This window comes from Streptomyces sp. ERV7 (genome assembly GCF_001653515.1).
Taxonomy (GTDB): domain Bacteria; phylum Actinomycetota; class Actinomycetes; order Streptomycetales; family Streptomycetaceae; genus Streptomyces.
The window spans coordinates 674,603-785,366 of sequence record NZ_LYOY01000051.1 but is presented as its reverse complement, the minus strand read 5'-3'; the positions used below and the strand labels follow the sequence as shown (position 1 = coordinate 785,366).

General features: G+C 71.9%; 116 protein-coding genes and 6 pseudogenes (2 of these 122 cut by a window edge). 70 read left to right on the top strand and 52 right to left on the bottom strand.

Annotation, left to right across the window (positions count from 1 at the left end):
• Positions 1–205: the end of a helix-turn-helix domain-containing protein gene (locus A8W25_RS26425; RefSeq protein ID WP_067165820.1), read on the top strand. 983 nt of this gene lie to the left of the window's left edge; 205 of the gene's 1,188 nt are visible here — the last part of the coding sequence; its start codon lies beyond the left edge, outside the window; the stop codon is at positions 203–205.
• 596 nt (positions 206–801) lie between these two features.
• Positions 802–1,281: a DUF2505 family protein gene (locus A8W25_RS26420; protein WP_067165818.1), complete on the top strand. Its 480-nt coding sequence runs from the start codon at positions 802–804 to the stop codon at positions 1,279–1,281.
• Positions 1,282–1,916: 635 nt separating this feature from the next.
• Here the strand turns inward: A8W25_RS26420 and A8W25_RS26415 are convergent.
• Positions 1,917–2,120 (bottom strand): cold-shock protein, encoded by a 204-nt coding sequence (locus tag A8W25_RS26415; RefSeq protein WP_067165817.1) that lies wholly within the window; start codon positions 2,118–2,120, stop codon positions 1,917–1,919.
• Between the two features lie 1,445 nt (positions 2,121–3,565).
• Between A8W25_RS26415 and A8W25_RS32965 the strand changes: the two genes are divergently transcribed.
• A complete protein-coding gene (locus A8W25_RS32965; RefSeq protein ID WP_079126400.1) occupies positions 3,566–4,054 on the top strand; it encodes an RICIN domain-containing protein in 489 nt (162 codons plus the stop codon).
• Positions 4,055–4,086: 32 nt separating this feature from the next.
• Here A8W25_RS32965 and A8W25_RS26410 read toward each other — a convergent pair whose 3' ends face one another.
• The 3 genes from A8W25_RS26410 to A8W25_RS26400 form a co-directional block, all read right to left on the bottom strand.
• On the bottom strand, positions 4,087–4,677 hold the full coding sequence (locus tag A8W25_RS26410; protein ID WP_234386587.1) for a transposase: 591 nt from the start codon (positions 4,675–4,677) through the stop codon (positions 4,087–4,089).
• Positions 4,678–4,929: 252 nt separating this feature from the next.
• Positions 4,930–5,406, bottom strand: coding sequence for a hypothetical protein (locus tag A8W25_RS26405; RefSeq protein ID WP_067165814.1), 477 nt, complete (start codon positions 5,404–5,406; stop codon positions 4,930–4,932).
• Between the two features lie 358 nt (positions 5,407–5,764).
• Complete coding sequence (locus A8W25_RS26400; RefSeq protein ID WP_067165811.1) at positions 5,765–6,565, bottom strand: maleylpyruvate isomerase family mycothiol-dependent enzyme; 801 nt, start codon at positions 6,563–6,565, stop codon at positions 5,765–5,767.
• Between the two features lie 59 nt (positions 6,566–6,624).
• On the opposite strand from A8W25_RS26400, the gene A8W25_RS34155 reads away from it, so the two are divergent.
• A complete protein-coding gene (locus tag A8W25_RS34155; protein ID WP_158942735.1) occupies positions 6,625–6,810 on the top strand; it encodes a hypothetical protein in 186 nt (61 codons plus the stop codon).
• A gap of 374 nt (positions 6,811–7,184) precedes the next feature.
• Here A8W25_RS34155 and A8W25_RS35635 read toward each other — a convergent pair whose 3' ends face one another.
• Both A8W25_RS35635 and A8W25_RS26390 read right to left on the bottom strand, forming a co-directional pair.
• Entirely contained in the window at positions 7,185–7,700 is a 516-nt protein-coding gene (locus tag A8W25_RS35635; RefSeq protein WP_067165809.1) for an SRPBCC family protein, read from the bottom strand.
• Positions 7,701–7,933: 233 nt separating this feature from the next.
• Positions 7,934–8,284 (bottom strand): hypothetical protein, encoded by a 351-nt coding sequence (locus tag A8W25_RS26390; protein WP_067165807.1) that lies wholly within the window; start codon positions 8,282–8,284, stop codon positions 7,934–7,936.
• A gap of 353 nt (positions 8,285–8,637) precedes the next feature.
• Here A8W25_RS26390 and A8W25_RS26385 point away from each other — a divergent pair, with 353 nt between their 5' ends.
• Complete coding sequence (locus A8W25_RS26385; protein WP_234386586.1) at positions 8,638–9,732, top strand: amidohydrolase family protein; 1,095 nt, start codon at positions 8,638–8,640, stop codon at positions 9,730–9,732.
• A 110-nt stretch (positions 9,733–9,842) separates the two neighbouring features.
• Here the strand turns inward: A8W25_RS26385 and arsM are convergent, their stop codons facing one another.
• A complete protein-coding gene (arsM, locus tag A8W25_RS26380) occupies positions 9,843–10,742 on the bottom strand; it encodes an arsenite methyltransferase (RefSeq protein ID WP_067165804.1) in 900 nt (299 codons plus the stop codon).
• 105 nt (positions 10,743–10,847) lie between these two features.
• Here arsM and A8W25_RS26375 point away from each other — a divergent pair, with 105 nt between their 5' ends.
• The 8 genes from A8W25_RS26375 (at position 10,848) to A8W25_RS26340 (ending at position 15,559) form a co-directional block, all read left to right on the top strand.
• A complete protein-coding gene (locus A8W25_RS26375) occupies positions 10,848–11,222 on the top strand; it encodes an ArsR/SmtB family transcription factor (RefSeq protein ID WP_079126399.1) in 375 nt (124 codons plus the stop codon).
• On the top strand, positions 11,219–11,953 hold the full coding sequence (locus tag A8W25_RS26370) for an MIP/aquaporin family protein (RefSeq protein WP_199831833.1): 735 nt from the start codon (positions 11,219–11,221) through the stop codon (positions 11,951–11,953). Before A8W25_RS26375 ends, A8W25_RS26370 begins: the two co-directional genes overlap by 4 nt.
• A 25-nt stretch (positions 11,954–11,978) precedes the next feature.
• Positions 11,979–12,392 carry an arsenate reductase ArsC gene (locus A8W25_RS26365; RefSeq protein WP_067165800.1) on the top strand — a complete coding sequence of 138 codons (414 nt, stop codon included), beginning with the start codon at positions 11,979–11,981 and terminating at the stop codon, positions 12,390–12,392.
• A 227-nt stretch (positions 12,393–12,619) separates the two neighbouring features.
• Complete coding sequence (locus A8W25_RS26360) at positions 12,620–13,012, top strand: hypothetical protein (protein WP_067165798.1); 393 nt, start codon at positions 12,620–12,622, stop codon at positions 13,010–13,012.
• Complete coding sequence (locus A8W25_RS26355) at positions 13,009–13,803, top strand: hypothetical protein (RefSeq protein WP_067165795.1); 795 nt, start codon at positions 13,009–13,011, stop codon at positions 13,801–13,803. The genes A8W25_RS26360 and A8W25_RS26355 overlap by 4 nt, the downstream gene beginning before the upstream one ends.
• A 38-nt stretch (positions 13,804–13,841) precedes the next feature.
• Entirely contained in the window at positions 13,842–14,231 is a 390-nt protein-coding gene (locus A8W25_RS26350) for a roadblock/LC7 domain-containing protein (RefSeq protein WP_067165792.1), read from the top strand.
• Between the two features lie 74 nt (positions 14,232–14,305).
• Complete coding sequence (locus A8W25_RS26345; RefSeq protein ID WP_067165790.1) at positions 14,306–14,680, top strand: hypothetical protein; 375 nt, start codon at positions 14,306–14,308, stop codon at positions 14,678–14,680.
• A 222-nt stretch (positions 14,681–14,902) separates the two neighbouring features.
• Positions 14,903–15,559, top strand: a complete 657-nt coding sequence (locus tag A8W25_RS26340) for a hemerythrin domain-containing protein (RefSeq protein ID WP_234386585.1) — start codon at positions 14,903–14,905, stop codon at positions 15,557–15,559.
• 64 nt (positions 15,560–15,623) lie between these two features.
• Here the strand turns inward: A8W25_RS26340 and A8W25_RS26335 are convergent, their stop codons facing one another.
• Positions 15,624–17,441: an ABC transporter ATP-binding protein gene (locus A8W25_RS26335; protein WP_079126397.1), complete on the bottom strand. Its 1,818-nt coding sequence runs from the start codon at positions 17,439–17,441 to the stop codon at positions 15,624–15,626.
• Positions 17,442–17,546: 105 nt separating this feature from the next.
• Positions 17,547–18,245, bottom strand: a complete 699-nt coding sequence (locus A8W25_RS26330; RefSeq protein WP_067165785.1) for an alpha/beta fold hydrolase — start codon at positions 18,243–18,245, stop codon at positions 17,547–17,549.
• A 136-nt stretch (positions 18,246–18,381) separates the two neighbouring features.
• On the opposite strand from A8W25_RS26330, the gene A8W25_RS26325 reads away from it, so the two are divergent.
• Positions 18,382–19,632, top strand: a complete 1,251-nt coding sequence (locus A8W25_RS26325) for an MFS transporter (RefSeq protein ID WP_067165783.1) — start codon at positions 18,382–18,384, stop codon at positions 19,630–19,632.
• A gap of 16 nt (positions 19,633–19,648) precedes the next feature.
• On the opposite strand, the gene A8W25_RS26320 is transcribed toward A8W25_RS26325, so the two are convergent.
• Positions 19,649–20,389: an SDR family oxidoreductase gene (locus tag A8W25_RS26320; RefSeq protein ID WP_067165780.1), complete on the bottom strand. Its 741-nt coding sequence runs from the start codon at positions 20,387–20,389 to the stop codon at positions 19,649–19,651.
• A gap of 129 nt (positions 20,390–20,518) precedes the next feature.
• Here A8W25_RS26320 and A8W25_RS26315 point away from each other — a divergent pair, with 129 nt between their 5' ends.
• Positions 20,519–21,010: an RrF2 family transcriptional regulator gene (locus tag A8W25_RS26315; RefSeq protein ID WP_067165777.1), complete on the top strand. Its 492-nt coding sequence runs from the start codon at positions 20,519–20,521 to the stop codon at positions 21,008–21,010.
• A 108-nt stretch (positions 21,011–21,118) separates the two neighbouring features.
• A complete protein-coding gene (locus A8W25_RS26310) occupies positions 21,119–21,706 on the top strand; it encodes a GNAT family N-acetyltransferase (RefSeq protein ID WP_067165774.1) in 588 nt (195 codons plus the stop codon).
• A 52-nt stretch (positions 21,707–21,758) separates the two neighbouring features.
• On the opposite strand, the gene A8W25_RS26305 is transcribed toward A8W25_RS26310, so the two are convergent.
• Together A8W25_RS26305 and A8W25_RS26300 are read right to left on the bottom strand one after the other, a co-directional pair.
• A complete protein-coding gene (locus A8W25_RS26305; protein WP_067165771.1) occupies positions 21,759–22,307 on the bottom strand; it encodes a DUF1062 domain-containing protein in 549 nt (182 codons plus the stop codon).
• 277 nt (positions 22,308–22,584) lie between these two features.
• Positions 22,585–22,818: a hypothetical protein gene (locus A8W25_RS26300; protein ID WP_067165767.1), complete on the bottom strand. Its 234-nt coding sequence runs from the start codon at positions 22,816–22,818 to the stop codon at positions 22,585–22,587.
• Positions 22,819–23,052: 234 nt separating this feature from the next.
• Between A8W25_RS26300 and A8W25_RS26295 the strand changes: the two genes are divergently transcribed.
• From A8W25_RS26295 to A8W25_RS26290, 3 genes and pseudogenes are all read left to right on the top strand, one after another.
• Positions 23,053–23,523, top strand: a complete 471-nt coding sequence (locus tag A8W25_RS26295) for a flavin reductase family protein (protein ID WP_067165764.1) — start codon at positions 23,053–23,055, stop codon at positions 23,521–23,523.
• Positions 23,524–23,944: 421 nt separating this feature from the next.
• Positions 23,945–24,166, top strand: a pseudogene (locus A8W25_RS35160) (discoidin domain-containing protein); the annotation flags it as partial.
• Between the two features lie 66 nt (positions 24,167–24,232).
• Positions 24,233–24,655 (top strand): RICIN domain-containing protein, encoded by a 423-nt coding sequence (locus tag A8W25_RS26290; protein ID WP_234386622.1) that lies wholly within the window; start codon positions 24,233–24,235, stop codon positions 24,653–24,655.
• Positions 24,656–24,685: 30 nt separating this feature from the next.
• Here the strand turns inward: A8W25_RS26290 and A8W25_RS26285 are convergent, their stop codons facing one another.
• On the bottom strand, positions 24,686–25,159 hold the full coding sequence (locus A8W25_RS26285) for an SLATT domain-containing protein (protein WP_234386584.1): 474 nt from the start codon (positions 25,157–25,159) through the stop codon (positions 24,686–24,688).
• A gap of 18 nt (positions 25,160–25,177) precedes the next feature.
• On the bottom strand, positions 25,178–26,116 hold the full coding sequence (locus A8W25_RS26280; protein WP_067167246.1) for an AraC family transcriptional regulator: 939 nt from the start codon (positions 26,114–26,116) through the stop codon (positions 25,178–25,180).
• A 101-nt stretch (positions 26,117–26,217) separates the two neighbouring features.
• Between A8W25_RS26280 and A8W25_RS26275 the strand changes: the two genes are divergently transcribed.
• The gene (locus A8W25_RS26275) at positions 26,218–27,138 is read left to right on the top strand and encodes an MBL fold metallo-hydrolase (protein ID WP_067165758.1); all 921 of its coding nucleotides are present in this window, start codon (positions 26,218–26,220) and stop codon (positions 27,136–27,138) included.
• Here the strand turns inward: A8W25_RS26275 and A8W25_RS26270 are convergent.
• A complete protein-coding gene (locus tag A8W25_RS26270) occupies positions 27,130–27,993 on the bottom strand; it encodes an LLM class flavin-dependent oxidoreductase (protein ID WP_067165755.1) in 864 nt (287 codons plus the stop codon). The two genes, A8W25_RS26275 and A8W25_RS26270, sit on opposite strands and share 9 nt — an antisense overlap.
• Before the next feature lie 169 nt (positions 27,994–28,162).
• Between A8W25_RS26270 and A8W25_RS26265 the strand changes: the two genes are divergently transcribed.
• From A8W25_RS26265 to A8W25_RS26180, 18 genes and pseudogenes are all read left to right on the top strand, one after another.
• Positions 28,163–28,825: a hypothetical protein gene (locus A8W25_RS26265; RefSeq protein ID WP_067165753.1), complete on the top strand. Its 663-nt coding sequence runs from the start codon at positions 28,163–28,165 to the stop codon at positions 28,823–28,825.
• Between the two features lie 99 nt (positions 28,826–28,924).
• Positions 28,925–29,698 (top strand): maleylpyruvate isomerase family mycothiol-dependent enzyme, encoded by a 774-nt coding sequence (locus A8W25_RS26260; RefSeq protein ID WP_067165750.1) that lies wholly within the window; start codon positions 28,925–28,927, stop codon positions 29,696–29,698.
• A 190-nt stretch (positions 29,699–29,888) separates the two neighbouring features.
• Positions 29,889–31,220 carry an NAD(P)/FAD-dependent oxidoreductase gene (locus A8W25_RS26255; RefSeq protein ID WP_067165747.1) on the top strand — a complete coding sequence of 444 codons (1,332 nt, stop codon included), beginning with the start codon at positions 29,889–29,891 and terminating at the stop codon, positions 31,218–31,220.
• 6 nt (positions 31,221–31,226) lie between these two features.
• Positions 31,227–33,089, top strand: a complete 1,863-nt coding sequence (locus A8W25_RS26250) for a transketolase (RefSeq protein ID WP_067165740.1) — start codon at positions 31,227–31,229, stop codon at positions 33,087–33,089.
• Positions 33,090–33,148: 59 nt separating this feature from the next.
• Positions 33,149–33,463, top strand: a complete 315-nt coding sequence (locus tag A8W25_RS26245) for a gas vesicle protein (protein ID WP_067165737.1) — start codon at positions 33,149–33,151, stop codon at positions 33,461–33,463.
• A 105-nt stretch (positions 33,464–33,568) separates the two neighbouring features.
• On the top strand, positions 33,569–33,994 hold the full coding sequence (locus tag A8W25_RS26240; protein WP_067165734.1) for a gas vesicle structural protein GvpA: 426 nt from the start codon (positions 33,569–33,571) through the stop codon (positions 33,992–33,994).
• On the top strand, positions 33,991–34,707 hold the full coding sequence (locus A8W25_RS26235) for a GvpL/GvpF family gas vesicle protein (RefSeq protein ID WP_067165732.1): 717 nt from the start codon (positions 33,991–33,993) through the stop codon (positions 34,705–34,707). The genes A8W25_RS26240 and A8W25_RS26235 overlap by 4 nt, the downstream gene beginning before the upstream one ends.
• 28 nt (positions 34,708–34,735) lie before the next feature.
• Positions 34,736–34,972 carry a gas vesicle protein GvpG gene (locus A8W25_RS26230; protein WP_067165729.1) on the top strand — a complete coding sequence of 79 codons (237 nt, stop codon included), beginning with the start codon at positions 34,736–34,738 and terminating at the stop codon, positions 34,970–34,972.
• On the top strand, positions 34,969–35,523 hold the full coding sequence (locus tag A8W25_RS26225; protein WP_067165727.1) for a hypothetical protein: 555 nt from the start codon (positions 34,969–34,971) through the stop codon (positions 35,521–35,523). Before A8W25_RS26230 ends, A8W25_RS26225 begins: the two co-directional genes overlap by 4 nt.
• Complete coding sequence (locus A8W25_RS26220) at positions 35,516–36,628, top strand: SRPBCC family protein (protein ID WP_420708519.1); 1,113 nt, start codon at positions 35,516–35,518, stop codon at positions 36,626–36,628. The genes A8W25_RS26225 and A8W25_RS26220 overlap by 8 nt, the downstream gene beginning before the upstream one ends.
• Entirely contained in the window at positions 36,628–36,999 is a 372-nt protein-coding gene (locus A8W25_RS26215) for a gas vesicle protein (protein ID WP_079126396.1), read from the top strand. Before A8W25_RS26220 ends, A8W25_RS26215 begins: the two co-directional genes overlap by 1 nt.
• A complete protein-coding gene (locus tag A8W25_RS26210; protein ID WP_067165722.1) occupies positions 36,992–37,792 on the top strand; it encodes a GvpL/GvpF family gas vesicle protein in 801 nt (266 codons plus the stop codon). Before A8W25_RS26215 ends, A8W25_RS26210 begins: the two co-directional genes overlap by 8 nt.
• Positions 37,770–38,066, top strand: coding sequence for a gas vesicle protein (locus tag A8W25_RS32960; RefSeq protein WP_079126395.1), 297 nt, complete (start codon positions 37,770–37,772; stop codon positions 38,064–38,066). Before A8W25_RS26210 ends, A8W25_RS32960 begins: the two co-directional genes overlap by 23 nt.
• The gene (locus tag A8W25_RS26200; protein WP_067165719.1) at positions 38,063–38,383 is read left to right on the top strand and encodes a gas vesicle protein K; all 321 of its coding nucleotides are present in this window, start codon (positions 38,063–38,065) and stop codon (positions 38,381–38,383) included. Before A8W25_RS32960 ends, A8W25_RS26200 begins: the two co-directional genes overlap by 4 nt.
• A pseudogene (locus A8W25_RS26195) lies at positions 38,380–39,359 on the top strand (cation diffusion facilitator family transporter). The gene A8W25_RS26200 and the pseudogene A8W25_RS26195 overlap by 4 nt, the downstream one beginning before the upstream one ends.
• Before the next feature lie 101 nt (positions 39,360–39,460).
• On the top strand, positions 39,461–39,631 hold the full coding sequence (locus A8W25_RS26190) for a hydrophobic protein (protein ID WP_067165717.1): 171 nt from the start codon (positions 39,461–39,463) through the stop codon (positions 39,629–39,631).
• 110 nt (positions 39,632–39,741) lie between these two features.
• On the top strand, positions 39,742–39,918 hold the full coding sequence (locus tag A8W25_RS26185) for a CsbD family protein (protein WP_067167243.1): 177 nt from the start codon (positions 39,742–39,744) through the stop codon (positions 39,916–39,918).
• 147 nt (positions 39,919–40,065) lie between these two features.
• Positions 40,066–40,314 carry a DUF5133 domain-containing protein gene (locus A8W25_RS26180; protein ID WP_324616320.1) on the top strand — a complete coding sequence of 83 codons (249 nt, stop codon included), beginning with the start codon at positions 40,066–40,068 and terminating at the stop codon, positions 40,312–40,314.
• Between the two features lie 14 nt (positions 40,315–40,328).
• Here A8W25_RS26180 and A8W25_RS26175 read toward each other — a convergent pair whose 3' ends face one another.
• On the bottom strand, positions 40,329–41,462 hold the full coding sequence (locus A8W25_RS26175) for an AI-2E family transporter (RefSeq protein WP_067165714.1): 1,134 nt from the start codon (positions 41,460–41,462) through the stop codon (positions 40,329–40,331).
• A 430-nt stretch (positions 41,463–41,892) separates the two neighbouring features.
• On the opposite strand from A8W25_RS26175, the gene A8W25_RS34520 reads away from it, so the two are divergent.
• The 6 genes from A8W25_RS34520 to A8W25_RS26150 are packed head-to-tail and all read left to right on the top strand — an operon-like array spanning position 41,893 to position 45,665.
• Positions 41,893–42,069: a hypothetical protein gene (locus A8W25_RS34520; protein WP_199831832.1), complete on the top strand. Its 177-nt coding sequence runs from the start codon at positions 41,893–41,895 to the stop codon at positions 42,067–42,069.
• The gene (locus A8W25_RS26170) at positions 42,066–42,524 is read left to right on the top strand and encodes an MrpF/PhaF family protein (protein WP_067165711.1); all 459 of its coding nucleotides are present in this window, start codon (positions 42,066–42,068) and stop codon (positions 42,522–42,524) included. The genes A8W25_RS34520 and A8W25_RS26170 overlap by 4 nt, the downstream gene beginning before the upstream one ends.
• On the top strand, positions 42,517–42,795 hold the full coding sequence (locus tag A8W25_RS26165) for a Na(+)/H(+) antiporter subunit B (RefSeq protein WP_067165708.1): 279 nt from the start codon (positions 42,517–42,519) through the stop codon (positions 42,793–42,795). The genes A8W25_RS26170 and A8W25_RS26165 overlap by 8 nt, the downstream gene beginning before the upstream one ends.
• Positions 42,792–43,550: an MnhB domain-containing protein gene (locus tag A8W25_RS26160; protein ID WP_067165705.1), complete on the top strand. Its 759-nt coding sequence runs from the start codon at positions 42,792–42,794 to the stop codon at positions 43,548–43,550. Before A8W25_RS26165 ends, A8W25_RS26160 begins: the two co-directional genes overlap by 4 nt.
• Positions 43,551–43,572: 22 nt before the next feature.
• A complete protein-coding gene (locus A8W25_RS26155) occupies positions 43,573–43,920 on the top strand; it encodes a sodium:proton antiporter (protein WP_067165702.1) in 348 nt (115 codons plus the stop codon).
• On the top strand, positions 43,917–45,665 hold the full coding sequence (locus A8W25_RS26150) for a complex I subunit 5 family protein (RefSeq protein ID WP_067165699.1): 1,749 nt from the start codon (positions 43,917–43,919) through the stop codon (positions 45,663–45,665). The genes A8W25_RS26155 and A8W25_RS26150 overlap by 4 nt, the downstream gene beginning before the upstream one ends.
• 29 nt (positions 45,666–45,694) lie before the next feature.
• Here A8W25_RS26150 and A8W25_RS26145 read toward each other — a convergent pair whose 3' ends face one another.
• Positions 45,695–46,660: an LLM class F420-dependent oxidoreductase gene (locus A8W25_RS26145; RefSeq protein WP_067165696.1), complete on the bottom strand. Its 966-nt coding sequence runs from the start codon at positions 46,658–46,660 to the stop codon at positions 45,695–45,697.
• A gap of 146 nt (positions 46,661–46,806) precedes the next feature.
• Here A8W25_RS26145 and A8W25_RS26140 point away from each other — a divergent pair, with 146 nt between their 5' ends.
• Positions 46,807–48,054 (top strand): MFS transporter, encoded by a 1,248-nt coding sequence (locus A8W25_RS26140; protein WP_067165693.1) that lies wholly within the window; start codon positions 46,807–46,809, stop codon positions 48,052–48,054.
• Here the strand turns inward: A8W25_RS26140 and A8W25_RS26135 are convergent.
• On the bottom strand, positions 48,042–48,638 hold the full coding sequence (locus tag A8W25_RS26135) for a TetR/AcrR family transcriptional regulator (protein WP_067165691.1): 597 nt from the start codon (positions 48,636–48,638) through the stop codon (positions 48,042–48,044). The genes A8W25_RS26140 and A8W25_RS26135 overlap by 13 nt on opposite strands.
• Positions 48,639–48,818: 180 nt before the next feature.
• Between A8W25_RS26135 and A8W25_RS34150 the strand changes: the two genes are divergently transcribed.
• On the top strand, positions 48,819–48,977 hold the full coding sequence (locus tag A8W25_RS34150; RefSeq protein WP_158942733.1) for a hypothetical protein: 159 nt from the start codon (positions 48,819–48,821) through the stop codon (positions 48,975–48,977).
• A 34-nt stretch (positions 48,978–49,011) separates the two neighbouring features.
• On the top strand, positions 49,012–49,770 hold the full coding sequence (locus tag A8W25_RS26130; RefSeq protein WP_067165689.1) for an alpha/beta fold hydrolase: 759 nt from the start codon (positions 49,012–49,014) through the stop codon (positions 49,768–49,770).
• 53 nt (positions 49,771–49,823) lie between these two features.
• Here the strand turns inward: A8W25_RS26130 and A8W25_RS26125 are convergent, their stop codons facing one another.
• From A8W25_RS26125 to A8W25_RS26115, 3 genes are all read right to left on the bottom strand, one after another.
• On the bottom strand, positions 49,824–50,369 hold the full coding sequence (locus tag A8W25_RS26125) for a GNAT family N-acetyltransferase (RefSeq protein ID WP_067165687.1): 546 nt from the start codon (positions 50,367–50,369) through the stop codon (positions 49,824–49,826).
• Positions 50,370–50,435: 66 nt separating this feature from the next.
• Complete coding sequence (locus tag A8W25_RS26120; protein ID WP_067165686.1) at positions 50,436–51,128, bottom strand: IclR family transcriptional regulator; 693 nt, start codon at positions 51,126–51,128, stop codon at positions 50,436–50,438.
• A 203-nt stretch (positions 51,129–51,331) separates the two neighbouring features.
• Positions 51,332–51,595, bottom strand: coding sequence for a UBP-type zinc finger domain-containing protein (locus tag A8W25_RS26115; protein WP_067165683.1), 264 nt, complete (start codon positions 51,593–51,595; stop codon positions 51,332–51,334).
• Positions 51,596–51,734: 139 nt separating this feature from the next.
• Between A8W25_RS26115 and A8W25_RS26110 the strand changes: the two genes are divergently transcribed.
• Together A8W25_RS26110 and A8W25_RS35155 are read left to right on the top strand one after the other, a co-directional pair.
• On the top strand, positions 51,735–52,007 hold the full coding sequence (locus A8W25_RS26110; RefSeq protein WP_067165681.1) for a DUF1876 domain-containing protein: 273 nt from the start codon (positions 51,735–51,737) through the stop codon (positions 52,005–52,007).
• A gap of 358 nt (positions 52,008–52,365) precedes the next feature.
• Positions 52,366–52,618: pseudogene (locus A8W25_RS35155) on the top strand (class I SAM-dependent methyltransferase); the annotation flags it as partial.
• An 80-nt stretch (positions 52,619–52,698) separates the two neighbouring features.
• On the opposite strand, the gene A8W25_RS26105 reads toward A8W25_RS35155, so the two are convergent.
• The gene (locus A8W25_RS26105) at positions 52,699–53,061 is read right to left on the bottom strand and encodes a cupin domain-containing protein (RefSeq protein ID WP_067165678.1); all 363 of its coding nucleotides are present in this window, start codon (positions 53,059–53,061) and stop codon (positions 52,699–52,701) included.
• 240 nt (positions 53,062–53,301) lie between these two features.
• On the opposite strand from A8W25_RS26105, the gene A8W25_RS26100 reads away from it, so the two are divergent.
• Positions 53,302–54,387 (top strand): trypsin-like serine peptidase, encoded by a 1,086-nt coding sequence (locus tag A8W25_RS26100; RefSeq protein ID WP_234386583.1) that lies wholly within the window; start codon positions 53,302–53,304, stop codon positions 54,385–54,387.
• A 145-nt stretch (positions 54,388–54,532) separates the two neighbouring features.
• Positions 54,533–55,840, top strand: coding sequence for a S1 family peptidase (locus tag A8W25_RS26095; protein ID WP_067165675.1), 1,308 nt, complete (start codon positions 54,533–54,535; stop codon positions 55,838–55,840).
• Between the two features lie 134 nt (positions 55,841–55,974).
• Here A8W25_RS26095 and A8W25_RS26090 read toward each other — a convergent pair whose 3' ends face one another.
• Together A8W25_RS26090 and A8W25_RS26085 are read right to left on the bottom strand one after the other, a co-directional pair.
• Complete coding sequence (locus A8W25_RS26090; protein WP_067165673.1) at positions 55,975–56,742, bottom strand: hypothetical protein; 768 nt, start codon at positions 56,740–56,742, stop codon at positions 55,975–55,977.
• A gap of 409 nt (positions 56,743–57,151) precedes the next feature.
• Entirely contained in the window at positions 57,152–57,391 is a 240-nt protein-coding gene (locus A8W25_RS26085) for a hypothetical protein (RefSeq protein ID WP_158942731.1), read from the bottom strand.
• A 37-nt stretch (positions 57,392–57,428) separates the two neighbouring features.
• On the opposite strand from A8W25_RS26085, the gene A8W25_RS26080 reads away from it, so the two are divergent.
• The 3 genes from A8W25_RS26080 to A8W25_RS26070 all read left to right on the top strand — a co-directional run bounded on the left by A8W25_RS26080 (position 57,429) and on the right by A8W25_RS26070 (position 61,306).
• Positions 57,429–59,582 carry an FGLLP motif-containing membrane protein gene (locus A8W25_RS26080; RefSeq protein ID WP_158942729.1) on the top strand — a complete coding sequence of 718 codons (2,154 nt, stop codon included), beginning with the start codon at positions 57,429–57,431 and terminating at the stop codon, positions 59,580–59,582.
• A gap of 127 nt (positions 59,583–59,709) precedes the next feature.
• Positions 59,710–60,522, top strand: a complete 813-nt coding sequence (locus A8W25_RS26075; RefSeq protein ID WP_079126392.1) for a class I SAM-dependent methyltransferase — start codon at positions 59,710–59,712, stop codon at positions 60,520–60,522.
• A 295-nt stretch (positions 60,523–60,817) separates the two neighbouring features.
• Entirely contained in the window at positions 60,818–61,306 is a 489-nt protein-coding gene (locus tag A8W25_RS26070) for a lamin tail domain-containing protein (protein WP_067165655.1), read from the top strand.
• Between the two features lie 177 nt (positions 61,307–61,483).
• Here the strand turns inward: A8W25_RS26070 and A8W25_RS34145 are convergent, their stop codons facing one another.
• The 3 genes from A8W25_RS34145 to A8W25_RS26055 form a co-directional block, all read right to left on the bottom strand.
• The gene (locus A8W25_RS34145; RefSeq protein ID WP_158942727.1) at positions 61,484–62,254 is read right to left on the bottom strand and encodes a hypothetical protein; all 771 of its coding nucleotides are present in this window, start codon (positions 62,252–62,254) and stop codon (positions 61,484–61,486) included.
• A gap of 154 nt (positions 62,255–62,408) precedes the next feature.
• Complete coding sequence (locus A8W25_RS26060) at positions 62,409–63,581, bottom strand: PP2C family protein-serine/threonine phosphatase (protein WP_079126391.1); 1,173 nt, start codon at positions 63,579–63,581, stop codon at positions 62,409–62,411.
• Entirely contained in the window at positions 63,563–64,351 is a 789-nt protein-coding gene (locus tag A8W25_RS26055; protein WP_158942725.1) for a hypothetical protein, read from the bottom strand. The genes A8W25_RS26060 and A8W25_RS26055 overlap by 19 nt, the downstream gene beginning before the upstream one ends.
• A gap of 175 nt (positions 64,352–64,526) precedes the next feature.
• On the opposite strand from A8W25_RS26055, the gene A8W25_RS26050 reads away from it, so the two are divergent.
• Positions 64,527–65,336 carry a pentapeptide repeat-containing protein gene (locus tag A8W25_RS26050; RefSeq protein WP_067165642.1) on the top strand — a complete coding sequence of 270 codons (810 nt, stop codon included), beginning with the start codon at positions 64,527–64,529 and terminating at the stop codon, positions 65,334–65,336.
• A gap of 118 nt (positions 65,337–65,454) precedes the next feature.
• Here the strand turns inward: A8W25_RS26050 and A8W25_RS26045 are convergent, their stop codons facing one another.
• The 5 genes from A8W25_RS26045 to A8W25_RS35150 all read right to left on the bottom strand — a co-directional run bounded on the left by A8W25_RS26045 (position 65,455) and on the right by A8W25_RS35150 (position 67,757).
• Positions 65,455–65,697: a hypothetical protein gene (locus A8W25_RS26045; RefSeq protein WP_067165639.1), complete on the bottom strand. Its 243-nt coding sequence runs from the start codon at positions 65,695–65,697 to the stop codon at positions 65,455–65,457.
• A gap of 10 nt (positions 65,698–65,707) precedes the next feature.
• Positions 65,708–65,866: a hypothetical protein gene (locus tag A8W25_RS34140; protein WP_158942723.1), complete on the bottom strand. Its 159-nt coding sequence runs from the start codon at positions 65,864–65,866 to the stop codon at positions 65,708–65,710.
• A 324-nt stretch (positions 65,867–66,190) separates the two neighbouring features.
• Positions 66,191–66,475, bottom strand: a complete 285-nt coding sequence (locus tag A8W25_RS34135; RefSeq protein WP_158942721.1) for a hypothetical protein — start codon at positions 66,473–66,475, stop codon at positions 66,191–66,193.
• Positions 66,472–67,065: a hypothetical protein gene (locus A8W25_RS26040; RefSeq protein ID WP_067165636.1), complete on the bottom strand. Its 594-nt coding sequence runs from the start codon at positions 67,063–67,065 to the stop codon at positions 66,472–66,474. Before A8W25_RS26040 ends, A8W25_RS34135 begins: the two co-directional genes overlap by 4 nt.
• A 62-nt stretch (positions 67,066–67,127) precedes the next feature.
• A complete protein-coding gene (locus tag A8W25_RS35150; protein WP_107470793.1) occupies positions 67,128–67,757 on the bottom strand; it encodes a hypothetical protein in 630 nt (209 codons plus the stop codon).
• A gap of 72 nt (positions 67,758–67,829) precedes the next feature.
• Between A8W25_RS35150 and A8W25_RS26030 the strand changes: the two genes are divergently transcribed.
• Complete coding sequence (locus A8W25_RS26030; protein ID WP_234386582.1) at positions 67,830–68,711, top strand: barstar family protein; 882 nt, start codon at positions 67,830–67,832, stop codon at positions 68,709–68,711.
• Between the two features lie 35 nt (positions 68,712–68,746).
• Here the strand turns inward: A8W25_RS26030 and A8W25_RS26025 are convergent, their stop codons facing one another.
• Positions 68,747–69,589, bottom strand: a complete 843-nt coding sequence (locus tag A8W25_RS26025; RefSeq protein WP_267890400.1) for a site-specific integrase — start codon at positions 69,587–69,589, stop codon at positions 68,747–68,749.
• Positions 69,590–69,663: 74 nt separating this feature from the next.
• Between A8W25_RS26025 and A8W25_RS26020 the strand changes: the two are divergent.
• A pseudogene (locus tag A8W25_RS26020) lies at positions 69,664–70,050 on the top strand (phosphotransferase); the annotation flags it as partial.
• Between the two features lie 54 nt (positions 70,051–70,104).
• Here A8W25_RS26020 and A8W25_RS26015 read toward each other — a convergent pair.
• Both A8W25_RS26015 and A8W25_RS26010 read right to left on the bottom strand, forming a co-directional pair.
• Complete coding sequence (locus tag A8W25_RS26015) at positions 70,105–70,827, bottom strand: 3'-5' exonuclease (protein WP_067165634.1); 723 nt, start codon at positions 70,825–70,827, stop codon at positions 70,105–70,107.
• 120 nt (positions 70,828–70,947) lie between these two features.
• Positions 70,948–72,183: an SAV2148 family HEPN domain-containing protein gene (locus A8W25_RS26010; RefSeq protein ID WP_067165632.1), complete on the bottom strand. Its 1,236-nt coding sequence runs from the start codon at positions 72,181–72,183 to the stop codon at positions 70,948–70,950.
• A 376-nt stretch (positions 72,184–72,559) separates the two neighbouring features.
• Between A8W25_RS26010 and glgX the strand changes: the two genes are divergently transcribed.
• Positions 72,560–74,680, top strand: a complete 2,121-nt coding sequence (glgX, locus tag A8W25_RS26005; protein WP_067165629.1) for a glycogen debranching protein GlgX — start codon at positions 72,560–72,562, stop codon at positions 74,678–74,680.
• Here glgX and A8W25_RS26000 read toward each other — a convergent pair.
• A complete protein-coding gene (locus A8W25_RS26000) occupies positions 74,634–75,896 on the bottom strand; it encodes an MFS transporter (protein WP_067165626.1) in 1,263 nt (420 codons plus the stop codon). The genes glgX and A8W25_RS26000 overlap by 47 nt on opposite strands.
• 81 nt (positions 75,897–75,977) lie before the next feature.
• Here A8W25_RS26000 and A8W25_RS25995 point away from each other — a divergent pair, with 81 nt between their 5' ends.
• On the top strand, positions 75,978–78,509 hold the full coding sequence (locus A8W25_RS25995; protein WP_067165625.1) for an alpha-amylase family glycosyl hydrolase: 2,532 nt from the start codon (positions 75,978–75,980) through the stop codon (positions 78,507–78,509).
• Here A8W25_RS25995 and A8W25_RS25990 read toward each other — a convergent pair.
• From A8W25_RS25990 to A8W25_RS25970, 5 genes are all read right to left on the bottom strand, one after another.
• Complete coding sequence (locus A8W25_RS25990; RefSeq protein WP_067165622.1) at positions 78,469–78,726, bottom strand: hypothetical protein; 258 nt, start codon at positions 78,724–78,726, stop codon at positions 78,469–78,471. The two genes, A8W25_RS25995 and A8W25_RS25990, sit on opposite strands and share 41 nt — an antisense overlap.
• A gap of 8 nt (positions 78,727–78,734) precedes the next feature.
• Positions 78,735–79,649, bottom strand: coding sequence for a LysR family transcriptional regulator (locus A8W25_RS25985; RefSeq protein WP_067165619.1), 915 nt, complete (start codon positions 79,647–79,649; stop codon positions 78,735–78,737).
• Positions 79,646–80,827: a glycine C-acetyltransferase gene (locus tag A8W25_RS25980; RefSeq protein WP_067165617.1), complete on the bottom strand. Its 1,182-nt coding sequence runs from the start codon at positions 80,825–80,827 to the stop codon at positions 79,646–79,648. The genes A8W25_RS25985 and A8W25_RS25980 overlap by 4 nt, the downstream gene beginning before the upstream one ends.
• A gap of 39 nt (positions 80,828–80,866) precedes the next feature.
• Positions 80,867–81,895, bottom strand: a complete 1,029-nt coding sequence (gene tdh, locus A8W25_RS25975; protein ID WP_067165614.1) for an L-threonine 3-dehydrogenase — start codon at positions 81,893–81,895, stop codon at positions 80,867–80,869.
• A 173-nt stretch (positions 81,896–82,068) separates the two neighbouring features.
• Entirely contained in the window at positions 82,069–84,222 is a 2,154-nt protein-coding gene (locus tag A8W25_RS25970) for an ATP-binding protein (protein WP_158942719.1), read from the bottom strand.
• Positions 84,223–84,279: 57 nt separating this feature from the next.
• On the opposite strand from A8W25_RS25970, the gene A8W25_RS25965 reads away from it, so the two are divergent.
• Positions 84,280–85,029 (top strand): TIGR04222 domain-containing membrane protein, encoded by a 750-nt coding sequence (locus tag A8W25_RS25965; RefSeq protein WP_067165610.1) that lies wholly within the window; start codon positions 84,280–84,282, stop codon positions 85,027–85,029.
• 132 nt (positions 85,030–85,161) lie between these two features.
• The gene (locus tag A8W25_RS25960) at positions 85,162–86,760 is read left to right on the top strand and encodes an alpha/beta hydrolase (protein WP_067165607.1); all 1,599 of its coding nucleotides are present in this window, start codon (positions 85,162–85,164) and stop codon (positions 86,758–86,760) included.
• Positions 86,761–86,834: 74 nt separating this feature from the next.
• Here A8W25_RS25960 and hemQ read toward each other — a convergent pair whose 3' ends face one another.
• Both hemQ and hemG read right to left on the bottom strand, forming a co-directional pair.
• On the bottom strand, positions 86,835–87,548 hold the full coding sequence (hemQ, locus tag A8W25_RS25955) for a hydrogen peroxide-dependent heme synthase (protein ID WP_067165605.1): 714 nt from the start codon (positions 87,546–87,548) through the stop codon (positions 86,835–86,837).
• 4 nt (positions 87,549–87,552) lie between these two features.
• Positions 87,553–88,992: a protoporphyrinogen oxidase gene (hemG, locus tag A8W25_RS25950; protein WP_067165602.1), complete on the bottom strand. Its 1,440-nt coding sequence runs from the start codon at positions 88,990–88,992 to the stop codon at positions 87,553–87,555.
• Positions 88,993–89,114: 122 nt separating this feature from the next.
• Between hemG and A8W25_RS25945 the strand changes: the two genes are divergently transcribed.
• On the top strand, positions 89,115–90,494 hold the full coding sequence (locus A8W25_RS25945) for an FAD-dependent oxidoreductase (RefSeq protein WP_067165600.1): 1,380 nt from the start codon (positions 89,115–89,117) through the stop codon (positions 90,492–90,494).
• Positions 90,495–90,496: 2 nt separating this feature from the next.
• Here A8W25_RS25945 and hemE read toward each other — a convergent pair whose 3' ends face one another.
• Positions 90,497–91,561 (bottom strand): uroporphyrinogen decarboxylase, encoded by a 1,065-nt coding sequence (hemE, locus tag A8W25_RS25940; RefSeq protein WP_067165597.1) that lies wholly within the window; start codon positions 91,559–91,561, stop codon positions 90,497–90,499.
• 91 nt (positions 91,562–91,652) lie between these two features.
• Between hemE and A8W25_RS25935 the strand changes: the two genes are divergently transcribed.
• From A8W25_RS25935 to A8W25_RS25915, 5 genes are all read left to right on the top strand, one after another.
• Entirely contained in the window at positions 91,653–92,303 is a 651-nt protein-coding gene (locus tag A8W25_RS25935; RefSeq protein WP_067165594.1) for a DUF3000 domain-containing protein, read from the top strand.
• Positions 92,304–92,701: 398 nt separating this feature from the next.
• Positions 92,702–93,364, top strand: coding sequence for a helix-turn-helix transcriptional regulator (locus A8W25_RS25930; protein ID WP_067165591.1), 663 nt, complete (start codon positions 92,702–92,704; stop codon positions 93,362–93,364).
• A gap of 113 nt (positions 93,365–93,477) precedes the next feature.
• Positions 93,478–94,761 carry an HRDC domain-containing protein gene (locus A8W25_RS25925; RefSeq protein WP_067165589.1) on the top strand — a complete coding sequence of 428 codons (1,284 nt, stop codon included), beginning with the start codon at positions 93,478–93,480 and terminating at the stop codon, positions 94,759–94,761.
• 208 nt (positions 94,762–94,969) lie between these two features.
• Positions 94,970–96,196 (top strand): thiolase family protein, encoded by a 1,227-nt coding sequence (locus A8W25_RS25920; RefSeq protein ID WP_067165587.1) that lies wholly within the window; start codon positions 94,970–94,972, stop codon positions 96,194–96,196.
• Positions 96,193–98,322, top strand: a complete 2,130-nt coding sequence (locus A8W25_RS25915) for a 3-hydroxyacyl-CoA dehydrogenase NAD-binding domain-containing protein (protein WP_067165584.1) — start codon at positions 96,193–96,195, stop codon at positions 98,320–98,322. The genes A8W25_RS25920 and A8W25_RS25915 overlap by 4 nt, the downstream gene beginning before the upstream one ends.
• 83 nt (positions 98,323–98,405) lie before the next feature.
• Here the strand turns inward: A8W25_RS25915 and A8W25_RS25910 are convergent, their stop codons facing one another.
• Complete coding sequence (locus A8W25_RS25910; protein WP_234386580.1) at positions 98,406–99,527, bottom strand: hypothetical protein; 1,122 nt, start codon at positions 99,525–99,527, stop codon at positions 98,406–98,408.
• A 159-nt stretch (positions 99,528–99,686) separates the two neighbouring features.
• Here A8W25_RS25910 and A8W25_RS25905 point away from each other — a divergent pair, with 159 nt between their 5' ends.
• Positions 99,687–100,094, top strand: coding sequence for an NTP pyrophosphohydrolase (locus tag A8W25_RS25905; RefSeq protein WP_067165583.1), 408 nt, complete (start codon positions 99,687–99,689; stop codon positions 100,092–100,094).
• On the opposite strand, the gene A8W25_RS25900 is transcribed toward A8W25_RS25905, so the two are convergent.
• From A8W25_RS25900 to A8W25_RS35140, 6 genes and pseudogenes are all read right to left on the bottom strand, one after another.
• On the bottom strand, positions 100,058–101,530 hold the full coding sequence (locus A8W25_RS25900; RefSeq protein ID WP_067167231.1) for an ArnT family glycosyltransferase: 1,473 nt from the start codon (positions 101,528–101,530) through the stop codon (positions 100,058–100,060). The two genes, A8W25_RS25905 and A8W25_RS25900, sit on opposite strands and share 37 nt — an antisense overlap.
• 140 nt (positions 101,531–101,670) lie before the next feature.
• Positions 101,671–103,146, bottom strand: a complete 1,476-nt coding sequence (locus tag A8W25_RS25895) for an amino acid permease (RefSeq protein ID WP_067167228.1) — start codon at positions 103,144–103,146, stop codon at positions 101,671–101,673.
• A gap of 209 nt (positions 103,147–103,355) precedes the next feature.
• Positions 103,356–105,269, bottom strand: coding sequence for a 1-deoxy-D-xylulose-5-phosphate synthase (dxs, locus tag A8W25_RS25890; RefSeq protein WP_067167226.1), 1,914 nt, complete (start codon positions 105,267–105,269; stop codon positions 103,356–103,358).
• A gap of 228 nt (positions 105,270–105,497) precedes the next feature.
• Entirely contained in the window at positions 105,498–106,838 is a 1,341-nt protein-coding gene (locus A8W25_RS25885) for an ABC transporter permease subunit (RefSeq protein ID WP_107470792.1), read from the bottom strand.
• A pseudogene (locus A8W25_RS35145) lies at positions 106,835–107,539 on the bottom strand (ATP-binding cassette domain-containing protein); the annotation flags it as partial. The pseudogene A8W25_RS35145 and the gene A8W25_RS25885, both read right to left, overlap by 4 nt.
• A gap of 189 nt (positions 107,540–107,728) precedes the next feature.
• Positions 107,729–109,048, bottom strand: a pseudogene (locus A8W25_RS35140) (lipase maturation factor family protein); the annotation flags it as partial.
• 137 nt (positions 109,049–109,185) lie between these two features.
• Between A8W25_RS35140 and A8W25_RS25875 the strand changes: the two are divergent.
• The gene (locus A8W25_RS25875; protein WP_067165580.1) at positions 109,186–110,049 is read left to right on the top strand and encodes a class I SAM-dependent methyltransferase; all 864 of its coding nucleotides are present in this window, start codon (positions 109,186–109,188) and stop codon (positions 110,047–110,049) included.
• Positions 110,050–110,202: 153 nt separating this feature from the next.
• Complete coding sequence (locus A8W25_RS25870; RefSeq protein ID WP_067165577.1) at positions 110,203–110,553, top strand: VOC family protein; 351 nt, start codon at positions 110,203–110,205, stop codon at positions 110,551–110,553.
• A gap of 85 nt (positions 110,554–110,638) precedes the next feature.
• Here A8W25_RS25870 and A8W25_RS25865 read toward each other — a convergent pair whose 3' ends face one another.
• Positions 110,639–110,764: the 3' portion of a hypothetical protein gene (locus tag A8W25_RS25865; protein WP_067165575.1), read on the bottom strand. The gene runs 60 nt beyond the window's last position; the window shows 126 of its 186 coding nt (coding positions 61–186); its start codon lies off the right edge, out of view — the gene reads right to left on this strand; it ends in the stop codon at positions 110,639–110,641.

Here is a 110,764-nt window from a genome sequence, read left to right as displayed (position 1 = left end):
CCACATCAACGCCGCCCGCGCCCACCTCGACCTCGGCAACCGCAACGACGCACTCACCCACCTGACCACCGCATGGACCGTCGCCCCCCAAATGGCACGCATCCACCCCATGAGCCGCGAACTCTTCCGCGTCCTCTCCTCCCTCAACCAACGCAGCAACGCACAGTTGCTGACTCTGTCCAAACTCTCCGGAATCCCCCTCTGATGAGGCGGCCGCCGCGTCGTCCACTCGTCCTCGACCAGCTCACCGTCGACCCCCGCGCCCCGTCCGGCTCGACCGAGCCCATCACGGGCGCCGAGCTGCGGCGCATCGGCACCGCCCCCACCCCTAACGCGGCGTTCCTCACGCACATCAGCCAGCTCGGAGTCCTTTCCTGCGGCGCCGAAACCGACCCTGATGAGCCTGGAAACCGACGCTGGGGCGGCACTCCTGCCCCAAGAACCAGCGCCCACCGCAAAGGCGGAAGCGTGTGCGTCAGTCCCGACCGCTCACAGCACTGCACGGGACGGCCGCTTCCAGCGAACGGGACGCCACCTTCCCCGACGCCATCGGTAAGCGTTCGTGGACCGCTCGGGGTCTCCTGTCAACGGTGGCATACGGGACAGATGAAGGCGGCGCCCGTGATCCTCGCCCGCTCTGCCAGCACTGACAGGGTGTAAGCCCACTCGCCGCACCCCCAAAGACCCAGGCGGGATTCACTCCTGAGGGGAAGAGATCCTTCACTCAGTACGACCCGGGACATGGCGGTTCGGCTGAATTCGCCGTTCCCGAAGGCAACTTGGCTCTCCTAGCCTGCCGATATGGGCAAATTCTCGTTGACCCACGACATTCAGGTCTCTGCGGCCGATGTGTGGGCACTGCTCCTCGACAGGTCGTTTGCCGAGCGCACGTTCGGCGAGATCTACAGGCAGTACACGGTCACCGAACAGTCCGACAGCGGGCAGACAGTCATCCGGAAGGCGATCCTGGAACCCGCCGCGGACTTCCCGGGCCCGCTCGCGAAGGTTCTCGGCTCCGGCTACAGGGAAGCGGAGGAAAGCAACTTCGATACGCCCCAGAGCCTCTGGAGCTGGAAGCGCGTGCCGTCGACGCTGTCGGACAAGGTGCGCATGGAGGGCGTCGTCCGCATTGAGGAGGCCGGGGGCGGGCACAGCCGCATGGTCACCGAGATTGACATCGAGGCCAGGATCTTCGGCATCGGAGGCCTTTTCGAGAGCACCTTCGAGAAGCGGTACAGGGAGGACTGGGACAAACTGGCCATCGCCCTCAACAAGGGCTAACCGGCCCGCCACCAACCAGTCTTCCCACAGGCCACCACCTCGCGGGGGACGAAGCGCGCAGCGGCCGGCCAGACAGCAGGCCGCCCTGGCCCCGGACGGCCTCAACCCGCAGGACGAGCAGCCTAGCCGCCGCCATCGCCACCACCATGGCGATGGCGATGGCGATGGCGATGGCGGCGGCGAACGCCAGGACGGCGGGGAGGATTCCACCCTCGGACGGCTGGCCCCTGAGGAGGGCCAGCTCCCCAAGGGAGCAGCCCCCCTGACCCGGGCCGTGCAGCAGGCGTTACGGCGTGGTGAACAAGCACCATGGGGAGGTGTCATTCTGCGAGCAGGAAGAACACCTGGCTTTGCTCACGAGTAGAGCAGCGTTCGTGCACCAGCTTGGGAGGCGCTGAAACCAGTTGCGGAATCGAACGCTGGCCTCACTGAGCGGCGTGCGGCGGAGGGCGCGGAGCGCCTGTTCTGGCAGCCCTGGAGGAGCGTGCGGCCTCACCGCTCGGCAGAACGGTGAGGCCGTGGAAACGCCTTGCGGCTACGGGCGCGCGGGTGGAGTCCAGGGTAGATCTTGGCCAGGTCTGTCAGCATGGACATACTGCCAGGATCGCAGCGCCGTGGTCCGGCCCCTGGACCGCCTAAAGCTTCGTGACGTTCTCCGCCTGGGGGCCCTTGGGCCCCTGGACCACGTCGTACTCGACCAGGTCTTCTTCGTACAGCTCCTTGAAGCCGGTGCCCTGAATCGCGGAGAAGTGGACGAACACGTCCGGACCGCCGTCATCCTGCGCGATGAAGCCGAAGCCCTTGTCCGCGTTGAACCACTTGACCTTGCCCGTCGCCATGCTGCTCTCCTTCAGAATTGGTCGGCGACAACGTACCGCCCCTGAGCTCCCCGTATGGTGAATGACGCAAGACCGCCCTCCCCGCGATCCCAAACCCAGAGCACTGCTGACGCCCCGTCACAGGTCCGCTGATCAAATTTCGGTGACACGAACCGACCGGTCGTTGGGCCAGAGTCCGAACAACGGCCTTAACCGGTCGGCAAACGACTGTCACTGACCGGCGTTGCGCAGTGCTACAGAGGTGGTCGTCCTGAAGGACTGTTAGCGCGAACACAGCCACACAGCGGGCTGCACCCGCCCGCTCTACGCCACCAGCGGGCGCAGCGCGGAGGCCCCGCCGACGCGCAACGCGAAGGCCGGCGCCCGATCCCCTCCAGCGCCGCTCGCCCCGCCTCCCCCATTCTCTCTTTTCTGGGGTGGGTGAGGGCTCTGGAGGGGATCGGGCGCCGGACCACCCACAACCCCGTGACGGCCTGCGGCGTGCGTAACGGCGCCGCTAGGTAAGGGCAGGAAACTGGGCGCGAAAACGTGCAGGAGATGGTGCAAGGGATGGCGCAGGAGATCCCGGCGGTGCTGATCGGTCTCAAGGTCACTGCGGTCACCTTGGCCCAGGGGCGCCGCCGGGACAGCTACCGGCAGCGACCGTACGCCGCCCCAGGCTCATCAGAGATCCAAGACCTCTCATTACTTCGGTGCACGCCGCCGTGGTGTTCCTGGCGGCCGTCATCATCGGCCTCGTCATGGGCGGCCCCATGTTCCTCCATGACAAGTCCGTGCCCGCAGCTGTCGCGTCGGGCCTGGTGGCCGCTGGAGGCAGCACCCCCGTGCTGCACAAGCTGATCGGCGGCGGGCGCCGGGTGCACATGCTGCGCCCGGCCCCACCGCCTGCGTCAGGCGGCGTCGAACTCGGGCGTGGCCGCCCCGCCACTCCACCCACCGCGGGTCGTCAAGGATGGCCTCGGGTTCGGCGACGCCGGCGCCCTCGAGGAACACGACCAGGCCGCGGTCGCTGTGAGCGGTGCCGAAGATCTCGCCGGAGGAACCCGCAACGGGAGGGGAATGTGATCATCCGTCATGCACACCCAGCGGCGGAGCTCGCTGTTACGAGCTCTATGGCGAAATGCCGCATGACGGGTCCTGGAGGGTCCGGGCTTCTGTTGGTTATTTCCGTATTCTAACGCCGTCATATTGGCCTAATTTCGGCTGATCCCGACGCCCGCTGGCGCATAGGCTCTTGTGCCTGTCGGCCAGTCAATCGGAACGTGGTGCGACGCAAGCGAATCATTCAGGCCATCCGTGTGCTTTCTGACCGACCTGCGGACCGGCTCTGGCATTCTGTGCGGCTCTAGGTCGAGTGCGACTCCTGCCGGGCCAGTATCTGGACCGGCGACCCGTTGGCACCCCGTAAGTTCTTACCTTCGCCCTGATTCGGAAGGACTGTGGAAATGCCGAGGCTCAAGGCAATATTCGCTGCGGCGAGTGCGGTCGTAGCACTCCCGCTCATCTCTGCGACGCCGGCTGCAGCAGTGGACTATCCCGCAACCTACGGCACCTATAACATTCAGAACTATCACAGCGAGAAGTGCTTGTTCGCGCCGAGTGCCGCCGCGGAGTCGCCTGTGGTTCAAGCCGACTGCGCTGGATACGCCGACCAGCGGTGGTACCTCTTTCCCGGCCCTGAACCGTCGCCGCTCAGCAGCGATCAGTGCCTGGGACAGCGCACCGGACAAGAAGCCCGACTGCTTCCCTGTAATTCTCACGCCGACACTCAATGGCGTTTCTATACAATCAACGAAGCGGACCCACAGTGGAAGTTGATTCAGAACCGGGCGACTGGTCACTGTCTTGTTCCGCAAAGCACCGCGCTCAACGCGCCGATCATGCAGGGAATCTGCGACTTCTCCGCCCACGACCAATGGTGGCGTTTCACCTAACTTGACTCTGTCGGTGATCTTGGTGGTTGAGGTCAGGTGCCGAGGGTTCGCCAGGACTTCGAGCGGGAGATCCCGTGCTGGTCGAGGTAGGTCTGGAAGGCGGTCGGCGGTCTCGGCGTAGGGGATTCCTCGGTTGCTGGTTGGCCACTGAGCCGTTCGATGTTCACGGCGATGGCCGTGAGTACGTGCTGCAGATGGGCTTTGGGCTGTCCTCGGTAGCGGCAGCGGCGCATTCCGTGTCCGTGGGCGAACTCGTTGACGGCGCCCTCCACTCCGGAGCGGAGCGCGTAGCGGGCCTTCCACTCGGGCGTCTGCTGCTCGGCACGGACGCGCAGTTGCAGGTCGCGGAGTTCTCGCGGAGGAAAGCCCACGTTCCTGGCCGGGGCGCTGGTGCACCGGGTCCGGTCCGGACACGGCTGGCACTGGCTCTTGGCGAACCGGGCCACGATCAGGGGTGCGCCGGCGGGCTCGGAGGTCGGGTAGGGGCCGTGCCAGCCGGCGCTGACCTGGCCGTTCGGGCAGGTGACCTGGCGGCGGTCGAAGTCGATGTGAAAGTCGTCCCGGCCGAAGCCCTCGCCCAGGCGGTGCTGGCGGGTGGGGTTGACCGTGTACAGGCGCCGCATGTGGGCCGCGGCTCTTGGGCGGGAGCCTTCGCCCGACTCTCCCGCTAGCGGGTCGTCCAGAAGTCGGCCCATGCCCGGGTCGCGGCCACCGCACGTTCCAGCCCGAGGCCGTTCCGTAGTCCTTCCAGTCCTGCCACGACCGCGCCTCGGCCTGCGCGAGGAGGCGTACGCCGTCGCGCGGTGCGCGGGTGAATGCGGGAACGCTGGCCACCCATGCGGCGGCCTGATCTGGGGTCTGCCGGCCGTCCAGGACTAGGCGGAACCCCCACAGGACCGTATCCACCCACGCGGGCCCCGGGCCGCCCACGCCCAGTCGACCAGCCACGCCCGCCCGCCCCCGATCACGAAGTTCGTCGCCGCGGGGTCGGCGTGCACGAGGTTGTCCCCTGCCAGGAGCGGTTCATCACCAGGGGTGCAGTAGGGGCCCCACCGGCCCCACACGGTCATCAGTCCGACTTCCGGACAGGGCCGGGTGCTCAGCTCCCGCATCACGGCCGCCACCGGTTCCAAGTGCTCGCTGCCGGCGGTGAAGTCGGCCCACGGGGTCCCGGTGAGCCCTTCGAAGCCGAGGAGGGTCCATCCGCCCGCCGACTCCCGCCAGATCAGCCTGGGGGCGAAGCCGGGCAGGAAGGGACTGACCTTCGCCTCGACCTCCAGCTCCCCGGCCCGCTCATGGTCGCAGGGCAGTCCCTTGACGAACGTTCCCGAACCTGTGAGCCAGACAGTCACACGCGAGAGTGGCTGAAGTGGACCCCACTCCCGCGTTGCCGTAGAAATGCGACAGGGCCTCCTGGACCGCACGTTGGATTCGACACCCTTCGAGCTACCAAGAGGCCCTGCTCTCATGCACGGCAGCCGCCGCAGTCACCCGATCGACTGACTTCTCGACGAAATCGGGCCGACGGCAGTCGCGTCGCTTCTCGTGATCGCTGGGACGGACGAATTCGCACTGCCGTCCAGGTAGACGGTCGGCCTGGTGGCGCCCCGAGGCCGCCTCGCGGGTTTGAGCCCGGTGCCGCGACTGACGAACCTGGCGAAGAGTCGTGTCCTATCGGCTCGAGGCGCGGCCAACCGCCCCCACTACGTCCTACTTCTCCTCCGGCTCCCAGGCGCGGAGCAGGTCGAGCAGCCCTGCGTCTCCGTCAACGTGCAAGGAGTCGGCCTGGATCCGGTCGTACAGGTAGAGGACCAGCTCACTGGCCGTGCCGTGGACGGAGGCGCCGGCTGCGTCCGCGTCTTCGCCGGTCGCGGCGGTGGGCGCGGGGATGCGGGTGATGCGTGCGCCGTCGCCGTCGACGGTGAGGCGCCAGGAGCGGCCCTCGGCGGCGTGGAAGTCGAAGGCCGTGGGCTTGTGCGGCCATGCACTCGGCGTGGCGCAGACGGTGAACAGGAACTCCTCCACACCGTCGAGTGCCAGCTCGACCGGCAGCGGCTGCGGGGAGCCTCCGGCGAGCTGGGCGTCGTAAGTGTGCACCGCGGTCTCCTGGACCCGGTGCCGGGCGGTACCGCCGGCGGTCTGCGGTGACTGCGACGCGGGCCACCACGTCCAGCAACCGCTCTCCGGTCCCGCCGCACGCAGGGCGCCCAGCAGTAGCTGCGTCGACGCGTCCAGCCAGGCCAGCAGGGCCTCACGCTCCTGCGGCACTTCCAGCGCGGCGCGCGCGGCGACGGCCTCCGCCGGGGGAGCGTCGGCAGACCCCGCGCCGACGATGGCGGCCCAGAAACGGTCTCCCCCACCCAGGTGCTTCACCAGATCGAACAGCGTCCATCCGGGGCAGGTGGGCACCTGCGCGTCGAGACCGGGCGCGGCGGCGACCACGGCGCGGAAGGCGCTCGACCGTTCATCGATCAGTCGCAACAGGTCAGGGAACTCAAGATTCTTTTCCACGCCGGATGTCTATCACCGTGCTCCGGTGATCGGACAGCGATTTTCACAGTCGCCGCCGGTTGGCCATTGCGGACGTCCTCGCCTACCACCTCTCGGGTGACAAGCTGCGCACTGCGGCGAGGACGCTGGCCGTGGCGGTACGCCAGGCGTCGTGCCTGTGGGTGCTCTGGCCTCGCCCTGCGGCCGGGCACCTCGACAACGTGACGTCCACCCGGTGCGCGCGGTCGTGCCGCCGCTCGATGTGATGGACGCGGAGGTCACGATGGCGGGGAGAGGAGGAGGGGGGAGGACCGGTCGGGTCTGGAGTTCAGGTGACTCCCGTTCGACCAGCACTCCTCAAGGTCGGAACAACAACAGCCACTTACTGTCGTCGTGTGCCGTGAGCTTCTCGGGTGATCTGACTGTGGCTATCACCCTTGCCTTCACCAGCTGGATCGATCCAGCCACGCTGCCGCCGTCGCCCCGCGCCCGCAAGCAGCCTCCCACCGCCCACGGTGCAGGATGATGCGGTGACCAACCACAGCCACCTCTTAGCGTCCGACCGACCCGACGGAATCAGCTCGATCGTCCTGCTCTTCATCCTCCTGGTCGGACTCATCATCGTGTTCAGCCTGACCGGCTACCTCATATCTTCCACAGTCGAGCGTGGAAGCCTCCCGAAAACCGCAAGCACATGGCTCCAGACCTCCGCCGTCCTGCTCGCCGGCGCGACCGTCGTGATGTAGGGTCTGCCGCACGATCGGGTGACATCTGAACTGGCTTGCACCGGGGTGGTCCACCGGAACGCCGATCGCTGCCGCAGGGGACCCGCGTCCAGGCGTTTCACACTGGTGACGGGCGGCTGCCACAGGGGCCAGCGCTCCACGTCGGTCTGCAGGTTCCAGATGGTGCGCAGCGGCGCGTGGACGACGGTGGCCGTCCGGTACCGGATCTTGGCAGCGGGATCGACGCCCTTGCCCTGGCAGGTGAGGGAAGCGAGCGGGGGGCTGGGCGCAGTTGCCCGGCCGGGAGCGGCGGCGCCGAGGACGCCGGCGACGGCCAGCGGAACCGTCAGCAGGGCGGCGCGCAGGCGGCGGGTGTTGCGTAAGGCGGCGGATCGGGGCCGCTGGTTCAGCGTGTCGGGCAGGGCGGTCATGGGGGATCTCCTTGTTCGGCGCCTGGGCTGTTTGTTCGGCGTCCGGAGTGGTGACCATGCCATGAGTGCGTGCCCGATGGGCGAGTTCGACGCAAAAGCGGAGGGTTCACGCCCTGGAAGAGCGGCGGCCGCGAGTTCCGCCCGGGTGCGGCTCAGGCCCAGGCGGCGCCGAACACTCGCTGAGTTCGCCCGCACCGGTCAGCGGCGTACAGCCGGGGACCGGGGGCTGATTTCTAAGACGTCCGGCTCAGTTGTGTGCAGTGGGTGCCGACGTAGGTGTTTCCCTCCGCCACCCTCAGCTGCTGGGCGAGGGTACTGGCGGGGCTGACGAAGAAGTAGACCGGGGGATCGTTCAGGCACCACCAGGTCTCGCGGCTGGAGCCGTCCTGAAAGGTGATCACGGTGGCCCTGTCAGAGGGAAGTTGCCGATTGCACTGAATGCCGACCGTGGTGAAGGATCCACCTTTTCCGATCAGGCACGTGGTGTGCGGTGTGGCGTTCGCGGGGGCCGCAGCAGTGAGCGTGAGACCGGTCACGGACAGGGTGGCAATGCCGATCGAAGCCAATAGGCGGGCTGCCTTCATGGCTTACCCTCCTCCTTCTCTCTCGATGACTTTCGGGGTGTCGCTCTGCCGCGCACTCTGTCAGGCCGTATACGGCAACCGCCAGTCCGATCAGCCCCTCGGGTGACATATCGGCCACTAGATCTTGGCGGAGAAGGGCACCGGCAAGGCCGATCAGGCCGCTCTTCTGAATTTCCGGCCGAAACACACTGGTGTCCGGGTGACATCTCGAACAACTTCGCCCCACCGCCCGGCACTTATGGCAAGGCTGCGATCGCTACTCCCTGGGCACATTCCGTAGGCACATGCGGCCGCCTGAATTGGCCGCCATGCTCCCAGGTCGCGACGTACGACCTTGTCAACCGGAGGTCATCATGGGCATGTTCCGTCTCAGCAGGCGCCTCGGTCTGGCCGGTGCGGCACTGACCGCGCTGGCCATCGCCGCCTCCCCGGCGGGCGCCGGGTCGGCGGTGGCCGGGATGGCGTGTTTCGACCGAGTAAAAGAGCCCTACACCTCGCAGGTCGACAGCCATCTGCACTTCCGCCCCTTCGGCGGGCCGTCCATCGGGTTCGAGGAACTCACCGGCTATCTGCACAAGAGCGGCGTACGGCACGCGAGCATGTACGGCATCGGGCAGATGCTGCCGGTGAACTCCCCCTGCACCTACTATCTGAACTGCCCCGGTACACCCGTGGTGCCGAGCATGAAGAACGACTTCGCCAACGCCGAGAACTACCTGGCGGCAAAGCCCAGGGATCCCGAACTCGCGGTCTCCATGACGTTTATGGACCTGAACCACCCGGAGACCATCCCGCCGGGCATCGCCCTCTACGACAGGGAGTTCCCGGGGGTGTTCCGGTGGGCGGGCGAGGTGAACCTCGTCAAGCAGGCCCTGTTCCCGAATCATCACACACCCGCGACAAGCGAGAACATCAAGAACTGGGCGCCGTTCATGAAGGTGCTGCGGGACCGCGGAATCCCCATCACCATCCACTCGGACCTCGGGAACAATGCCGATCAGATGAAGTATCTCCCTTTGATGGAACAGACCCTGAGCCAGTATCCGGGGAACAAAATCGTGTGGGCGCACATGGGTCTTTCCAAGGAACTCACCACCATGGATCCCGACCGGCACATCGCCCTCATGAAGAGGCTCCTCGACAGGCACCCCCGTCTCACACTGGACCTCAGCTGGCGGGTCCTGGAAGACAACTACTTCAGCAAGCCGGGAGTACGGCAGAAGTACGCCGCGTTCCTCGACCGGTATCCGACCCGGGCCATTCCCGGTACCGACTTCGTCGCCTCCCGCGACAAGGACTACGACGTCTACGCGCAGGAACTGGAGGTCACCAGCCGCATCAACAAGGCACTGGACGACCGGGCCTTCCGTGACATCGCCCTCGGGGAGAACTACTACCGGCTGCTCGGTCTCAAGGAGAGCGCGCCGCAGGTGTGCCGGGCACGGTGACATGGCGGGCCACGGACCGAGTTCGCCCGTGGCCACCATGCTGAGGCGCGCGCCGAAGGCCCTGCGCGAGGTCGGGGCGATACCTCGGGTTCTGCGGGGCCGGCCCCGTATCAGCCCTGGCAGGCACATCCGGCGGCACTCTTGGCCGAATCGGCGGTGACCGCCGGGTCGGTCGTCCGCTCGGCCGGGGTGCAGCAGGCCGTCACGCCGCAGCAGGAGTCCTCCACCGCGGGCATCTCCACCGCGGGCATCTCCACGGCGGTGGCGGGCTTGGCGGCGCGGATGACGGCGGAATGCATGCCGTCGGCGACCGCGTGGGTCGGTGTGATCTCGATGGCCGTGAAGCCCGCGGCCTCCAGACCCGCGCGGTACTCGGCGAAGGACAGCGCTCCCGCGATGCAGCCGACGTAGTCACCGCGCTCGGCCCGCTGTTCGACGGTGAGGGTGTCATCGGCGACGACATCGAAGACGCCGACACGGCCGCCGGGCTTGAGGACGCGGAAGGTCTCGGCGAAGACGGCGGGCTTGTCGACGGACAGGTTGATCACGCAATTCGAGATCACGACGTCGATGGTGGCGGCGGGGAGCGGGATCGCCTCGATGGCGCCCTTGAGGAACTCGACGTTCCGCGCGCCCGCCTTCGTCGCGTTGGCGAGGGCCAGAGCGAGCATCTCGTCGGTCATGTCCAGGCCGTACGCCTTGCCCGTCGGGCCGACGCGGCGGGCGGACAGCAGCACGTCGATCCCTCCGCCGGAGCCGAGGTCGAGCACCCGCTCGCCCTCACGCAGCCCGGCGACGGCCGTGGGGTTGCCGCAGCCGAGGGAGGCGGCGACGGCCTGCGCGGGCAGCACGTCCCGCTCGTCGGCCGCGTACAGCGTCGAGCCGAAGTTCTCGTCGACCTCGACCGGCTGCGGCCCGCAACAGGCGGTGCCGCCTTGGGTTACCTGCGTGGCCGCCGCCGCGTACCGCTGACGGACGGTTTCCCGCAGGTCGATGGACGGATCGCTCATGACTCACTCCCAGGTGAGGGGCCTAATAGCGGCCCGGGACCAGCCTGTATTGATGTTCGTTGATGCAAGCTTGCGCCTTGAATCGAAAAACGTCAACATAGAGGCATGTCGAAACAAGAGCTTGCGGTGATCGGCCAGGACGCCGCCTGCTGCCCCGGGCTGTCCGCCGCGCCGCTGGACGAGGACCAGGCGGCGGAGCTGGCGAAGGTGTTCAAGGCGCTGGGCGACCCGGTCCGGCTGCGCCTGATGTCGATGATCGCCTCACGCGGGGACGGCGGCGAGGTCTGCGTGTGCGAGCTGACCCCGGCCTTCGACCTGTCCCAGCCCACGATCTCCCACCACCTCAAGCTGCTGCGCCAGGCCGGACTCATCGACTGCGAGCGCCGCGGGACCTGGGTCTACTACTGGGTGCTGCCCGGCGTCCTGGACAGGCTCGCCGCGTTCCTGAACGCCTCGCAGCCCGCCGGGGCCGGCGCGTGAGCGCGCCGCTCGGCCGCCGCGCCGCGGCCGAGGCGATCGGGACCGGGCTGCTGGTCGCGGTGGTGGTCGGTTCCGGCATCCAGGCCACCGAGCTGTCGCACGACATCGGCGTACAACTGCTCGCCAACTCCCTCGCCACCGTCTTCGGCCTGGGCGTGCTGATCGCCCTGTTCGGGCCGGTCTCCGGCGCACACTTCAACCCCGCCGTGACGCTGGCCGCCTGGTTCACCGGCCGCCGCTCCCCGGACGGCCCGACCCTGCGGGACGTCGCCGCGTACATCCCCGCCCAGATCGCCGGGGCCATCGGCGGCGCCGTGCTGGCGGATGCGATGTTCGCCCAACCGCTGGTGAAGTTCTCCACCCACGACCGGTCGGCCGGCCATCTGTGGCTCGGGGAGATCGTGGCGACCGCCGGTCTCGTCGCCCTGGTCTTCGGCCTGGAGCGCATCCGGCGGGCGGCCCTGGCTCCGGTCGCGGTGGCCTGCTACATCGGTGCCGCCTACTGGTTCACCTCCTCCACGTCGTTCGCGAACCCCGCGGTGACTGTCGGCCGAACCTTCACCGACACCTTCGCCGGGATCGCGCCGGCCTCCGTCACCCCGTTCATCGCCGCCCAGTTGCTGGGCGCCGTGCTCGGCCTCGGCGTCGTGGCAGCGGTGTACGGCCCGGATTCCGCCCGGGCCCGCCGCGAACCCCTCACGCACGGCGAACCCGAACTCGCCTCCTCCTGAACCACCTTCGAGAAGGACCCCCGCCATGAGCACATCCGCCGCGCGCCCATCGGTGCTGTTCGTCTGCGTCCACAACGCCGGCCGTTCCCAGATGGCCGCCGCCTTCCTCACCCACCTCGCGGGCGACCGCATCGAGGTCCGCTCCGCCGGCTCCGCCCCCGCCGACACCGTCAACCCGGCCGTGGTCGAGGCGATGAGCGAGCGGGGCATCGACCTCTCCGCCCAGACCCCCAAGGTGCTGACGACCGAGGCCGTCCAGGCGTCCGATGTCGTGATCACCATGGGGTGCGGCGACGTGTGTCCCGTCTTTCCCGGCAAGCGGTACCTCGACTGGCAGCTCGACGATCCGGCCGGCCAGGGCGTCGCGGCGGTACGCCCCATCCGCGACGCGATCGAGACCCGCGTCCGGGCACTGATCTCGGAGGTGGCGCCCGACTGAAGGTCGGGCCGCAGGGACCGGCTTCGGGGCCACCGCGCTCCCGGCGTCAGGGCATCCCCGGTTTCCCGGGCGGCGGGCACCCTAGCCAACCCCGTGCATGTTCCGCTGGAAAATGCCATAACTTCCCCTGGTGGGCGACACGCTGCGTAACCTCTCGTCACCTCAAGCCGCGCCGGGCACCACGCGCGGCGCCCGTCCACGGCGACGCCAGGGGAGGAAGTCGGGGCGTGCTTGGCATCGACGAGTGTCTGCTGGAAACCATGGGGTTACCCGGTGTGCGCGGCGCCGCCGTGGTCGACTGGACCAGCGGGCTGGCCCTGGGGACCATCGGCGACTCACCCTGCGGCGACCACGAGACGACGGCCGCGGAGGCCGCCGAATTCGCCCGGACGGCGGCCGAACACCCCGCCTTCGTCGCGGACGAGGTGGACCCCGACGGGCCCCTGCCGGTCGAGGACGTGCTCGTCACCGCCCGCACCGGCTACCACCTCCTGCGGTTCGTCGAGACGACCTTCGACAGCAGCCTCTTCCTCTACCTGTGGCTCGACCGCGAGCAGGGCAACCTCGCCATGGCCCGGCTGCGCCTGCGCGACCTGGCACAACGGCTGGTCCTCGGATGACCCTCACCGATGACACCTGCGAGCCCGTACTCGGCTCGCCCATGCTGGTACGGCTGGTGGCCGAGCGGGCCACCGGCGCCCTGCTGCGCGACACGGGAACGCTGTACCTCGTCGACGGGCAGGTGGTGCACGCCGAGAGCCCCGCCGCACCCGGCCTGGACGTCCTGCTCACCGCGGGTGGCCGAATGCGCCCCGAGGCCTGGCGGCGGGCCGTGGACCAGGCCGGAGCGCGCGGCGCCGTCGGACGCTTCCTCGTCGACAGCGGCCAAGTCACCGGCGGTGAGCTGGAGTTGTGCCATCTCGGCGCGCTCCACGACGCCGCGTTCTTCGCGCTCGCCCCCGGCAAGGGCCCCACCCGGTTCCGGTACGGGGCCGTGCACTGGATCGGTCCGGTACGGCCCGTCGCCGCCCACGCACTGGCCCGGGAGGCCACGCGCCGCAGGGAGTTGCTCGACCGGATCTGGCCCCACCCCGAGGTCGACGCCGCGCCCGTCGTCCCCGTAGCGGACCGCCCGGGTCTGCCCGTCACCGTCCGCCAACGCGCCCTGCTCGCGGCCGCGGACGGGGTGCGGACCCCGGGTGCCATCGCCCGCCGGCTGGGCCGACCCGCCTTCCACACCATGGTCGACGTACGCAGACTCGCGGCCCTCGGCGCGGTCGAGACACCCCTCGCGCCCGCCCCTGCGGAGACCGTGCCCGACTGGATCGCGCGCGTGTCGGCGCAGGCGGCCCAGCCCTCGGACGAAGCCCTGCTCCGCAGAGTGCGGGACGCCCTGGAGGCCATGCGGTGATCCGCGCCCTGCGCCAGCGCGCCGAAAGGAGACAGCTGATGACGGCCGAGGCGGAGATCCTCGCCGAACTGCGCCGACTGCGCACGCGTCTGCCCCAGATCACCGGCGCCCTGACCGCCAGCGTCGACGGCCTCGTCCTCGCCCAGGACGCCGTCGACGACGCCGAGTCCGTCGCCGCGCTGACCGCCGCCGCCCTCGGCGTCGCCCAGCGGCTCACCCACACCACGGGCCGCGGCGCCTTCCGCGAGCTCCTCCTCCAGGGCGAGAACGGCTACGCCGCCACCTACGCGGCGGGCTCCGCCGCGGTACTCACCCTGCTCGCGCCGCCCCGTACCAACGTCGGCCGTCTGCACCTGGAAGCCCGCCGGGCCGGAGCCCGGATCGGCGAACTGGTCGACGGCGCACTCGAACGGCTGGAGACCTCATGACCAGCACCGGATCCCGGGCCGCACGGCCCCGGAACACGACACCCAGCACCCACCGGAAAGGAAGTGCGAACCCCATGGGCAACACCGAAACCGCGCTCAAGGAAGCCATGACGTCCATCGAGGGCACGATCGGCGTGGCACTCGTCGACTACAGCAGCGGTATGGCCCTCGGCACGCTGGGCGGCGGCAAGGACCTGGACCTGTCGGTGGCCGCCGCCGGAAACACCGACGTGGTCCGCGCGAAGGTGCGGACCATGGAACTGCTCGGTCTCAAGGACGAGATCGAGGACATCCTCATCACCCTCGGCAGCCAGTACCACCTGATCCGTCTGCTCAAGAGCCGCGGCCACACCGGACTGTTCCTCTACCTGGCCCTCGACAAGAGCCGGGCCAACCTGGCGATGGCCCGCCACCAACTGCGCCGGGTGGAGGACACGCTGGAAGTGTGAGGCCCCTCCCGTACGGGCAGGGCGTGCCGGGTCCAGGGGGCTGGACCCGGCACGCCCACGTGTCCTGATAACCACAGGGTTATCAATCACCGCGCCAAGTGTGCGTTGATCCCGACGCGGCACCGCTGGAAGGTAGAGACGCCCGGGAAACACCCCCGCGAGAGGGATCCCGCGGCCGTCCTCCCACCTCAGCCGTCTTGCCGTGCCAGGAGACACACCCACGTGAACGACAGACTCGACATGACCCTCATGTACGCGATGCACAACGCCCTGCGTCGCGAGCTGCGGCACATCGCCCGGATCACCGCCCGCTGCGACCCGGACCCCGGGCACACCTTGCGGACCGCCCCCGGCTGGGAGATGTTCGGGAGCGCCCTGCACGCCCACCACGGGGCCGAGGACGACGCTCTGTGGCCCGCACTGCGCCAGGCCCTCGAAGGCCGGCCCTACGATCTGACGCGGCTGGAGGCGATAGAGGCCGAGCACGCGGTGATCGCCCGCCTCGCCACCACCGTCGACGACGCCCTGGACGACCCCGGCGCCGGCCCGGACCTCATCGGTGAGCTCCTCAACTCCCTGGTCACCGGCCTCGCCGGGCATCTCGCCCACGAGGAGGAAGCGGTGTTCCCGCTGGTCCAGGACGTCGTGACCGAGCGGCAGTGGGAGCACTTCGGCCGGGCCCACGCCCAGCGGGTCGCTCCCCACGCGGCAGTGCTCCTTCCGTGGCTCCTGACCGGCGCCGACGAGCACACGACCACCCTCGTACTGGCCCAGCTGCCCAAGGCCGCCCGCCGTGCGTACACCTACCAATGGCAACCCACGTACGCCGTGCTCGACCGCTGGAGCACCCGGGCCGTCATGACGGCCCCGGGACCGTGACCCACACGATCGCCGAGCCCGGGGCACCGGCCGAGGCACGTCCGCCACGGCCGCCGGCGCGTCCTCAGTGCCGGTCCGCCGCCGCGGGGCTGTCGTCGAGGAAGCCGCCCGACTGGTGCTGCCACAGCTTCGCGTAGGCTCCGCCCGCGGCGAGCAGTTTGTGGTGGGTGCCCTGTTCGACGATCCGTCCGCGGTCGAGGACGACCAGCCGGTCCATGGTGGCGACCGTGCTGAGCCGGTGCGCCACCACGAGCGCCGTACGCCCGTCCATCAGCCGCCACAGCGCGTCCTGGACGAGGATCTCGCTCTCGGAGTCCAGTGCGCTGGTCGCCTCGTCGAGCAGCAGGATCGGCGCGTCGCGCAGGATGGCCCTGGCCAGGGCGACCCGCTGGCGCTGGCCGCCGGAGAGTTTCACCCCACGCTCGCCCACCATGGTGTCGAAGCCGTCGGGAAGCGCGTCGGCGAACTCCGTGACGTGGGCCGCCTCGGCCGCGCGCCGGATCTCCTCGTCGGTGGCGGCCGGCCGGGCGAAGGCGATGTTGTCCCGCAGCGTCCGGTGGAACATCGCCGGGTCCTGCGGCACATAGGCCATCAGGCTGCGCAGTTCACCCTGGCGCAGTCTGCTGATGTCCCGCCCGCCGATGAGGATCCGCCCGCCGTCGATGTCCGTCATCCGCAGCAGAAGACGGGTCAGGGTGGTCTTGCCGCCCCCGGACCGGCCGACGAGACCGATCTTCGTGCCGTGGGGGATGGCCAGGTCGAGATCCTCGAAGAGCGGCCGCGCGCCCGCGTGGGCGAAGGTCACCCCTTCGAAGCGCACCTCGCCCGCCCGGGTGGGCAGCGGTTCCGGCGCCGCCGGGTCGAGTACGGTCGGCGGCTCCAGGAGCAGTTCGGTGAACTGCGCGGCCTCCGTCATCGAGCTTTCCAGGCGGCGGTAGATCTGGTTGAACTCGAACATGATCCGCGTCGCGTTGGCGTAGTACGTGAAGGCGACGATGACCGCTTCGACGCCGTGCTCTCCCCCGCCGAGACCGACGGCCAGCAACAGGCCCAGCACATTGGTCAGTACGGACATGGGGGCGACCAGCGTGTCGATGCGCAGATTGCCGTAGTCCCACGAGCGCAGGGTGAGCCGCCGCGACTCCGCGACGCGGGAGCGGTGTTCGGCCGCCTCGCGTTCCTCGGCGGCGAACGACCTGACCGTGTCCATGTTCATCAGGCTGTCGGCGACATGGCCCGACACCCGGGCGATCGCCTGCTCCCGCTGGGCGACCAGTGCCTGACGGCGCCGGATCAGGGGCGTCACGCACAGCCCCGTGAGCACGATCAGCACCAGGAGCCCGACCACGAGCAGCGGGTCGTACTGCCACAGCACCACCGACGCGAACACCAGCGGCACGAAGCTGCCGACGACGTGGAACGTCACTGTGTCGACGCAGTCCTCGAAACGGGTGGCGAAGCTCAGGACCCGCTTGGTCAGCGAGCCGGCGAAGTTGTCGTGGAAGAACGCGGCGTCCTTGGCGAACAGCTCGTCCATGCCGAGCACATACAGGTGCTCGACACCCCGGGCGTCGAGGCGGTTCAGACAGTGCAGTCCGATGCGCCACAGCCCCTCCGAGAGCAGCAGGACCCCGGCGAAGCCGAGGACGTACGGCAGCGTCGGGCCGATACGGACGGTGTCGCCCTCCCCGGCGATGCGGGCGACGAGCTTGGCGACGACCAGCGGCGCGATGTACTGGATCCCGATGTTGCCGAGCGCCGGCAGCAGCATGGCCGGCGCGGTCAGCCGCCGGAGCCGGGCCAGTTCGCGCCCGTAACAGCGAAGCGCGAGGAGCACGGAGCCCCTGCCCGGTAAGCCCTCTTGCGATGCGGTCGATCCCATCCCACCCCTGTGTTCTCGTGCCTGCAGGTGAACACATGAGTGTCCCGCGCCGGGGCGGGCGCGGTCCACGCGTTTTCCCCCGCCGACGGGCGGGTTGGCTCACTCTCACGCGCTCGCGCGGACGTACGCCTCCAACAGATCGGCGAGTTCCCCCGGGTGGCTCAACGCCGCCAGGTGCCCGCCCGGTACCTCGTCGGGTGTGATGCCGAGGCGGTCCTGTGCCACCTGGCGCTGGAAGGCGGCGGGGAACAGACGGTCGTCACGGGCGGCCACCACCCGGGTCGGCACCTGTGGCCACGCTTCGAGGGCGAACGGGGTCGCGAGGACCGCGTCGGACTCCTCCTCGGCGTGCTCCGCCGAGGCGTCGATCTCCGCCTGGTCCAGGTCGTGCAGGAAGTACGTCGTCAGGTCGAAGGGCGCGTCCGGGTCACGCCCCTCGCGCACGTCGTTCGCACGGCGTGCGGCCTCCTGTCCGGTATGGGCCCACCACTCCCCCGGCGTCTCGCCGGGGCGCGGGATCATCCCGTTGACCAGCACGAGGAGTGACACGGGCAGGCGTGTGCACACCAGAGGCGCGGTGAACGCGCCGAGGGACTGTCCGACCACCACCAGTTCCCCCAGTTCCCCGCGTTCACCGACCGCGTCGACGACCGTGTCCACGTACTCCGGCAGTCCCGCCGCGGCATCGGCTCCCGGCAGGTCGACGGCCACCACGTCCCGCCCGCGGCGGACCAGTTCCTCCGCGACGCCGTGCCAGTACCAGGAGGAGCCGCCGGCTCCGGGAATCAACACGTACGTGGTCATGGGGGCACCCTTCGCGCCGGGACGTCCTCTGCTGCCTTTCTGACTGCCGGTCCCCGTGGAACTCATCGGACGCGGAGAGGACCGCGTCGTCATGCGGTCTGTCTGCGGGTGATCGTCCGCTGGTACCGTCCGGACCATGCCGCGCCTGGTAGACGTCCATGGATACATACGATTCTGGACCGCCTCGGCCATATCGGCCTTCGGTTCACAGGTGACCGGGCTCGCCCTGCAGATCCTCACCGCGGTGACGTTGAGCGCGTCAGCCACAGAGGTCGGCCTCGTCAACGCGGCCCGCTGGGTTCCGTATCTGCTCTTCGGGCTGGTGGCCGGAGTGCTGGTGGACCGCTGCCGGCGCAAGCCGATCCTGGTCGCCACCGATGTCGGACGGGCGGTCCTGCTCGGTGCGATCCCGCTGCTCTACGCGCTGGACCGGCTGACCATCCCGACCCTGTGCCTGTTCGTCTTCGCCTTCGGTGTGCTGTGTCTGCTCTTCGACGCGGCCAACCAGTCGTACGTGCCACGGCTCGTCCCACAGGAACAACTCGCCGCGGGATACGCCCGGGTCGAGCAGGCCAACGCGGTGGCCGGCTCCACCGGCCCGCTGATCGCCGGGGTACTCATCAAATTCGTGGGCGCACCGCTCGCCGTACTGGTGGACACCGTCAGCTATCTGGCGTCCGGCGTGCTGATCGCCTCGGTCAAGGCGCACGACCCCGTACCCGATCGGGGCACCCGGCGCAGCCTCGGCAGTGAGGTGCGCGAGGGGGTCGCCTGGGTCTACCGGCATCGCACGCTGGCGCCCATGGCGCTGACCTCGCACGCGACGCTGCTGTTCAACACCATGGTCAGCACCGTCTTCGTGGTCTTCGCGCTGCACGAGCTGAAGATCGGGGACTTCGGGCTCGGGGCCACCTACGCGTGCGGGGGCGTGGGTGCCGTACTGGGCGGTGCGCTCTCGGGTCCGGTGACTCGCAGGCTGGACGTCGGCGCCACCCTCGTCGCCTTCCGGCTGCTGGCGGCGATCGGCTGGCTGCCGCTGGTCCCCGCTCAGCGTGGGCCCTGGGCGCTCGTCTGCGCCGCCCTGGCCTTCTTCATCGTGTCCCTGGCCATCGGCATCGGGAGCCCCGTCGAGATGGGCTATCGCCAAGCGGTGACGCCCGACCGGCTGCGGGGGCGGATGAACGCGACGATCCGCTCGTTCAACTGGGGGATGGCGGCGGTGGGCGCGCCCCTGGGCGGCGTGCTCGCCGATCAGGTCAGCTTCCGCTTCGCGCTGTGGATCGGGCTGTCCGGAGCGGTCGTCCAGGCACTCGTCCTCGCCTTCTCCGGCACCCGGGAGGCGCGCACCGCCGATCACCTCGCCCCCGAGCCGTCCACGGCGGCCTGAGCGGGACCTTCGCCGGTCAGCGCGGGGCGCTGAGCCAGTCCTCGTAGCGGGTGGGGGCGATCCGCGCGTCCGGGCCGGCGACGAGCACGTCGCCGTCGACGGCGGCGAACATGCCCGCCTCCTCGTCGGTGACGACGGAGCGGCCGTCGTCACGGGCCGACAGCGTGAGGCGGCCGAGCGCGTCGAGGGCGAGGACATCCGGACCGGCGACGTCGAGCGTGCCGCCCCGCGGGGGCGCGGTGGCGACGTCGGCGAGGGCGGCGACGACATCGGCTGCCGCGATGGGCTGGACCGGGGTGGAGGGCAGCCGCACGGTGTGGTCGTCGGCGGCCCACGAGATGACCGCGTCCATGAACTCGAAGAACTGGGTGGCGCGCACGATCGAGTACGCGGTGGGCCCCTGCCGCAGCAGCTCCTCCTGGAGCGTCTTCGCGCGGTAGTAGTCCAGCTGCGGCACCTGGTCGACTCCGACGATGGAGAGGATCACCTGATGCCGTACGCCCGCGCGTTCCCCGGCGGCCAGCAGGTGGCCCATGGTGGTGCGGAAGAAGTCCGGGGAGGCCTCGTCGAACGTCGGGGAGTTCGTCACGTTGACGACCGTGTCCGCGCCCTTGAGCGCCTGGTCGAGCCCGGCGCCGGTGAGCAGGTCGACTCCGGTCGACAGGGACGAGGCGACGACCTCGTGCCCGGCCCCGCGCAGTCGGGAGACGAGCTGGGAACCGATCAGGCCGGTGCCCCCGATGACCGTGATCTTCATGACCGTGTCCTTCCGTTTCCGTCCGTGTCCGTCCATGAACCGAGTGCGGCCGAACCGACCGCAAACTCGGATATCTCATGTCCGAGATAATACTCGGATACTCTGTGTCCGAGTCAAATGGGAGGTGGCATGAAACTGTCCGGTGGCGTGGAGTGGGCGCTGCACTGCTGTGTGGTCCTGACGGCGGCGACCGAGCCGGTCCCGGCCGCCCGTCTGGCGCAGCTGCACGACGTCTCCCCCAGCTACCTGGCCAAGCAGATGCAGGCCCTCTCCCGGGCCGGCCTGGTGAAGTCCGTACAGGGCAAGACCGGCGGATACGTACTGACCAGGGCCGCCGCCGACATCACGGTCCTCGACGTGGTGCAGGCGGTCGACGGGGCCGACCCGGCGTTCGTGTGCACCGAGATCCGCCGGCGCGGCCCGCTGGGGACGCCGCCCGAGGAGTGCACCAGGCCCTGCCCCATCGCGCGCGCGATGAGCGCCGCCGACGCCGCCTGGCGGGCCTCGCTGCGGGGCGTCTCCATCGCGGACCTCGTGGGCACGGTGGAGCGGGAGAACGGGCCCGAGGCCCTGCCGGGCATCGGCGCGTGGCTCAACTCGGCGAAGGCCTCCGACGGCTGAGGCCCGCTACGAGCGCGGCCCTCGCGCGCGGACGCGCCACCACCAGTCGTCCCGCGCCCCCGTCTCCTGGCAGGCTCAAGGCACTTGAGCCTGCCCTATGATCGGCCGATGAACGTCTCCGTCATCCTCACGGCCGCCGCGACACCGACGGCGCCCCCTCTCACCCTTCGCCCCTGGCGCCCGGACGACATTCCCGCGCTGATCGAGGCGTACCAGGATCCCGCTCTGCGCCGTGGGGCAGCCGCCCCGTTGGAGAGCGAGGGCGATGTGCGGGAGTGGATGCGGATGCAGGAGGAGGGCTGGGCGACGGGCGACCGGTTCGGCTTCGCCGTCCTCGAAACGTCCCAGGGCGCGGAGCGGTTGGTGGGCAATGTGGTGCTCAAGGGCGTCGCGGCCGAGAGCCCCGGCGCCGAGGTCGGGTACTGGACGGCAGCGGTGGCGCGTGGGCACGGTGTGGCTCCGCGAGCCCTGGAGACCCTCACGACCTGGGCGTTCGATACCTTCCGCGCCGATGGCCTGGAGCGCCTCGAACTCCTTCATCAGGTGGACAACGCGGCTTCGTGCCGCGTCGCGGAGAAGACCGGATACGCCTTCGACCGGATCCTGGCGGCATGGCCGCCCACCTATCCGCTCGACGGCCACCTGCACGTCAGGACTGCGGCGGGGAAAGGGATTTCAGGTGATGCGCGGGCCTAGTAGGGCCTGCCCGGCGGGTGTTGCCGGACAGGCCCCCGGTTTCGTGGAGGGCTCAGCGCTTGAGCGTGAAGGTGAAGGCGCCGGAGAGCTTCCCGCCCAGCCGGACAGCCGAAACCAGCTTCCCCTCCGCTATCAGCCGCTCGACCTCGGCCCGTGAAAGACCGCACCCCTCAGCGATGAGTCGTACCGGCCGGACAGGTATCCGCGCCGCGAAGCGGACCGAGACGTCGATCACCTCGCGGTCCAGGTGGTCCGATCCGCCGGTGTCCAGGCGCCAGGCGTCGTCCCAGTCGAGGGCTATGCGATTGCGGCGCCGCACGACCGGATCCTGGAGCAGCTCGGCCGCCAGGCCGGGGTCGTTCCGGTGCAGACGGTCCAGCAGCGCGGGCCGTACGGAGCGCACGTTCATCCGCTCCAGGACCGTGAGCTTCGCGGTGTCCCCGCAAGCGGTGCAGAGCACGAGGAGCCAGGCGTCCATGAGCTTGTGGTTGGCGTTGACGCGGAATTTGCCGTTCGCCCGAAAGCTCTCGGACGCGCACGTGTGACAACGGCGGAGGACGAGCGGAAGGCAGGTGGGTATGACAACCCAGGTATTGAGCACAGAAGTACACCGGTTCAGTGAGAAGTCCGCAGCAGGAAGCAGCACGGCGCACAGGTGCGACGCGCGACAAATCAGCACTCGGGGGGTCTCACAGGGTGTACAACGGGACGTCCTTGCCCAGACGATGTGGTCCGGCAGCACGGTAATGGCGCACGGCGGCGCTGTTCCACTGGTTTTTGAGCGCCCGTCGCGCTCCCCGCGCGGACGGGAGCGGTCGGTACCCCTGACCACGGCCGGGGTACCGACCCATCGCCGGCATCGTTGACGGGCGGCTCCGTTATGCGCGCAGGAACCCGTCCCCGTGCGCGGCGATGTGCGCCTCCAGGGCGCTCAGTACCTGCTGCGTCGCATCGGGGGTGCCCGAACCGCGCCGCTCCGCGTAGTAGGCCGCCCCGAGCTGCTTCAGCAGGTCGTTTCCGGCTCGTTGGGCTTGGACTTCGTCCACCTTCTGCTTTCCCTGGTTGAGTGCGGACTGGGCCTGCTCCTTGGCCCGGTCGAGGAATCCCGGCATGACAACCTCCGCGTTTGGTGTGCGGCCATTCTGCTTGCTCGGGCAGCCTGCCCGGGCCAGGGCGCGCCGCAACACATATCGGGCGACGGCCTGAGGCGCGCTCACGGGCCCCCAACGCAACAGCGCCGCCCGGTCCCGCCACCGCGAGGGGACGCCCCCGCGCCCGTATCCTCGTCCGACAACATCCGACGACGTCCGACAACGCGCTCAAGGCCGGAACCGAGGAGGCTCCAGGTGAGTTTCGACGACTTCACGGCGCTGGTCGACTCTCCCGTCTACGTGGTGACCGCGTCGGCGGACGGGCAGCGGGCGGGGTGCCTGGTGGGGTTCGCCGGGCAGTGCTCCCTGCAACCCGAACGCTTCGTCGTGTGGCTCTCCACGGCCAACCACACCTACCTGGTGGCCCGGCAGGCAACGGTCCTGGCGGTGCATCTGCTCCCGCAGGACCACAGCCTGGCCGAACGGTTCGGTGCCCGGTGCGGGGCCGACGCCGACAAGTTCGACGGCCTCGACTGGACCGAAGGCCCCGAGGGGACACCCCTGTTGACCGATGCCGTGGCCCGGTTCACCGGGCAGATCCTGGACCGGTTCGACGGAGGCGACCACATCGGGTTCCTCCTGGCCCCTCTCACCGTCGACGCGAACGGCGGCACACCGCTGTCCCTGCACCAGACACTCGACATCACGGCCGGGCATCCCGCCTGACGTCCGCACGCTCGGCAGATCCTCTCCGATCCGGCACACCATGTCCCCGCCGCCCGGGGGTTAGCCCTACCCGCAGCTGTGCGGGTAGCGGGATCGCCCCAGGTCGCCGTATCCGGAGAAGCTGGGGCCGGCACATACCGCCGCTTCCCAACCATCCCCGTGGAGTTGACTCGTGCGTGAGCAGGCATGGCAGAGGTTCCGTTCCTCCGAGCGGCCGGGCGGCCGGCGCCGAGGCGTACCGGCCGCGGTCGCGGTCGCCCTGGGTGTCATAGCGGCGGGGGCTCTCGCGCCGCTATGACACGGCCACAACCCCGCCTGGCCGGGCCTCGCCCAGCCCGGCAACCTCGCCCGCAACCGCCCCACCACCGCCTCCAGCACCGAGACGCCGAACTTCCCGCCCGCCTCGGCCACCGACGGCGACCCGGCCACCCGCTGGTCCAGCGCGTACAGCGACCCGCAGTGGCTCCAGGTCGACCTCGGCTCCACCCAGAGCGTCAACCGCGTGGTGCTGCGCTGGGAGGCGGCGTACGGCAAGGCCTTCCAGATCCAGATCTCCGACGACGCCGCGACCTGGCGCACGCTCCACTCCACCACCGGCGGCAGCGGCGGGGTGCAGGATCTCACCGGGCTGTCCGGCTCCGGACGGTACATCCGCCTCTACGCCACCCAGCGGGGCACCTCGTACGGGTACTCGCTGTACGAGTTCGAGGTGTACGGCGGCCAGTTGAGCGGCACCCGGACCCTCACCGCGAGCGGCAAGGCGCTCGACGACCCGGCGAGTTCCGGCACCTCCGGCACCCAGCTGATCACCTGGACCCCGCACGGCGGCCCCAACCAGCAGTGGCAGCTGACCCTCAACGGCGACGGCGGCTACACGATGGTGAACGGCGCCTCCAAGCTCTGCGCGGACGTGGCCGGGGGCGCCACCACCGCGGGCGCCGCCGTCGTCCAGGCCACCTGCACCGGCCGCGACAGCCAGCGCTGGCAGCTCACCGCACTCGGCGCGGGCCGCTACTCGGTGGCCAACAAGAACAGCGCGCTCCTGCTGACCACCGCGTCCGCCGCCGACGGCGCGCAGGTCACCCAGCAGACGGCCGACGGCTCGGCGTATCAGCAGTGGCAGGTCGTCTGACGAGCCCGTCCGCAAGCGGGTCCGGCGGTCTCACTGCGGCAGCCCGCCACCGGGCATCGGCCCCGGCCGCAGTCCACGGCGGCCCGCCGCCCAGTCCCGCAGCTCGGTGGTCGCCACGTCGTCCATCTCCTCCTGGAGGCGGCGACGGGGCTCCTCGTCCCGCTCTCCCTCCGGGATCAGCCGATAGCGCCGGATCGCCAGCCGCAGCCTCGACCAGGCCTCCGCGGCGAGCACATGGCGCTCGGCGTGGTTGAACACCTGCCGGAACCCGCCGATGAAGACGGTGAGTCCGGCCAGGGTGGCCGTGGTGGCGGCGGGTGCCTGGATACCCGCCGCCACGACCGTGGCGGCGCCGGTGAACAGGGCGCCGAGTTCGGTGACCCAGTGCCACCGCCGGGCCCGGTCGCGCGCCCGCGCGTACCAGTCGAGGTCGGCGAGGGCCTGCTCCAGGAGGGGGTCCTCGACCGGGGCGGGCTGCGGCGGTGTTCGTCTGCGTATCGGCACGCCCCCATGCTCTCCCGGCTACGCCGTTCCGTGGGCGCGATCTCCTTGACGGCTTTCCCGGTAGCGGCCGGGCGTGGTACCGAACTCCCTGCTGAAGGCATGGGAGAAGGCGTACGGGGTCCCGTAGCCGACCTTGGCGGCGACGGCTGCCAGCGGGTCCGTCGTGTCGCGGAGCAGGGTCGCCGCGCGGGTCAGCCGCCACCAGGTGAGGTACGCCATCGGCGGGCGGCCCACCAGTGCCGTGAACCGGCGGGCCAGGGTGGGGCGGGAGACCCCGGCCTCGGAGGCCAGCCGGTCGTTGCTCCACGGGGCGGCCGGGTCCGTGTGCAGCGCGCGCAGGGCGGCCGCCACCACCGGGTCGCCCAGGACGGCCGGCCACGCACCGGCCGTGCTCTCGCTCATCCAGGCCCGGATCATATAGACGAGCAGGAGGTCGAGCAGGCTGGACACCGCGACGCACGCGCCGGGGAGCCGGTCGTCGAGTTCGCCCGCCAGCAGGTCGATGGCGGCGCGGAGTTCGGGGTGCCGGCCCACACGGTGCGGCAGATGGACGACCTGCGGCAGCTCCGCCATGAGCGGGTGGACGCGGCTGTGGTCGAGCCGGTACTTGCCGCAGAGCACATGGAGCGGGGCCCGCGCGTCGGCGGGCGCGGTGGAGGGGTGGCCCTCGCCCGGCCAGTCCTCGAACGGCACCGCCCGCGCCACGGCCTCCGCGTCGACGGCGGAGTCCGCGAGCACATGCCCCGCCCCGTGCGGCAGCAGCACCGCGTCGCCGACCCCCAGTGCGACGGGAGCACCGCCGTCGGGCAGCAGCCAGCAGGAGCCCTCAAGGACGATGTGGAAGCCGGCTCCGTCGTACGGGGCGAGGCGCGTGCACCAACTGCCGCTTGCCCGCACCCTGTTGGAGGAAGGCCGCCCGATCCGCACGGCCGAGATCGCATCACTCACCACGTCCACCCCCACAGCGTATCTCTCGGGCCGACGATGAGACGTACGCGTATCCAGATGAGTAGAACGGACATTGAGAAGCTCAACTTCCCCGCCGTAGTGTCGAGGACATGGACATCGAGAGCGCGCAGAGCATCACCCTGGGGGATGTCGAGGTCACCCGGGTCGTCGAGTGGCAGGGGCCGTTCGTGCCTGCCCGGGGGCTCGTCCCGGAGGCCGGGGCCGAGCTGTGGAAGGACAACGAGGACTGGCTGGCGCCCGACCACTGGGAGCCGGAGAGCGACTCGGCGGTGCTCGCCCTGCAGACGTGGGTGCTGCGCAGCGGCGGGCGGACGATTCTGGTGGACACCGGGGTGGGCAACGGGCGAGAGCGGCCCGACTCACCGCGCTTCCACCACTGGCAGGGCGACTTCCTCGGCGCTCTGGCGCGGGCCGGGGTGCGCCCCGAGGACGTCGACGTCGTCGTCAACACGCACCTCCACAGCGACCACGTCGGCTGGAACACCAGGGACGCCGACGGGGAGTGGGTGCCCACGTTCCCCCACGCCCGCTATCTCGTCCCGGCCGCCGACGACTTCCACTACGGACCGGCCAACGCGTACGCGAACGGCGTCCGCCAGGACGACCGGCTGCTCTACGAGGACAGTGTGGCGCCGATCCACCGGGCCGGGCAGTCCGTGCTGTGGGACGGCTCGTACCGCATCGACGAACACCTCACCCTGGAGTCCGCCCCCGGCCACACCCCGGGCTCGTCCGTTCTGCGGCTCGCGTCCGGGACCGACCGGGCGGTGTTCGTGGGGGACCTGCTGCACAGCCCGGTGCAGATCCTCGACCCGTCCTGCAACAGCGGCTTCTGCCTCGACGCGGAGCAGGCGGCCGCCAGCCGCCTCCGCATTCTCGAACGGGCCGCCACCGAGCGCGAGTTGGTCGTCCCGGCGCACTTCGGCGGGTCCGGTGTCGTCGAGGTCCGGCGTGAGGGCGCCGGGTTCACCCTCGCGCGGTCGACCGTCGGGCAGGGCCGGTCAGATTAGCGGGCGGACCTCCTCGGCGGTGAACCGGACGAACGCCTCCGCGTCCGGCTCGTCGGCGGTGGGCTCCAGGATCACCCGGTCCGCCCCCGCCCCGGCGAGCCCGCGCACCGCCTCCGCGACGGCGGCGGCGTCCCCGGCGACACCGAATCCGTCCCCGCTCTTCTTCGCCGCGAGCTCCGCGCCGACCCGTGCGGCGGCGTCCGGTCCGGTGGCGGCGAGCAGATAGACGACCAGGGGGTGGTGGTCGGTGCGGGCGGCCGCGGCGCGGCCCTCGTCGACGAGCGTACGGGCCCTGCGCACCCCGTCGGGGCCGGTGCCCGCCACCAGGACGCTGCCGTCGGACGCCTCGCCGGACAGACGCAGGGTGCGCGGTCCGGTCGCACCGGAGAGCACCGGGGCGGGCCCGTGCGGCGGATAGTCCAGCGCGACCCCGTCGAGCCGCACATAGCGGCCCTCGACCGTGACGTTCTCCCCGCCCAACAGGCCGCGCAGCGCGACGAGGTGCTCCCGCAGCAGCGTCAGCGGCGACCCGGGCCGCGCGCCGACCTGTTCCATCCAGTCCTGCACCCCGTGCCCGACGGCCAGGGTGACGCGGCCGGGGAAGAGGCGATGCAGGGTCGCGCTCTCCATCGCGGTCAGCGCCACATTGCGCAGCGGCACCGGCAGCAGCCCCACGCCCACATGCAGCCGCTCGGTCCACGCCAGCGCCGCGGCCGCACTGGCGATACCGCTCTCCAGGAAGCAGTCCTCCCAGAGCCAGAGCTCTTCGAGACCGGCGGATTCGGCGGCCAGGGCGACGGAACGCAGACGTTCGGGGGCGTTCTGCGGGCGGAAGACAGCGCCAAGTGTGGTCATGGCGGGGTTACTTCCCCTGGTCGCGGCGGGCCGAAACCGGGCGGCTCGAACGGGCGTGCCCGGGGACCTGAGTACGGGTGAGCACCCGTGAGTACCCGTGAGTATCTGAGTACGGAACTGAGTACGACCGCTCAGGTCCGCGCCCCACCGGGAAACGGAGGCTGGGGCCATGACCACACCGTCCTCCGTCAGCCCCCCGCCCCTTCCGCCGACGCCCCCGCTCCAGCCCGGGCGGCCGGGCACCCGGCGCGCCTGGATCGCCGGCGCCGTCGGTGCGCTCGTCCTGGTGCTCGTCGCCGGGGCGGTGTGGTGGCTGAGCCGGGACGAGGACACCTCCCCGCTGGCCGGGCGGCCGCGCGTGACGGACTCCGTGGCCGGGCTCTCGTACGCCGTGCCCGAGGACTGGAAGCGCAACGACGGCAAGGACCTGATCCAGGCCTTCACCTCCTCGATCACCACGAAGGGGTCCGACGGCCGGGGCGGAGCCGTAGTGCTCGCCGGGCGGGGCAGGCCCGTCGAGGAGTCCGCCCTGAAGCAGCGGACCGAGACGGCGGCCCGGTCCAACGCGGAGTTCTTCTACCCGGACGGCAAGTCGACGGTCGAGGAGTCCCGGGCCACGACGGTGAGCGGCCGTGCCGCGTACACGGTGGTGCTGAACGCGCACGACGACAGCGGGAGGGCGGGCCGGATGCGGCTGACCATCGTCGCGGAGAGCGGCGACCAGTCGGGCTTCCTCCTCGGCGTCACCGAGGCCCCCGAGTCGTCCGATCCGTCCACGGCGATCGACGGCCGCGAGGTCGACGCGGTACTGGCCGACGCCGCGGTGGAGTAGCGGCCGAGGGCGCCGCCCGGTGCCCGCCTGCCCGGTGCCCGGGGCGGCTGTGACACGCTGCCGCTGAGGATGCACCGGTATGCCAGGAGGCACGACACCATGAACACTGCCGAACCGCTCGACCACCGGGCGGCCGTCGCCGCCGAGAGCGCCCGGTTCGCGAGCCTGGTCAAGGACGCCGACCTGACGGTCAGTGTGCCCAGCTGCCCGGGCTGGACCCTCGTCGACCTGGTCAGGCACACCGGCGGCGCGCAGCGCATGTTCACGGCGCTGCTGCGCGGGCGCGTCCAGGAGCGGCCGACGAGCCGCGACGTGGACCTGCGGCTGCCGGAGCGGGAGGACGGCTACGCCGACTGGCTGGCGGCGGGCGCGGCCGAGGCGGCGGAGGCGTTCGCGAGCACCGACCTCGACGCGCCGATGTGGGTCTGGGGCGCGGACGGCCATGCCCGCTTCTGGGTGCGCCGGATGCTTTTCGAGACCCTGGTGCACCGCGTCGACGCGGAGCGGGCGCTGGGGCTGCGCTCCGAGATCGACCGCGCGCTCGCCCGGGACGGCGTCGACGAGTTCCTGGTCAACCTCCCCTACGCCGCGTTCTTCGCGCCCAAGGTCGCCGAGCTGCGCGGCGCGGGCTCCGTCCAGCACATCCGGTTCACGTGCGCGGACACGGACGGCGACTGGCTCGTACAGCTGCGCCCCGACGGCTTCGGCCTCGTCGCGGACCAGGACGGCACGGCCGCCGACGCCACCGTCCGGGCGGCCGCCGCCGACCTCCTGCTGCTCGTCTACGGCCGCCTCGACCGCTCCTCCGAGTCGGTGCGGACCAGCGGGGACGCGGAGCTGCTCCAGCGGTGGTTCGTCAACTCCGCGTTCTGACGGGGGATCCGGGACGGAGGTTCTCCGCCGGCCGCTCCTCGGCCGGAACGGGAGTCCGGCCGCCGCACCGCGTGGACGTGTGCGGCGGCCGACCGGCGCCCCGGACGCGGGCAGCGCCCGGTGTTTGGCCCCGCCTCGCGAGGGCACGCGGGAACCCTGTCCGCCTGCCCCCAGCCCACGGGAGCCGAACGTGACCACCCATACTCCGGACCGTCCCCGCATCGTCGTCGTGGGGGCCGGGTTCGCCGGGTACCAGGCCGCTCGCACCCTCTCCCGCCGTATGCGCGGCCGTGCCCGGATCACCCTGCTCAACCCCACGGACTACTTCCTCTATCTCCCGCTGCTCCCCCAGGTCTCCGCCGGGATCCTGGAGCCGCGCCGGGTCACCGTCTCGCTCACCGGGACGCTGCCCGGGGTGCGGCTCGTCCTGGGGAAGGCCGGGCGGGTCGATCTGGACACCTCGACGGTGCACTGCACGGGGCCGGAGGGAGTGCCGGGCGTGCTGGAGTACGACCGGCTGGTGCTCGCCGTCGGCAGCGTCAACAAACTGCTGCCGGTGCCCGGGGTCACCGAGCACGCGCACGGGTTCCGCGGGATACCCGAGGCGCTGTATCTGCGCGACCACGTCACCCGGCAGATGGAGCTGGCCGCGCAGGGCACCGACACCTCGCGGGAGCGGGCCGCGCGGCGCACCTTCGTGGTGGTCGGCGGCGGCTACACCGGCACCGAGGTGGCCGCGCACGGCAAGCTGTTCACCTACGCCCTCGACCGGCGCGAACCGGCGCGCTGGATCCTGCTCGACATCGCCGACCGGCTGCTGCCCGAACTCGACCGCAGGCTGTCGACGACGGCCCACCGGGTGCTGCGCCGCCGAGGTGTCGACGTACGCACCGGTACCTCGGTGAAGGAGGCGACCGACGACGGGGTGCACCTGGACGACGGCGAGTTCGTCCCGACCCGCACCCTGATCTGGTGCGTGGGCGTACGTCCGGATCCGCTGGTCTCGGAGCTCGGTCTTTCCGTGGAGCGCGGGCGGCTGCTCGTGGAGCCGCAGCTGAGCGTGCCGGGCCGCCCCGAGGTGTTCGCCTGCGGCGACGCGGCGGCCGTGCCCGATCTGACCCGGCCGGGCGAGTTCACCCCGATGACCGCGCAGCACGCCGCCCGGCAGGGCAGGACGGCCGCGCTCAACGTCGCCGCCTCGCTCGGCCTCGGCACCCAGCAACCGTACGAACACCACGACTTGGGGTTCCTCGTGGACCTCGGCGGGGTGCAGGCCGCGGCCAACCCACTCGGCGTACCGCTGTCGGGTCCCCTCGCCGGGGCCGTCACCCGCGGCTACCACCTCGCCGCCATGCCCGGCAACCGGGTGCGTGTGGCGGCCGACTGGCTGCTGGACGCCGTCCTCCCCCGCCAGGGCGTCCAGCTGGGCCTCGTCCGGTCCTGGTCGGTGCCGCTGGACACGGCGACACCGGAGCAGGCCCGCGTTCCCGGCGGCCCCGCGCCCACGACCCGAAAGGACTGACCGACCATGAAGAGCGCCCACACCCCCCGCCGCACCGAACTCGCCGCACTGGGACAGCAGTTGAGGGTCGACGCGGTCCGCGCGGCCGAGGCCGCCGGGTCCGGCCACCCCACCTCGTCGATGTCCGCGGCCGATCTCGCGGCCGTACTGCTGGCCGGACATCTGCGCTACGACTTCGACAAGCCCGAGCACCCCGCCAACGACCGTCTGATCCTCTCCAAGGGCCACGCCTCCCCGCTGCTGTACGCCATGTACCGCGCGGCCGGGGTCGTCGACGACGAGGAACTGCTCACCTTCCGCAAGCTGGGCAGCCGGCTGGAAGGGCATCCCACGCCACGGCTGCCGTGGGTGGACGTCGCCACCGGCTCGCTCGGCCAGGGGCTGCCGGTCGGGGTCGGCATGGCGCTCGCGGGCAAGCACCTCGACCGTCTTCCGTACCGCGTCTGGGTGCTGTGCGGCGACAGCGAGCTGGCGGAGGGCTCGGTCTGGGAGGCGGCCGAGCACGCCGGGGACCAGCACCTGGACAATCTGACGCTGGTCGTCGACGTCAACCGGCTCGGCCAGCGCGGCCCCACCCGCCACCAGCGCGACCTCGCCGCGTACGCGCGCAGGTTCCGCGCGTTCGACTGGCACACCGTCGAGGTGGACGGACATGACGTCGAGGCCGTCGACGCGGCGTACCGGGAGGCGGCGGCCACCTCGCGGCGGCCCACCGCGATCCTGGCGGGCACGGTGAAGGGCAAGGGCGTCGCCTCCGTCGAGGACCGCGAGGGCCTGCACGGCAAGCCGCTGCCGGACGCCGAGGCCGCCGTCGTCGAGCTGGGCGGCCCCCGCTTCGTCCGCGTCGACGTCACCGCGCCGCCCTCCGCCCGCACCTCCCGGCCCGCGCCGTCCGGCCGTCTTGAGCTGCCCCGCTACGAGGTGGGCGAGAAGGTGGCCACCCGCACGGCGTACGGGCAGGCGCTCGCCGCGCTCGGCACCGCGCGCGGCGATGTGGTGGTGCTCGACGGCGAGGTGGGCGACTCGACGAAGGCCGACCTCTTCGCGAAGGAGCACCCCGAGCGCTACTTCGAGTGCTATATCGCGGAGCAGCAGATGCTGGCGGCCGCCGTGGGTCTCGCGGCCCGGGGCTGGACGCCGTACGCCGCCACGTTCGCCGCGTTCCTGACCCGCGCCCACGACTTCCTGCGGATGGCCGCGATCAGCCGGGCCTCGCTCACCGTGGCCGGCTCGCACGCCGGGGTCGCCATCGGTCAGGACGGGCCCTCGCAGATGGGCCTTGAGGACCTGGCGATGTTCCGTGCGGTGCACGGCAGTACGGTGCTCTACCCCTGCGACGCCAACCAGACCGCGAAGCTCGTCGCGGCGACGGCGGACGGCGAGGGCATCCGCTATCTGCGCACCACCCGGGGCGAGACCCCGGTCCTGTACGGGCCCGACGAGGAGTTCCCCATCGGCGGCGCCAAGGTGCTGCGGGCCTCGCCGCACGACAAGGTGACCCTGGTGGCGGCGGGCGTCACCGTCCACGAGGCGCTCATCGCGGCGGACGCGCTGGAGGCGGGCGGCATTCCGGTGCGGGTCATCGACCTGTACTCGGTCAAGCCGGTCGACGAGCAGGTGCTCCAGGAGGCCGCCGCGCTGACGGGCTGTCTGGTCACCGTCGAGGACCACCGTTCCCAGGGCGGCATCGGCGACGCGGTCGCCGAGTGCTTCGCCGACGGCCGCCCGATGCCCCGCCTCGTCAGGCTCGCCGTCGAGGACATGCCGGGCTCGGCGACCCCCGAGGAGCAACTGGCCGAGGCCGGGATCGACGCGGCGTCCATCACGGCGACGGTCCGGGTGCTGTACGAGCGGGTCGTCACGAGCTGATCGAACGGGTTTGCCCCGCCCGCGCGGGGCTACCCGGAAAGCCTCACAGGCGAGGTGACATGGCGAACACATCAGAGAACCGGTCCGGCGACAAGCGCAAGTCCGAAGAAGAGCTGCCCGGCGCGATGGAAGTACTGCGCGGCGCGCGGGCCCAGCTCGCCGAACTCACCGGTATGGAGGCCGAGTCGGTCTCCTCCTTCGAACGCACCGAGAACGGCTGGGTGCTGCGGATCGAGGTCCTCGAACTCGCCCGGGTCCCGGACACCATGAGCCTGCTCGCCTCGTACGAGGTGGAGCTGGACCCGCACGGCGAGCTGACCGGCTACCGGCGCCGGCGCCGGTACGAGCGGGGGCGGGCCGACCGCAACCCCTGAGCCCGGGCCGGCGGACTCCCCCGATGTCACTCGGCTTCACCTCACCGCACACGACCTCACTGACGGCTTCACCGAAGACCTCACAGACAAGGAGGGCCGGACACCATGACGGTTGTCCCGGCACAACAAGGCGGCAGCGGCGGGACCAGTGGTCTCTACGACGTCCTGGAGCTGGTGCTCGACCGGGGGCTCGTGATCGACGCGTTCGTACGCGTCTCCCTCGTCGGCATCGAGATCCTCAAGATCGATGTACGGGTGGTCGTCGCGAGCGTCGACACCTATCTGCGCTTCGCGGAGGCGTGCAACCGGCTCGACCTGGAGGCGGGCCCGCGCAAGAGTCCCGGACTGCCCGACCTGGTCGGGGAGATCACCGAGTCCGGTGCGCGCGGCAAGTCCAAGGGCGCGCTCTCGGGCGCCGCCCAGACCATCTCCGACGCCTTCCAGCAGGCCCGCGAGGAAGGCGAGTCGGAGCCGGAGAAGCGCCCTCGCACCCGGCGCACCACCGCACGCCGGAAGGAGGAGCAGGAATGACCACCTACGTCTACGGGATCGCCCACCGCACCCACACGCACCTGCCCGAGGAGATGGGCGGCGTCGGGGATCCGCCGCGCCCGGTGCGCACCGTCGCCCAGGGCGAACTGGTGGCGCTGGTCAGCGACGCACCCGAGGACCTGCGGCCCAAGCGGCGCGATCTGATGGCCCATCAGAGTGTGCTCGCCGAGGCGGGCGCGGGCGGGGCGGTGCTGCCGATGCGGTTCGGTGGCGTCTCACCCGACGACGACGCCGTACGGGCCGCGCTCGCCGAGCACGGCGAGCGGTATCTGGAGCGCCTCGAAGCCCTGGAGGGCAGGGTCGAGTACAACATCAAGGCCGCCCACGACGAGGAGGCCGTGCTGCACCAGGTGCTCTCCGAGAGCCCCGAGCTGCGTGCCATGAGCGAGGCCAACCGCCGGGCGGGCGGCGGCACCTACGACCAGAAGCTGCGGCTCGGCGAGCGGATCGCCGCGGCCGTCCAGCAGCGCGAGGCACGGGACGCGGTGCTGATCCAGCGCGCCCTGGAGCGCGCCGCCGAGGACGAGCGGCCCGGGCCGCAGTCCACCGGCTGGCTGGCCAACCTCTCGTATCTGGTGCCGCGCGAGCGGGCGGACGAGTTCGTGGCGTCCGTGGAGACGCTGCGCAAGGAGGCGCCGCACCTCATCGTCCAGGTGCACGGCCCGCTGCCCCCGTACAGCTTCACGGACTGAGACGCCCGACCCGACGGGAGGCTCCCGCGTGGGCCTGCTCAAAGAACTGCTGCTGCTTCCCGCGGCACCTGTGCGCGGCACCTTCTGGGTGCTGGAGCAGGTGGTGGCGCAGGCGGAGCAGCAGTACTACGACCCCTCGGCCATACGTGACGAACTCGCCCTGCTGGAACAGCGGTTGCTGGCGGGCGAGATCGACGAGGCCGAGTTCGACCGCCGCGAGGACGAGCTCCTCGACCGGCTGGAGAACAGGAATCCCTCACGATGAACAACCGACTGGCGATAGGGCTCGCGGTAGGCGCGGGCTATGTGCTCGGTCGCACCAAGAAGGCCAAGCTCGCGTTCGGCATCGCCACCATGGTGCTCGGCAAACGGCTCACACTCAGCCCCGGGGCGCTCGCGGAGTTCGCGGCCGGGCAACTGGAGCACAACCCCCAGTTCAAGGAGATCGGCGACCAGCTGCGCGAGGATCTGCGCGGGGTGGGCAAGGCGGCGACCGGCGCCCTGGTCAACCGGCAGCTCGAAGGGATCGCGGACCGGCTGCACGACCGCACCCTGGATGTCCAGGACCGTATCGCCGGGGTGGTGCCGGACGCCGGGAGCGGGGCCGAGAAGGCCGAGAAGGCCACGGCCCCCGCCAGGAAGGCGGCCGCGAGGGCGAAGCGCTCCGCGCCCGCGAAGAAGGCGGAGTCGGCGAAGAAGTCCGAGCCGGTACGCCGTGCCACCACCGCGAAGAAGACCGCCGCGCGCCGGGTCACGGGCACCAGGAGCCGCTCCTCGGAGCGCACCGATGCGAAGGGGGGCCGCTCCCGTGACTGAGCCGGACGCGACGGACACCAAGAAGGCGACGGGTCTGGTCGACAGCGCGGTCACGGACCGCCTCAAGTCCGAGCTCCAGGCCCTCGCGCTCGCCCAGTTGGAGCGGGCGCTGACCGGGGTGGGGCGCAAACTCGGTGAGTCCACGGTGAAGCTGAACGACATCGCCGAGGGGCGCAGCCCCGGGTTCTCCGCGCTGGCGCTGAAGGGCGGCCGCAAGCTCACCGAGGGCAAGGGGCCGGTGCGCACCGCCCTGGAGCTGGGTGCCGGCCACCTCAAGGAGAACGTCACCGACGCCCTCAAGAACCTGGGCGGCAAGCGCGGCAAGGGCGGCGGCGGGCGCAAGCCCACCGTCATCATGGAGTCGGTGGACGTCGGCGTACCGGTCCGCGACGCCTACGACCAGTGGACCCAGTACCAGGAGTTCTCCCATTTCACCAAGGGCGTGCGCAGCGCGAACAGCGCGGACGACGCGAGCTCCGACTGGAAGCTGAAGGTCTTCTGGTCGAGCCGCAGCTGGAAGGCGCACACCACCGAGCAGGTCCCCGACGCGCGTATCGCATGGACCTCGGAGGGCGCCAAGGGCACCACCAAGGGCGTGGTCACCTTCCACCCGCTGGGCGCCTCCCTGACCCGGGTGCTGCTGGTGGTCGAGTACTACCCCAAGGGCCTGTTCGAGCGGACCGGCAACATCTGGCGCGCCCAGGGCCGCCGCACCCGGCTCGACCTGAAGAACTTCGCCCGCCACATCGCCCTGCGCGGCGAGGCCCCGGACGGCTGGCGCGGCGAGATCCGCGACGGCGAGGTCGTCCTCAGCCACGAGGACGCACTGGCGCGCGAGGAGAGGGCCCGCGACGAGGACGCCGAGAGCGAGAAGGCTTCCCAGGACACCTATGAGGAGGCCTATGAGGACGAGGAGCCGCTGGAGGGCGAGTACGAGGAGGAGCCGGAGGAGGACGAGGAGCTTCCCGAGGACGCTCACGAGGAGGCTCCCGAGGACTCCGACGCCGTCGCATACGACGACGAATGGGAAGAGGACATGGCCGAAGAGCCCGAGCCCGGGGAATCCGGGCGCCGGCGCGCCAAGTCCGGCTCGCGGAGGCGCTGATGACGACCCCGGGACGGCTCTCCGATCCGTATGCGTCGGACGGCGGCAGCGCGAATCTCGCCGATATCCTCGAACGCGTCCTCGACAAGGGAATCGTCATAGCCGGGGACATCCGCATCAATCTCCTCGACATCGAACTGCTCACCATCAAACTCCGCCTCATCGTCGCTTCCCTGGACAAGGCGAAGGAAATGGGCATCGACTGGTGGGAGGACGACCCGGCGCTCTCCGGCGCCGCCCGCCGCCGTGAACTCGCCCGGGAGAACGAGCAGTTGCAGGCCCGCGTAGCCGAACTGGAAAGCCGTCACGACGACTCCCGCCGCCATGACGGTTCCCGCGGCGCCCGGGCGGAGGTGGCACGGGATGAATGAGGCACTGTGGTATGTCTACGCGGTCGTGCGGCCCTTCGAGGAGGCGCTGCCCGACGGAGTGCGCGGACTGGACGGCGAGCCGCCCCGGCTGATCGGCCATGGCGGACTGTGCGCCGCCGCGAGCCCGGTCCCCGCCGCGGACTTCGACGCCGCCCCGCTCCGCGCCCGGCTGGAGGACCTGGACTGGCTGTCCGCCACCGCCCGCGCCCATCAGTCCGTGGTGGCCGCGCTCTCCTCGGTGACCTGCGCGGTTCCGCTGCGGCTCGCCACGGTGTGCCGGGAGGAGAGCGGGGTGCGCCGGCTGCTCGACTCCGGGCGCGACCGGTTCGTCGCGGCCCTGGAGCGGCTGGACGGGCGGGTCGAATGGGGGGTCAAGGTGTACGCGGAGGCCGGGAGTCCAGAGCCCGCGACGGCGCCGGGAGCCAAGCCCGCGACCGGGCGGGAGTATCTGCGCCGCAGGCTGGGGCAGCGCCGGGCCCGGGAGGACACCTGGCGCGAGGCGGGCGCCCTCTCCCGCACTCTGCACCGGGAGCTGTCCGGGCAGGCCGAGGCGGAGCGGCTGCACCGGCCGCAGAACGCCCGCGTCTCCGGGCAGCCCGGCGAGAACGTGCTCAACGCCGCCTATCTGGTGCCGCGTGAGCGCAGCGCGGAGTTCGTCGCCCTGGTGGAGCGGCACGGTGCGCAGGTGGCGGGGGTGCGCGTCGAGGTGACCGGGCCCTGGGCCCCGTACTCCTTCGCGGGCACCGCGGACGCGGACGGAGGAGGAGCCGATGGCCCCGACGGCATCCGCTGAGCACGCCGAGCGGCGGATAGCCCTCGTCGATCTGCTCGACCGGCTCCTGGCGGGAGGCGTGGTCCTCGCCGGCGACCTCACCCTGCGCATCGCGGACGTGGACCTGGTCCGGATCGACCTCAACGCGCTGGTCAGCTCGGTGAGCGCGGAGGTCCCCTCACCGTTCGAGAGCGCCTATGAGAACGCCTACGAGAACGCCTACGAGAACGACGCGCCCGCGCTGCCGACGGGTGCGGACCCGTACGGCCCCTCCGGCTTCGGGGAGGGCCCATGAGCGGGCGGCGGCGCGTGGAGCTCGACGCCGACACGGTGGAGCGCGATCTGGCGCGGCTGGTCCTGACGGTGGTCGAGCTCCTCCGGCAGCTGATGGAACGTCAAGCCCTGCGCCGCGTCGAGACCGGCGAGCTCACGGACGAACAGGAGGAGCGGATCGGACTCACCCTGATGCTCCTTGAGGACCGGATGGGCGAGCTCAGGTCGAAGTTCGGGCTGCGTCCGGAGGATCTCAACCTCGACCTCGGACCGCTCGGCCCGCTGCTGCCCGTGGAGGCCTCCGGCGGCGACGGACCCGGTGAGGAGCGCGGACGGTGAGCCGGAACAGCGACAGCAAGGCGTCCGGGGCGGGCGCCGGCAAGGACGGCGGCAAGGACACCGGTACCCGGCTCACCGTCCTCGTCGCGCTCGGCGCCAATCTGCTCATCGCCGTGGCCAAGGCGGTCGGCGGCGCCTTCGCCGGTTCGCCGGCGCTGCTCTCCGAGGCGGCCCACTCCGTCGCGGACAGCTTCAACGAGGTCTTCCTGCTGGCCGCGCTGCGCCGCAGCCGCCGCCCGCCGGATCGCCGCCACCCCTTCGGCTACGGCAAGGAGCGCTTCTTCTGGTCCCTGCTCGCGGCGGTGGGCATCTTCGTGATGGGCGGCTGCTTCTCCGTCTTCCAGGGCATCGAGGCGCTGCGCTCGGGCGCGCACGAGTCGCACTCCGGCTACGTCGCCGGCTCGCCGTCCTCGCGGTCGCCTTCCTCGCCGAGGGCGCGTCGCTGCTGCGGGCCCTGCACCAGGTGCGCGGACAGCCGGGCGGCATCGGGCGCGATCCCGCGCTGCGCACCGTGGTGGCGGAGGACGGGACGGCCGTGCTCGGTGTCGCGCTGGCGATCGCCGGGATGGCCCTGCACATGACGACCGGTCAGCCGGTGTGGGAGGGCTCGGCCTCGCTGGCCATCGGTGTGCTCCTCGGGTACGTGGCGTACCGGCTCGGCAAGGACGCCCGCGACCAGCTCATCGGGGAGGCCGTCGACCCCGAGATGCGCGACCGCATCAGGTCCCTGCTCGACGCCCAGCCGGAGATCGACAGTGTGGAGGCGGTGCTCACCATGCGGCTCGGCACCGACTCCGCGCTGGTCGCGGCCCGAGTCGACCTGGTGCCGGGCCTGGAGAGCGAGCAGATCGAACTGTCCTGCGAGCGCATCAAGGACTCGGTGGCCACCATCTGGCCCGACGCCGACCAGGTTTTCCTCGACGTGACGGATGCGGCCACGGCCGGGGCCCGTACGCGCGGAAACCGCCCTTCCTGAAAACAAGTCTCCCCCGGATTTCCAGGGAAAAGCTCCTGTCCGGAATTCGCCGCGCATGACACGGCCCGGCAGGGGCACTCGATTTCCAGGAGGTGCATAGCATGGTTCCCCTGCTTGTCGTTCTGCTGCTCGCACTGCTTCTCTTCGGCGCGGGATTCGCGCTCCAGGTGCTGTGGTGGGTCGCCGTTGTCGTACTGGTCCTGTGGCTCGTGGGTTTCGTCGCACGTCCCGCCGCCGGTAGCGGACGGCGAGGCCGCTGGTACCGGTGGTGAATTCGGTGACGGAGAAATTCCCGGCGTGCGAGGTACACGTTTGAGATTCCACTGAACGGTCAAACTCGGACGTGACCACCGAATTCACAAGAGATCAGGGTGTGAGTACCGTGACCGCGAAGAATGAGAAGGCCAAGGCGAAGGCCGAGCAGGCCAAGGGAAAGGCCAAGGAGACCCTGGCCCGCGCGGTGGGCAATGAGAGCAAGACGGCCGAAGGCCGCGCCGAGAAGGCCAAGGGCGATCTCCGGCAGGCCAAGGAGAAGGCCAAGGACGCCTTCAGGAAGTAGTCGGCCCCCTGCGCTGCGGGGCCCCGCGGAGCGACTGCGCGGGGCCCCGCAGCCATGGGCCGTCACGGAGCGCAGTCCTACGGCTCGCGCAGGCCCCCGGACCCGGTCAGGATGGGTGGGCTGGGCCCGCCCCAGGTTCAGGAGGACATGATGCTGCTGCCCGACAAGGAGACTCTCGCGCGGCTGCTCTCGCACTATCGGGCGCACGAACGCGCGGTCCTGGCACAGCCCCACGAGCCCGCCCTGCGCCGACTCTTCGAGGACAGCGCCTACACGCTCTGCGTGCTCATGGGTGAGCGCACCGCGCGCGAGGCCGTGCACGCCGCCGAGCGGTATCTCAGCCGCAACCGCCCGGCGCACCGGCTCGCCCCGGCCGCTCCCCCGCCCTCCGCCTAGGTGTACGGGTCGCGTCAGGACGCGTCCGTCCTGGAGAAGACGTGCTCGTCCAGGACGATACCGATGGCGACGGCGGCCGGAATGGCGACCAGGGCGCCCACGACACCCAGCAGTGCCCCGCCGATCAGTACGCCCACGACCGTGACCAGCGGGTGGACGTCGACGGCGAACCTCATGACCCGGGGCACGATCAGATAGTCCTCGGCCAGCCGGAAACCGACGTAGAAGCCCGCGGTGGCCAGGGCGACCGGCAGCGACACCGACAGGGCCACCAGGCTGACGACGACGCCGCCGATGGTGGTGCCGACGATGGGGATCAGGTCCATCAGGGCGATGAAGACGCCCAGGGCCGCGGGGTAGGGGACGCCGGTGACCGCGCACCAGACGAAGGTGGCCGCACCGGCGATGACCGAGGTGGCCACGTTGCCGAGCATGTAGCGCCCCACCCGGTTGAGGATCTCCTCGGTGACCTCCTGGGCGTGCGGGCGTTTGCGGGACGCCACGAAGTGGAGGCAGAACCCTTTGAGCGCGGGCAGGAAAGCCATCACGTACACCGTCACCACGATGACGATGGCGGCCGAGGTGACCGCGCCGACCACGAACTTCCCCGCGCCGAGCAGCCCGCCGGCGAGCCCGGCCGCCCCACCGGAGGAGAACTGCTGCTTGGCCTTCTCCACCAGGTGGTAGCGGTCCTCGAACCGGCCCAGCGTCGAGTTGTGGTCGTGCAGGTCCCGCAGCCAGCCGGGAACGGCCTTCACCAGCGCGTTGATCTCATCGGCCGCCGGCGGTACGACCAGGGCCAGGAACCCCGCGAACAGCGCGAGCAGCAGCACCAGGACCACCGCGACGGCCCAGCCGCGCCCCATCCGGTGGCGGGTCAGCCAGACGACGACGGGTTCGAGGGCGAGCGCGAGGAACACCGCGAGCAGCAGCAGGGTGAGCAGGCTGCCGACCTCAAGCACGGTCCGCACCGTCAGCCACGCCAGCGTCGCGCCCAGGCCCAGCGAGAAGCCGACGGCGAACCAGGAGCGGCCGCCCACGCCCTTCCCGCTGACGCCCCGGGCACGGATGCCCGTCGGCCGCGGCCCCGCTTCGGCCGCCCGCTCCGGCTCGCGGCCGTCGTCGCCGTCAGGCCCGGTGGACGTCATCGCGCACCCACGGGGTCAATGCCACCTGCATGGCGTGCGCTCCCTTCCCGTCGCACCGCGTGCGGTCGCGGCCCCGGCCGCCCTCTCTGGACCGAGCATCTCCGACCGCCGGGCATCCGGCCACATGGGCCGTACGGGGCTCGGGGCGCGCTGGCGCCCGCCGGGCCCCGGGGTGTCGTGGCGCCGGGTGCCCCTCCCGGTCCTGGCGAAACAGCGGTCCCGCCGTCCGGGGATTGCCGTCGCGGCCGCCGGGTACCCGCTCGCCCGGAGGGGCCCGGGCGGCCAGGTGCGCGGTGTGCCGCGGTGGCGCCGCGCGCCGTCGTCGGCCCACGCGCCCGCAGTGCTTTCATGAGCGCACTCCATGCGACGCGGGTACGCCCCCGTTCCGGGTGCGCCCACCGGCTTCTGAGCGCTTCGAGGTGATGTACGGATGGGTCGAGCGGCGGCCGTGACCGCCGAACTCCTCGCGTGGTGGCTCGTGCTGATGGCCGCGTGGCTGGTGTTCATCAGTACGGTGGACGCCCTGGAGGGGCTCGTCGGGGCCGGGTGCGCCCTGCTGGGGGCGTTCGCCGCCTGTGCGGCCCGGCGGGCGATGAGCGAGCGGTGAACGGGTGGCTGTGGGCCGCGACCGTCCTGCTCGCGGTGGGTTTCGGGCCGGTGGTGTGGGGCGTCGCGACCGGTCCGGTGGGACGCCGGGTCGTCGCCCAGAACTTCGGCACGTCGGCGGTGTGCCTGGTCATGCTGCTGCTCGCCCAGGGCTACCAGCGCCCGTCGTACACCGATCTGTCCCTGGTGCTCGCGGTGCTGGGCCCGGTCGGCACGCTGGTGTACGCACGGCTGCTCGCCGACGACCTCTCCTCCACTGGGCCGCACACCGACGCGCTGACCGCGGCGGCCGCCCTCGCCACCACGGCCGTGGTCACGGCGGTGTGCACGGCCGCCGGACCCGGCCGGGCCATGGTGAAACTGCTGGCGACCGGGGCGCTCCTGGTCGCCGGGAACGTCATCGCGTCGCGGGCGGTGTCGGGCGGCTACCGGGGCGCGGAGGTGTCCCATGGCTGATGTGCTCACCGTCCTCGCCCTCCTGCTCGTCGCGGTGTCGGCGACGGCCGCGGTGGCGGTCCGCGACCCGGCCCGTCAGGCGCTGGTGCTCGCGGTGCTCGGGCTCGCCCTGGCGGTCCTGTTCACCGTCCTGCAGGCACCGGACGTGGCCCTGTCCCAGCTCGCGGTCGGCTCCGCGCTCACCCCGCTGCTGATCCTCCTGTCGGTACGCAAGGTCCGGCGCCGGGGCAGGGAAGGGAACGCCGGCCGAGAAGGGGACGGCGGCCGGTGAGCCGGCGGCTGCGGCTGTGGGTGCTGGCCCTGGGCGGTCTCGGCGTGGCCGCGCTGCTGGCGGCCGCGTATCTGCGGCTGCCGGGCTTCGGCGGCGACGTCCACCCGTACGGGGACCGCGCCGTCGAGGCCTCCCTCGCCCGCCACACCTCCAACACCATCGCGTCCGTCAACTTCGACCAGCGGGCCTTCGACACCCTGGGCGAGGAGACCATCCTGTTCGCCGCGGTGCTCGGGACCGTCGTCCTGCTGCGCCAGACCCGCGACGAGCGCCAGGTGCGCCCCGCGCCCGCGAGGGTCGCCACTCCCGTCCGCCGCTATGCGCTGGTCCTGCTGCCGGTCGCGCTGGTCACCGGGCTCTACCTCATCGCGCACGGACAGCTGAGCCCCGGCGGCGGCTTCCAGGGCGGCGTCGTCGTGGCGACCGCACTGCACCTGCTCTACATCGGGGCGGACTACCGCGCCCTGGAGCGGATCCGGCCGGTCGGCCGGTACGAGGTCGGGGACGCGGCGGGCGAGGCGGCGTATCTCGTCCTCGGTGTCGCGGGCCTCGTCGGCGGCTCGGCGTTCCTCGCCAACACCCTGCTGCCGTACGGCACGTTCAACACCCTGGCGTCGGGCGGCACCGTACCGCTGCTCAACGCGGCGGTCGGTATGGAGGTGGGCTGCGCGGTGGTGGTGCTGCTCGCCCGCTTCCTCGACCAGGCCGTGGAGATCGAGCGGAGTCCGGGAAGCGGGAAGGAGCGGGACGAATGAACGGGGGCGCGAGCGCGCGGTGATGTCCGTACTGCCGTACCTGGTCGCCGGCTGGATCTTCCTGGCGGGCTGCTACGGCCTCGCCACCAGCCGCCATCTGGTGCACGCGGTGGGCTGTCTGGCGGTCTGCCAGTCCTCCACCTACGTCCTGCTGCTCGCCGTGGGCTACCGGGACGGCGGCACGGCGCCGGTCCACTCCGACCTGGAACCGGGCTCGCGGCCGGTCGTCGACCCCGTGGTGCAGGCGCTGGCCCTGACCGATGTCGTGGTCGGGGCCACCGTGACCGCGCTGCTGCTCGCGCTGGTGATGCAGGTGGCCAAACGCCACGGCACGGTGGACCCCGACGAGCTCTCCGAGCTGCGCGGATGAACGAACTGCTGCCGCTGGTCGTGGCCCTGCCGCTGCTCGGCGCCGCCGCCCTGGTGGCCGCCGGGCGCCGACTGCCGCGCGTCGCCGCCGAGTCGGTCGGCGCCTGCACCGCGGCGGCGACGGCCGCACTGGCCCTCGTCCTGCTCGTCCACTCCTCGCCCGACGCCGAGGAGTGGGTCGGCGGCCGGCGCCCGAAGGACGGGGCGGGCGTCGGCATCGTCCTGACCGGGGACGGCCCCGGCACCGGGCTCGCCGCCCTGGTCTCCGTCCTCGTCGTCGCCGTACTCGTCTACTCCTGGCGCTACTTCGACGAGCCGCCGAAGCGGCACGCGGGCTCCTTCCCCGCACTCGTCCTGCTCTTCCAGGCGGGCATGTGCGGCTTCGCCCTCACCGGGGATCTCTTCAACGCCTTCGTCTTCTTCGAGCTGATGAGCGTGGTGGCGTACGCGCTGACCGGCTACCGCGTCGAGGAGGCCAAGGCCGTCCAGGGCGCGCTCACCTTCGGAGTGGTCAACTCCCTGGGCGCGTACGCCACCCTGACCGGCATCGTGCTGCTCTACGCCCGGACCGGCGAACTCGGCATGCGGCAGATCGGGGCGCGACTGGACGCGCACGGCGGCCCCGACGCACTGACCCTGGCCGCGTTCGCCCTCGTCCTGACCGGCCTCCTGGTCAAGGCGGCGGCCGTGCCGTTCCACTTCTGGCTGCCCGACGCGCACGCGGTCGCGCCGACGCCGGTGTGCATGCTGCTGTCCGGCGTCATGGTGGAGCTGGGGGTGTACGGCACCTGGCGGGTGTACACCACCGTCTTCGCGGGTCCCGGCGGGCTGCCCGCCCCGGACGCCGAGCGCGCCCTGGTGGTCCTGGGCACGCTGACCGCGCTGGTCGGCGCGGTGATGTGCTGGCAGCAGCGCCACCTCAAGCGCCTGCTCGCCTACTCGACCGTCGCGCACACCGGCCTCTTCCTCGTCGGCGTCGGTCTGCTGCGGCCAGAGGCGACCGGCGGGGTGGCGCTGTACGTCCTGGGCCACGCGGGCGCCAAGGCCGCCCTGTTCGCCTGCACCGGCATCCTGCTCGACCGCTACGGCAGCGTCGACGAGCACGAACTGCACGGCCGTGCCCACGGGTTGCCGCTCGTCGCGACCCTGTTCACGGCGGGGGCACTGGCCCTGGCGGGGCTGCCGCCCTTCGGTACGGGACTGGGCAAGTCGGTGACCGAGGAGGCGGCGGGCGGCGGCTTCACCGTGCTGTTCGTCGCCGTCTCGGCGCTCACCGCGGGCGCCGTGCTCAGGGTGGCCGCGCGGGTGTTCCTGGGGCTGGGGCGGCCGCCCCTGAGGGACCCGGCGTACGAGACGAGCGGCGAGCACGAGGAGCCGGAGACCGAGGGCCGCATCGGCCGGGTGCCCGCCACCATGCTCGGGGTGCCCGCCGCGCTGCTCGCCGGGTCACTGACGACGGGCCTGGTGCCTGCTCTGGCGGACGCGACGGGCCGGGCGTTCGGCGTGGAGGGGCACCACGCGCCGCACTGGACCCCGCCCGGGCTGCTCCTCGGGCTCGCCTCGGCGGCGCTGGCGGCGGGGCTCGCCGCGGCGGCGGTACGCGGCCCGGCGCGCCACGAACCGTACCGCTGGACCCAGCCGCTGCGGCGGCTGCACTCCGGCCACATCGGCGACTACGTCGCCTGGCTCCTGGCCGGCACCGCCCTGCTCGGCGCGCTCGCGCTGCCGGGCATCCTCACGGGCTGACCGCGGGCCGGCGCGAGGCCGAGGTGGTGTCACAGCTCGCGCAGGGCGGGCAGCAGCTTCGTCTCGGCCCAGTGGATGAAGGGGAGTTGGTGCTCGCCGCCGATCTGGACGAGGGCGACCTCCGTGAAGCCCGCCTCGACGAACGGCCGCACGGCGTCGGCGAAGGCGTCGACGCCGTCGCCGCACGGGATGGCCCCGGCCACGTCCTGCGGGGTGACGAACCGGGTGGCGCCCTCGAAGCCGGACGGGCCCGGGAGCTCCGAGTTCACCGGCCAGCCGCCGCCGAACCAGCGGAACTGGTCGTGGGCGCGGGCGATCGCCGCGTCCCGGTCGGTGTCGTAGCAGACCGGCAACTGGCCCACCCGCGGCTTTCCGCCGCCGCCGTACCGGTCGAAGGAGTCGAGCAGCTCACCCTTGGGCTCGGTGGCGATGACGAGATCGGCGGACCGGCCCGCCAGCGCGCAGGAGCGCTCGCCCGAGACGGCGATTCCGAGGGGCGGCGGCTCGTCCGGCAGATCCCACAGCCGGGCGTCGGCCACGTCGAAGTGGGTGCCCTGGTGGTTGACGTTGCCGCCTTGGAACAGGGCGCGGATGATGTCGACGGCCTCGTCCAGCATGTCCAGGCGGACCTGGGGAGAGGGCCATCCGGCGCCCACCACGTGCTCGTTGAGGTTCTCCCCGGAGCCGAGGCCGAGGCGGAACCTGCCCTGGGAGAGCAGTTGCATCGTCGCGGCCTTCTGGGCGACGACGACGGGGTGGTAGCGGACCGTCGGGCACGTCACATACGTCATCAGCGGGATCCGCTCGGTGGCCTGGACGGCCGCGCCCAGCACGCTCCAGGCGTAGGACGCGTGCCCCTGGGATTCCAGCCAGGGGAAGTAGTGGTCGGAGATGACGGAGAAGTCGAACCCGGCGCGCTCCGCGGCGACCAGGTCGGAGACGAGGGCGCGGGGGCCGGTCTGCTCGGTCATCATCGTGTAGCCGATTTGCACCATAACTGACGATTACCTGGCTCCCCGGATCGAAAACCTCCCGAGCCGTCGCGGTCGCCGTCCGCACTGCGAAGGTCGAGAAATGGCCCACTCACAGCCGTCCGAAATGGACCAGAAGGAAGGGCCACCGGAGTCATAGTGTCCTGCTCATGACGACCAGAGCGGTGTCCCCCGCGGGCCCCCGGCGCCTTCTCGCGCTGGCCCAACTGACCAACTCCGTCGGCGACGGCGCGTATCTCGTCACCTCCGCCCTGTACTTCACCCGCGTCGTCGGCCTCGCCCCGGCGCGCATCGGTCTGGGGCTGACCCTCGCCTGGGCGGTCGGCTCGGTCGCGGGCGTACCGCTCGGACGGCTCGCGGACCGGCGCGGGCCCCGGGGGACGGCGGTGCTGCTGGCGCTGGCGACCGGCGCGGCCGTGGCGTCGTTCCTGGTCGTCCGCTCCTTCGTCCCGTTCCTCGTGGCCGCCTGCCTCTACGCCACCGCCCAGTCGGGACTGGCGGCGGCCCGTCAGGGGCTGCTTGCCGGGCTGGTGCCCGAGAAGGAGCGGACGGCGACCCTGGCCCGCCTCCAGGCCACGCTCAACGCGGGCCTCGCCGTGGGTGCGGCGCTCGGCGGCGTGGCCCTGCGCTCCGGCACGAGGGGTGCCTACCTCACGGTCTTCGCCCTGGACGCGGCGAGCTTCCTGGTCTGCGCGCTGCTGCTGGCGCGGCTCCCCCGGGTCGCACCCGTGCCGCGCACCGAGGGGCGCGGCGGGCCGACGGTCCTCGGGGACCGCCCGTATGTGATCGTCGCCCTCCTCAACACCGTGCTGCTCCTGCGGATGCCGCTGCTCAGCCTGGGGATTCCGCTGTGGATCACCCAGCGCACGGCCGCGCCGGCCTGGCTGGTCTCGGCGCTGTTCGTGCTCAACACCGGCGCGGTGATGCTCTTCCAGGTCCGAACGGCCCGGGCCGTCAAGGGACTTGCGACCGCCGTGCGGGCGGTGCGCCGTTCCGGCGCGGTGATGCTGGCGGCCTGCGCGGTCTTCGCGCTCTCGGCCGCGGGCGACTCACCCTGGGTGGCCGCCGCGGCGCTCGTCGCCGGATCGGTGCTCCTGGTCGTCGCCGAGATGCTGCACTCGGCGGGCTCCTGGCAGATCGGCTTCGACCTGGCACCGGCCGACCGGATCGGCGAGTACCAGGGCCTGTTCGGCACCGGCGTGACCATCGCCCGCACCCTCGGCCCGCTCCTGCTGACCGCGCTCCTGGTGGACTGGGGCGGCCCGGGATGGCTGCTGCTCGGCGGGATGATCCTGGTGGCGTCGTACGCGATGGGGCCCGCGGCACACCGGGGCGCACGCCGAGCGGCCCCCGCCGCCCCGCCCCGCGCCCCGGTCACTTCCGGTCAGTCCGGCTGAAGCGAGCGCCAGACGCGGTCGGGCAGGATCCGGTAGGCCTGGGCGAGGTCGATGTCGTACGTACTGGACAGCCAGCGGCGTGCGGTTTCGGCCGGGGGCCCGAGGATCAGGACGTCGATCAGGGGCGACGGGAGCGGCGCGATCTCGCCGGCCTCGACGCGGGGCCCCAGCCAGGCGGCGATGGCGGCCAGCTTCTTCGCCTTGACCCTGCGGATCTCGTCGGCGTGGGCGGCGAGATAGCCGGAGTAGGCGGAGGCGTGCAGGAAGAGCGCCACGTCGGGGTGCTCCTCGGTGAAGCGCAGATAGCACTGGACCAGCGCGCGGATGCCGGTACGGGCGGTGCGGGCCCGGGTGAGCACGGCGGTCATCTCGTCGAACAGCTGCTCCATGCACCGGGTGTAGAGGGCTGCGGCGAGACCGTCGAAGCTGCCGAAGTGGTGGTAGAGGCTGCCGAGGCTGACCCCGCTGGCGCGGGTGACGGCGCTGACGGTGAATCCCTGCTGGCCCGACTCGGCGAACACCCGCAGTGCGGAGGTCAGCAGCCGGTCGACGGTGGCCTCACCGCGCTGCTGCCTAGGCGACATGGCCGAGCCCCGCTCGGTGGCTGTCGTGCCCGGCCCGTCGACCTGGGGCACCTGGCGCGCCCCAGGGGGCACCGATCGGGAAGCTGTCTGCCATGACGGCAACCCTAGCGTAGCAATCTGTAGAAAACTGTTCTAGAAATCGCCTCCCCAACAGCCGCCGCATCCACCACACTTGACCGTATGACTCGACGCCCGCCCGGCGAACGGCCGGAGACCGACACAGCCACCGAGGACGGCATCCGGGACGACTTCTGGTGGCCCATCGCCACCCTGCCGACGGCAGCCGACGGCAGAGAGCCGCAGAATCCCTCCGACTCCCTCGTGACCAGGCAATTCTGATGCGCTGAGCGATCCGGATGTCTATGGTGGCGCGGTGACTCTTTCCCATGATGTGGCCGGAAGCGGCCCGGCAGTGATCCTCCTCCACTCCACGGTCTGCGACCGGCGGATGTGGGACGCCCAAGTGCCCGCGCTCGTCGGCGCCGGCTACCAGGTGGTGCGCTGCGACTTCCGGGGCTTCGGCGCATCGCCCATGCCCGACCGGCCGTACAACAACGCTGAGGACGTTCTCGCCCTGCTCGACACGCTCGGCATCGAGCGCACGGCGCTGATCGCGTCGTCCGGTGGCGGCCGGGTCGCGCTGGAGATCGCGGCCCGCCGGCCCGAGCGCGTCACCGCCCTGGCGCTGCTGTGCACCGCGCTGGCCGGACACGAGCCCAGCGCCGACCTCATGGCCTTCGGCGACCGCGAGGACGCGCTCATCGAGGCCGGTGACATAGCCGGGGCGACCGACCTCAACGTGGACGCCTGGGTGGGCCCGGACGCCGACTCGGCGACCCGGGAGCTGGTGCGACGGATGCAGCGCAACGCCTTCGACGTCCAGCTCGCCGCCGAAGAGGAGTTCGGCCAGGTCAAGGTCGAGACCGACCCCGCCACGATCAAGGCCCCCGCCCTGCTCGTCTCCGGTGACCACGACTTCGCGGACTTCCGCGCGATCGCCGTCCACCTCACCGGTGTGCTCGCCGACGCCCGCCACCTCGAACTCCCCTGGGCGGGCCACCTTCCCAACCTGGAGCGCCCCGACGAGGTGAACGCGCTGCTCGTCGACTTCCTGAACCGGACGAGCTCCTGAACCGGACGAGCCGGACCGACGCGGCGCTCTGAGCGGCCGGGGCCCCGACGCCGTCAGACGCCCGCCGCGTAGCAGCGCAGCGTCACGGTCTGCCGGGGCTCCCACTCCTGCTCGACCTCGGCCAGCAGCTCCCAGCCCATCCGCTCGTACAGGGCGGTCGCCGCGGTGTCGGAGGCCACCACGTCGAGCACCGGGTGCAGACCGCGGGCCCGGGCCTCGTCCACCGCCCGGGCCAGCAGCAGCCGTCCGATCCCGTGGCCGCGCGCCTCGGGAGCGACGAACAGGCGGCTGACCACGGCAGTCGCCTCGGGGCCCACGCCCGCGCGGGCGCTCCACAGACCGGGCGCCACATCCCCCGTACCGCCGGGCGACAGACCGATGTGGCCGGCGACGCGGCCGTCCAGCTCGGCCACCCAGGCCGCCAGCGGCGACGGCTGCGCAAGCCAGTCGCCGGGGCGCTCGGGCCAGTTGACCGGGTAGCCGTCACGCTCGTGGACGGCGGCGAGCGCGTGGACGCACGCGTCCAGGTCGTGATCCGCCCGGGGGCGGATGTACGGGGCCGGGCGGGCGCCGGACAGTTCGGTGTTCTCGCTGTTCACCGCGTCATGGAAACACGGCGGGGCCCGGACGCCCGCTTCGGCTCCGGGCCGGACCTCGACCGCTCCTCAGCGCTGCCACGCCTGCGGCATCCGCGCCAGGTTCGCGCCGACCATACGGGCCGCACGGCGCAGCGGTTCCTCCGCTCCGGCGAGCCGACCGCGTTCGAGGACGGACACCGCGAGCGCGGCGACGACCTTTCCCGACGGAGCGCGGACGGGCGCCGCCAGACAGGCCACCAGGGTGTCGGCCTCGTAGTGGTCGACGGCCGTGCCGTGCTCGCGTGCCGCGACGATCCGTCGCCGCCAGCGCGCGGCGCCGTGGTCCTCCGGCGGCGCCAGGGCCGGTGCGGCCGCCGCCAGGACCACCTCGGCGGCGCTCCCGGGCGGCAGGACCGAGCCGACCCGCAGCGGGAAGACGTCGTCCACTTCGCCCGGCAGCATGGCCACGACCAGCGGGCTCCCCGTGCCGGCCACCGACACGCTGACGCTGGCGCGGGTGGCCGCGGCGAGATGCCGCAGCGGCCCGGCGGCGGCCGTGTGCAGCGGCCGGTCGGGGTTCCAGGCCCGCCCGAGCCGGACGATCGCCGGCCCCATGCGGTACCGGCCGAACCGGCGCTCCACCACGTCCAGCGCCACGAGCTGGTCCAGCATCCGGTGCACGGTGGTCTTGGGCAGTCCCGCACCGGCCGCCAGCTCGCTCAGTCCCCCGTCCTCCAGCCGGGCCAGGACCTCAAGCAACGAGAACGCGCCCTCCAGCACCCCGCGCCCCGCCGCGCCTCCGCCTCCGTCACCGCCTCCGCCGTGCCGAGCCGGTCTCCGTCCGTGGTACTCCACCGTCGCCCCCCGTGGTCGTCGTTCCCGTCCATGCTCGGACCACGTGGGCGGCGCTCGCCATCCCCAACGTTGGGTATGGCGCGCAATGGTGTTCAGGTGGTGGGATGGCCTACGGGCCTCGCCCGGCGTCAGACCAGGGCGTCGTGGACGAAGCACCAGCGCCAGTCCTCGCCGGGCTCGAAGGAGCGCACGATCGGGTGCTCCTCGCTCTCGGCGTGCGCGCGGGCGTGGCGCTGCGGGGAGGAGTCGCAGCAGCCGACGTGGCCGCAGACGAGGCAGAGCCGCAGATGGACCCAGGGGGAGCCCAGGCGCAGGCATTCCTCGCAGCCCTGCGGAGTCCGGGGCTCCACGTCGCGGATCATGGCCAGATGCGGGTCGGGCTCGGCGGTCATCGCGTCCTCCAGGGGGCGGCCTGCTGCCCACCCAGCGTAGGAACGCCCGGCAGCGGCCGCACGCCGTCACCGTCTCGCGGCCGGGGCGCCGCCGAGGGACCCTGGGAGTACGAAGGGCGAGCCCTGGAGGTGATCCGTCATGACCACACTCGTCGGGTGGCATGTCGAGCTGGAATTCTCCGAGGTCGGTGACCGCACCAGCGCGGTGGGCCTGCTCAGACTCGGTGACGGCACCGAGCTGAAGGGGCACGGCTACGCCATGCGCCACCCCTTGGACCCCGAGCAGCTGCGGGTCGGCGAGGAGATCGCCGGGTCCCGGGTACTGATGGACCTCGCGTCCCAGCTGTTGCAGAAGGCACACATCGAGATCGACGAGGCAGCGGGGCACCGGTCCCGGCCGCTGACCCGCTGACGGCGCTACCGGCCCCCTGTCCTCGCGCCGGGCGACGGTGACGTGCGCGCTGCTGGAGTCCGTCGCGGGGCCGCCCGCACCCACCGGGCAGGCGCGCGGGGTGGCCGTGTTCGCGCTGTCGAGAAACCCTCGCCGACCCCCTCGGCACTGCCCTCTTGATGGCCTTGGACGGGGGTCGGGACAGCGTCCGTCCCCCACCCATGGGTGGAGACCCTTTTCGCGGCCCTCCCAGGCCTTCACGCGGCCGCTCGCGAGCCTCCCGCACCCAGCCTGACCTGGTCTTTCGCGCCTGTCCTCCCTACGATCACGGGACAGGGAAAGGGAGCCCGCATGGACCGGAACATCCGCACCATCGGGGGCCATCGAGTGGGCCGAGGAGCGCGCCGGGGAGGCGGGAGCCGACATCCGGTTCCACTGCGGTGACGCGTTCACGCTCGCCGAGACGGTGCCGGCCGGTCCGTACGACCTGATCCACGACTCGGGCTGCTTCCACCATCTCCGACCTGGCGGAGGTCGAACTGCGCCGGATGCGCAACGAGCCTCCCGACTCCCCGCGCTTCGGCGAGCCGTTCCTGTGGACCGCGCTGTTCCGGCGCGAGCCCACGGCGTAACGAGCAACACCGGAACGGGCAACGCACCGCGCCCCCTTCCTCGTGGAGGGGGCGCGGTGCGTGTGCGTCGGGGCCCGCGGCTACCTCTTCGCGTAGTCCGAGAATCCCATCCAGTCGACGACGACGCACGCGTCGTCACCGAGGACCCAGGCGTCGTGGCCGGGCGCGACGTTCATGTAGTCACCGGGGCCGAAGTCCTCTTCCTGGCCGTCGTTCATGACGACCTTCATACGCCCGGCGACGACATAGCCCGCGTGGGCGGCCAGACAGCTGTCGGTCTGCGCGATCGGCTTGACGTGCTCGGACCAGCGCCAGCCCGGCTCGAACGTGGCCCGGCCGACCTGCCCCCCACCGACGTTGACCAGCTCCAGGCGCCCCTTGCCGTCCTCGAACGGACGGACCTCCTCCGGCGCTTCGAAACTCTTGCGTACGAGACCGGCCATGAGTGCTTCTCCTCGGGCGGCGGTTGGGGTGAACGATCGACGGTCCGAACGTAACCACGGCTACGGGGGGCCGCGAACGGCATGGGCCATACGGGTGACGGGTGACTGAACGCGCGGGGGCGCGGCGCCGTATCAACCGGGCAGTAGCGTGTCGCGCCCGAGGAGGAGCCCGTGCCTTTTCTCCGTCTTCGCCATCCACGCGGTCCGAGCAGGCGCCTCCGGGGGACGACGGCCATATGGTTGCTCGTCGCCGTGGTGGCCGGTGGACTCGCGTACACCGTCACCAAGAACTCCACCGGGCCGCACGGAGGTTCCGGCTCGATCGGGTCCGCCGATCCGGCCGGGTCCGCCCGCCGGGCCGCCCCGGGAAGGACACCGGGCGGGTGGCAGGACTGGAGCGTGGGGCGCTGGCTGCGGGGTGCGGCGGACTTCGTCAACCCCGTGGTGGACGGGCTGTGGGGGCCGGAGCGGATGGCCGGAGCCACCGAAGGCGAGCGGTCCTTCGACGGCAGCGAGATGCCCAGGGGAGTCTCCGACCCCGAGCCGGACGCCGTGCCCGCGCGACCCGTCGCCCGCCCGTACGGGGAGCAGGCGCCCACCGCCGGCAGGCTCTTCTTCGACACCCCCAAGGGCCCGGCCGCCTGCTCCGGCACCGTGGTGCGCGACCCCGCCCACCCCGGCCGGTCCAACCTGGTGTGGACCGCCGGCCACTGCGTTCATTCGGGCAAGGACGGCGGATGGCTGAGGAACATCGTCTTCGTCCCCGGGTTCGACAAACGGGGTTCGGGCGCGGCGAACGGGCGCAACACCGCGGCACCCCTCGGGATCTGGTGGGCCGACTGGGCGCAGACCTCCCAGCAGTGGATCGACCACGGCACCACCGGCGCCGGTACGGGCGCGGCCTTCGACTTCGCCGTACTCCACGTACGGCAGGCGGCCGGGGCCACACGGTCGCTGGAGGAGACGGCCGGGGCGGCTGCGGACGTCGGTTTCGACGCCGAACTCTCCGGCTCCCGGAGCCTGGTCGACATCGTGGGGTATCCCGCGGGTCGGCCCTTCGACGGCTCGTCCCTCTTCCACTGCGCCGACCGGCCCGGGTCGTTCTCGGTCGCGGCCGACCAGCCGGACATGTACCGGATGGGCTGCACCATGACCGAGGGCTCGTCCGGCGGTGGCTGGCTGGTGCGCCGGGGTGACGGCGGGCTGGTCCTGGTGTCCAACACCTCGCTCGGCTCCCGTCCGGCCGCCTGGCTCGCGGGGCCGCATCTGGGCGCGGACGCGCGCCGCGTACTGGCGGCGGTGAGCCGGAGGTTCGCGGGCGGGTGACGCCTCCTGCGATGTTCGCTGACCCACCATCAAAAATGTTCTTTCGCAATCACGGTGAACACCACACCCGTCACATCCGTACCTAGGACTGCACACCTTCCGCCGATCGTGATCGGCTACGGAACACAGCTCAGGAGGCGGCGAGTTGACTCACAGGCGCATACCCAAGCGGCGGGCCGTAATGGCAGGAGCGGGGGCCGCAGGCCTCATCGCGGCGGCCGTACTGCTCCCACGTGCGAACGCGTCACAGGCGCAGTCCGAACCCCCGTCGGGGGCCGCGGCCGGGAAAGTGAACGCCGCCTCGGCGGCGGCCGCGGTGCGGGGCCTGGCCCAGCAGCTCGGCGACGCGTTCGCGGGCTCGTACTACGACGCCGCCAGGCAGCAGGTCGTCGTGAACGTCGCCGGTAACGACAGCAATGCCAGTGCACGGGTGAAGAAGGCCGGGGCGGTGCCGCGCGCGGTCCGCAACAGCGCGGCCGAACTGCGCTCGGCGGCGCACACCCTCGCCCGTACGGCGACCATCCCGGGCACCGCCTGGGCCGTCGACCCCCGGACCAACCGCATCGTGGTCTCGGCGGACCGCACGGTGAAGGGGGCGCAGTGGACCAGACTGGAGAAGGCCGTGCGGTCCCTCGGCGCGGACACCGCCCGGATCCAGAAGTCCGCCGGACAGTTCAAGGCGTTCAGCGAGGGCGGTGACGCCATCTTCGGCGGCGGCGCGCGCTGCTCCCTCGGCTTCAACGTCACGACCCAGGACGGCAAGCCGGGGTTCCTCACCGCGGGCCACTGCGGTGTCGCGGCCAAGCAGTGGTCCCTGAGCGCCAACGGGGCGCCCGCCGCCACGGTCCAGAAGGCGACCTTCCCCGGCAACGGCGACTTCTCCCTGCTCACCTACGACGACGCCGCCACGCAGGCTCCCAGCGCGGTCGACACGGGGGCGGGGAAGCTGGTCGAGATCACCGGCCCGGCCGACGCCTCGGTGGGGCAGCGCGTCCTGCGCATGGGCAGCACCACCGGTCTGCACGACGGTACGGTCACCGGGCTCGACGCCACGGTGAACTACCCCGAGGGCACGGTCACCGGGCTCATCCAGACCGACGTCTGCGCCGAGCCGGGCGACAGCGGTGGTTCGTTGTTCACCGCCGACGGCAGCGCGGTCGGACTCACCTCCGGCGGCAGCGGGAACTGCAAGGCGGGCGGCGAGACCTTCTTCCAGCCCGTCACGACCGCCCTGGCGGCGACGGGCGCGACGATCGGTGCGGGGGGCCAGGGCGGCCAAGGCGACCAGGGTGGTCAAGGCGACCAGGGTGGTCAAGGACAAGGTGACCAAGGCGGCCAGGACCAAGGCGGCCAAGGCCAGGGTGGCCAGGGACAGGGCCAGGTATCCGGTGGCTCGGGCGGAGAGGACGGGGTGATCTCGATGGACCCCGCACCCGGCTACGGCCGGCAGTGAGAGAAGCCGACTGAGAGCAACCCGGTGGCCGCTGTTCCGGCGGACGGCAGCCGGGTTGACTCCACGGACGTGGCCACCCCGTTCAGGTGCCTGGGCACCGGGGTGGCCACGGTCGCGGTGGGGGCGCGGTCCCGTCAGACGGTCGCGTCGGCGGGAGCGGCCGCGGGAGCCGTGGCGGGGGCGGCCACGGCTTCGGCGGTGGGTGCGTCGCTCTTCGCGGCGGGAGCCGGGTCGCGGTGCGCCGTGTAGAAGACGGAGCCCTGCCTGCGCTCCCGCTCCAACTCGCCCTTGGCGACGAGTGCTTCGAGCGTGTTGCGGACCACCTGGGGGCTGGTCCCGCGGTCCGGGTGGGCGGTGGTCAGCTCGGTGAGGATGTCGGCGACCGTACGCGGCTCCCGGTGGTCCGCGAAGAGGCCGAGCACCAGCTCACGCAGGGTGGGCCCACTGCCGTCCGCGCTCTTGCGGGTCGCCTTCCTGGCCGGTGCGGCAGCCTTCTTGGGGCTCTGGGCCGCCTTGGTCACCTTGGTCGCCCCGGCCTCCTTCGTCTCCGGCTTCTCGGCCCGGGGCTTACGGGGCTTGGGCACCGCCGCGACGGTGGGTGTGGTCGCGGGGGCGGTTGCCGCGGCGGGGGCCGATGTGGTGGCCGGGGGCTGTGTTTTGGCGGTGCGCTTGCGCGTCGCCGTCGCCTTCGAGGCCTGTGCCGCCGTGGCGGCGGTGCCGCCGAGGGTGTGCTGCATGGTTTGCAGCAGACCGTGGTCGTGCTCCAGGGATTCCAGTCGGCCCTTCAGCGTGTCGAGTTCGTCGCGGATGCGTGCCTGGTCCTGCTGGTTGGCTTCCAGGTCGGCGGTGACGCGCGCCGCGTACTGGTCCTTGAGTGTGGTGAAGTCCGGCTCGTCCGCCATGAGAAGTCGCTTTCCTCGTGCTGGATGTTGCCGCCGGATGCTACCCATCTCTGCGGCAACAGCACAGGTGGGTGTGCACAAGATTCACACGTTGGAGACACCACGGGCCACAAACCGTCGGTTCGCGACAGTGGACTGACGGTGGTTGTCGGCCCAAGGGGCGTGCGGTGCACGCCATTTTCCGCCGTGCGCTCCCGTGCGCCGTACCCCTGGGGGAAACGAAGACGCGGGTTCGGGACGTCAAACAAGTACACCCGAAGGGGGACGGTCCGGGGAGGCCGTGCGGTTACGAGGGGGACGCTGTGGGACGCAGGTGGAAGACGCGCGGGTTATCGGTGGCGATGCTGACGGCGGTGCTCCTTGCGGGCATGGCGGGGCCGGGCTTCGCGAGCGGCGCGCCGGGTGTCGCTCAGGGGACGACCGCGGTGGCGGAGCCGAGCGCGCCCCCGCCACCGGCGCCCGGCCTGTCGCCCTCCGCGTCGAGCCCCGCACCTTCCAAGTCCAAGGGTGAACCGTCCCCTTCGAAGCCGTCACCACCGCCCGAGGAGGAGCCCACCACACCGAAACCCAGTACCCCGAAGCCCACTCCGCCGAAGCCCAGCCCGTCCAAGACCCCGGTGGAACCGACCACGCCGGTGCCCACCACCACCCGGCCGATCCACCCTCCCGTGGCTCCGGTGCTGTCGGTGTCTGCCGAGAAGGTGGAGCGGGGCAAGAGCGTGGTCGTGTCCGGCAGCCACTTCGACTGCGGGACGAGTGAAGACGGAGAATCGAAGGCCGGCCCGCTCACGCTGACCGGCGACCTGCCGGCGACGATCGCCGTACGGACCGACGCGTCCGGTGCGTTCTCGCAGCAGGTCAAGTTCGCCGAGACGGCACCCCTGGGCCGGTACGAGGTGGTCGCGACCTGCGACGCGCGCCCGTCCGTGACCCAGGTGGTCACCTGTGAGGTGATACCGGGCACGGTGGTGCCACCGCGCCCCACCCCGGTGCTCCGTCTCGCACCCGGATCAGGGACGCCCAGGACTCCCGTGGAGGTCTCCGGCGAAGGGTTCCTGTGCCGGGGCCCCGCCCGACTTCTCTGGGACGGGGTGGAATTGCCGGGGGTCGGCGCGACTCCCGGGGCGGACGGCAAACTGACTGCCTCCTTCGCCGTACCGTCCGGTGCCGGTGCGGGTACGTACAAGGTGACGGCCACGTGCGAAGCGGCGCCCGTGGGTGCGGGGGTCGTGGGAGTCGGTCCGACCGGTGCGCGGCCGGTGGCGGCCGGGGACATCGCGGCCTCGCAGACCTTCACGGTCACCCCACCGCCCGTCACCCCGCCGCCCGTGGGGAAGTACGAGATCACCATCCATCTGACCGACTACCCCGCCGCCTGCACCTGGGGCAGGATCCTCATCGACGGCAAGGGTCTGCTCGATCCCTGGCTGGACGCCGACTCGTCCAAGGGCGACGCCGAGCCCGGCCGCTGGACGTTCATCGACCTCCATGCCTTCATTCCCCCGGACATGAAGGGCCACCGGCCCGTGGACCTCGACTGTCCCGGACGCGAGGTGGAGCGGGCGGGGACCATCGACCTTCCGCCCGAGTCGTTCACGGCGTTCTCCCTTCCCAAGGGTTCACCGGCCGCCCACCACGCCGAGGGCAGCACCGGTGTCCTGCCCAAACCGGACCTGCCGGGGATCACACCGCCCTCTGAGAGCCCTTCCGCCTCCGACACACCGCACCCCAGCCCCACCGAGTCGGGCGGCGCGACGCCCGGGCCGACACCTGGACCCAGCGGGTCGACGACGCCACCGCGTCCGGGTGGGCACCACGACCGCCCGGCCGGGCTGGTGGGCAGTATCCGCACCCCGGCGGAAGTGTCCTGGGCGCTCAAGGACATCGCGGGGTCGGTCGGGATGGCCGCGTGGTTCCTGCTGCTCGTGCTGCTGCTGGAGAAGGCGTTCCCCTCGCAGTTGGCGGACAACGCGCTGAGCCGTTGGTGGCAGCGGCGCCGTGCGCAGCGGCCGACGCGGGCGGCCCGGCTGCCGGGCTGGATGCGGATGGGCTCCTTCGCCCTGCTCGGCGGGGCCCTCGTGGTCTGGGCCGACGCCACGGCCCGCTGGACCATGCCGACCGTGGCGAAGGTGCTGGGAGCGGCGGTGGGCACCCTGCTGATCCTGGTGACGTACGAGAAGACGAAGGACTCCCTGCTGCGCCCCGGGCGGGGCGGTGTCCGGGCCGAACTGCGGGTGGTTCCCGCGGGCCTGCTCCTCGCGGCCCTGATGGCGGTGCTCTCGCGCGGCCTGGCGTTCCCCGTGCCGTACGTCTACGGCCTGGTGGCGGTCTACATGGTGCTCGGTGCGGCGCCTCCCGGCTCGCGCGACCCGCGCCACGCCATGCCGAGGGGGCAGGCGGTGATGATCGGCGGCATCTGCGTCCTGAGCGCCTCACTGCTGGTGTGGGTCCTCGGCACACCCCTGATAGAGGCGGGCCGTACGGCCGGGGCCCACAGCCTGCACCATGTGCTCGCGTACACCGTCGCTCTGACGGTCGTCGGCGGTATCGAGGTCGTGGTGTTCGGGATGCTCCCGCTGTCCGGTATGGACGGCCACATCCTGAAGAGCTGGAGCAAACCGGCGTGGTACGGCCTGTACCTGCTCGCCCTGACGCTGTTCTTCCACGTCCTGCTGAACTCCGTACACCCCGGCCTCGGCCCGGGATTCGTGGTCTCGAAGGATCTGCGCTGGTGCACCCTGGCCATCGCGACCGCTCTCTTCCTCGCGGCCTGGGCGTTCTCCCTGGGCCTGCGCAGGCATGTGGCGAGGCTGGAGCGCGGGGCGGCGGCGGTCGGCTGAGCCTCGCACCCCCGCCGGCCCTCGCCGGTGCGGCGGCGTCACCGGAGCGGCGGTGTGCGCGGTGCGCGGGCGGCGCCGATGATGGGAGCGCTGTGCCGGGTAGGTATACGAGAGACGGGACCCAGCGATGCCGCAGGATCGAGCGGGGGAGCCGGCCGGGCCGTCGTCCCCCGAGCCGTCGCCGCCGGGAGCGGGACGTGCCTGGTCGGGACAGGAGGGGGCGGAGGCTTTCGCGGCCGTGGAGGCGGCGACCGACTGGCTGCTCGGCTATCCGTTCGTGTTCAGGGCCTTGGCCGGGGCGGGCAGGGAAGGCGCGGTGCTGCTGGACTTCGGCTGTGGACCGGGCCGCGTCGCCGATCGCGCGGCCCGGGTGCTCGGGATGCGGGTCATCGGTGTGGACGCGTCCCCGGACATGCTCGCGCTGGCGCGTGAGGAGGGCACGCCCGGTGCCGAGTACCACCTCGTCGCGGACGGCCGGGTGGGCGGACTGCCGGACGCCTGCGCGGACGCGGCGATGTGCAACCACGTGCTGGCATCGCTGCCCGACGAGCGCACGGTGCTGGAGGTGTTCACCGAGATCCACCGTCTGCTGCGGCCCGGGGCACCGTTCGCGCTGCTGACCACGGACCCGGCCTGCGCCGGCATCGAGTACGCGTCGCTGTGCGTGGGCGAGCGGGGTGTCACCTATGGGCCCGGCGAGCCCATGCCCGTACGACTGCTGCGTACGGACGGTTCGTGGCAGGCCGTGAGGAACCACGCCTGGCCGGTGGAGACGTTCCCGGCGTTGCTGGAACGCGCGGGCTTCACCGGGGTCGCCCAGCACCACCCGACGCCGGACGAGGCGGTGGGGGTGGCCGACCCGGAGCATGTGCGCGGCCATGACTGGGCCGCCGAGCGGCTGCGCCCCCCGCTGGTGGTCACCACGGCGGTGAGGGGTTGACGCCGGGCGCGGGCCCAGGACCCCGTGCTCGGGCGGGGGGTTGGGCGCGACGCGCGGTGTGCGGCCCTGTTACGAAGCGGCCGGGCGCCGGAGCACGGGGCGGAGAAACGCTGGGGTGTTGACATAAGTGGTGGTTACGGAAATGTCCTGAATTCGTAAAGAGCGTCGGGTCGACGGGTCCTGATCGCCTCGGCAGGCCAGAGTGTGGCTCCTCGGCACCAGCCGGGAACCTGGCCCGCCCCTTCCCCGGCCCGTTCAAGGCCTGGTCGGGGCTTGTCCTTGAGAGAGCACGCACATGTCTGCATCGCGCACCAGCCGCCGTATCCTCGCCACCGTCCTCGCCGCCGGCACCATGGTCGGGGCCGCCGCCCTGCCCGCCGCGGCGGACGGCCACCACCGGCACGCTCCCCGCTCCACCGTGGTCATCGGCGAGGTGCAGTACAACAGCCCCGGCCGCGACGACCGCTCGAACCGGAGCCTCAACAACGAGTGGGTGGAGGTCAAGAACACCGGGCGGCACTCCGTGAACCTGCGCGGGTTCACGCTCACCGCGAGCGACGGAGCCCAGTACCGCTTCCACGCCATGCGCCTGGAGGGCCACTCGGCGGTCAAGGTCCACACGGGCATGGGCCGTGACAGCAGCCGTGACGTCTACCAGGACCGTCACCACTACGTCTGGGACAACCACCGCGACACGGCCACCCTGCGCAACGACAACGGCCGGATCCTCGACACCGCGATGTGGGGGCGTGCCCACCACGGTGGCCACCACCGTCACCACTGACACCCGTCCGTGACCGGCCCCGAGTGCGGGGGCCGGTCACCGCTCGCACCACCGCGCGGCGCGCCCCGCGGCCACACCGGCCGTGGGGCGCGCCGCGCTTCGTGTGCGGTCGTCCCGGTCCGGGGAGCCCCCGCGTGTGCCGCCGGATCGTGGCACGGGCGGGGCTCCCCGACAGGATCAGGACGTCTCGGGCCTGACTGCCCCGGCCTTGGCACCGCTGCGGAGGGTGCCCGCCATCGGCGAGGCGAGCTGAGTCCAGCCCTCGTCCCAGACGAAGGTCTGGCCGTTGGTGTCACCGTGGGTCTGGTAGACGGTGCCGTCCGTGGTGACCACCTTGATCCAGGTGTCGTTGCCGTGCGAGTCGATGGCGATCCCACAGACGTGGTCCGGGTACCTGGGGTTGTCGGCGTTGGTCAGATCCGTCCAGACGACCGCGCCCCCGGGGGTGGACTGCCGGCCGGCGAACGCCTTCCCGTTGATGAGCGCCGCGCTGAAGGTCTCGTTGTTGGAGGGGGCGTTGCTGTCGATCTCGTAGCACGATCCGGCCGGGCCGGTGTCGCCCTTCGGGCCCTGGGGGCCCTGCGGACCCTGGGGCCCCTGAGGCCCCTGCGGACCCGTGTCGCCCTTCGGTCCGGGAGGGCCCTTCGGGCCCTGGGGTCCGGGGGGGCCCTGGCAGCCGTCGCCGCCGCCACCGGCGGCCACGCCGGGAGCCCCTGCCCTGTCGTCCCCCCTGTCGTCGTCGTAGCCGTGCGACGGCCTGCAGTGGTCGTCTCCGCCGTGGCCGGGACTGGTCACCCGGCTTTCGGCTCCCGGCGCTTCGGCGGCCATGGCGGGGCCGGCCGCGCCGGCCAGCATCAGGACGAGGGACGCCAGGGCGCTTCCGGCGAGCCACTTGCCGCGGTGCGGCAGCGGCCCGAGCGGTGACACCGACCTGTGATCAGAGTTCATTCGTTTGCTTCCCCTTCGGGAGGTCCGGTGCGTTCGGTGAACGCCTCCGCACCCATCCCCGTTTCGCACGAACTCTTTCGCCGACGGACCGGTAAACACGCTCGACAGTCGCTGGATCGGGCTAGCGACACCACCCTGATGGGTCAGCGATTCCTCAGCCCAGCCGCTCGATCGCCACCATCGCGGCGTCGTCTCCCAGACAGTGTCCCGCCGCGTGGGTGAGCAGGTCGTCGCAGAGGTGGCGGAGCAGGGCGCCGGGGGCGTGGGGGCCCGTGTCCGACCAGGCGGCCAGGCGTTCCGCCAGGGGGTAGAACATCCCCGTCTCGTCGCGTGCCTCGATGACTCCGTCCGTGTAGAGCAGCAGGGTGTCGCCCTTCTCGAAGGCGAAGGTCTCGGCGGCGAAGGTCTCCGCGGCGAAGGCGGGCCGCACGGACTCCCCGGGCTCGACCGATGCCGCGTGCTCCACGAGCCCCGAGAGGCCGAGCGGCGGTGCCGGGTGGGCGACGTCGAGGGGAAGGACCCGGCCGCCGCGCAGGAGCAGGGGCGGTGGGTGCCCGCAGTTGACCAGCCGGAGGATGGGACGGTCGTCGGGTACGTCGAGCACCGCCGCGGTGATGAACGCCTCGCCCCGGTCGTCGGCGTCGCCGGCGCAGACGTCGCCCAGGTCCGGGGTGACGGCGCCCTCCAGATAGGCCACGAGGCCGGACAGCTCGGCCTCCTGGTGGGCCGAGGCCCGGAAGGCGCCCAGGACGACCGCCGCGTCCCCCACGGCCTCCAGGCCCTTGCCGCGTACGTCGCCGATGAGCAGCCGGGTCCCGTGGGCGGTGCGGGCGGCGGCGTAGAGGTCACCGCCGATCTGCGCCTCGGCCTCCGCCGCCAGGTACACCGACGCCACGCGCAGCGGGCCGATCCGCTCCCGCAGCGGCCGCAGCACCACCTGCTGCGCGGCCTCGGCCACCGAGCGCAGCTGGACGAGCTCCTTCTCGTGCACCTCGCGCAGATGGGCGAAGAGCGTCACGAACACCGAGATCAGGATCAGCGAGCTGATCTGGAAGGAGTGGTTGAGGTCGGTGACGCTGCCGCGCGCCATCGCCACCACCACCTGGGCGAGAACGGCGACGGCACCGACGAACCCCGTGGTCCGGGGCCCGGCGAAGGACGCGGTGAGCGCGGGCGCGGTCGCCAGGAACGGCCCGAGGTGGACGTCGGGCGGGGCCTCGACGTCGACCACCGTGACGATCGCGATGAGCGCGAACGGCGTCGCGAGCAGTGCGCGGCGCATCCGGTGGGACTGGTGGCGCCGCGCGCTCAGTGCCCGAAGATCCATCCCTCCTGCATACACCGCACCGCGGCCGGGAGCTCCCAAGCCCGGCCGACACGACCGTGAAGTCCTGCGACGGGGATGTGGGGCTTGGGGTGGGTGACGAGCAGCGGGCCGCGGGTGCGCTCGCCGATCAGGCGGGGCAGGAGCCGGGCGGTGTCGGCGTCCCGGTAGATCGTTTCCGTCGCGCAGTCCTCGCGGGCCTGGCCGCGGCGGCGGACGGCCTTGGCGCCCTTGACCTTCACCGGGCACTGGCGGGCGGCCAGGTTGAGGTCCTCGATGTTGACGCCGAGCAGCTCGTCCGCGCGGGCGACGGTCTCGTAGAGCATCCGGCAGGCGACCTGGCCTTCTGCCGCAGGGCGACATCGCGCCGGGCGATCAGGCGGTCGGATGGCAGTCTTGGAGCGCACCGGGGTCTCGGAGCCCGGGTCGGGCATCCGCTTGCACCAGGCCGGGATGCGCGGCGGCTCGAGGCCCGCCTCGTGGCACCAGGCGAGCCAGCCACCGACCGCGCCACGGCGGGAGTTCCAGGTACTGACGGCGGCGGTGCCCCACAGCTGCTCGAGGACCTGGCCGATCTCATCGTCGGCGAGGGAGGACAGCGGCCGGCCCTCGCCGAGCTCGGAGACGACCTTGCCAAGCGCCGTGGTGTAGCTCCGGCGGGTGTTCGCCACGGTGATGGAGTCCAGGTAGCGGTCGGCGACGCTGCCACGGTCGCCGTTCCGGAGGCGGTCTTGAGGGAGACGACGGTCGAAATCATGCGTTAGTTGCAACATTTGAGGCGACCCCTGGCGTGAGCACTCAGTTCACTGACGCCGGGCCGGGGGCGCTAACGGCGATAGCACCCCGCCAACATGCACGCCTCCACAACCACGGCTGCGCCCGCTCACCCCGCGCAGCCCAATTGTCCTGCGCGAACGGCATGCTGAGTCCTTCGCCGCCGCGCTCGCGATGGCCGCCGCCGTGTTCTCCATCGGGTGGGAGCTGCTCGGCGTCCGCGGGCTCAAGCCCGAGCACCGCATCGACTCCAAGACGCTCTTCGACCTGGTGAAGCTGTCCTTCGGGGTGGTGGCCGGGTCCGGCGCCCTGGTCGCCCTGGTGGTGGCCTACCGGCGCCAGCGCGTCGACGAGGAACACGCCCTGCGGGAGGCCACCCGCCTCCACACCGAACGCTTCACCACCGCCATCTCCCAGCTCGGCGCGGACGCCGCGGCCGTCCGCCTCGGCGGCGTGCACGCCCTGGCCGGCCTCGCCGACGACGCCCCCACCCGCGACCTGCGCCAGACCTGCATCGACGTCCTGTGCGCCTACCTCCGCCTGCCCTACACCGCCGAAGCCGATCTCCCCGCGGGTGACGCCGGGGCCTTGCACGCGCACCGGGCCCTGCGGGAGGTCCGGCACACCGTCATCCGTCTCATCGGCAACCACCTCCGCCTGCTAGCCGCGCACCCGCACTCGTGGCAGGGCCACGACTTCGACTTCACGGCCGTCACCTTCGACGGCGGCGACCTCCATGGCGCGGTCTTCTCCGGCGGCCGGGTCGGCTTCGACAACGCGAAGTTCTCCGGCGGCGAGGTCTACTTCGACAGAACGGTGTTCTGCGGCGGCCAGGTCTCCTTCAACGGCGCACGGTTCACCGGCGGCCAGGTCACCTTCAACGGTGCTGCCGGTGGGCCGCCAGATGCTCTGGCTCCGTCGGCCGGAGCGCCTCTCCCTGATGGCCTACACCTGCCTTCGGGGTGGCATCCGCCCTCCTCTTGAGACGCGGCTGCCCTGCCTTCGGCACGCTGGAGCCTGTGCCGGCGTCCAGAGGGGACGAACGCCTATGCCGGGGCGGGATGGCGGACGCGGCGGAGCCCGCCCGCTACCGTGACCGCTCTCAGGCGGTGCGCCCCTTGTCGGCGAGATGGCCGAGCAGCGCGGCGAGGCCGGCTTCCTCGTCGGACATGGCCATCACCTTGTCGATGGTTCCCCCGGCCAGCTCGTCGGCGAGGTCGAGCACCTGGAGGCGTACCTCGCGCAGTTCGGCGAGCTGATCGTTCAGGGTCTGCAGCTTCGTCCGGCCCGACGGGCTGAGGTCGGCAAGCTCGCAGTCGACACGCAGCCTCGCAGGAACCCGCACCCGCGGCCGGCTACGGGCGCTCGGCGCTGTCGCGGATCGCCTCGGTGTTCTCCCGGATCGCGGCGGCGACTTCGAGCAGCGCGTGGGTGACAGCGGCCAGCCCCTCGCCCGTGGCGTCCGTCAACTTCTCCCCGCCCTGGAAGTTCGCGGCCTGGCCCGCCAGCTCCACCGCCCGGTCAGTATCCCCATGCCGGCTGCCCCTCCCTCGGCGGACCCTCCGCCGCGGCGTCCTCACCCTGCCCACGGCGGACCCGGCGCGAACCCCCACCCGGGGTGGGTGGGTTGTGTACACAATGCACCCGGTGGCAACGCGCTTACTGAGCGTTTGGTCCTGTGAGGTGTGTCCCCTTTATGTGTCGCCTTGAGTGAGCCCCCGAGCTGTTTTACGGCCGCAAAACAGCTCGGGGGCTCACTGCTCCAGGATGCAAAAAAAGCGGCGCCCCCGCCCGGATCAAGGTCCGGGCGGCGGGCGCCGCTTGGTGTGTTCAGTCGCTCAAGTCGATGTTCGCCGGGAGGCCGCGCCCGGCGAGAGCGTGGGTGAGGAGTCGGTACGGCGTCCTCCAGCTGCCATGGATTCGGGACCGGGCGCAGTGGAGGACGCCGGTGAGGCGGTCTCGGTGTCGGGGTGGATGAGGATCAGGGCGACGGGGTCGGCGTCGGGCTGCTGCTCGGGGAGCGGGCGTGCGCGCTCCAGGCCGTGCTCACCGATCCGTACGGCGATGTCGCCGGGGTGAAGGGGGCCGGTGCCGTGTCCGCAGCGGCGGTAGCGGGCCGTCACGTGCGCACCGTCCGGCGGTGCAGCCGCGTCCGGATCCGGTAGCGGAGGGAGGCGCGCTCCTCGTTCTCCTTGATGGCGTCGGCGAGCAGTTCCTCGAGCTTGGCCATGTGCTCTTCGGCGAACCGCTGGGGCTGGTAGTCGTCGGGGCAGACCGGGCACGGGTGATCATGTCCGGCGTACTCGAGCCACGGCGCGCAGCCGACTTCACCGCAGGTCGGCTGGGTGGGGTTCACGCCGATGCCGGAGCAGTAAGGGCAGGGGGTGAAGCGGTAGTCGATGGGGGCGCCGTGGTGGAGGTCGGAGTGGAGCTGGGCGAGGCCGCGGATGCCGAGTTCGCGCATTAGGGCGTCGGCGGCGAGGACCTGGCGGTCGATGCCGGTGTGGTGGTGGTCGGCGAGCATCGTCACGGCGGTGCACCAGGCGAGGGTGGAGCGGTCGACCGGGACGGCGTAGCTGCCGGTCCACGGGTCGGCCGGGTTGAGGTCGGCGGGCGGTGGGGCCGGCGTGGTGAGCGGGATGCCGAGGTTGGTGAGCTGGGCGGTGACGTCGGCGGTGCGGCGGGTGAACTGGTCGAAGACGGTGGTGGGCATCGGCCCTCACATGGACGGGGCCGCCGGGACCGTGGTGCTCCCGGCGGCCGGAGCGGGTGGGGTCAGCGGGTGGTCGGGGTGAGGGCGGCCTTGTGGCTGTTGCGGTGCTTGCGCTGTGCCGGTTCGGCGAGGACGCGCAGGCCGTGCGGCTCGCCGATCGGGCCGCAGGCGCTGCACACCACGGCGTAGTTGCGGCGGCCGGTGCAGCCGGAGTCGGCGTCGCGGGGCTTGCCGGAGGGCCGGATGGCGTGGGTGCACTCGCTTCCGTCCGGGTGGAGCGCGGCGATCTTGACGCTGATGCGGGCCATGGGCTTGGTCTCCTGTTCGGGTTCGGGGAAGGGCAGTTGGTGGAGCGCGGGTGTGGGCGGCCGGCCTCGGGTGGGGCGCGCCGGGGTGGGCGGCTCGGTGCGGACGAGCGCGGTCTCGGGGAGGAGCCCGAGTTGTCCGGCGGCCGCCGCGCGGGCGGCGAGGGTGAGTGAACGGGTGATCCGGTGGTGCCCGTGATCAATCCGGAGATGGCAGAGCTGGCAGGCGGCGAGCAGATTGATCTCTCGCACGTCTTCGGGGGTGTGGTTGAGGTGGGCGGTGGTGAGGCCCACCACGGACCCGGTGTCCGGGTGGATCTCCTCGTGAACGGCGGGGCAGCGGCCGCCGGGGTGCGCCAGGCCGCAGTGGCCCGTGCTTCTCTGCACTTCACTCTCACGGGTGAAGAGGGGTATGTGAGTCGTCAAAGGGCCTCCGAGATGGATGGGATGGGAAAGCGGATGGTCGGCGACAGCTCGGCTGGTCGCGGGGCCGGTACGATCGGCGCTCTCATGGGGAGTGCGATGCGAAGATCAGGGCGGGGTGGCGAGGGGCAGAAGTACGCGCTGACCTCGGACGAGGACGAAGCTGACTTCTGGGGCTTTGCTCAGGAGGCCGAGGGGTTGTTCACGCCGCTGCCGGATAAAGATGGAGCCCGCCGAGTGCACCTGGCGGGCTGCCTCCCGCAGGGTGGCCTACTGAAGAGCCTTGACCACGTCGGCCGTCGTCGTGCCATGGCGGGTAACGCCTGGTTCGAGCTCCTCGCCGCCGACGGAGCCACCATGGGGTCCTACTTCGTGGGCGAGGTCACCGTCATCGACGTCAAGCCCTCCGCCCGCGGAGCTGGCCTCGTCGACCTCACGATGACGCTGTGGTGCGAGAACGCCCTGGCCGGGGCGGAGCGAGTATGGGATCTGATCCGCACGGGTCAGCTGAACCGCACCGGCATGTGGCATGAACTTGACCCCAAGAACAGGCACGCGTGGCTGTCGGTGGCGCTATGGTCCTGGGAGTACCGACGCCAGGGAAGGCCCGACGCTCCGGCAGGCCAAGTGTTCACCTTGGACGGTCGACGCACCGTCGACAGAGACAGCTTCTACTGCGCGATCGGCGAAGCCATCAACGGGCCTGGCGGATACTTCGGCTGGAACCTTGACGCCCTGGACGATTGCCTGAGCGGCGGCTGGGGCGCCAATACCCCATTCACCTTGCAGTGGGATTCTTCGGCCGAAGCCAGGGCACGGCTGGCAGAGCCTGTGCCCACAGGCGATGGCGAGGTGTCGCTGTTCGACCTGCTCCTGGAAATCTTCGAGCAACGGAGCGTGAGCGTCGTCCTTCGGTGACAGCTGGTCGCTCCCCAGCATCGACCTGGGGAAGGTCATGCTGACTCCTGCGGCCGGCGGCGTTCGGGGATGCCGAGGTCGACGGCAGGACGGCGAGCCGCGCGCTGAGACTCGTCGCGCTTGGAGCGGAGGAGGGCGAGCGTGAGGTCGAGTCCTTCGATCTCACCTGCCCACCCCTCCCGCTCAGCTCTGTCCCGGCGGGCGAGGAGGTCCTTCTCGAGTTCGTCGAGGCGGGCCAGCATCTTGGGGTTGACGTGCAGCATTGGGCAGCGGATGCAGGCATGCTCGTGCTGGCAGGGGGTGCCGTAGGGGCGTCCGCACGAGCCGAGTTCGACCTTGCGCTTGTCGAAGTGCTCCGTGAACTCGTCCCACTCTTCTGTGCTGGCTGGGCGGTACTCGTCGCTGGGGCGGATCTTGCGGCGGTTGTCGAGGTGGGTGACGTAGTGGCGGATGACGTCTTCGTTGAAGACCGCGACGTATCCACGGGTGGTTTGGATGTTGAGGTGGCCAAGTAGGGCGGCGCCGATGTGGATTGGCAGTCCGCTGTTGACCAGTTCGGTGGCGAAGATCCTCCGGAAGTCATGCGGGGTGAAGTGCAGGTCCCGGAAGCCAGGGTGTTCTTCACCGAGCGCCTCGCAACGGCGCCGGATCATGTTGAGGACGGTGTTGGTGCCGATCACTCCGCGGTTCGCGCCGATGCGTCGTTGGAACAGGAACGGCAGGGGCGTGCTCCAGAGCTTGTCGTGTGGGTCGTAGCGACTGAGCAGCGGAACTGGCTGCCCGTCACGGGTGTGGCGGCGGATGAGGCAGGCGACGACGTGGAAGAGCTCGGGCGACATGGGGATGACGCGTTCGCGGTCGGTTTTGGACGGTGTGATGACCAGCAGGCCAACGACTTCGCCGCTAGGGCGTTGGGGTCTGCCGCACGATCGGGTGACATCTGAACTGGCTTGCCGCCACCCTCACCCCCCACCTCCCGCCGGGCGCGATCCACGGCGACGCGCTGCCGCGCAACGTCCATGTGGGCCCCGACGGCCCGGTCCTGGTCGACCTGGAGACCTTCTCCGCCGACTTCCGGGAGCACGACCTGGTGGTCATGGCTCTCTCCCGGGACCGGTACGGGCTGCCGGACGAGCAGTACGACGCGTTCACCGAGGCGTACGGGTGGGACGTGCGGGAGTGGGACGGGTGCGCGGTGCTGCGCGGCGCCCGGGAGACGGCCAGCTGCGCCTGGGTCGCCCAGCACGCACCGTCCAACCCCAAGGCGCTCGACGAGTTCCGCCGCCGGGTCGCCTCCCTGCGGGACGGCGATCCCGAAGTGCGCTGGTACCCGTTCTGAGCCGGAGCGCCCCGCGCCGGGCCGTGTCCGGGACCGCTGACCGCGCGCGTACCGTCAGCCCTGGACCGGGGCCGGTTCCCGAACCGGCCACGTCGGGTCGACTATCGCGTCCGCCGTGCCCTTCCCGCGCAGGAACCGCTGGAAGTCGGCGGCCCACGCCGCGTACCACTCGATCTGCTGCTCGTGCAGCTCCGGCGGGACCAGCCGGGCGACCTGCGGATGGCGGTCGGCTATCGCCACGGCCACCCGGACCGCCGCCAGCGCGTCCGCGCCCGCCTCATGGGCGCCATCGAGCACCACTCCGTACTCCACGCACACCGCCTCCAGCGTCCGCTTGCCCTTGCGGTAGCGGTCGACCGCACGGTCGATCGTGTACGGGTCGACGACCGGGCCCATGGGCGCGCCCCCCAGCCGGTCGGTGAGCGACGGCAGTCCGTGCCTGCGCAGTTCGGCCGCCAGGAGCGTCAGGTCGAAGGCCGCGTTGTAGGCCACGACCGGCACCCCCTGCGCCCAGTAGCCCGTGATCGTCTCCGCTATCTCGTCGGCGACCTCACGCACCGGACGGCCCTCGGAGGTCGCCCGCTCGTTGCTGATGCCGTGGATCGCCGAGGCCTGTGCGGGGATCCGGATGCCGGGATCCGCCAGCCACTTGCGCTGCCGGACCACCTCACCGCCCTTGACGCCGACGATCGCGGCCGTCACGATCCGCGCCTCCAGCGGGTCCGTGCCGGTCGTCTCCAGGTCGAATCCGACCAGCGGTTCGCGGTGCCACCCCATCTTGGCCCTCCCTTTTGGTGCTCTCCCCCAGTGACGACCAGCCTCGCACGCACCACTGACATCGGGGCCCGGACGGCCCGGACGGCCCGGCGGACCGCCGGAAGACGGCCCGGCGGACGGTCAGGAAACGGGCCGCGAGTCGGCCCACACCGACTCGAACTCCTCGCGGTATGTCTCGAAAAGTCCGTGTTCGGCATCCTGATCGGGGCGTACGACATCCCGCCGCGCGCCCCCGCGCAGCACCAGGACCGGCGCCTCCATCCCCCGGGCCCGGCGCAGATACGACTGGACGACCGCGAGGCCGTCGGCGCCGTCCCCGTCGACCAGGTACGCCGTGAAGCGCGGGGTCTCGTCGAACACCTGGATCTCGAAGGCCCCGGGGTCGCGCAGCCGGGCCCGCACCCGCCGCATGTGCAGGATGTTCATCTCGACCGAGCGGCTCAGCTCGCCCTTCTTCAGGCCCAGTTCGCGCTCGCGCCGCTTGACCGCGCTGCTCGCCGGGTTCAGGAAGAGCAGCCGGACGCGGCAGCCCGACTCGGCGAGGCGCACGAGCCGGCGCCCCGAGTAGTTCTGCACCAGCAGATTGAGGCCGATGCCTATCGCGTCGAGCCGGCGGGCGTGGCTGAACAGGTCCTCGGCGGGGAGCTGGCGCTGCAGCCGCACCCGGTCGGAGTGGACCGAGACCACGTCCGCGTACCGGTCGCCCACCAGGTCCTCGACGGCGTCGATGGGCAGCCGGTGCGCGGCGGGCGCGCCCGCGCCGCCGCCCAGCACATCGAGCAGCCGGGCCGAGGCGCGCTCGGCCTGGGCCAGCACCGCCTCGTTGAGCGCGCGGTTGCGCGAGACCACGTTCCGCGCGACCTCCAGCTCGTCCAGGGCGAGTTCGACGTCGCGCCGGTCGTCCACGTACGGCTCGAAGCACGGCCAGTGCTGCACCATCAGCTCGCGCAGCTGCGGCAGGGTGAGGAAGCTCAGGACGTTGTCGTCGGCGGGGTCCAGCAGATACCCCTTGCGGCGCGAGACCTCCCGTACGGCGACGGCCCGCTGCACCCACTCCTGCCCGGCCGGGCCCGCCGCCGCGACCACCCAGTCGTCGCCGTGGACCGGCTCGTAGATGGGACGCAGCACGGCCGCCACCACGGCCCGCAGCCGCTGCTCCACCAGGTTGAGCCAGATGTAGGCCCGCCCGGCCCGCTGCGCGCGGGTGCGCACCTCGCTCCAGGCGTCCGCGCCCCAGTCCAGTTCCGCACCGATCTCCACCGGACGCGCCACGGACACCGCGCCGGGCGGGATGTCGCCGGACTCCCCCTCGTGACCCGTGTCACCAGGGGGCAGCTCCAGCCCTCCCGAGCTCACCCGCGCACCGCCTTCCGGTCCCCCTCCAACGATCAAGGAAGAGTACTCCGCGAGCAGGATGCGGTGCAGCCGGATGGAAAGGCTGTTTCCCAACTCCCGTGTTGACGTGATCCGTTCCGTGTGGCGCGTTCGGGGGGAGTGAGCTGATTCATAGCGGTTCCACCTGGGCCGGGACCCCGGGTGGCCCCGGACAGTGGCCGGATCCGTCCGTACAGGCCGTCCGGATCGCCCCGGGTACCGGCCGCCCTACGGGGGTAACCGCTGTGGGGATCACCCTCCGGAGCACTCCGGCGTCCTAGGGGACGGACTTCTTTTCCGGGAGGATCTGCGTCAAGTGCCCCTCAGTACCCGGATCAGAAGTGGAAGAGTCTTGCCCATGCAGGTGTGGCCGGGACAGGCGTATCCACTCGGCGCCACGTACGACGGCGCCGGGACCAATTTCGCGGTCTTCTCGGAGGCCGCCCGCCGGATCGAGTTGTGCCTCCTGCACGACGACGGCTCCGAGACGGCGGTGGAACTGCGCGAGAGCGACGCGTTCGTGCGCCACGCCTATCTGCCCGGGGTGATGCCGGGACAGCGCTACGGCTTCCGCGTGCACGGCCCGTACGAGCCGCGGAACGGGCACCGCTGCAACTCGGCGAAGCTGCTCCTCGACCCCTACGCGCGCGCCATCAGCGGCAGCATCGACTGGGGCGAGGCGGTGTACGGCTACTACTTCGACCGCCCCGAGGCCCGCAACGACATGGACTCGGCGCCGCACACCATGACATCGGTCGTGGTCAACCCGTACTTCGACTGGGGCGACGACCGGCCCCCGCGCACCGAGTACCACCGCACGGTGCTGTACGAGGCCCATGTGAAGGGCCTGACGATGCTCCACCCGGAGCTGCCCCCGGAGACGCGCGGCACGTACGCGGCCCTGGCGCACCCCTCGGTCATCGGCCATCTGACGGAACTGGGGGTCACCGCTCTGGAGTTGATGCCGGTGCACCAGTTCGTCAACGACCACCGGCTCGCGGACGAGGGGATGTCCAACTACTGGGGTTACAACACGATCGGGTTCTTCGCCCCGCACAACGCCTACGCCTCCTGGGGCGACCGGGGGCAGCAGGTCCTGGAGTTCAAGCAGGCGGTGCGGGCGCTGCACGAGGCCGGTATCGAGGTCATCCTCGACGTGGTCTACAACCACACGGCCGAGGGCAACCACCTGGGCCCGACGCTCTCCTTCCGCGGCCTGGACAACGCGCAGTACTACCGGCTCGCCGACGATCCGCGCTACTACGAGGACACCACCGGCACCGGGAACTCGCTCCTGATGCGCTCGCCGCACGTCCTCCAGCTGATCATGGACTCGCTGCGGTACTGGGTGACCGAGATGCATGTGGACGGCTTCCGCTTCGACCTCGCGGCGACGCTGGCCCGGCAGTTCCACGACGTGGACCGGCTGTCGTCGTTCTTCGACCTGGTGCAGCAGGACCCGGTGGTCAGCCAGGTGAAGCTGATCGCGGAGCCCTGGGACGTCGGCGAGGGCGGCTACCAGGTGGGCAACTTCCCGCCGCTGTGGACCGAGTGGAACGGCAAGTACCGCGACACCGTGCGGGACCTGTGGCGGGGCGAGCCGCGCACCCTCGCGGAGTTCGCCGGGCGGCTCACCGGCTCCTCCGACCTCTACCAGGACGACGGCCGACGACCGCTGGCCTCCATCAACTTCCACACCTGCCACGACGGCTTCACCCTGCACGACCTCGTCTCGTACAACCAGAAGCACAACGAGGCCAACAAGGAGGGCAACCGGGACGGCGAGAGCCACAACCGGTCCTGGAACTGCGGCGTCGAGGGCGACACCGAGGACACGGGGGTGAGCGAGCTGCGTGAGCGCCAGATGCGCAACTTCATCGCCACCCTGATGCTGTCGCAGGGCGTGCCGATGCTCAGCCACGGCGACGAGTTCGCCCGCACCCAGCACGGCAACAACAACGCCTACTGCCAGGACAGCGAGCTGAGCTGGGTGCGGTGGCCCGACCCGGGCGGCGACCCGGAGGGGACGCTGCTCGCCTTCACCCGGACGATGGTGTGGCTCAGGCGCGACCACCCGGTGTTCCGGCGCCGCCGCTTCTTCCACGGCCGGCCGGTGGAGGGCACGCACGACGAGCTGTCGGACATCGCCTGGTTCACCCCTGAGGGTGAAGAGATGACCCAGCAGGACTGGCAGGCGGCCAGTGCCAAGGCGCTCACCGTCTTCCTCAACGGCAACGCGATCTCGGAGCCCGGCCCGCGCGGCGAGCGCATCGCGGACGACTCGTTCCTGCTGATGTTCAACGCCAGCGCGGAGACCATCGACTTCCTTGTGCCGGTCAACCACGGGCGCCAGTGGCAGGTGGTGGTCGACACGGGCCGCCGCGAAGGGGTGCCGCCGGGCGAGGGTGCCAAGGTGTCGGCGGGCGAGCGGGTCACCCTCGTGGGGCGGAGTCTGACGGTGCTGCGGCGCCCGGCCTGAGCGGGACCGGGGCGCGGGCGCCCGACGCGGCCGGCAGGCCCCGTACGGACCACGAGAGCACCACGCACAGGGCCGCCGCGACCACCATGACCGCGAAGGCCGCCACCGGCCCGTGGTCCTGCGCCAGCCGCCCCGACAGCGCGAGGGCGAGCGCCTGCCCGCCGACGATCCCGCTGGTCAGGAACGCCATGGACTCGGCCAACCGGGCGGCGGGGACCAGCCGTTCGGTCAGCGCGAAGAGGGTGATCAGATGCGGTGCGTACGCCGCCCCGAGAACGACCACGGCCGCGTAGAGAGTTCCCAGCGATCCCACGAACAGCAGCGGCACGGAGAGCAGCACCAGGGCGGCGGTGGCGATCCGCCACCGCGCGCGTAGCGCGAGCCCTTCCGGGACGGCGACCATGGCGAGGCCCGCCGCCGCGCTCATCACCCCCATCGCCGCGTACACGAGCCCGGTCTGCGACGGCCGGCCGAGCCGCTCGGCGAGGGCGGTGATGCCCGCCTGGGAGGCGCCGAACATGGCGCCCTGGAGCACCATGGTGACGCGCAGCGCGTACACCGCCCCCGGCAGCCGGGTGCGCGGCGTCCTGACGCGCTCCTCGCCCACCACCTGCCCGGCGCTCGGGTGCAGGGCGAAGGCGGTGCCGCAGACGGCCAGCAGCCCGGCCGCGGCGAGCAGCGCGACCGCCGGGTGGGAGAGGGCCGCGGCGAGCCCGACGAGGGCGGGTCCGAGCACGAACGACACCTCGTCGAGGGTGCCTTCGAAGGAGAGCGCCGCCGCCACCGTCCGCTCGTCGGCCTCCGCGCGCCGCGCCAGGGACACGGTCCGGGTCCGGGCCAGCGGTCCGACCTGCGGCACGCTGGCCCCGGCGAGCGCCCCGAGCAGCGCCAGCCGGCCGGTCCCCGTGTGGGCGAGCGCGGCCAGGACGAGGGCGGTGACGGCGGCCGCGTTGACGAGCGCCGCCGCCGGCACCACCCGCCGCTGGCCGTGACGGTCCGCCGCGCGCCCCAGGAGCGGACCGCCGGCGGTCTGCCCGAGGGCGAGGGCGCCGCCCGCGAGCCCGGCGGTGGCCAGGCTGCCGCTGGTCTCGGCGACCAGCAGCACACTGCCCAGCTGGCACATGGCCGTCGGCAGCCGTCCGAGGAACGAGACGACCGGCAGCAGCGGCCCGGTGAGGGCGATGACCTTGCGATAGGTGTGCAGCGCTCCGGACATCAGGCGAAGCTAACGCGGCAGACGGGTGCGGACGCATGGGCCGAAGGCACAGAAGCCGCGTTGCGGGGTACGTACGTTCGCATGACACCCACTGCGACCTACCGGCTGCAGCTCCAGCCGGACTTCCCTTTCCGTGCCGCCGAGCGAGCCGTCCCGTATCTGGCCTCGCTCGGGGTGTCGCACCTGCATCTGTCGCCGGTCCTGGAGGCGGTGCCGGGGTCGACGCACGGCTATGACGTCGTCGACCACGCGCGCGTACGCGAAGAGCTCGGCGGCGAGGACGGGCTGCGGCGGCTCGCCCGCACCGCACGGGCGGCCGGGCTCGGCCTGGTGCTCGACATCGTCCCGAACCACATGGCGGCGGTGCCGCGCCACAACCGGCAGCTGTGGGAGGTGCTGCGCGAGGGCCCCGACTCGCCGTACGCCGCATGGTTCGACATCGACTGGACGGCGACCGGCGGCAAGGTGCTGCTGCCGGTCCTGGCCGGGCCGGTCGGGGGCGAGCTGGACCGGCTGACGGTGGACCGGGCGAAGGGGGTACTGGCGTACGGGGAGGCGCATGAGTTCCCCTTGCGCGCCGGTACGGAGGGGCTGCCCCTGCCGGAGCTGCTGGACGCGCAGTGGTACCGGCTCGGCTGGTGGCGCCTGGCCCGCACCGAGCTCAACTACCGTCGCTTCTTCACCATTTCGGAGCTCATCGGCGTGCGGGTGGAGGACGAGGACGTCTTCGCCGCCACCCACGCCAAGGTGCTGGAGCTGGTCCGGGACGGGGTGGTGGACGGGCTGCGGGTGGACCACCCGGACGGGCTGGCCGATCCGGAAACGTATCTGCGGCGTCTGAGCACGGCGACCGGAGGGGCCTGGACGGTGGTGGAGAAGATCCTCGCCCGCACCGAGCCGCTGCCCTCCGGGTGGGCGGTCGCCGGGACGACCGGCTACGACGCGCTCCGCCGGATCGACGGCCTCTTCCTCGCCCGCACCGAGCCGCTGCCCTCCGGGTGGGCGGTCGCCGGGACGACCGGCTACGACGCGCTCCGCCGGATCGACGGCCTCTTCACCGATCCGGCCGGGCACCGGGAACTTCAGCGCCACTACCGGGAGTTCACAGGTCAGGACGGCGACCGGGGCGGGCACTGGGAGCCGACCGCCCGCCGTGCGGCGTACGAGGTGGTCACCCATGACCTGGCCGCCGAAGTGGACCGCCTGACGCGCGCGGCTGTGCGGCTGTGCGCCCGCACCCCGAGCCTGCGCGACCACGCGCCGTGGGCCCTGCGGCATGCCCTGCGCGAGCTGCTGGTCCGGATGCCGGTGTACCGCCCGTACGGGACCGACGCGCAGGAGGTGCTGACCCCGGAGACGGCGCGCCGGGCCAGGGAGGCCTTCGCGGTACCGGAGGAGGCCGCAGCGGTCGACGCCGTACGGGACCTTGTGGTCGGACGGTACGGAGCCAGGGACCCCAGCGGCGAAGGCCTCGAACCGGGTGCCGGTGACGGCCTCGAACTGGAAGCCTTCCGGGCCCGTTTCGCCCAGACCTCGTCGGCGCTGCGCGCCAAGTCACTGGAAGACACGGCGTTTTATCGATACATCGCCCTGCTGTCCGCCAACGAGGTGGGTGGCGACCCCGGCCAACCGGCCGTCGCTCCGGAGGAGTTCCACTCCTACTGCGCCCGCGTCGCCCGCGACTGGCCCACCACCGGGACCGTCCTCTCCACGCACGACACCAAACGCAGCGCGGACGTCCGGGCCCGGATCGCCGTACTGTCCGAGTGCCCCGAGCGGTGGAGGGCGCTGCTCGACCGGCTCGCCTCGGCGCCCGTACCCGATCCGCATCTCGCCTGGGCGGCCTGGCAGACGGCGGTCGGCCTCGGCGCCGACGGCCTCACCGGGGAGCGCCTGGGCGGCGCCCTGCTCAAGGCCGCACGCGAGGCGGGCCTGCGCACGAGCTGGACCGAACAGGATCCGGTGTACGAGCGGGCGCTGGCCGACTTCACCGCGTCGGGCTTCACGGCGTCGGGGCCCGCCGGGGCGCTCGCGGCGGAAGTCGCGGAGTTCTCCCGGAGCCTGGCGTCGGCCACGCGCGCGAACGTCCTGGGCGCGGCGCTGCTGCATCTGACGATGCCGGGCGTGCCGGATGTGTACCAGGGCACGGAGTCGGAGTGCCTGACGCTGGTCGACCCCGACAACCGGCGGCCGGTGGACTTCCCGGAGACCGGCCTGGGCTCGCCCCCGGACGAGAAGGGCGTGGTGTCCGTGGCGGCGCTTCGGCTGCGGCGGGAACTTCCGGAGGTGTTCGGGGAGTTGAGTACGTACGAGCCGCTGATCGCCGGCGGCCCGGCCGCCGACCACTGCCTCGCGTTCTCCCGCTCCGGCGAAGTGGTGACAGCGGTGACCCGGCTCTCCCTGCGGCTGGCCGAGTCGGGCGGCTGGGGCCCGACGGAGCTGGCGCTGCCGGAGGGGGCGTGGGTCGATGCCCTGCACACCGGTCTCTCCGAGGACTCCCGTGGCTCCGGCCGGGAGTTCAGGGGGGCGGTGAAACTGAGCGATCTGTTCGCCGCCCGTCCGGTCGCGCTGCTCAGGCGGGTCGTACGAGAAGGGTCCGCGGGGCCCGGGTGAGCAGCCCCGTCTCGGTGGGCCGGAACCCCTCGGCCCAGCGGAGCTCCGGCATGGCCTCGGCCAGCGCGCGCACCGCGCACTCGGCCTGGAGCTCAGCCACCCGCGCTGCCGGGCAGTCCGGGGGCCCGAAGGCGAGCGGGGCCGGAGCGGTGCGGCGGGGATCGAAGCGGTCCGGGGCGGCGAACCGGTCGGGCCCCAGCGGACCGGACCTCCCCACCCCCGGGCTCAGCCCGTCGTCAGACCTTCCGCCGCCCGGGCCAGGGCGTCCAGGACCGGGCTGATCAGCGGGTGCCGCTCGGCGCCGCTGCGGACCGCCGCGAAGACGCGGCGGGGGGCCGCGGGGCCCGCCACCGGGCGCACCACCGTGTGCTTCTGCTCCATGCCGCGCAGCGCCGAGCGGGGCACCAGGGCCACGCCCGCCCCCGCGCCCGCGAGAGCCACCACGGCGCGGAAGTCGTCCGAGGAGTGGATGAGCCGCGGCTCGAAGCCCGCCAGCTCACAGGCGAGGAAGACCACGTCGTGGCAGGGGTTGCCGGGGTACGGGCCGATCCAGTCGTCCTCGGACAGGGCCGAAAGACGCACCTCCGGCGCATGCGCCAGCGGGTGCCCGGCCGGGAGCACCGCGTCGAAGGGCTCCGCGTAGAGCGCGACCCGGGCCAGGCGCCGGTCGTCCTCCCTGGGGGCGCCCCGGTACTCCACCGCCAGCGCCAGGTCCGCCTCGCCGTCCAGGACCATCGGCAGCGACTCGTCGCCCTCGGCGTCGCGCACCCGGACCCGGATGGTGGGGTGGGTCCCGCGCAGCCGGGCCAGAGCCGGGGCGAGCACCTCCGCGATGCCCGTGGCGAACGCCGCCACCGTCACATCACCGGCCGCGCCGCCCGCGTACGCCGCCAGCTCCGCCTCCGCCCGCTCCAGCTGCGCGAGGACCGCGTTGGCGTGCTCCAGGAGGATCTCGCCGGCCGCGGTGAGCCGTACGCCCTTGCCGCTGCGGGTCAGCAGCGTGTGGCCGGTCTCCTGCTCCAGGGCGGCGAGCTGCTGGGAGACGGCGGAGGGGGTCAGATAGAGCGCTGCGGCCGCGGCGGTCACCGTACGGTGGTCCGCCGCGGCGCGCAGGATGCGGAGCCGGCGCGGGTCGATCACCCGGCCATTGTCGCCCGAGCGTCGATGAAGGCCGCCACCGCCCGCTCCACGTCCGCGGTGGAGTGGGCCGCCGAGAGCTGGACCCGGATGCGGGCCGCGCCCATCGGGACCACCGGGTAGGAGAAGCCGATCACATAGACACCGCGCTCAAGCAGCAGCTCGGCCATACGGCCGGCCTCGGCGGCGTCGCCGATCATGACGGGGGCGATGGCGTGGTCACCGGGCAGGATCTCGAAGCCCGCCTCGGTCATCTTCGTCCGGAAGAGCGCGGTGTTGGCGGCGAGCTTGTCGCGCAGGTCGCCCGCCGACTCCAGCAGGTCGAGCACCTTGAGCGAGGCGGCCGCGATCACCGGGGCCAGCGAGTTCGAGAAGAGGTACGGGCGCGAGCGCTGGCGCAGCAGGGCGACGATCTCGGCGCGGGCCGCCACATAGCCGCCGGAGGCGCCGCCGAGGGCCTTGCCGAGGGTGCCCGTGATGATGTCGACGCGGTCCATCACCCCGTGCAGCTCGGGCGTGCCCCGGCCGCCGGGGCCGACGAAGCCCACCGCGTGCGAGTCGTCGACCATGACCATCGCGTCGTAGCGGTCGGCCAGGTCGCAGATCTCCTGGAGCGGGGCGACATAGCCGTCCATGGAGAAGACACCGTCGGTGACGATGAGGCGACGGCGCGCACCCGACGTCTCCTTGAGCTTCGCCTCCAGCTCGGCCATGTCGCGGTTGGCGTACCGGTGGCGGGCGGCCTTGGAGAGGCGGATGCCGTCGATGATCGAGGCGTGGTTGAGGGCGTCGGAGATCACCGCGTCCTCGGCGCCGAGCAGGGTCTCGAAGACACCGCCGTTGGCGTCGAAGCAGGACGAGTAGAGGATCGTGTCCTCCTGGCCGAGGAACGCCGAAAGACGCGCCTCCAGCTCCTTGTGGACGTCCTGGGTGCCGCAGATGAAGCGGACCGAGGCCATGCCGTAGCCCCAGCGGTCCAGGGCCTCCTTGGCGGCGGCGACCACCTCGGGGTGGTCGGCCAGGCCCAGGTAGTTGTTGGCGCAGAAGTTCAGGACCTCGCCGGTGGGCACGGCGACCGAGGCGTTCTGCGGGGTGGAGATCACCCGCTCGGGCTTGAAGAGACCGGCCTCGCGGATCTCGTCGAGGGTCTTCTGGAGGTCGTCGCGGACGGACGCGTACATGCTTCAGGCTCCTAGATGCCGAGTGGCGGGCGAGGGGACTCAGACGGTCCAGTCGAGGATGATCTTGCCGCTGCGGGCGGTGGCGGCCTCGTCGAAGGCCGCGTCGTAGTCCTGGTACCCGTAGCTGCCGGTGATCACCGGGGAGAGGTCGAGGCCGCCTTCGAGCAGCACCGTCATCGCGTACCACGTCTCGAACATCTCACGGCCGTAGATGCCCTTGACCGTGATCATCGAGGTGACGATCTTCGACCAGTCGACCGCGAACTCCTGCGCGGGCAGACCGAGCATCGCGATCCTGCCGCCGTGCGTCATGTTGTCGATCATGTCGCGCATGGCCTCGCCGCGGCCGGACATCTCCAGGCCGACGTCGAAGCCCTCGCGCAGACCGAGCTGTCGCTGCGCGTCCGCGATCGAGGACTGCGCCACGTTCACCGCGAGTGTGGCACCCGCCTTGCGGGCGATCTCCAGGCGCTCGGGGCTGACGTCGGTGATCACGACGTTGCGGGCGCCCGCGTGCTTGGCGACGGCCGCCGCCATGATGCCGATCGGGCCGGCACCGGTGATCAGGACGTCCTCGCCGACCAGCGGGAAGGAGAGCGCGGTGTGCACGGCGTTGCCGAACGGGTCGAAGATCGCGGCGACGTCGAGGTCGACCGGGGTGCGGTGCACCCACACGTTGGAGGCGGGCAGCGCCACGTACTCGGCGAAGGCGCCGTCGCGTCCCACGCCCAGGCCGATGGTGGAGCGGCACAGGTGGCGGCGGCCCGCCAGGCAGTTGCGGCACTTGCCGCAGACCAGATGGCCCTCGCCGCTGACCAGGTCGCCGACCGCGATGTCCCGGACGTCCGCGCCGACGGCCGCGACCTCGCCGACGAACTCGTGGCCGAGGACGAGGGGGGTCTTGACGGCGCCCTGCGCCCAGCCGTCCCAGGAGCGGATGTGCAGATCGGTGCCGCAGATGCCGGTGCGCAGCACCTTGATCAGCACATCGCCGGGGCCGGTCTCCGGCTCCGGGACGTCCATGAGCCACAGTCCGGGTTCGGCGTGCTGCTTGACAAGGGCCTTCATGGGTGGCGGCTCCCGGGACGTACAAAGAGGGGCGAAAGCCATGGTTCCATGGCTGATCACCAATCTGCCGAGCAAGAGCCACTCGCGTCCATCGAGGATTTCTTAAGCGGGCCAACAGCCGAGCTTCACGCGCCCCTGGCGCACTCCCCCTTCACCCGGGTCACCACCGCACCTCAGACCAGGGATGCGGCCGCCTCCACCGCGAGTCCGTGGCCCTGCGCGTGGGCGCGCCGGTACGCGGTGTCGTCGAGCACGGCGCGCAGTTCCGCCTCGGCGCGGCGCCGCACGGCCGGCTCGGACGGCAGCGGGCGCAGCCCGAAACCGCCGTGCTGCCCGCGGGCGTGCCGGTCGTACGCGCCGAGCAGCCGGGCGCCCTCCTCGGCGGCGCCCAGGTGCGCCTTCGCCCAGGCGGCGACGAGGAACTGGCTGATGATCAGGTTCGGTGCGACCAGATACGCCTGCGCCGCCAGCCGGCGCACCGCCTCCCGCACCCGTCCGAGCCCCTCGGCGTACGCACCGTCGAGGCAGTCCAGCCAGCCGTCCACCCCGGCCACCAGACCGCGGAACATCTCCGGCACGGCCTGGGTGAACTCGGCCTCCATCAGGCGCAGTTGCTCCCTGGCCAGGCCGACGCGGCCGGTGGCCGCGTAGTGGTGGGCGAGCAGCATCCGGGCGGTGCCGACGCCCTCGCCCGCGTAGTGGCGCGACTCCTCGACGGCGTCCAGCAGCAGCCGCTCGGCCCGCCCGCTCTCCTCGGCCGTCCGGGCGAGGGCGAGGCGGACGGTGGCGAGGCGCGCCTTGAACATGGGCCCCTGGGCGTAGGCCCCGGTCCAGGTGGTGGACTCCATGGCGCGCTCGAAGTCGGCCGCGGCTTGTTCGTACCGGCCCTGCCGGGAGTGGTCCTCACCGCGTGCGGAGAGCGTCTCGGCGATGGCCCACGGGTCCCCGAGGCGCTCGAACAGAGTCAGGGCCTCGTCCGCGTCGGGGCCGCCGACGAGCTTGGAGCGCAGCAGCAGCGCGAAGGCGAGGTCCCACGGCTCGCCGAGCGCCCGGCAGTCCTCGACCATCTCGTCCACGGCCTGCGGGAACCCGGCGAACTCCTGGGTCAGCATCCGGGCGAAGTACCAGACGGACCCGGGCTGGCGGCAGTTCTGCGGCATCGCGGAGCCGTACGCGGCCACGACGCGCCGCAGATACGGCTGCGCCACGGGACTGGCGAACTCCGCCCCCTCGCCCTCGCCGCCCCCCGCGAACAGCATCATCCGCACACCGCGCCGCGCCTCCCACACCTGCTCCTCGGACCACGGCGGCGGCGCGTCGGTGCAGCGGGCCGGGAGCGGTACGGCGGGGCGCACCGGCTCCGCGAACGGGTCGGGCCCCAGCGCGGCCACGGCGAGCGACCAGGCGCGGGCGTCGCTCTGATGGCCGCGCAGCTGCCAGAACCAGCTCATGGAGAGGGTCAGACAGAGCGCGTCCTGCTCCCGGCCGTGCTCGACCGCCCGGCCCAGCGCGGTCCGTACGTTGCCGTGCTCCGTCTCGAACCGCCGCATCCCGTCGGCCTGCCGGGGGCCGCGCAGCACGGCCTCGCCGGTGCGGGCGAGTTCGCGGTACGCGACCAGGTGGCGCAGCTCGGCGGCCGTGCGCTCACCCGACTCGGCGAGGCGCTCGGCGGCGTACTCCGCGACGGTCTCAAGGAGCCGGTAGCGCATCGCGCAGCCGTCCGGGGCCGCCACGACGAGGGACTTGTCGACGAGGGAGGCGAGCAGGCCGAGTACGTCGGCGGGGTGCTCCGCGGGGTCGGCGGGGTCCGCGCACACCGCCTCCGCCTGCGCCAGCGCGAAGCCGCCGGAGAAGACGGCGAGGCGGCGCAGCACGGCCCGCTCGCGGGCGTCGAGGAGCTCCCAGGACCAGTCGACGACGGCCCGCAGGGTCTGCTGCCGGGGCCGTAGCGTCCTGCTGGTGCGGGCGCCGTCCCCGAGCAGCCGGAACCGGTCGTCGAGGCGGTCCGCGAGCTGGCGCGGGCTGAGGGTTCGCAGCCGGGCGGCGGCGAGTTCCAGGGCGAGCGGCAGCCCGTCGAGGCGGCGGCAGACCTCGGCGGCGGCCCCCGGGTCCTCGGCCACCCGGAAGCCGGCCCGGGCGGCCGCGCCCCGCTCGCCGAACAGCCGCAGGGCGGTGTCGAGCGGCAGGGGCCCCACCCCGCGCACCCGCTCCCCCGCCCCGGGCGCCACTCCGGCCTCCCCCGTACCGGTCACCCCGTCGTTCCCGCTGCCGCCCGCCGCCAGCCGGGCCAACCCCACCGACACTCCGTAACGAACCGATAACTCCATGTCCACATGATGGGAAAGGCATGGCGCCGACCTGACCGTTTCACATACAACTCGGCCATGTTCTGGGTTCTTTTCCTGGTAGCCGCGTGCCTCGCGTCCGCCGTCTCGTGCGCGCGGCTCTGTCTCGCCGCCTCCGCCGCGGCCGACCAGGGTCCGGTCACCCGGGACCCGGAACTCGGCCTCTCACTTTATGAGGCCGCCTTCCTCGCGGGCGGCCCGTTCCGGGTCACCGATCTGACCCTGGTCACCATGCACCGCGCCCGCCGGCTGCTGCTCGCGCACACCGGCTGGGCCACGGTCGTCGACCCGGAGGGCCGCGACGACCTGGAGCGCTCGGTGATAGGCGCGATCGGGCCGGGCGGGCAGGCGCGGATAGGGGCCATCCGGTCGGCCACGGCCGCAGCCGACGCGGTGCACGCGCTGGCCGACGGCCTCGCCGCCGCCGGGCTCGCCGTCCCGGACGCGACCAGGACGGGCGTCACGGCCTCCGTGCGGGCCGTACGCGGCGCGGCGGCGCTCACCCTCACGCTCGGCACGATCGCGTTCCTGATGCCCGGTCAGGACCGTGCGACCCAGGCGGAGATCGCCGCCTGGTTCTCGCTCCCGGCGGTCCTCACCCTCGGCTGCCTCTTCATCGCCCGCTTCGAGGTCCATCCGCACACCCGCTGGGCCTCCCCCGACGGCCAGCGGCTGCTCGGCCGGATCGACCCGGCCGACGACCCGCTCACCGCCGTCGCGGTACGGGGCGTGAGCGCGGTCGAGGACCCGGCGCTGCGGACCGCCCTGCGCGGCGGCGGAGCGGCCTGACGGGCGACTTTGATCCCGGCGCACCGCACTCCGGTGCTTTACTTAGTCAATTCCTACGCTAATCATCCCTTTTGTACCGAAGGCTTCCGTGCCGGATCTGTTGGGCCGGACGGACCCGCAAAGGGATGTGCGATGAGAGCAGCAGCACTGTACGGAACGCTCGGTTCCCTCGTTCTTTCCACTCTGGCCGCCGCCCCGGCCGGCGGCGTGGACCCGCTCACCGCCGAGGCGCGCGGCACCGTGCTCGCCGCCCGGCGCGCCGCGGCCACCGGGATCGCCTTCGGCCGCTGCCCCAAGACGGAGATGCTCCCCAGCGGCATCCAGTGCGGCACGGTCCGGGTCCCGCTCGACTACGCCAAGCCGAGGGGCCGTCAGATCTCCCTCACCGTCAGCCGGGTGCGGTCCACCGGCAAGAAGGCCGAGCGGCAGGGCGCCCTCGTCTACAACCCCGGCGGCCCCGGCGCTTCCAGCATGTACTTCCCGATGGTCGCGGGCCTGCCCGAGTGGAAGCGGATCGCGGGGGCGTACGACCTGGTCGGCTACGCCCCGCGCGGGGTGGGCCGCTCCGCGCCGCTGTCCTGCCAGGACCCGAAGGACTTCACCAAGGCGCCCACGCCGTCCCCGACCGACCCCTCGCCCTCGTACAAGCTGGAGCGGATCGCGCAGGCCAAGGCGTACGCGCAGGGCTGCGCGCGGAACGCGGGCGCGGCGCTGCGGCACTACACGAGCCTCAACAACGCGCGCGACCTCGACGTCCTGCGGGCCGCGCTCGGCGAGCGGAAGCTGACGTTCATCGGCGCCTCGTACGGGACGTACTTCGGCGCCGTGTACGCCACGCTCTTCCCCTCCCATGTGCGCCGGATGGTCTTCGACTCGGCGGTCGACCCCGACCCGAGGCAGATCTGGTACCGCAACAACCTCGACCAGTCACTGGCGTTCGAGAGCCGCTGGGAGGACTTCCGCGCCTGGGTCGCCCGGCACGACGGGGTCTACCACCTGGGCACCACGGCCGAGCAGGTCCTGGAGAACTTCGAGAAGGTGCGCGCCCGGCTGGCCGAGGAGCCGGCGGGCGGCACGGTCGGCCCCGCTCAGCTCCAGTCGGCGTTCCTCAAGACCGGGTACTACGACGACTACTGGGCGATCCGGGCGACAGCGCTCTCGGCGTACCTCAAGGGCGATCCCAAGCCGCTGATCGCTCAGGCGGCACCGCGCCCGGAGGCGGCGTGGGACGACGAGAACGGGAACGCGGTGTACACGGCGGTCGAGTGCAACGACGCGCCCTGGCCGACGGACTGGGCCACCTGGGACCACGACAACAGCGCGCTCGCGGAGATCGCGCCGTTCGAGACGTGGGACAACGCCTGGATGAACCTGCCGTGCGCCTACTGGCCGGCGCCCCGGCAGAAGCCGGTGGACGTGGGGGCGCGTCACGGAGCGCTGCCGCCGACGCTGATCCTGGCGGCCGAGCGGGACGCGGCGACGCCGTACGCGGGGGCGCTGGAGTTGCAGCGCAGACTGCCGGGGTCGGTCCTGGTGACGGAGAAGGACGCCGGTACCCACGGCATCGGGGGCGGTCCCAACAAGTGCGTCAACGGCTATCTGCTGGACTACCTGCTGAACGGACGGACGCCGGTGCGGCGCGCTGCGTGCGCGCCGCACCCGGAGCCGAACCCGGTGTCGCTGGACAAGCGGTCGGCGCCCAGGGCTGGGCAGCGGCCGTCCGCTCTCTGATCTTCCGGGTCAGGGGTGAGTCCGGGCCCGCCTCGGCGGGCCCGGTCACCGGGCATACGCGGTGGGGGCGGCCGTCAGGCCAGGCCCGCCACCAGATCCGCGACCGACTTGCGGCGGCCCGTGTAGAACGGGACCTCCTCGCGGACGTGCATCCGGGCCTCGGAGGCGCGCAGATGACGCATGAGGTCGACGATGCGGTAGAGCTCGTCGGCCTCGAAGGCGAGCAGCCACTCGTAGTCGCCGAGCGAGAACGAGGCGACCGTGTTGGCGCGCACGTCCGGGTAGCCGCGGGCCATCTTGCCGTGGTCGGCCAGCATGCGGCGACGGTCCTCGTCGGGCAGCAGGTACCAGTCGTAGCTGCGCACGAAGGGGTACACCGACACGTAGTCGCGCGGGGTCTCGTCGGCGAGGAAGGCCGGGATGTGCGACTTGTTGAACTCGGCGGGGCGGTGCAGCGCCATGTTCGACCAGACCGGCTCCAGGGCGCGGCCCAGCTTGGTGCGGCGGAAGAGGTTGTACGCGCCCTGGAGCTCGTCGGCGGTCTCCGCGTGCCACCAGATCATGAGGTCGGCGTCGGCCCGCAGCCCGGACAGGTCGTAGGTGCCGCGGACGGTGATGTCCTTGGCGGCGAGCTGGTCGAACAGCTCCTGGACCTCGTCCGCGAACCCGGCACGGTCCTCGGGCAGCACGTCGCGCAGCTTGAAGACGGACCACAGCGTGTAGCGGATGACCTCGTTGAGGTCCTTCGCCTTCTTCCCTGCGTTCGGGATCTTTTCCGGTGCACTCATGAGGCTATTGTCCCGCGTCACGCTGAGTGTTCTGCGCCAGGGTCGACGTGGCGATGATCTCGTCCGCGGCGAGCCGGGCCCCGGCGATGCACGCGGGGATGCCGACCCCGTCGTACGCCGCCCCGCAGACCCGCAGTCCGGGCAGCTTCGCCACGGCGGCGCGGACCCGCGCCACGCGCGCGAGGTGGCCCACCGGGTACTGCGGCAGGCCGCCGGTCCAGCGCGTCACCTCGGTCGCGACCGGCCTGGCGGCCAGGCCCACCGCCTCCCCGAGGTCACCCAGCGACATCTCCACCAGCTCGGCGTCCTCGCGCTCCAGGTGCTCCTCCTCGCCGTACCGCCCGATGGAGGTGCGGAGCACGAAGAGGTCGGGGGCCCGGTCGGTGACCCACTGCCACTTGTACGAGGAGAAGGTGGACGCCTTGATCGTGCGGCCGTCGACGGACGGGACCAGGAAGCCCGAGCTGCGCTCCAGGCGCTCCAGGTCGGCGCGCCGGAAGGCCATGGTGACCAGGGCCATCGACGCGTACTCCACGCCTGCCAACTCGGCCGCGGCGGACGGGGACTCGGCGGCGAGCAGCCGGGACGCCGACCAGGCGGGCGAGGCGAGGACCACGCCGTCCGCCTCGATCGCGGGCGCCTCGGCGGAGTCCGTACGGACCAGCCAGCCGTCGGCCGTGCGGGTCAGGGCGAGCACCGGCGCCCCGGTGCGGATGAGGCCGCCCCCGGCGCGCACCGCGTCCGCGACCGCGAGCGGCAGGGTGCCCATGCCGCCGTCGAGGCCCAGGAAGACCGGGCCGCCCTGCTGCGGCCCCGCTGCGGCCTTCGCCTGGACGCGGGCGACGCCGTCGAGCAGTGAGGTGTTCTCGCGCGCGGCGGTGTAGAGCTGGGGCACGGCGGCGCGCATCGAGATCCGGTAGGCGTCGCCCGCGTACACCCCGCCCAGGAGCGGTTCCACGAGCCGGTCGACGACCTCGCGGCCGACGCGGCGCGCGACGAACTCCCCGACGCCGATGTCCTCGCCGACCTCGGTCGGCGGCAGTTCGCGGTCCTGGGCGATACGCGCCAGGCCCTCGGCGGAGACGATCCCGGCGAGCGAGGCGGGGTCGGCCGGGACGCCCATCAGATGCCCCTTGGGCATCGGCCGCAGCGCGCCCCGCGTCCAGATCGCCGCCGTCGCCGCGGGCGGCCGCAGCCGGTCCTGGAGGCCGACCTCGCGCGCGAGGCCGACGCCCTCGGGGCGGCGCGCCAGCATCGACTCGGCGCCCAGGTCCACCCGCGCGCCGGCGATCTCGCCCGCGAACAGCTTGCCGCCGAGGCGGTCGGTGGCCTCCAGGACGGTCACGCGCGCACCTGACTCCAGCAGGCGGTGCGCGGCGGCGAGCCCGGAGATGCCGCCTCCTACGACGACTACGTGCGGTGCGCTGACGGCCGAGTTGTCCATGCGTCCACTCTCTCAGACACCACCGACAGCCCCGCGCGGAGTGCCGCGCCCGGGGAATTCCCGGGCGCTCCCGCACGTATCTTCCCCAGGAAGAGCGGGACGGACCGAGCTAGGGGTGCGCAATGGCGGCGGAGCGACTGGTGGTCATCGGGGGCGACGCGGCGGGGATGTCCGCCGCGTCGCAGGCCCGCAGGATGAAGGGGCCGGACGACCTGGAGATCGTGGTGTTCGAGCGCGGCCACTTCACCTCGTACTCCGCCTGCGGCATCCCCTACTGGGTGGGCGGCGACGTGGAGGGGCGGGACGAGCTCATCGCGCGGACGCCCGAGGAGCACCGCGAGCGCGGCATCGACCTGCGGATGCGCACCGAGGTCCTGGAGATCGACACGGCCGGGCACCGGGTGCGCGCCCGCGACCTGGAGTCGGGCGAGGAGTCCTGGACGGTGTACGACAAGCTCGTCGTCGCCACCGGCGCCCGTCCGGTGCGGCCGGAGCTGCCGGGCATCGACGCGCCGGGCGTCCACGGGGTGCAGACCCTCGACGACGGACAGGCGCTGCTCGACACGCTCACCTCGACATCCGGGCGCCGGGCGGTGATCGTGGGCGCGGGCTACATCGGTGTGGAGATGGCCGAGGCGCTGCTGCACCGCGACTACGAAGTGACGGTGGTGACCCGCGGCGAGGAGCCGATGTCCACGCTCGATCCGGACATGGGCCGGCTCGTCCACGAGGCGATGGACAAGATGGGCATCACCACGGTCACCGGCGCCGAGGTCACCGAGATCCTCACCGGGGAGGACGGCAAGGTGCGGGCGGTGGCCACGGCGGACGCCGAGTACCCGGCGGACGTGGTGGTCCTCGGCATCGGCGTGGAGCCGCGCACCGAGCTGGCCCGCGCGGCCGGGCTGCCGCTCGGCGAGCACGGCGGGCTGCTCACGGACCTCGCGATGCGGGTGCGCGGGCGCGACGACATCTGGGCGGGCGGCGACTGCGTGGAGGTCCTGGACCTGGTGTCGGGCCGCGAGCGGCACATCGCGCTCGGCACGCACGCCAACAAGCACGGCCAGATCATCGGCTCGGGCGTGGGCGGCGGCTACGGGACCTTCCCGGGCGTCGTCGGTACGGCGGTGAGCAAGGTCTGCGACCTGGAGATCGCCCGTACGGGGCTGCGCGAGCGCGAGGCGCGCGAGGCGGGGCTGCAGTTCGTGACCGCGACGATCAAGTCGACCAACAGCGCGGGGTACTACCCCGGGGCCGCCCTGATGACGGTGAAGATGCTCGCCGAGCGGCGTACCGGACGGCTGCTCGGTGTGCAGATCGTCGGCCGCGAGGGCGCCGCCAAGCGCGTCGACATCGCGGCCGTCGCGCTGACGGCGGGCATGACCGTCGAGCAGGTGGTCACCCTGGACCTGGGCTACGCCCCGCCGTTCTCACCGGTCTGGGACCCGGTCCTGGTCGCCGCCCGCAAGGCCGTGTCGGCGGTGCGGGCGGCGGGGAACTAGCGTCAGCGCGCGGTCTGCGTGTGGACGTGGTCCACCAGGCGGGTCAGCGCGTCCGGGTCCGTCGTCGGCAGGACGCCGTGGCCCAGGTTGAAGATGTGGCCCTCAAGGCCGGCCGCCGCCTCCAGGACCTCGCGGGTCTTCGCCTCGACCGCCTCGGTCGTCGAGAAGAGGACCGCGGGGTCCAGGTTGCCCTGGAGCGCCTTGCCGGGGCCGACGCGGCGCGCGGCCTCGTCGAGCGGGACGCGCCAGTCGACGCCGACGACGTCCGCCCCGGCCTCGCCCATCAGGCCGAGGAGTTCGCCGGTGCCGACGCCGAAGTGGATACGCGGCACGCCGTACTTCTCGACCTCGCGGAACACCTTCGCGGAGGCGGGCATCACCGAGCGGCGGTAGTCGGCGGGGGCCAGCGCCCCCACCCAGGAGTCGAAGAGCTGGACGGCGGAGGCGCCGGCCTCGATCTGGACCTTCAGGAACGCGCCGGTGATCTCGGCGAGGCGGTCGAGCAGATCGGCCCACAGCTGCGGGTCGCCGTACATCAGCGCCTTGGTGTACTCGTGGTTGCGGGACGGACCGCCCTCCACGAGGTAGCTCGCCAGGGTGAAGGGCGCGCCCGCGAAGCCGATCAGCGGCGTCTCGCCGAGCTCGGCGGTCAGCATGCCGATCGCCTCGGTGACGTAGTGCACGTCCTCGGGGGTGAGGTCGCGCAGCCGGTCGAGGTCCGCGCGCGTGCGGATCGGCTCGGCGACGACCGGGCCGACGCCCGGCTTGATGTCGAGGTCGATGCCGATGGCCTTGAGCGGCACCACGATGTCGCTGAAGTAGATGGCGGCGTCCACCTTGTGGCGGCGCACCGGCTGGAGCGTGATCTCGGTGACCAGCTCGGGCCGCATGCACGACTCCAGCATGGGGATGCCCTCGCGCACCTTCAGGTACTCGGGCAGCGAGCGCCCCGCCTGCCGCATGAACCAGACCGGCGTGTGCGGCACCGGCTCACGGCGGCACGCCTTCAGGAATGCGGAGTCATACGTCTGTGTCGGCGGGCCCGAAGGGCGATCGTTGGCGTTCACGCCCAGAATCTTCGCACGTGGCCACAAGCCGTCGCCCGGGCCCGGGTGTCCCTACCGGCGCCGGGCGCCCGTTCCGCCTAGTCTTCCCCGCATGGCTGCCGCTCAGGGACGAACTTCGGATGGCGCCGGCGGCACGGACAGTGCGGACGGCAGGACCGTTCCGCTCGTCTTCCGCCAGGCGGTCGACGGGCTGCGGGGTGCGCGGCTGCGCCCCGAGATCGAGGTCGACCCGACCCGGCCGCCGCAGCGGCTGGCCCCGCACGCGTACGCGCTGGAGGCCGCGGTCGTCGAGAACGAACAGGACCTCGCGGACGGGCGCCTCGTGCTGCTGCACGACCCGGCCGGGCACGACGCCTGGCAGGGGACGTTCCGCCTGGTCACGCTCGTACGGGCGGAGCTGGAGCCCGAGATGGCGGCGGACCCGCTGCTGCCGGAGGTCTGCTGGTCCTGGCTGACGGGTGCGCTGGAGGCGCGCGGGCTCTCGTACGGGGAGGCGAGCGGCACGGTGACGCGGGCCGGGTCGTACTACTTCGGCGGGCTCGCCCAGCGGCTGCCCGCCACCCAGATCGAGATCCGGGCCTCCTGGACCCCCCGCGAGGGGCACGGCGGGGTGCCGGACACCGCCGCGCACCTGGCGGCGTGGTGCGATCTGCTGTGCCAGGTGGCCGGGCTGCCACCGGTGCCCTCGGCCTCGGCGGAGGCGGGCGTGGTCTCGCTGCCCCAGCGACGGGATCCGCGCTAGGCGCGGCGGTATTCGCCTGCGGGCCGGTGGTGGGTCGCTCGCGCGGTTCCCCGCGCCCCTCGGTCAGCCCTGCCGCAGCCGGAGAACCCAGCTCGGCCACAGACCTCCAGGAGCACGGAGAAACCCGGGTGCGACCCACCACCGGCCCGCACCCGGGTTTCCGCTGCGGGGGCGCCGGCCCGCCGGGGGAATCGGGGCCGAGCCCCGAGGGGACTCGTCCGGCCACTCCCCCCTCGACCACCTGTCCTAATTGCCCCACTGTTTCTCACCAAATCGTGATCATTCCCTAAAGGCGGGCGGGCAGGCTGCCGAAGAGGTCTGTGACCCTATCTGCACGGTTCGCCCCGGCTTCATCCCCGAGTCGGCTCCGTCCCGCACCTTCCCCCCCAGGAGGCCTGGTGTCCGTTCTTCTTGAGCAGCCCGCAAGCCTGGTCGCCTACCGCCCGAACAAGCCGACGGCCATGGTCGTCGTCGCCGACCCCCGAGTCCGCTCCACCGTCACCCGCCACCTGTGGGCCCTCGGAGTCCGGGACGTCATCGAGGCGTCGTCCATCGCGGAGGCACGTCCCCGCGTCGGCAACCCGCGCGACATCTGCGTTGCCGACGTCCATCTGCCCGACGGTTCCGGGCTCACCCTGCTGTCCGAGACCCGCGCGGCGGGCTGGCCCAACGGTCTGGCCCTGTCGGCCGCCGACGACATCGGCGCCGTGCGCAACGCCCTCGCGGGCGGCGTGAAGGGCTATGTCGTCACCGGTACGCGTACGAACATCGGCCACCCCACCCGCCCCGGCGCCGCCCCCATCGGCGCCGCGGCCGCCCGTATGCACCGCCGCCCCCCGGGTTCCCCGAGCCACCCGGGCGGCTACCGAGAGCTCTCCGGGCGCGAGGTCGAGGTGCTGCGTCTGGTCGCCGAGGGCCAGTCCAACAAGGCGATCGGGGTGTCCATGGGGCTCTCCGCGCTGACCGTGAAGAGCCACCTCGCCCGGATCGCGCGCAAGCTCGGCACGGGCGACCGGGCCGGCATGGTGGCCGTCGCCCTGCGTACCGGAATCATCCACTGACCCAGGGGTCCCGCACGGCATGCTCCCCCCACAAGGCGCCGTGCGCCCCTCGCGCGCCCGTCGACGGAACGTTCCGTCGACGGGCGCGGCATATACACAAGTACCCTTGACAGGTGACCGACGCCCAAAAGACCGCAGCAGAGACAGCACTGCGAACCACCGGGGGCGCCCCCCCGGACGACGACGTCCCGGTCGATGGGCAGCCGACTCCCCTGTTGGAGCCGCGTGACGGCATTCCGCCCGTCGTAGCCACCGACGAGGAGCTCGCCGAAGTCGTCGCCGCGTTCGCGGCCGGCACCGGCCCCGTGGCCGTGGACGCGGAGCGCGCCTCCGGCTACCGGTACGGCCAGCGTGCCTACCTCGTCCAGCTCCGCCGCGAGGGCGCCGGCAGCGCGCTCATCGACCCGGTGGGCTGCCCCGACCTCTCCTCGCTCGGCGACGCCCTCGCCGACACCGAGTGGATCCTGCACGCCGCCACCCAGGACCTGCCGTGCCTGCGGGAAATAGGCATGACCCCCTCCCGGCTCTTCGACACGGAGCTCGCCGGGCGCCTCGCGGGCTTCCCGCGCGTGGGCCTGGGCGCGATGGTGGAGAGCGTCCTCGGGTACGCCCTGGAGAAGGGCCACTCCGCGGTGGACTGGTCGACCCGCCCGCTGCCCGAGCCCTGGCTGAGATACGCGGCGCTCGACGTGGAGCTCCTGGTCGACCTGCGCGACGCGCTGGAGAAGGAGCTCGACCGGCAGGGCAAGCTGGACTGGGCCCGCCAGGAGTTCGACGCGATCGCCTCGGCGCCGCCCGCACCTCCCCGCAAGGAGCCCTGGCGGCGCACCTCCGGGATGCACAAGGTCCGCCGGCGCCGTCAGATGGCCGCCGTGCGCGAGCTGTGGACCGCCCGGGACAAGGTCGCCCAGCGCCGTGACGTCTCGCCGGGCAAGGTGCTCAGCGACTCCGCGATCATCGAGGCGTCGCTGGCGCTGCCGCTCGACGTGCAGGCGCTGATGGCGCTGCCCGGGTACGGCCACCGGATGGGGCGGCGCCAGCTGGAGCAGTGGCAGGCGGCCGTCGACCGGGCGCGGGCGCTGCCGGACTCCGGGCTTCCGCAGCCCGGGCAGTCGGTCGCGGGCCCGCCGCCGCCGCGCTCGTGGGCCGACAAGGACCCGGCCGCCGCGGCCCGGCTCTCGGCGGCGCGGGCCGCGGTCTCGGAGCTGGCCGAGCAGCTGAACATGCCGCAGGAGAACCTGATCACCCCGGACACGGTCCGCCGGGTGTGCTGGGAGCCGCCGGGCGACCGCTCGGAGGCGGCGGTCGCGGAGGCGCTCACGGCGTACGGCGCCCGGCGCTGGCAGATCGAGCAGGTGACCCCGCTGCTCGCGGCGGCGCTGGCCGCCAACAGCTGAGCGGCACGGCCCTTCACGTACCCCCTGACGACCACGGTCATCAGGGGGTACGGCCATGCCGGGGCCTTTGCGGAGTGTGACCTTCGCCGCTCCTGCCGAGGGGACTGGGCAGTTTGGTTACCCGCAAGTAGCATGGCGGGGTGAGCGCGCGCTCAGGTGAGTGCGCCACGCGCAGCAGTGCCATCCCGCACCCTGGAGGAGAGCCATCGTGCCTCGTACCGTCAGGGACGTCGTCTTCGTCGACGGCGTCCGCACCCCGTTCGGCAAGGCGGGCCCGAAGGGCATCTACCACGAGACCCGGGCCGACGATCTCGTCGTCAAGGCGATCCGGGAGCTGCTGCGCCGCAACCCGGACCTGGACCCCAAGAAGATCGACGAGGTCGCCATCGCCGCGACCACGCAGATCGGTGACCAGGGTCTGACCCTGGGCCGTACGGCCGGCATCCTCGCGGGTCTGCCGCAGTCCGTGCCGGGCTACTCCATCGACCGTATGTGCGCCGGCGCGCTGACCGCCGTCACCTCGGTCGCCGGCTCGATCGCGTTCGGCGCCTACGACGCCGTCATCGCCGGTGGCGTCGAGCACATGGGCCGCCACCCCATGGGCGAGGGCGTCGACCCGAACCCGCGGTTCGTGAGCGAGAAGCTCGTCGACGAGTCGGCCCTGTTCATGGGCATGACCGCGGAGAACCTGCACGACCGCTACCCGCACATCACCAAGCAGCGCGCCGACGAGTACGCCGTGCGCTCGCAGGAGAAGGCGGCCAAGGCGTACGCGAACGGGAAGATCCAGCAGGACCTCGTCCCGATCTCGGTGCGCAACACCAACGCCGAGGTGGGCGAGACCGGCTGGGGCCTGGTCACCGCCGACGAGCCGATGCGCCCGGGCACCACGCTGGAGAGCCTGGCGGGCCTGAAGACGCCGTTCCGCGTCCACGGCAACGTCACCGCGGGCAACGCGGCCGGCCTCAACGACGGCGCCACCGCGTCGATCATCGCGTCCGAGGAGTTCGCGCGCGAGAACGGCCTGCCGGTCAAGATGCGCCTGGTCTCGTACGCCTTCGCGGGCGTCGAGCCCGAGGTGATGGGCTACGGCCCGATCCCGGCGACCGAGAAGGCGCTGGCCAAGGCCGGTCTCTCGATCGAGGACATCAACCTCTTCGAGGTCAACGAGGCCTTCGCCGTCCAGGTCCTCGCGTTCCTGGACCACTACGGCATCGCCGACGACGACGCCCGCGTCAACCAGTACGGCGGCGCCATCGCGTTCGGCCACCCGCTCGCCTCGTCCGGCGTACGCCTGATGACGCAGCTGGCGCGGCAGTTCGAGGAGCAGCCGGAGGTCCGCTACGGCCTCACCACCATGTGCGTCGGCTTCGGCATGGGCGCCACGGTCATCTGGGAGAACCCGCACCACAAGGACGCCGGAGGCAGCAAGTGAGCACCACCGCTGAGCTTTTGAAGGGTGCGGCCGAGCTGTTCCCGGACGAGGTCGTCACCTCGGCGCACGTGCGCCACCTCGACCTGCCGTTCGGCGCGGGCAAGTTCGCGCTGATCACGCTGGACAACGGCTTCGACCACACCAAGCCGACCACCTTCGGCCCCGGCTCGCTGGCGAACCTCAACGCCGCCATCGACCAGGTCGAGAAGGAGGCCGCCGAGGGCGCCATCGTCGGCGCCGGTGTCACCGGCAAGCCGTTCATCTTCGCCGTCGGCGCCGACCTCAAGGGCGTCGAGATCCTCAAGAAGCACGAGGACGCGCTCGCCATCGGCAAGAGCGGCCACGAGGTCTTCAAGCGCCTCGCCGCGCTCGCCGTGCCGACCTTCGCGTACTACAACGGCGCGGCCATGGGCGGCGGTGTCGAGGTCGGTCTGCACTGCTCGTACCGCACCGTCTCCAAGGCCATCCCGGCCTTCTCGCTGCCCGAGGTCTTCCTCGGTCTGGTCCCGGGCTGGGGCGGCTGCGCGCTGCTCCCGAACCTGATCGGCGCGGAGCGCGCGGTCTCGGTCATCATCGAGAACTCGCTGAACCAGAACCGCCAGCTCAAGGGCAAGCAGGTCTTCGAACTCGGCATCGCGGACGCGCTCTTCGAGGGTGCGGACTTCCTGGAGCAGTCGCTCATCTGGACCGCGAACGTCCTCAAGGGCGACGTCACCGTCGAGCGCCCCGAGATCGACCGCGGCGAGGCCTGGGACCAGGCCGTCGCCAAGGGCCGGTTCATCGCCGACTCCAAGGTGCACGGCGCGGCCCCGGCCGCCTACCGCGCGCTCGACATCATCGAGGCGGCCAAGGACGGCGACCTCCAGGCCGGGTTCGACGCCGAGGACAAGGCGCTCGCCGACCTGATCATGGGTGGCGAACTCCGCAGCGGCATCTACGCGTTCAACCTGGTGCAGAAGCGCGCCAAGCGTCCGGCGGGTGCGCCCGACAAGTCGCTGGCGCGTCCGGTCACCAAGGTCGGCGTGGTGGGCGCGGGCCTGATGGCCTCGCAGCTCGCGCTGCTGTTCCTGCGCCGCCTTGAGGTGCCGGTCGTGCTGACCGACATCGACCAGGAGCGCGTCGACAAGGGTGTGGGCTACGTCCACGCCGAGATCGACAAGCTGCTCGCCAAGTCCCGTATCAACCAGGACAAGGCCAACCGCCTCAAGGGCCTGGTCTCCGGTGTGCTGGACAAGGCCGAGGGCTTCTCGGACGCCGACTTCATCATCGAGGCGGTCTTCGAGGAGATCGGCGTCAAGCAGCAGGTGTTCGCGGAGGTCGAGGCGGTCGCCCCGGCGCACGCGATCCTCGCCACCAACACCTCCTCGCTGTCGGTCTCCGAGATGGCGTCCAAGCTGAAGCACCCCGAGCGGGTCGTCGGCTTCCACTTCTTCAACCCGGTCGCGATCCTCCCGCTCCTGGAGATCGTGCGCGGCGAGCAGACCGACGACGCCTCGCTGGCCACGGCCTTCGGCGTGGCGCGCAAGCTGAAGAAGACCGCGGTCCTGGTGAAGGACGCCCCGGCGTTCGTCGTCAACCGCATCCTGACCCGCTTCATGGGCGAGATCCAGAACGTCATCGACGAGGGCACCCCGGTCGAGGTCGCGGAGAAGGCGGTCGAGCCGCTGGGTCTGCCGATGTCGCCGCTGGTGCTCCTGGAGCTGGTCGGCCCGGCCATCGGTCTGCACGTCTCGGAGACGCTGAACCGTTCCTTCCCGGAGCGCTTCACGGTCTCCGCGAACCTCGCGGCCGTCGTCAAGGCCGGGAAGCGCGGCTTCTACGTGTACGACTCCGGCAAGCCGGAGCTGGACCCGGAGGTCGCCGCTCTCCTCAAGCAGGGCGACGTCGTCCTCACCGAGGAGCAGACCCGTGACCGCGTCCTGGACGCGGTGGCGCAGGAGATCGGTCTGATGCTGGAGGAGGGTGTCGTGGCCGAGGCCCAGGACATCGACCTCTGCCTCATCACCGGCGCCGGCTGGCCCTTCCACCTGGGCGGCATCACGCCGTACCTGGACCGCGAGGGCGTCTCGGAGCGCGTGAACGGGAAGAAGTTCCTGGCGCAGGGCGTGGCGAGCGTCCCGGCGTAACACCCCTCGCACAGCACACAGGAGGCCCCCCGCAGCTGCGGGGGGCCTCCTGGCGTATCAGAGGGAGCGGGCCGGCGCCCGGGTCAGACGATTCCCCACGGCTCCAGGGCCAGGCCCGGCTCGGTGGTCTTCTGACGGGTGACGCGCAGCCGTCCGTCGGTGCCGAAGGCGGCGAGGACGACCCGCCCGGAGGCGTCGGTGGCCAGCGCCGGCACACCCGCGCACACCTCACCCGTGGAGGCCCACACCGCGCCGGCCGACTCGGCCTCGGTGGGGTAGGCGGCGAGCGCGGGGCGCCCGTCCGGGCCGCGCATGGCCATCAGGGTGCAGTCGTGGCCGTCCACGGGCGTACGCAGCACGGCGACCGGGCCGCTCGCGTCACCGTCGAGCGGTACGGCGGGCAGCTCACTCCGGAAGGCGTGCACCTGGCCGCCGTCGGCCTCGCGCCAGAAGAAGGTGATCCGGCCCTCGCCGGTGTGCTGGGCGCTCACCGAGCCGTTGGCCACCTGGAGCTTGAGGTCGGGCAGCTGCTCGAACTCGCCGGCGCCCGGGCCCTTGGTCCAGCGCATCACCCCGCGCTTGGCCGGGGCCAGCACGTCGATGCGGCCCTCCTCGGCCGTGCTCGCGCAGATCGTGCCGTACGAGCCGGAGCCCGTGAGGTCCTTCCAGTTGCCCCACTTGCCGGAGGACAGCTGGCCTCGGGCGCACAGCCCGCCCCCGGCGTTGCGGACGAAGACCCACAGGTTGTCGGCGGAGTCCACGACGGCGGCCGGGTGGCCGACCTTCGCGGCCTTCTCCTGGTCGCGGTAGGGGGTGCCCAGCGGGGACCAGTCCTTCACCGGGCGGCCCGACTGGTACTGGATGGCGTGGACGATGTCCGTCCTCGCCTCTCCGGCGGGGGTCGTGGTGCGGCGCAGCGCGACCAGGTGCACATAGCCGTCGCCGCCCTGGGCGACGGTCAGGCGCGGGTCGAGGCCGGTGGCCGGGGCGACCAGCTCGGGGCCGGTCCACTCGGGGCCGCCGGGGCGCACCTCGGTCCAGCGGAGCACACCGCCCGCGCTCGGCGCGTACGCGGTCAGCCGCCCGTCCTTGCCGCGCAGCAGCCAGCCGGTGACCGCCGGGGCGCCGTCGGGCAGGGCGGGAGTGGGGACCTCGTGCTCCCGGCCCGCCTGCCCCTTCGAGGTACGCGCAGGCTTGAACGCCATGGCTCACCGACCACCTTTCCCTACCAGGTCCGCGATGAGCGGCCGGGTGCGACACACCATGAGACCCAGCGACAATAACACTCGCTCCGGGGCCCGGATTTCGCGGGATTTCCCCGGTCCGACGTGCGATTTTCCCCCGCCGCGTGGCACTCTGCCGGGATGGGGACGACCTCGCTGGTGATCGTGGACGCGGCCAATGTGGTGGGCTCGGTGCCGGACGGCTGGTGGCGCGACCGGCGCGGCGCCGCGGAGCGTCTGCGCGACCGCCTGGTGGGCTACGCCGAGACCGGTCTGCCGGGTCATCCGGGCCCCGTCGACCTGGTCCTGGTGGTCGAGGGCGCGGCCCGCGGGGTGGAGCCGGTGGCGGGCGTACGGGTGGAGAGCGCGCCCGGCAGCGGCGACGACCGGATCGTGGAGCTGGCCGCCGGGCGGGCCCCGGACCGCCCCTGCCTGGTCGTGACGGCCGACCGCGAGCTGCGCCGCCGGGTGGAGGCGCACGGGGCGCACTGCGTGGGGCCGCGGGCGGTGCGTCATCCGGCCGGGGACACCGAGGCCACCGACGGCTGAGTCCGTACGTACAGCACGGCTCCGTCGACCGTCCCGGCGAGCGGCTCGTAGTGGGCCGCCAGCAGCCGGCGCAGGCTCGGGAGGCGTTCGGGGGCGTACGGCTCGCCCCGGGAGTCGTCGACGACCAGTACGGGCGGCCGGGCGGTCAGCTCCGTGCGCAGGACCGGCCAGGAGCCCTCCACACCGTACTTCTCGCCCACCTGGGGGCCGTCGCGGCCGCCGCTGTAGTTGGTGAGGAGCCCGGCGGTCAGATAGCGGGTGGCGGGGGCGCGGCCGGAGAGCCAGTACGTCTCGGGGTGTATGCCCCACACCAGGACCGGCTCGTCCGGCGCCGAGCGCTCCCGTACGGCGGCGGCCAGCCGCTCGGCGTGGGCCAGTTCGGGGCGCGGGGCGAGCAGGCCCCAGGAGAGGAAGAGCGCGCAGGCGCAGGCGGAGGCGAGCAGCGCGGCGGTCAGCCGCTGCGGCGGCAGGATCTGCAGCGCGGCGGCGGCGAGCAGCACCAGCGGCGGGACCAGCTGGAGGTAGTAGTGGCCGAAGAAGTGGAAGCCGGCCAGGACCGCCCCGGCCGAGGAGGCGAGCCACAGCCACACGTCCGCGGCGCCGGTCCTGGCGATCCTCAGCACCCGCACCACCGGCGGGACGATTCCGGCGCAGGCGAGCGCGAGGAGTGCGGTGTTGACCAGCCCCCGGGCCAGGACGTGGAGTTCGGAGCCGGCGAAGGAGGCGTAGGCGCCGGAGCCGGTGACCGTCCAGAACAGGAACCGGGCCGGGCCGGTGAGCAGCGCGGCGAGCAGCACCGGGCCGCACAGTGCGGCGCCGGTGCGCAGCAGCGCGGCGCGGCGCGGTACGGCCGTGCGCCACATCAGCCAGAGCACGGGGACCAGGGCCGCGCCGCCGGTCTGCTTGGTGAGGAGGGCTCCGGCGACGGCGAGCCCGGCGCGGGCCCACTGGCGCCGGTCGGCGCAGCGCACGGCCGCGACCGTGAACGGCAGCATGAACACCTCGAACGTCGCCGCCTGGGTGTCCTCGGGGTTGAGGCCGATGGAGACGAGCAGGTGCAGCACGCCCGCGACCCGGCCCGCCCGGTCGCCCCAGCGGCGGCGGGCGGTGGAGGCGAGCAGCGCGGCGGTGAGCAGCTGCGCCCCGACGGCCGCGATCCGCAGCGGGCCGAGCGAGGTGTCGCCGAACACCGCGAAGGCGGCCTCGTACAGCCAGGGCAGCAGCGGTGGCTTGCGGTCGACGACCGTGTCGTACAGCGCTCCCCCGGCGGCGAGCTGGCGGGCCTGGACGGCGAGGTAGCCCTCGTCGGGGTTCCACAGGGGATGCCGGAAGGAGGGCAGCCGGGTCAGTACGGCCAGCGCGGCGAGCGCGGGCAGCAGCCGTGTCCAGTATCCGGCGCCGCGCCGGGCCACCGGCTCCGTACGCGGCCGCGGCACCCGCGATGTGCGTACGGAGTGTGACGGAGCGAGGGAGTCGGTGGGCGTACGGTGCACGAGGTGCACGCTATCCGGCCCCGCAGTTCCAGCCGAAGCGGGACATACGGGGCCGAGTCATCAACTCCGGGAACCGGCGGTCGTCACTCTACGTTGATACGGCTGTGGGAGCGGCCGTACAGGAAGTAGACGACGAAGCCGATCACCATCCAGATCCCGAACCGCAGCCAGGTCTCGGCGGGCAGATTGAGCATCAGCCACAGCGAGGCGGCCACCGACAGGATCGGCACCCAGGGCACCAGCGGGGTGCGGAAGGCGCGGTGCAGATCGGGCCGGGTGCGCCGCAGGATGATGACGCTCACCGCGACGATGACGAACGCGAAGAGGGTGCCGATGTTCACCAGCTCGGCGAGTTCGCTGAGGCTGGTGAAGCCCGCGAGGACCGCGATGAGCACGCCGAGCAGGATGGTCGGGCGGTGCGGGGTGCGGTAGCGGGGGTGGACGCGGGAGAAGAAGCGGGGCAGCAGCCCGTCCCGGCTCATCGCGAAGAACACCCGGGTCTGGCCGAGCAGCAGGATCATGCAGACCGTGGTGAGGCCCACGGCGGCGCCGAAGCTGATGACACCCCCGAAGAACGGGTGGCCGGTGGCCTTGAAGGCGTCGGCGAGCGGGGCGTCGATGGAGAGCTCGGTGTAGTGCTGCATGCCGGTGACGACGATCGAGACGGCGACGTACAGGGCAGTGCAGATGAAGAGCGAGCCGAGGATGCCGCGCGGCATGTCCCGCTGCGGGTTCTTGGTCTCCTCGGCGGCGGTCGCCACGATGTCGAAGCCGATGAAGGCGAAGAAGACGACGGAGGCGGCGGTGAAGATGCCCATCACACCGAAGTTGGTGGGCGCGTACCCCGACATCAGCTCGATCAGCGGCGCCTGGAGGTTGCCCCCCGCTTCCTGCGGCTGCGCCTTCGGGATGAACGGCTTGTAGTTCTCGGACTTGATGAAGAAGGCTCCCGCGATGATCACGATCAGGACGACGGTGACCTTGATGGCCACGACGACCGAGGTGACGCGTGCGGAAAGCTTCATGCCGAAGACCAGGATGGCGGTCAGTACCAGGACGAGGGCGGCGGCGAGGATGTCGAAGCCGAAGCCGTCGGCGCCCTCGCGCCCGGACAGCGAGTCCGGTAGGTGCCAGCCCGCGTTGTCCATCAGCGAGCGTACGTACCCCGACCAGCCGACGGCGACCACGGCGGTGCCGAGGGCGAACTCCAGGACCAGGTCCCAGCCGATGGTCCAGGCGGGGAGCTCGCCGAGCGAGGCGTACGAGAACGTGTAGGCGGACCCGGCGACCGGGACCGTGGAGGCGAACTCCGCGTAGCAGAGCGCCGCCAGCGCGCAGACGACACCGGCGGCCACGAACGCGAGGGAGACCGCCGGTCCCGCGTTCTCCTTGGCGACCTTGCCCGTGAGGACGAAGATGCCGGTGCCGATGATGACACCGACCCCGAAGACCGTCAGATCGAGTACCGACAGCGACTTCTTGAGCGCGTGTTCCGGCTCCTCCGTGTCCGCGATGGACTTCTCAATTGATTTGGTCCGAAACAGTCCGGTACCAGCCACCTTGTGCACCTCCGCTAGCTCATGTCCCCGTCATGATCGGGACGAGACGCGGTACGGGTACCGGGTGGCGGCCGTAATTCACGCGATTGGGCCGGTCCAACCACCCGTACAGGGCGATCGAACCGGCCCGTTGACCGGTGCGCAAGCCGGTGGAGGCCGCGCGTCAAAGCCGGTGGAGGCCGCGCGTCATAAGACGCGCGTCGAAGGTGTCAGTCGCGCGCGGGCTCCACGGCGCTCTCGCTCTCCAGGCCGCCGAGCCTGGCGACCAGGCCGGTGACCTGACGTGCGATGTCCGGCGCGGTCAGCCCGATCTCGGCCATGACCTCCTTGCGGGAGGCGTGGTCCAGGAAGCGCGGCGGGATGCCGAAGTCGCGCAGCGGCACATCGACGCCCGCGTCGCGCAGTGCCTGGGCGACGGCCGAGCCGACACCGCCGACGCGGCTGTTGTCCTCGACGGTGACGACCACGCGGTGGGTCTCGGCGAGCGGCGCCAGCGCCTCGTCGACCGGCTTGACCCAGCGCGGGTCGACCACGGTCGTCGAGATGCCCTGGGCGTCGAGCAGGTCGGCGATCTCCAGGCACATCGGGGCGAGCGCGCCGACCGAGACCAGGAGCACGTCGGGGCGCTCCGCGTCGGCCTCGCGCAGCACGTCCATGCCGCCGATCCGGCCGACCGCCTGGACGGCGGGGCCGACCGCGCCCTTGGAGAAGCGCACGACGGTCGGGGCGTCCTCGACCGCCACGGCCTCACGGAGCTGCGCGCGCACCTGGTCGGCGTCGCGCGGGGCCGCGATCCGCAGGTCGGGGACGACCTGGAGGATCGACATGTCCCACATGCCGTTGTGCGAGGCGCCGTCCGTGCCGGTGACCCCGGCCCGGTCCAGGACGAAGGTCACCCCGCACTTGTGCAGGGCGACGTCCATCAGGACCTGGTCGAAGGCACGGTTGAGGAAGGTGGCGTAGACGGCGAAGACGGGGTGCAGCCCGCCGGTGGCCAGGCCCGCCGCGGAGACCGCGGCGTGCTGCTCGGCGATGCCCACGTCGTAGACCCGCTCGGGGAAGGCCTTGGCGAACTTGTCGAGGCCGACCGGCTGGAGCATGGCCGCGGTGATCGCGACGATGTCCTCGCGCTCCTTGCCGAGCTTGACCATCTCCTCGCCGAAGACCGAGGTCCAGTCCAGGCCCGAGGTGGAGACCGGCAGTCCGGTGTCCGGGTGGATCTTGCCGACGGCGTGGAAGCGGTCGGCCTCGTCCGCCAGGGCGGGCTGGTAGCCGCGGCCCTTCTCGGTGAGGCAGTGCACGATGACCGGGCCGCCGAAGCGCTTGGCGCGCGTCAGGGCGGACTCCAGGGCCTCGATGTCGTGGCCGTCGATCGGGCCGACGTACTTCAGGCCGAGGTCCTCGAACATGCCCTGCGGGGCGATGAAGTCCTTGAGGCCCTTCTTGGCGCCGTGCAGCGTCTCGTAGAGCGGCTTGCCGACGACCGGGGTGCGCTCCAGGAGGTCCTTGCCCTTGGCCAGGAAGCGCTCGTAGCCGTCGGTGGTGCGCAGGGTCGCCAGGTGGTTGGCGAGGCCGCCGATGGTCGGCGCGTACGAGCGCTCGTTGTCGTTGACCACGATGACCAGCGGGCGGTCCTTGGCGGCGGCGATGTTGTTCAGCGCCTCCCAGGCCATGCCGCCGGTGAGCGCGCCGTCGCCGATGACCGCGACGACATGGGCGTCCCGCTTCAGGACCTCGTTGGCCTTGGCCAGGCCGTCGCCCCAGCCCAGCACGGTGGAGGCGTGGCTGTTCTCGATGAAGTCGTGCTCGGACTCGGCGCGGGCCGGGTAGCCGGAGAGCCCGCCCTTCATCTTCAGCTTGGAGAAGTCCTGGCGGCCGGTGAGGAGCTTGTGCACATAGCTCTGGTGGCCGGTGTCCCACAGGACCTTGTCCTTGGGCGACTCGAAGACGCGGTGCAGCGCGATGGTGAGCTCCACGACACCCAGGTTGGGGCCGAGGTGCCCGCCGGTCTTGGAGACCGCGTCCACGAGAAAGGTCCGGATCTCAGCGGCCAGCTGGTCCAGCTGCTCCGGGCTGAGCCGGTCGAGATCGCGCGGTCCCCTGATACGGGTAAGCAGCGGCACCCGTGCCTCCTTGCATCCGTGCTGGTCGAGCATGCCGATTCCGCCGAGTCTAATGTTCCGTTCGCGACGGCGGTCATCGGGCGGTGCGTTCGGCGTCACGCGAATGGCTGACATCCGCGCACGCGTACGGACGTGCCCGGCGCCGCCGAGGGCACCGGGCACGTCCGTGGTCCGTCCGTGGGGTCCCCCCTTGCCCCGCAAGGGGTGTCGGGGGGTTCGGGCCGCGGGTCAGGCGCGACCTGCGGACTTCTGGGTCTTGCGGGTGACCGCGTCGATCACGACGGTCGCGAGCAGTACGCCACCCGTGATCATGTACTGGATCGGCGAGGCGATGCCCTGCAGAGCCAGGCCGTACTGGATCGAGGTGATCACCAGCACACCGAGCAGCGCGTTCCAGGTGCGGCCGCGGCCGCCGAAGAGGCTGGTGCCGCCGATGACGGCCGCCGCGATGGCGTTCATCAGGAGCTCGCCGCTGCCCGCGCCCTGGTTGGCCGCGGTGATCTTCGAGGCGAGGAAGAGACCGCCGATGGCCGCGAAGGTGCCGGAGATCGCGTAGATGGAGGTGCGGACCATCACCACGTTGATGCCGGCCCGGCGGGAGGCCTCGATGGAGCCGCCGAGCGCGAAGACCTTGCGGCCGTACGCGGTGCGCCGCAGCACGAAGTCGGTGAGCACCAGGACCGCCAGGAAGAGCACCACCGCGAGCGGGAGGCCCTTGTACTGGTTGTAGACGGCGGCGACGCCGAACGCGGGGATCGCGAGGAGCACCGTGCGCAGCACGATCTCGCTGAACGGGCGGGACGGCACCCCGGCCGCCTCGCGGCGCCGGCTGTCCATGAGCGAGGTGAGGAAGAACGCCACCACCGCGATGACGGCCAGGCCGTAGGCGGCCGCCACATCGGTGAAGTAGTAGCTGGTCAGCTTGGCTACCAGGCCTTCGGAGTCCAGGTTGATCGTGCCGTTGCTGCCGAGCACCTGGAGCATGAAGCCGTTCCAGAACAGCAGACCGGCCAGGGTCACGGCGAACGCGGGGACGCCGATCTTGGCGAAGACGAAGCCGTGGATGGCACCGGCGACCGTACCGGTGAGGATCGCCAGGACCAGGGCGAGCCACTCGGCCATGCCGTGGGTGACGTTGAGCACCGCGAAGGTGGCGCCCGCGACACCGCTGACCGAGCCGACCGAGAGGTCGATCTCGCCGAGCAGCAGCACGAAGACGATGCCGGTGGCGATCATGCCCGTACCGACCATGGCGACCGAGATGTCGGAGAGGTTGCCGGCGGTCAGGAAGTTCGAGTTCAGGCTCTGGAAGATCGCCATGATGACGATCAGGCCGACGACGACCGGCAGCGACCCGAGGTCGCCCGCCTTCATCTTGCGCTTGAACTCGGACAGGTAGCCCGCGAAGCCCTGCTCACGCACCAGCAGGCGCGGGTCGACGGCGGTGACCGCCTCGCCCGCGGCCGGCGGCGCGTCCACGGGGGCCTCGTGCGGCTTGTCGAGGTGGATGGGCGCGGTCGGGTCGGCCGCCGCGGCCTTGTCCACGGGGGAGGTCTTGTCGGTGCTCACTTCTGAACCTCCGCGTTGCGCGCCGCACGACGGGTCACGGCGTTGTCCGTGGCGCCGGTGATGGCGGAGATGATCTCTTCCTGCGAGGTGGTCTTGACCTCGAAGACGCCGTTGTTGCGGCCGAGGCGCAGTACGGCGACCTTGTCCGCGACGGCCTTCACATCGGCCATGTTGTGGCTGATGAGGATGACCGCGTGGCCGCGCTCGCGCAGCCGCTCGACCAGGTCGAGGACCTGGGCGGTCTGCTCGACGCCGAGGGCCGCGGTCGGCTCGTCGAGGATGACGAGCTTGGGCTCGCCGAGCATCGAACGGGCGATCGCGACCGTCTGGCGCTGGCCTCCGGAGAGCGACGCGATCGGGATGCGGACGCTCGGGATGCGGATCGACAGCGTGGTGAGCAGCTCGCGCGAGCGGCGCTCCATCTCGACCTCGTCGAGGATGCCGCGCTTGCGCAGCTCCCGGCCGAGGTAGAGGTTGCCGACGACGTCGATGTTGTCGCAGAGCGCGAGGTCCTGGTAGACGGTCGCGATGCCGAGCGCCTGGGCGTCGTGCGGCTTGTTGATCTGTACGCCGCGGCCCTCCCACTCGATGACGCCGTCATCGATGGGGTGCACCCCTGCGATCGTCTTGACCAGCGTGGACTTTCCGGCTCCGTTGTCGCCCACCAGGGCGACCACCTCACCGGCGTGGACCTCAAGCTCTACGTCGGTGAGCGCCTGAACGGCACCGAACCGCTTGGAGACCCCGCGCAACGCCAGCACGGGCGTAGCGGACACGTGAACCATCTCCTTCGCCGCCTGACCGGCGGGGATGCCGCGCCCGAGGAGAGGGGCGCGGAGGTTTGAGCAGAAGAGAACGAGGAGGAGAAGCGTTTCCGTCCGGCGCCCCGCCCGATAGCGGGGGCTGAGAAGGAGGGCGGGGCGCCGGAGGCTGTCGGGCGGGAACGGGGAGCGCCTGAGCAGGCGCAGGGTGTCGGGGTCGTTGTCCAGGAGGCGCTCCACCAGGGGGCCGAACCACGGCCGCGCGTAGCCCGGGGAGAGACCGGCGAACCACATCAGCCAGTCGAGCCGCAGATGGTACGGCGCGAACTGGCGCGGCCAGTGCCGAAGATCCCCGGGCTTGCCCCTGAACTCGTACTCCCGCCAGTCGGAGTCGGCGAGCGGGAGCGGGTCCGCCGTCCCCTCGATGACGACTTCGAGCCGCAGCCGGCTGACGCTGCCGAACGCGCCGTAGGTGTTGACCAGGTGCAGCGGGTCGAAGGAGTAGTTCATGATCTGCCCGCGCGAGAGCAGGTTGCGGGCCGGGCGGTAGCTCAGGAAGAGCAGGAACGCGGCGACGGCGAGGACCACGACCTCGTACCAGAGCGGGGTGGCCGGGAAGTGCCGGGCGCCGGTGAGCGGGGAGAAGTCGACGGCCGTGAGGGCCAGGGCGACCGTCGTCCAGTTCAGCCAGGAGAAGTTGCCGGACAGGATCAGCCATAGCTGGGTGAGGACCATCAGCGAGGCGGCCGCCGTGGCGATCGGCTGCGGGGCGAACAGCAGTACGGGGACGGCCAGTTGGGTGACGTGGTTGGCGGCGGCCTCCGCTCGGTGGAACGGCTTCGGCAGATGGTGGAAGAACCAGCTCAGCGGGCCGGGCATGGGCTGGGTCTCATGGTGGTAGTAGAGGCAGGTCAGCTTGCGCCAGCACTCGTCGCCGCGCATCTTGATGAGCCCCGCCCCGAACTCGACGCGGAACAGCGCCCAGCGCATCAGGAACAGCACGACGACCGGCGGCGCGACCTCGTCGTTGCCCAGGAACACCGCGAGGAACCCGACCTCCAGGAGCAGTGACTCCCAGCCGAAGGCGTACCAGGTCTGTCCCACGTTCACGATCGACAGATACAGCGCCCAGGGCAGCAGCCACAGCAGCATCGCGCCCCACAGCGGCACCCGGGCGTCGACCCCGGCCAGCAGCCCCGCCGAGACCAGGACGCCGGTCCAGGACCAGCCGGCGAAGAAGCGGTCCGAGTAGCGGAAGTGGAAGACGCTCGGGGCCCGGCGGAACGGCACCCGCTCGACGTACCAGGGGACCGGGAGCATGCCGCGCTCGCCGATCAGGGCCCGGAACTGCAGGGCCGCGCCGAGGAACGCGACCAGGTAGATCGCGGCGAGCGTCCGCTGGAAGACCAGCCGGCTCAGCCAGTAGTCGGGTGCGACGAACCACTCCACGGTTTCATTGTGACGCTGAGTGACGCGGGTGGCCTGCGGGGCGGGGGTGATCGGGTGTACGGCTCGCTGAACGCCGCTCCGGGGACGGCTGAACGTGACGCCTCGCGCGGTTCGGCCGGGTCGGGGATCGTGAGGGCATGGAAGGCGGGCACACCGGGGCGGAGCGGCGCTTCGACATCTGGGCGGCCGGGACCGCCTACGAGCGGTACATGGGCCGCTGGAGCCGCACGGTCGCCGAGCGGTTCGTGGCGTGGCTGGACCGCCCCGACGGGCTGCGATGGCTGGACGTGGGCTGCGGTACCGGGGCGCTGACCGCGACCGTGGCCGCCCGGTGCGGACCGGCCGCGCTCCTCGGGGTGGACCGCTCCGCCGGGTTCGCGGCCTCGGCGCGCGGGCTGCTCGCCGCGCTCCACGCCCCCGGGGACGCCGCACGGGCGCGGTTCGCCGTGGCGGACGCCCGGGCGCTGCCGGTGCCGGACGCCTCCTGCGACGTCGCGGTCAGCGGGCTCGTGCTGAACTTCCTGCCCGGGCCCGCGTCGGCCGTCGCCGAGGCGGTGCGGGTGGTGCGGCCCGGTGGAACGGTGGCGGCGTACGTCTGGGACTACGCGGACGGGATGCGACTGCTGCGCCACTTCTGGGACACCGCCCTCGCCCTGGACCCGGCGGCGGCCACGCTGCACGAGGGCCGTCGGTTCCCGCTGTGCCGCCCGGATCCGCTGCGGGAGCTCTGGCGGGGCGCGGGGCTCGTCGACGTGGCGGTGGACGGGATCGGGGTGGACACCGTCTTCACCGGCTTCGCCGATCTGTGGGAGCCCTTCCTGAGCGGGCAGGGCCCGGCCCCCGGCTATGTGGCCGCGCTGACACCGGCCGCCCGCGACCGGCTGCGCACGGCGCTGCGCCAAGCCGTGCCGACACGGCCGGACGGCTCGATCGCCCTCACGGCCCGCGCCTGGGCGGTACGGGGCCGAAGGCCCGCCGGGGACGCGGCCGTTCAGCTGTGACACGCGGCGGCACGCTCCAGTGACGCTCGACTTCCGCCGCGTCCGCACGCGGTAGCGTCCGGGCGGGTCGCGCGTGTCGACGAGGGGCCCGCGGTCCGGCTGCGAGGATGCCGGGGACAAGCCGGTGCGGAAGAACGACGAAGCGAGGGCAGCATGTTCAGTGGCGCGCACGCCATCTTCTACAGCACGGACGCCGACGCCGACCGGGCCTTCGTCCGGGACGTGCTCGGCTTCCCCGGGGTGGACGCGGGCCAGGGCTGGCTCATCTTCCGGCTTCCGCCCGCCGAGCTGGCCTTCCATCCCACCACGGACGAGCCCAAGCACGAGCTGTATCTGATGTGCGACGACATCACCGCCCAGGTGGAGGAGTTCACGGCCAAGGGGGTCGAGCTCACCCGGCCGGTCAGCGACCAGCCCTGGGGCCGTATCGCGGCGGTCCGCCTGCCCAGCGGGGGCGAGCTCGCGTTCTACGAACCCCGCCACCCGGTCGCCCACAGCCTCTGAGACACGGTTGCCGGGCCCGTCACCACCGGTCGACATCCCCGGCAACCGGCAACCGGCAACCGGCAACCGGCAATCGCCGACCGCTCTAGCGCCGGGCCGCCCGGTTGAGCGCCACCAGCGCCCACAGACAGCCGGCCGCCGTCACCCTCAGGTGCTCCTCGGCGGTGCTCGGACCGATGCCGTCGGGCACCAGGGTGTCGTCGTACGACCG

Coding starts and splice junctions, on each gene's coding strand:
- A8W25_RS26420 (WP_067165818.1), top strand. CDS start 802: ATGGGCAAATTCTCGTTGACCCACGACATTCAGGTCTCTGCGGCCGAT.
- A8W25_RS26415 (WP_067165817.1), bottom strand. CDS start 2,120: ATGGCGACGGGCAAGGTCAAGTGGTTCAACGCGGACAAGGGCTTCGGC.
- A8W25_RS32965 (WP_079126400.1), top strand. CDS start 3,566: ATGCCGAGGCTCAAGGCAATATTCGCTGCGGCGAGTGCGGTCGTAGCA.
- A8W25_RS26410 (WP_234386587.1), bottom strand. CDS start 4,677: ATGCGGCGCCTGTACACGGTCAACCCCACCCGCCAGCACCGCCTGGGC.
- A8W25_RS35635 (WP_067165809.1), bottom strand. CDS start 7,700: ATGACCGCCCTGCCCGACACGCTGAACCAGCGGCCCCGATCCGCCGCC.
- A8W25_RS26390 (WP_067165807.1), bottom strand. CDS start 8,284: ATGAAGGCAGCCCGCCTATTGGCTTCGATCGGCATTGCCACCCTGTCC.
- A8W25_RS26385 (WP_234386586.1), top strand. CDS start 8,638: ATGGGCATGTTCCGTCTCAGCAGGCGCCTCGGTCTGGCCGGTGCGGCA.
- arsM (WP_067165804.1), bottom strand. CDS start 10,742: ATGAGCGATCCGTCCATCGACCTGCGGGAAACCGTCCGTCAGCGGTAC.
- A8W25_RS26375 (WP_079126399.1), top strand. CDS start 10,848: ATGTCGAAACAAGAGCTTGCGGTGATCGGCCAGGACGCCGCCTGCTGC.
- A8W25_RS26365 (WP_067165800.1), top strand. CDS start 11,979: ATGAGCACATCCGCCGCGCGCCCATCGGTGCTGTTCGTCTGCGTCCAC.
- A8W25_RS26355 (WP_067165795.1), top strand. CDS start 13,009: ATGACCCTCACCGATGACACCTGCGAGCCCGTACTCGGCTCGCCCATG.
- A8W25_RS26350 (WP_067165792.1), top strand. CDS start 13,842: ATGACGGCCGAGGCGGAGATCCTCGCCGAACTGCGCCGACTGCGCACG.
- A8W25_RS26345 (WP_067165790.1), top strand. CDS start 14,306: ATGGGCAACACCGAAACCGCGCTCAAGGAAGCCATGACGTCCATCGAG.
- A8W25_RS26335 (WP_079126397.1), bottom strand. CDS start 17,441: ATGGGATCGACCGCATCGCAAGAGGGCTTACCGGGCAGGGGCTCCGTG.
- A8W25_RS26330 (WP_067165785.1), bottom strand. CDS start 18,245: ATGACCACGTACGTGTTGATTCCCGGAGCCGGCGGCTCCTCCTGGTAC.
- A8W25_RS26325 (WP_067165783.1), top strand. CDS start 18,382: ATGCCGCGCCTGGTAGACGTCCATGGATACATACGATTCTGGACCGCC.
- A8W25_RS26320 (WP_067165780.1), bottom strand. CDS start 20,389: ATGAAGATCACGGTCATCGGGGGCACCGGCCTGATCGGTTCCCAGCTC.
- A8W25_RS26315 (WP_067165777.1), top strand. CDS start 20,519: ATGAAACTGTCCGGTGGCGTGGAGTGGGCGCTGCACTGCTGTGTGGTC.
- A8W25_RS26310 (WP_067165774.1), top strand. CDS start 21,119: ATGAACGTCTCCGTCATCCTCACGGCCGCCGCGACACCGACGGCGCCC.
- A8W25_RS26300 (WP_067165767.1), bottom strand. CDS start 22,818: ATGCCGGGATTCCTCGACCGGGCCAAGGAGCAGGCCCAGTCCGCACTC.
- A8W25_RS26275 (WP_067165758.1), top strand. CDS start 26,218: ATGGACATCGAGAGCGCGCAGAGCATCACCCTGGGGGATGTCGAGGTC.
- A8W25_RS26270 (WP_067165755.1), bottom strand. CDS start 27,993: ATGACCACACTTGGCGCTGTCTTCCGCCCGCAGAACGCCCCCGAACGT.
- A8W25_RS26265 (WP_067165753.1), top strand. CDS start 28,163: ATGACCACACCGTCCTCCGTCAGCCCCCCGCCCCTTCCGCCGACGCCC.
- A8W25_RS26260 (WP_067165750.1), top strand. CDS start 28,925: ATGAACACTGCCGAACCGCTCGACCACCGGGCGGCCGTCGCCGCCGAG.
- A8W25_RS26250 (WP_067165740.1), top strand. CDS start 31,227: ATGAAGAGCGCCCACACCCCCCGCCGCACCGAACTCGCCGCACTGGGA.
- A8W25_RS26245 (WP_067165737.1), top strand. CDS start 33,149: ATGGCGAACACATCAGAGAACCGGTCCGGCGACAAGCGCAAGTCCGAA.
- A8W25_RS26240 (WP_067165734.1), top strand. CDS start 33,569: ATGACGGTTGTCCCGGCACAACAAGGCGGCAGCGGCGGGACCAGTGGT.
- A8W25_RS26235 (WP_067165732.1), top strand. CDS start 33,991: ATGACCACCTACGTCTACGGGATCGCCCACCGCACCCACACGCACCTG.
- A8W25_RS26225 (WP_067165727.1), top strand. CDS start 34,969: ATGAACAACCGACTGGCGATAGGGCTCGCGGTAGGCGCGGGCTATGTG.
- A8W25_RS26215 (WP_079126396.1), top strand. CDS start 36,628: ATGACGACCCCGGGACGGCTCTCCGATCCGTATGCGTCGGACGGCGGC.
- A8W25_RS26210 (WP_067165722.1), top strand. CDS start 36,992: ATGAATGAGGCACTGTGGTATGTCTACGCGGTCGTGCGGCCCTTCGAG.
- A8W25_RS32960 (WP_079126395.1), top strand. CDS start 37,770: ATGGCCCCGACGGCATCCGCTGAGCACGCCGAGCGGCGGATAGCCCTC.
- A8W25_RS26200 (WP_067165719.1), top strand. CDS start 38,063: ATGAGCGGGCGGCGGCGCGTGGAGCTCGACGCCGACACGGTGGAGCGC.
- A8W25_RS26190 (WP_067165717.1), top strand. CDS start 39,461: ATGGTTCCCCTGCTTGTCGTTCTGCTGCTCGCACTGCTTCTCTTCGGC.
- A8W25_RS26180 (WP_324616320.1), top strand. CDS start 40,066: ATGATGCTGCTGCCCGACAAGGAGACTCTCGCGCGGCTGCTCTCGCAC.
- A8W25_RS26175 (WP_067165714.1), bottom strand. CDS start 41,462: ATGACGTCCACCGGGCCTGACGGCGACGACGGCCGCGAGCCGGAGCGG.
- A8W25_RS34520 (WP_199831832.1), top strand. CDS start 41,893: ATGGGTCGAGCGGCGGCCGTGACCGCCGAACTCCTCGCGTGGTGGCTC.
- A8W25_RS26165 (WP_067165708.1), top strand. CDS start 42,517: ATGGCTGATGTGCTCACCGTCCTCGCCCTCCTGCTCGTCGCGGTGTCG.
- A8W25_RS26155 (WP_067165702.1), top strand. CDS start 43,573: ATGTCCGTACTGCCGTACCTGGTCGCCGGCTGGATCTTCCTGGCGGGC.
- A8W25_RS26150 (WP_067165699.1), top strand. CDS start 43,917: ATGAACGAACTGCTGCCGCTGGTCGTGGCCCTGCCGCTGCTCGGCGCC.
- A8W25_RS26145 (WP_067165696.1), bottom strand. CDS start 46,660: ATGGTGCAAATCGGCTACACGATGATGACCGAGCAGACCGGCCCCCGC.
- A8W25_RS26140 (WP_067165693.1), top strand. CDS start 46,807: ATGACGACCAGAGCGGTGTCCCCCGCGGGCCCCCGGCGCCTTCTCGCG.
- A8W25_RS26135 (WP_067165691.1), bottom strand. CDS start 48,638: ATGTCGCCTAGGCAGCAGCGCGGTGAGGCCACCGTCGACCGGCTGCTG.
- A8W25_RS34150 (WP_158942733.1), top strand. CDS start 48,819: ATGACTCGACGCCCGCCCGGCGAACGGCCGGAGACCGACACAGCCACC.
- A8W25_RS26115 (WP_067165683.1), bottom strand. CDS start 51,595: ATGACCGCCGAGCCCGACCCGCATCTGGCCATGATCCGCGACGTGGAG.
- A8W25_RS26110 (WP_067165681.1), top strand. CDS start 51,735: ATGACCACACTCGTCGGGTGGCATGTCGAGCTGGAATTCTCCGAGGTC.
- A8W25_RS26105 (WP_067165678.1), bottom strand. CDS start 53,061: ATGGCCGGTCTCGTACGCAAGAGTTTCGAAGCGCCGGAGGAGGTCCGT.
- A8W25_RS26090 (WP_067165673.1), bottom strand. CDS start 56,742: ATGGCGGACGAGCCGGACTTCACCACACTCAAGGACCAGTACGCGGCG.
- A8W25_RS26075 (WP_079126392.1), top strand. CDS start 59,710: ATGCCGCAGGATCGAGCGGGGGAGCCGGCCGGGCCGTCGTCCCCCGAG.
- A8W25_RS26070 (WP_067165655.1), top strand. CDS start 60,818: ATGTCTGCATCGCGCACCAGCCGCCGTATCCTCGCCACCGTCCTCGCC.
- A8W25_RS34145 (WP_158942727.1), bottom strand. CDS start 62,254: ATGAACTCTGATCACAGGTCGGTGTCACCGCTCGGGCCGCTGCCGCAC.
- A8W25_RS26060 (WP_079126391.1), bottom strand. CDS start 63,581: ATGGATCTTCGGGCACTGAGCGCGCGGCGCCACCAGTCCCACCGGATG.
- A8W25_RS26055 (WP_158942725.1), bottom strand. CDS start 64,351: ATGTTGCAACTAACGCATGATTTCGACCGTCGTCTCCCTCAAGACCGC.
- A8W25_RS26050 (WP_067165642.1), top strand. CDS start 64,527: ATGGCCGCCGCCGTGTTCTCCATCGGGTGGGAGCTGCTCGGCGTCCGC.
- A8W25_RS26040 (WP_067165636.1), bottom strand. CDS start 67,065: ATGCCCACCACCGTCTTCGACCAGTTCACCCGCCGCACCGCCGACGTC.
- A8W25_RS26030 (WP_234386582.1), top strand. CDS start 67,830: ATGGTCGGCGACAGCTCGGCTGGTCGCGGGGCCGGTACGATCGGCGCT.
- A8W25_RS26015 (WP_067165634.1), bottom strand. CDS start 70,827: ATGGGGTGGCACCGCGAACCGCTGGTCGGATTCGACCTGGAGACGACC.
- glgX (WP_067165629.1), top strand. CDS start 72,560: ATGCAGGTGTGGCCGGGACAGGCGTATCCACTCGGCGCCACGTACGAC.
- A8W25_RS26000 (WP_067165626.1), bottom strand. CDS start 75,896: ATGTCCGGAGCGCTGCACACCTATCGCAAGGTCATCGCCCTCACCGGG.
- A8W25_RS25995 (WP_067165625.1), top strand. CDS start 75,978: ATGACACCCACTGCGACCTACCGGCTGCAGCTCCAGCCGGACTTCCCT.
- A8W25_RS25980 (WP_067165617.1), bottom strand. CDS start 80,827: ATGTACGCGTCCGTCCGCGACGACCTCCAGAAGACCCTCGACGAGATC.
- tdh (WP_067165614.1), bottom strand. CDS start 81,895: ATGAAGGCCCTTGTCAAGCAGCACGCCGAACCCGGACTGTGGCTCATG.
- A8W25_RS25970 (WP_158942719.1), bottom strand. CDS start 84,222: ATGGAGTTATCGGTTCGTTACGGAGTGTCGGTGGGGTTGGCCCGGCTG.
- A8W25_RS25965 (WP_067165610.1), top strand. CDS start 84,280: ATGTTCTGGGTTCTTTTCCTGGTAGCCGCGTGCCTCGCGTCCGCCGTC.
- A8W25_RS25960 (WP_067165607.1), top strand. CDS start 85,162: ATGAGAGCAGCAGCACTGTACGGAACGCTCGGTTCCCTCGTTCTTTCC.
- hemQ (WP_067165605.1), bottom strand. CDS start 87,548: ATGAGTGCACCGGAAAAGATCCCGAACGCAGGGAAGAAGGCGAAGGAC.
- hemG (WP_067165602.1), bottom strand. CDS start 88,992: ATGGACAACTCGGCCGTCAGCGCACCGCACGTAGTCGTCGTAGGAGGC.
- A8W25_RS25945 (WP_067165600.1), top strand. CDS start 89,115: ATGGCGGCGGAGCGACTGGTGGTCATCGGGGGCGACGCGGCGGGGATG.
- A8W25_RS25935 (WP_067165594.1), top strand. CDS start 91,653: ATGGCTGCCGCTCAGGGACGAACTTCGGATGGCGCCGGCGGCACGGAC.
- A8W25_RS25910 (WP_234386580.1), bottom strand. CDS start 99,527: ATGGCGTTCAAGCCTGCGCGTACCTCGAAGGGGCAGGCGGGCCGGGAG.
- A8W25_RS25905 (WP_067165583.1), top strand. CDS start 99,687: ATGGGGACGACCTCGCTGGTGATCGTGGACGCGGCCAATGTGGTGGGC.
- A8W25_RS25875 (WP_067165580.1), top strand. CDS start 109,186: ATGGAAGGCGGGCACACCGGGGCGGAGCGGCGCTTCGACATCTGGGCG.
- A8W25_RS25870 (WP_067165577.1), top strand. CDS start 110,203: ATGTTCAGTGGCGCGCACGCCATCTTCTACAGCACGGACGCCGACGCC.